This is a genomic window from Pseudovibrio sp. Tun.PSC04-5.I4, assembly GCF_900104145.1.
Classification (GTDB): Bacteria; Pseudomonadota; Alphaproteobacteria; order Rhizobiales; family Stappiaceae; genus Pseudovibrio.
This window is the reverse complement of record NZ_FNLB01000008.1, coordinates 519042-610841: the sequence shown is the minus strand read 5'-3', so window position 1 is coordinate 610841 and position 91800 is coordinate 519042. Positions and strand designations below refer to the sequence as shown.

The window sequence follows — 91800 nt, the reverse complement described above, 5'->3', positions numbered from 1 at the left end:
TAAGCCTTACGCACCAATCCGCTGTCATCAGGTTCTGGCAGCGCCTTGCGGTCAAGCTTTCCGTTCGGGTTAAGGGCAGAGCTGACAAAGTAACAAATGCCGCTGGAACCATGTAATCAGGCAAGGTCTGCTGAAGATGCGCGCGTAAATCACCTGCGCTTGCATCTCCGACCACATAAGCAACCAGCCGCCCTTCTCCGGGGCCATCTGCACGTAGCAACACAGCTGCCTGACCAACGGATGGATGCGATGTTAGAGCCGCTTCAATCTCACCGGTCTCGATCCGGTAACCCCGCAGCTTCACCTGATGGTCGTAGCGACCTAAGAACTCAAGTGCACCATCAGCACGCCGGCAAACCCGGTCTCCGGTGCGGTATAACCGGCCTCCGGCCGAACCAAACGGATCTGGAACAAAACGTTCCGCGGTCAAATCCGGCCGCCCTAAATAACCACGAGCTAAGCCAACTCCGCCAATGTAAAGCTCGCCTGATACCCCAACAGGCACAGGCTCAAGCCCTCCATCAAGAACGTAAAGCTGAGTGTTCCAGATCGGATAACCAATCGGAACAGATGATTGCTCCGTTGCATTTACCAAATACCAACTAGCAAATACAGTAATTTCTGTAGGGCCGTAAGCGTTTACAATTCGCCGTCCATTACACCATGGCTTCAATAAGGATGGAAGTGAAGCTTCGCCTGCTACTCTAGCATTTTTAGATTGAGAGCTTGGTCTGGCTTAATTGTCGCCAGATAGATGGAGGAAGCATCAAAGTTGTTATAGCGCGTGCACTTATCTGGTTCGTCAATACAGAACCAACTAATGCGTGCGTGAGGCGGACTATCAGCGCGCACCAGCCTTAGTGTGCAAAAGATCTCCCAAACTGACACATCGAAACTAAAGCTTGCAAATTGTAAGACTCGGGAGTCAGCTGTAATAGAGAACACTTCAATTAGAGCTATTATAGAATGACGCGCACCGTTATGACGGATCATGACCCCTTTCGGGCGTCCGGTTGAGCCGGACGTGTAAATCACATAGGCAAGGTTTTCAGCATCCACCGTCACATCCGGTGAGCTTTGAGGATATTGGCGAATGATCTCCGCATCGGCCTGCAAACACACCAACGGATGATCACTGACCAATCCTGAATGAGCATCATCACATACAACAAGAGAGGCCCCCGCATCCTGCAGCATAAACGCTAACCGGTCAGGCGGATAGGCAGGATCAAGCGGAAGGTAGGCACCTCCAGCCTTGAGGATGGCCAGCAAACTCACAACCATCTCAGCTGACCGGTCAACGCACAAGCCAACAATAACTTCTGGGCCAACTCCAAGAGTACGCAGATGATGGGCAAGCTGATTGGCACGAGCCTCTAACTCACCATAACTTAAACACTGCCCCTCAAACTCCACTGCAACTGCATCTGGCTGTCGGGCAGCCTGTTCAGCAATAAGCTCATGCAAGCAACGGTCTTGCGGATAATCTGCTGCCGTTGCATTCCACTCTTCTAAAACCTGATGACGTTCTGCCTCATCAAGCAGTGAGAGCGTGGAGATCTTCTGCTCTGGATCTGCGGAGGCCATCGCCGCCAAAAGACGCTCCAGATGGACAACCAGGCGTTCCATTGTCGACGCTTCAAACAGATCTGTGCTGTATTCCAGGCGCCCGCGCAGCCCTTCCCGCGTTTCACTCAAACTCAAAGTAAGATCAAACTTTGTCATATTGCCTGTGAGCGGCTCGCTCTGAACGCTTAGACCAGGCAGTGCCATGGCATCCCCTGGAGCGTTTTGCAGCACCAACATTGCCTGGAACAGAGGGTGGCGAGAAAGATCTCGTTGCGGCTGGAGTGCTTCAACCAACCGCTCAAACGGCACATCTTGATGACCATACGCTTCAAGCGCCAGTTCTCTCGTGCGAACCAGAAGGTCATGCACACTGGGATCATCTGACAGATTGCCGCGCAACACCAAGGTGTTGACAAAAAAGCCAATCAGCCCTTCCAGCTCTGGGCGGCGACGCCCGGCCACAGGGGCACCCACCACCACATCATTTTGCTCGCTGTGACGGCTGAGCAGAACCTGAAAGGCTGCCAGAAGAACCATGAACAAGGTCACGCCTTCCCGCTGGCTCAAGGCTGTCAACGCGCCTGATAGTTCAGCCGGGAAAGTCACCTCAATCCGGGCCCCATGGCCACTCATCACTGCGGACGAGGATGATCTGTAGGAAGGTCTAATGTTGGAAGCTCCTGAAGCTTGTCACACCAGTACGAAAGCTGCCCCTCCAGACGCTCCCCCTCAAGCCAGCGCCGCTGCCAGGCGGCATAATCAGCATATTGCACGGGCAGGGTTGGAAGATCGGCTGGCCGTTCCTCACATTGTGCAGCATAAAGCTCTCCCAGTTCCCGCACCAAGACGCCTATGGACCAGGCATCAGAAACAATATGATGTATGCTCACAACCAGCACATGGCGATCCGCGGCAAGGCGTAAAAGCTCTGCCCGGAACAAGGGACCAGTCGAAAGATCAAACCGCGCAGCAGTCAGATCCTGCATGTGTGCCTTCAGCTGTTCTGAGGACAAGCCATCCACATCGGTAATCTTCAATAGGAAATCTGCCGGCGGATCAATTACCTGATAACCGACCCCCTCTTCTTCTACAATCCGCGTGCGCAAGCTCTCATGACGCTCAATCAGTGCTGCAAACGCCCTTTCAAGTGAAGGTACATCCAACGCACCATTTAACCTGACTGCCCCGGAAACATTATAAGCAGACTGTTCTGGTGCCAGTTGATCCAAAAACCAAAGACGTTCTTGAGAGTGTGAAAGCTTCAAAGCCCCACTTCGGTCCACTGGATCCAGAGGCAGATCTTCCATAGTCCGGCCCAAACCGAGAGCCAGCTCGACAGCTGCCGCCAGATCTTTAACGCATGGTGCCTCGAACAATGCCTTCAACGGTATCTCTACAGCAAAAGCCTGTCCCACACGCGCCATAACCTGCATGGCTAGAAGGGAATGCCCCCCCAAGTCGAAGAAGTTGTCCTCAACGCCGACCTGTGTCACGCCCAGAACTTCTGCCCAGATGCTGGTAAGCATCTCTTCAACTGGTGTACGCGGAGCAATATAAGCCTTACGCACCAATCCGCTGTCATCAGGTTCTGGCAGCGCCTTGCGGTCAAGCTTTCCGTTCGGGGTTAAGGGCAGAGCTGACAAAGTAACAAATGCCGCTGGAACCATGTAATCAGGCAAGGTCTGCTGAAGATGCGCGCGTAAATCACCTGCGCTTGCATCTCCGACCACATAAGCAACCAGCCGCCCTTCTCCGGGGCCATCTGCACGTAGCAACACAGCTGCCTGACCAACGGATGGATGCGATGTTAGAGCCGCTTCAATCTCACCGGTCTCGATCCGGTAACCCCGCAGCTTCACCTGATGGTCGTAGCGACCTAAGAACTCAAGTGCACCATCAGCACGCCGGCAAACCCGGTCTCCGGTGCGGTATAACCGGCCTCCGGCCGAACCAAACGGATCTGGAACAAAACGTTCCGCGGTCAAATCCGGCCGCCCTAAATAACCACGAGCTAAGCCAACTCCGCCAATGTAAAGCTCGCCTGATACCCCAACAGGCACAGGCTCAAGCCCTCCATCAAGAACGTAAAGCTGAGTGTTCCAGATCGGATGACCGATCGGAACAGATGCTTTTCCTGACGTGACTTTATGCAATGCAGACCAAATTGTCGTCTCACTCGGCCCATATAAATTCCAAACATGCTCATGGCATGCTGTTAACCCACCTGCAAGATCTCGGGATAGTGCTTCCCCACCACACAATATCTTTCGTAGTCCTGAAGGTATACCTCCAGTCTCCAACAAGAGATACCAAGTGGTAGGAGTAGCTTGAAGAACTGTTACGCGACTACTCTTCAATATGTTAGTTAAGGCAAGTCCATCTCTGCGCTTGACCGTGTTACCAAAACACAGCGGCCACCTAATATAAGTGGAGCTAAATTTCAAGAGTAGCTATATCAAAAGTCAAGTTGGTAACTGCTGCCAAAACATCGCCAGCTGTGAGCTCAAGGACCGCTGTTAAGCTAGATAACGCCCCATTTAATCCTCCATGACGGATCATGACCCCTTTAGGGTGTCCGGTTGAGCCGGACGTGTAAATCACATAGGCAAGGTTTTCAGCATCCACCGTCACATCCGGTGAGCTTTGAGGATATTGGCGAATGATCTCCGCATCGGCCTGCAAACACACCAACGGATGATCACTGACCAATCCTGAATGAGCATCATCACATACAACAAGAGAGGCCCCCGCATCCTGCAGCATAAACGCTAACCGGTCAGGCGGATAGGCAGGATCAAGTGGAAGGTAGGCACCTCCAGCCTTGAGGATGGCCAGCAAACTCACAACCATCTCAGCTGACCGGTCAACGCACAAGCCAACAATAACTTCTGGGCCAACTCCAAGAGTACGCAGATGATGGGCAAGCTGATTGGCACGAGCCTCTAACTCACCATAACTTAAACACTGCCCCTCAAACTCCACTGCAACTGCATCTGGCTGTCGGGCAACCTGTTCAGCAATAAGCTCATGCAAGCAACGGTCTTGCGGATAATCTGCTGCCGTTGCATTCCACTCTTCTAAAACCTGATGACGTTCTGCCTCATCAAGCAGTGAGAGCGTGGAGATCTTCTGCTCTGGATCTGCGGAGGCCATCGCCGCCAAAAGACGCTCCAGATGGACAACCAGGCGTTCCATTGTCGACGCTTCAAACAGATCTGTGCTGTATTCCAGGCGCCCGCGCAGCCCTTCCCGCGTTTCACTCAAACTCAAAGTAAGATCAAACTTTGCCGTATTGCCTGTGAGCGGCTCGCTCTGAACGCTTAGACCAGGCAGTGCCATGGCATCCCCTGGAGCGTTTTGCAGCACCAACATTGCCTGGAACAGAGGGTGGCGAGAAAGATCTCGTTGCGGCTGGAGTGCTTCAACCAACCGCTCAAACGGCACATCTTGATGACCATACGCTTCAAGCGCCAGTTCTCTCGTGCGAACCAGAAGGTCATGCACACTGGGATCATCTGACAGATTGCCGCGCAACACCAAGGTGTTGACAAAAAAGCCAATCAGCCCTTCCAGCTCTGGGCGGCGACGCCCGGCCACAGGGCACCCACCACCACATCATTTTGCTCGCTGTGACGGCTGAGCAGAACCTGAAAGGCTGCCAGAAGAACCATGAACAAGGTCACGCCTTCCCGCTGGCTCAAGGCTGTCAACGCGCCTGATAGTTCAGCCGGGAAAGTCACCTCAATCCGGGCCCCATGGCCACTCATCACTGCCGGACGAGGATGATCTGTAGGAAGGTCTAATGTTGGAAGCTCCTGAAGCTTGTCACACCAGTACGAAAGCTGCCCCTCCAGACGCTCCCCCTCAAGCCAGCGCCGCTGCCAGGCGGCATAATCAGCATATTGCACGGGCAGGGTTGGAAGATCGGCTGGCCGTTCCTCACATTGTGCAGCATAAAGCTCTCCCAGTTCCCGCACCAAGACGCCTATGGACCAGGCATCAGAAACAATATGATGTATGCTCACAACCAGCACATGGCGATCCGCGGCAAGGCGTAAAAGCTCTGCCCGGAACAAGGGACCAGTCGAAAGATCAAACCGCGCAGCAGTCAGATCCTGCATGTGTGCCTTCAGCTGTTCTGAGGACAAGCCATCCACATCGGTAATCTTCAATAGGAAATCTGCCGGCGGATCAATTACCTGATAACCGACCCCCTCTTCTTCTACAATCCGCGTGCGCAAGCTCTCATGACGCTCAATCAGTGCTGCAAACGCCCTTTCAAGTGAAGGTACATCCAACGCACCATTTAACCTGACTGCCCCGGAAACATTATAAGCAGACTGTTCTGGTGCCAGTTGATCCAAAAACCAAAGACGTTCTTGAGAGTGTGAAAGCTTCAAAGCCCCACTTCGGTCCACTGGATCCAGAGGCAGATCTTCCATAGTCCGGCCCAAACCGAGAGCCAGCTCGACAGCTGCCGCCAGATCTTTAACGCATGGTGCCTCGAACAATGCCTTCAACGGTATCTCTACAGCAAAAGCCTGTCCCACACGCGCCATAACCTGCATGGCTAGAAGGGAATGCCCCCCAAATCGAAGAAGTTGTCCTCAACGCCGACCTGTGTCACGCCCAGAACTTCTGCCCAGATGCTGGTAAGCATCTCTTCAACTGGTGTACGCGGAGCAATATAAGCCTTACGCACCAATCCGCTGTCATCAGGTTCTGGCAGCGCCTTGCGGTCAAGCTTTCCGTTCGGGGTTAAGGGCAGAGCTGACAAAGTAACAAATGCCGCTGGAACCATGTAATCAGGCAAGGTCTGCTGAAGATGCGCGCGTAAATCACCTGCGCTTGCATCTCCGACCACATAAGCAACCAGCCGCCCTTCTCCGGGGCCATCTGCACGTAGCAACACAGCTGCCTGACCAACGGATGGATGCGATGTTAGAGCCGCTTCAATCTCACCGGTCTCGATCCGGTAACCCCGCAGCTTCACCTGATGGTCGTAGCGACCTAAGAACTCAAGTGCACCATCAGCACGCCGGCAAACCCGGTCTCCGGTGCGGTATAACCGGCCTCCGGCCGAACCAAACGGATCTGGAACAAAACGTTCCGCGGTCAAATCCGGCCGCCCTAAATAACCACGAGCTAAGCCAACTCCGCCAATGTAAGCTCGCCTGATACCCCAACAGGCACAGGCTCAAGCCCTCCATCAAGAACGTAAAGCTGAGTGTTCCAGATCGGATGACCGATCGGAACAGATGCTTTTCCTGACGTGACTTTATGCAATGCAGACCAAATTGTCGTCTCACTCGGCCCATATAAATTCCAAACATGCTCATGGCATGCTGTTAACCCACCTGCAAGATCTCGGATAGTGCTTCCCCACCACACAATATCTTTCGTAGTCCTGAAGGTATACCTCCAGTCTCCAACAAGAGATACCAAGTGGGCTAGGGAATGTTAGCTATCCGAAGATACTGTTGAGCGCTGGCGGTAACATAGCATGCATTGCAAAATACTGTTTAGGAATTAAGGCCAGTCGCAGTCCATCTGCTTGCGCTTGGATCGGTCATCCGATCTGGAACACTCAGCTTTACGTTCTATGATAGGAGGGCTTGAGCCTGTGCCTGTTGGGGTATCAGGCGAGCTTTACATTGGCGGAGTTGGCTTAGCTCGTGGTTATTTAGGGCGGCCGGATTTGACCGCGGAACGTTTTGTTCCAGATCCGTTTGGTTCGGCCGGAGGCCGGTTATACCGCACCGGAGACCGGGTTTGCCGGCGTGCTGATGGTGCACTTGAGTTCTTAGGTCGCTACGACCATCAGGTGAAGCTGCGGGGTTACCGGATCGAGACCGGTGAGATTGAAGCGGCTCTAACATCGCATCCATCCGTTGGTCAGGCAGCTGTGTTGCTACGTGCAGATGGCCCCGGAGAAGGGCGGCTGGTTGCTTATGTGGTCGGAGATGCAAGCGCAGGTGATTTACGCGCGCATCTTCAGCAGACCTTGCCTGATTACATGGTTCCAGCGGCATTTGTTACTTTGTCAGCTCTGCCCTTAACCCCGAACGGAAAGCTTGACCGCAAGGCGCTGCCAGAACCTGATGACAGCGGATTGGTGCGTAAGGCTTATATTGCTCCGCGTACACCAGTTGAAGAGATGCTTACCAGCATCTGGGCAGAAGTTCTGGGCGTGACACAGGTCGGCGTTGAGGACAACTTCTTCGATTTGGGGGGGCATTCCCTTCTAGCCATGCAGGTTATGGCGCGTGTGGGACAGGCTTTTGCTGTAGAGATACCGTTGAAGGCATTGTTCGAGGCACCATGCGTTAAAGATCTGGCGGCAGCTGTCGAGCTGGCTCTCGGTTTGGGCCGGACTATGGAAGATCTGCCTCTGGATCCAGTGGACCGAAGTGGGGCTTTGAAGCTTTCACACTCTCAAGAACGTCTTTGGTTTTTGGATCAACTGGCACCAGAACAGTCTGCTTATAATGTTTCCGGGGCAGTCAGGTTAAATGGTGCGTTGGATGTACCTTCACTTGAAAGGGCGTTTGCAGCACTGATTGAGCGTCATGAGAGCTTGCGCACGCGGATTGTAGAAGAAGAGGGGGTCGGTTATCAGGTAATTGATCCGCCGGCAGATTTCCTATTGAAGATTACCGATGTGGATGGCTTGTCCTCAGAACAGCTGAAGGCACACATGCAGGATCTGACTGCTGCGCGGTTTGATCTTTCGACTGGTCCCTTGTTCCGGGCAGAGCTTTTACGCCTTGCCGCGGATCGCCATGTGCTGGTTGTGAGCATACATCATATTGTTTCTGATGCCTGGTCCATAGGCGTCTTGGTGCGGGAACTGGGAGAGCTTTATGCTGCACAATGTGAGGAACGGCCAGCCGATCTTCCAACCCTGCCCGTGCAATATGCTGATTATGCCGCCTGGCAGCGGCGCTGGCTTGAGGGGGAGCGTCTGGAGGGGCAGCTTTCGTACTGGTGTGACAAGCTTCAGGAGCTTCCAACATTAGACCTTCCTACAGATCATCCTCGTCCGGCAGTGATGAGTGGCCATGGGGCCCGGATTGAGGTGACTTTCCCGGCTGAACTATCAGGCGCGTTGACAGCCTTGAGCCAGCGGGAAGGCGTGACCTTGTTCATGGTTCTTCTGGCAGCCTTTCAGGTTCTGCTCAGCCGTCACAGCGAGCAAAATGATGTGGTGGTGGGTGCCCCTGTGGCCGGGCGTCGCCGCCCAGAGCTGGAAGGGCTGATTGGCTTTTTTGTCAACACCTTGGTGTTGCGCGGCAATCTGTCAGATGATCCCAGTGTGCATGACCTTCTGGTTCGCACGAGAGAACTGGCGCTTGAAGCGTATGGTCATCAAGATGTGCCGTTTGAGCGGTTGGTTGAAGCACTCCAGCCGCAACGAGATCTTTCTCGCCACCCTCTGTTCCAGGCAATGTTGGTGCTGCAAAACGCTCCAGGGGATGCCATGGCACTGCCTGGTCTAAGCGTTCAGAGCGAGCCGCTCACAGGCAATACGGCAAAGTTTGATCTTACTTTGAGTTTGAGTGAAACGCGGAAAGGGCTGCGCGGGCGCCTGGAATACAGCACAGATCTGTTTGAAGCGTCGACAATGGAACGTTAGTTGTCCATCTGGAGCGTCTTTTGGCGGCGATGGCCTCCGCAGATCCAGAGCAGAAGATCTCCACGCTCTCACTGCTTGATGAGGCAGAACGTCATCAGGTTTTAGAAGAGTGGAATGCAACGGCAGCAGATTATCCGCAAGACCGTTGCTTGCATGAGCTTATTGCTGAACAGGTTGCCCGACAGCCAGATGCAGTTGCAGTGGAGTTTGAGGGGCAGTGTTTAAGTTATGGTGAGTTAGAGGCTCGTGCCAATCAGCTTGCCCATCATCTGCGTACTCTTGGAGTTGGCCCAGAAGTTATTGTTGGCTTGTGCGTTGACCGGTCAGCTGAGATGGTTGTGAGTTTGCTGGCCATCCTCAAGGCTGGAGGTGCCTACCTTCCACTTGATCCTGCCTATCCGCCTGACCGGTTAGCGTTTATGCTGCAGGATGCGGGGGCCTCTCTTGTTGTATGTGATGATGCTCATTCAGGATTGGTCAGTGATCATCCGTTGGTGTGTTTGCAGGCCGATGCGGAGATCATTCGCCAATATCCTCAAAGCTCACCGGATGTGACGGTGGATGCTGAAAACCTTGCCTATGTGACTTACACGTCCGGCTCAACCGGACACCCTAAAGGGGTCATGATCCGTCATGGAGGATTAAATGGGGCGTTATCTAGCTTAACAGCGGTCCTTGAGCTCACAGCTGGCGATGTTTTGGCAGCAGTTACCAACTTGACTTTTGATATAGCTACTCTTGAAATTTTAGCTCCACTTATATTAGGTGGCCGCTGTGTTTTGGTAACACGGTCAAGCGCAGTAGATGGACTTGCCTTAACTAACATATTGAAGAGTAGTCGCGTAACAGTTCTTCAAGCTACTCCTACCACTTGGTATCTCTTGTTGGAGACTGGAGGTATACCTTCAGGACTACGAAAGATATTGTGTGGTGGGGAAGCACTATCCCGAGATCTTGCAGGTGGGTTAACAGCATGCCATGAGCATGTTTGGAATTTATATGGGCCGAGTGAGACGACAATTTGGTCTGCATTGCATAAAGTCACGTCAGGAAAAGCATCTGTTCCGATCGGTCATCCGATCTGGAACACTCAGCTTTACGTTCTTGATGGAGGGCTTGAGCCTGTGCCTGTTGGGGTATCAGGCGAGCTTTACATTGGCGGAGTTGGCTTAGCTCGTGGTTATTTAGGGCGGCCGGATTTGACCGCGGAACGTTTTGTTCCAGATCCGTTTGGTTCGGCCGGAGGCCGGTTATACCGCACCGGAGACCGGGTTTGCCGGCGTGCTGATGGTGCACTTGAGTTCTTAGGTCGCTACGACCATCAGGTGAAGCTGCGGGGTTACCGGATCGAGACCGGTGAGATTGAAGCGGCTCTAACATCGCATCCATCCGTTGGTCAGGCAGCTGTGTTGCTACGTGCAGATGGCCCCGGAGAAGGGCGGCTGGTTGCTTATGTGGTCGGAGATGCAAGCGCAGGTGATTTACGCGCGCATCTTCAGCAGACCTTGCCTGATTACATGGTTCCAGCGGCATTTGTTACTTTGTCAGCTCTGCCCTTAACCCCGAACGGAAAGCTTGACCGCAAGGCGCTGCCAGAACCTGATGACAGCGGATTGGTGCGTAAGGCTTATATTGCTCCGCGTACACCAGTTGAAGAGATGCTTACCAGCATCTGGGCAGAAGTTCTGGGCGTGACACAGGTCGGCGTTGAGGACAACTTCTTCGACTTGGGGGGGCATTCCCTTCTAGCCATGCAGGTTATGGCGCGTGTGGGACAGGCTTTTGCTGTAGAGATACCGTTGAAGGCATTGTTCGAGGCACCATGCGTTAAAGATCTGGCGGCAGCTGTCGAGCTGGCTCTCGGTTTGGGCCGGACTATGGAAGATCTGCCTCTGGATCCAGTGGACCGAAGTGGGGCTTTGAAGCTTTCACACTCTCAAGAACGTCTTTGGTTTTTGGATCAACTGGCACCAGAACAGTCTGCTTATAATGTTTCCGGGGCAGTCAGGTTAAATGGTGCGTTGGATGTACCTTCACTTGAAAGGGCGTTTGCAGCACTGATTGAGCGTCATGAGAGCTTGCGCACGCGGATTGTAGAAGAAGAGGGGGTCGGTTATCAGGTAATTGATCCGCCGGCAGATTTCCTATTGAAGATTACCGATGTGGATGGCTTGTCCTCAGAACAGCTGAAGGCACACATGCAGGATCTGACTGCTGCGCGGTTTGATCTTTTGACTGGTCCCTTGTTCCGGGCAGAGCTTTTACGCCTTGCCGCGGATCGCCATGTGCTGGTTGTGAGCATACATCATATTGTTTCTGATGCCTGGTCCATAGGCGTCTTGGTGCGGGAACTGGGAGAGCTTTATGCTGCACAATGTGAGGAACGGCCAGCCGATCTTCCAACCCTGCCCGTGCAATATGCTGATTATGCCGCCTGGCAGCGGCGCTGGCTTGAGGGGGAGCGTCTGGAGGGGCAGCTTTCGTACTGGTGTGACAAGCTTCAGGAGCTTCCAACATTAGACCTTCCTACAGATCATCCTCGTCCGGCAGTGATGAGTGGCCATGGGGCCCGGATTGAGGTGACTTTCCCGGCTGAACTATCAGGCGCGTTGACAGCCTTGAGCCAGCGGGAAGGCGTGACCTTGTTCATGGTTCTTCTGGCAGCCTTTCAGGTTCTGCTCAGCCGTCACAGCGAGCAAAATGATGTGGTGGTGGGTGCCCCTGTGGCCGGGCGTCGCCGCCCAGAGCTGGAAGGGCTGATTGGCTTTTTTGTCAACACCTTGGTGTTGCGCGGCAATCTGTCAGATGATCCCAGTGTGCATGACCTTCTGGTTCGCACGAGAGAACTGGCGCTTGAAGCGTATGGTCATCAAGATGTGCCGTTTGAGCGGTTGGTTGAAGCACTCCAGCCGCAACGAGATCTTTCTCGCCACCCTCTGTTCCAGGCAATGTTGGTGCTGCAAAACGCTCCAGGGGATGCCATGGCACTGCCTGGTCTAAGCGTTCAGAGCGAGCCGCTCACAGGCAATATGACAAAGTTTGATCTTACTTTGAGTTTGAGTGAAACGCGGGAAGGGCTGCGCGGGCGCCTGGAATACAGCACAGATCTGTTTGAAGCGTCGACAATGGAACGCCTGGTTGTCCATCTGGAGCGTCTTTTGGCGGCGATGGCCTCCGCAGATCCAGAGCAGAAGATCTCCACGCTCTCACTGCTTGATGAGGCAGAACGTCATCAGGTTTTAGAAGAGTGGAATGCAACGGCAGCAGATTATCCGCAAGACCGTTGCTTGCATGAGCTTATTGCTGAACAGGCTGCCCGACAGCCAGATGCAGTTGCAGTGGAGTTTGAGGGGCAGTGTTTAAGTTATGGTGAGTTAGAGGCTCGTGCCAATCAGCTTGCCCATCATCTGCGTACTCTTGGAGTTGGCCCAGAAGTTATTGTTGGCTTGTGCGTTGACCGGTCAGCTGAGATGGTTGTGAGTTTGCTGGCCATCCTCAAGGCTGGAGGTGCCTACCTTCCGCTTGATCCTGCCTATCCGCCTGACCGGTTAGCGTTTATGCTGCAGGATGCGGGGGCCTCTCTTGTTGTATGTGATGATGCTCATTCAGGATTGGTCAGTGATCATCCGTTGGTGTGTTTGCAGGCCGATGCGGAGATCATTCGCCAATATCCTCAAAGCTCACCGGATGTGACGGTGGATGCTGAAAACCTTGCCTATGTGATTTACACGTCCGGCTCAACCGGACGCCCGAAAGGGGTCATGATCCGTCATAACGGTGCGCGTCATTCTATAATAGCTCTAATTGAAGTGTTCTCTATTACAGCTGACTCCCGAGTCTTACAATTTGCAAGCTTTAGTTTCGATGTGTCAGTTTGGGAGATCTTTTGCACACTAAAGGCTGGTGCGCGGCTGATAGTCCCGCTCCACGCACGCATTTAGTTGGTTCTGTATTGACGAACCAGATAAGTGCACGCGCTATAACAACTTTGATGCTTCCTCCATCTATCTTGGCGACAATTAAGCCAGACCAAGCTCTCAATCTAAAAATGCTAGGAGTAGCAGGCGAAGCTTCACTTCCATCCTTATTGAAGCCATGGTGTAATGGACGGCGAATTGTAAACGCTTACGGCCCTACAGAAATTACTGTATTTGCTAGTTGGTATTTGGTAAATGCAACGGAGCAATCATCTGTTCCGATTGGTTATCCGATCTGGAACACTCAGCTTTACGTTCTTGATGGAGGGCTTGAGCCTGTGCCTGTTGGGGTATCAGGCGAGCTTTACATTGGCGGAGTTGGCTTAGCTCGTGGTTATTTAGGGCGGCCGGATTTGACCGCGGAACGTTTTGTTCCAGATCCGTTTGGTTCGGCCGGAGGCCGGTTATACCGCACCGGAGACCGGGTTTGCCGGCGTGCTGATGGTGCACTTGAGTTCTTAGGTCGCTACGACCATCAGGTGAAGCTGCGGGGTTACCGGATCGAGACCGGTGAGATTGAAGCGGCTCTAACATCGCATCCATCCGTTGGTCAGGCAGCTGTGTTGCTACGTGCAGATGGCCCCGGAGAAGGGCGGCTGGTTGCTTATGTGGTCGGAGATGCAAGCGCAGGTGATTTACGCGCGCATCTTCAGCAGACCTTGCCTGATTACATGGTTCCAGCGGCATTTGTTACTTTGTCAGCTCTGCCCTTAACCCCGAACGGAAAGCTTGACCGCAAGGCGCTGCCAGAACCTGATGACAGCGGATTGGTGCGTAAGGCTTATATTGCTCCGCGTACACCAGTTGAAGAGATGCTTACCAGCATCTGGGCAGAAGTTCTGGGCGTGACACAGGTCGGCGTTGAGGACAACTTCTTCGATTTGGGGGGGCATTCCCTTCTAGCCATGCAGGTTATGGCGCGTGTGGGACAGGCTTTTGCTGTAGAGATACCGTTGAAGGCATTGTTCGAGGCACCATGCGTTAAAGATCTGGCGGCAGCTGTCGAGCTGGCTCTCGGTTTGGGCCGGACTATGGAAGATCTGCCTCTGGATCCAGTGGACCGAAGTGGGGCTTTGAAGCTTTCACACTCTCAAGAACGTCTTTGGTTTTTGGATCAACTGGCACCAGAACAGTCTGCTTATAATGTTTCCGGGGCAGTCAGGTTAAATGGTGCGTTGGATGTACCTTCACTTGAAAGGGCGTTTGCAGCACTGATTGAGCGTCATGAGAGCTTGCGCACGCGGATTGTAGAAGAAGAGGGGGTCGGTTATCAGGTAATTGATCCGCCGGCAGATTTCCTATTGAAGATTACCGATGTGGATGGCTTGTCCTCAGAACAGCTGAAGGCACACATGCAGGATCTGACTGCTGCGCGGTTTGATCTTTCGACTGGTCCCTTGTTCCGGGCAGAGCTTTTACGCCTTGCCGCGGATCGCCATGTGCTGGTTGTGAGCATACATCATATTGTTTCTGATGCCTGGTCCATAGGCGTCTTGGTGCGGGAACTGGGAGAGCTTTATGCTGCACAATGTGAGGAACGGCCAGCCGATCTTCCAACCCTGCCCGTGCAATATGCTGATTATGCCGCCTGGCAGCGGCGCTGGCTTGAGGGGGAGCGTCTGGAGGGGCAGCTTTCGTACTGGTGTGACAAGCTTCAGGAGCTTCCAACATTAGACCTTCCTACAGATCATCCTCGTCCGGCAGTGATGAGTGGCCATGGGGCCCGGATTGAGGTGACTTTCCCGGCTGAACTATCAGGCGCGTTGACAGCCTTGAGCCAGCGGGAAGGCGTGACCTTGTTCATGGTTCTTCTGGCAGCCTTTCAGGTTCTGCTCAGCCGTCACAGCGAGCAAAATGATGTGGTGGTGGGTGCCCCTGTGGCCGGGCGTCGCCGCCCAGAGCTGGAAGGGCTGATTGGCTTTTTTGTCAACACCTTGGTGTTGCGCGGCAATCTGTCAGATGATCCCAGTGTGCATGACCTTCTGGTTCGCACGAGAGAACTGGCGCTTGAAGCGTATGGTCATCAAGATGTGCCGTTTGAGCGGTTGGTTGAAGCACTCCAGCCGCAACGAGATCTTTCTCGCCACCCTCTGTTCCAGGCAATGTTGGTGCTGCAAAACGCTCCAGGGGATGCCATGGCACTGCCTGGTCTAAGCGTTCAGAGCGAGCCGCTCACAGGCAATACGGCAAAGTTTGATCTTACTTTGAGTTTGAGTGAAACGCGGGAAGGGCTGCGCGGGCGCCTGGAATACAGCACAGATCTGTTTGAAGCGTCGACAATGGAACGCCTGGTTGTCCATCTGGAGCGTCTTTTGGCGGCGATGGCCTCCGCAGATCCAGAGCAGAAGATCTCCACGCTCTCACTGCTTGATGAGGCAGAACGTCATCAGGTTTTAGAAGAGTGGAATGCAACGGCAGCAGATTATCCGCAAGACCGTTGCTTGCATGAGCTTATTGCTGAACAGGTTGCCCGACAGCCAGATGCAGTTGCAGTGGAGTTTGAGGGGCAGTGTTTAAGTTATGGTGAGTTAGAGGCTCGTGCCAATCAGCTTGCCCATCATTTGCGTACTCTTGGAGTTGGCCCAGAAGTTATTGTTGGCTTGTGCGTTGACCGGTCAGCTGAGATGGTTGTGAGTTTGCTGGCCATCCTCAAGGCTGGAGGTGCCTACCTTCCGCTTGATCCTGCCTATCCGCCTGACCGGTTAGCGTTTATGCTGCAGGATGCGGGGGCCTCTCTTGTTGTATGTGATGATGCTCATTCAGGATTGGTCAGTGATCATCCGTTGGTGTGTTTGCAGGCCGATGCGGAGATCATTCGCCAATATCCTCAAAGCTCACCGGATGTGACGGTGGATGCTGAAAACCTTGCCTATGTGATTTACACGTCCGGCTCAACCGGACGCCCGAAAGGAGTCATGATCCGTCATAGCAGCGCTGTTCAATATCTATTAGACTTTAATCATCGGTATAAAATCTGCTCTTCTGACCATACTGTTGTGATCCCACCAATCACATTTGATGCCTCAATTAGAAATATTTTTGGTTTATTAATTGCTGGCGGAGAAGTAATCATACCTCCTAGAGAAGTGGGGAATGACCCTTTTTTCGTTGCAAATAGGATTTTATCCAGAAACGTGACACTTCTCATTAGTACAACGCCGAGTTTTTTCTCTGCAATTTTGGATTACATTTCTTCCAGTTCATCAAAGCACTTGCCGCTTCGCCTCGCTATGATAAGTGGAGAGTCTCTACCTTGGAACTTGGTTTCAAGAGCAAAAAGCATTTTTCCGAACATTTTCTTAGTCAACTTATGTGGAGCAACTGAATGCACAATGTCCTCAACTTATTTTGAGGTTCCTTCTGATGCGTCGATTGACGAGCAAAAGTCGAGCTCTGTTCCGATCGGTCATCCGATCTGGAACACTCAGCTTTACGTTCTTGATGGAGGGCTTGAGCCTGTGCCTGTTGGGGTATCAGGCGAGCTTTACATTGGCGGAGTTGGCTTAGCTCGTGGTTATTTAGGGCGGCCGGATTTGACCGCGGAACGTTTTGTTCCAGATCCGTTTGGTTCGGCCGGAGGCCGGTTATACCGCACCGGAGACCGGGTTTGCCGGCGTGCTGATGGTGCACTTGAGTTCTTAGGTCGCTACGACCATCAGGTGAAGCTGCGGGGTTACCGGATCGAGACCGGTGAGATTGAAGCGGCTCTAACATCGCATCCATCCGTTGGTCAGGCAGCTGTGTTGCTACGTGCAGATGGCCCCGGAGAAGGGCGGCTGGTTGCTTATGTGGTCGGAGATGCAAGCGCAGGTGATTTACGCGCGCATCTTCAGCAGACCTTGCCTGATTACATGGTTCCAGCGGCATTTGTTACTTTGTCAGCTCTGCCCTTAACCCCGAACGGAAAGCTTGACCGCAAGGCGCTGCCAGAACCTGATGACAGCGGATTGGTGCGTAAGGCTTATATTGCTCCGCGTACACCAGTTGAAGAGATGCTTACCAGCATCTGGGCAGAAGTTCTGGGCGTGACACAGGTCGGCGTTGAGGACAACTTCTTCGATTTGGGGGGGCATTCCCTTCTAGCCATGCAGGTTATGGCGCGTGTGGGACAGGCTTTTGCTGTAGAGATACCGTTGAAGGCATTGTTCGAGGCACCATGCGTTAAAGATCTGGCGGCAGCTGTCGAGCTGGCTCTCGGTTTGGGCCGGACTATGGAAGATCTGCCTCTGGATCCAGTGGACCGAAGTGGGGCTTTGAAGCTTTCACACTCTCAAGAACGTCTTTGGTTTTTGGATCAACTGGCACCAGAACAGTCTGCTTATAATGTTTCCGGGGCAGTCAGGTTAAATGGTGCGTTGGATGTACCTTCACTTGAAAGGGCGTTTGCAGCACTGATTGAGCGTCATGAGAGCTTGCGCACGCGGATTGTAGAAGAAGAGGGGGTCGGTTATCAGGTAATTGATCCGCCGGCAGATTTCCTATTGAAGATTACCGATGTGGATGGCTTGTCCTCAGAACAGCTGAAGGCACACATGCAGGATCTGACTGCTGCGCGGTTTGATCTTTCGACTGGTCCCTTGTTCCGGGCAGAGCTTTTACGCCTTGCCGCGGATCGCCATGTGCTGGTTGTGAGCATACATCATATTGTTTCTGATGCCTGGTCCATAGGCGTCTTGGTGCGGGAACTGGGAGAGCTTTATGCTGCACAATGTGAGGAACGGCCAGCCGATCTTCCAACCCTGCCCGTGCAATATGCTGATTATGCCGCCTGGCAGCGGCGCTGGCTTGAGGGGGAGCGTCTGGAGGGGCAGCTTTCGTACTGGTGTGACAAGCTTCAGGAGCTTCCAACATTAGACCTTCCTACAGATCATCCTCGTCCGGCAGTGATGAGTGGCCATGGGGCCCGGATTGAGGTGACTTTCCCGGCTGAACTATCAGGCGCGTTGACAGCCTTGAGCCAGCGGGAAGGCGTGACCTTGTTCATGGTTCTTCTGGCAGCCTTTCAGGTTCTGCTCAGCCGTCACAGCGAGCAAAATGATGTGGTGGTGGGTGCCCCTGTGGCCGGGCGTCGCCGCCCAGAGCTGGAAGGGCTGATTGGCTTTTTTGTCAACACCTTGGTGTTGCGCGGCAATCTGTCAGATAATCCCAGTGTGCATGACCTTCTGGTTCGCACGAGAGAACTGGCGCTTGAAGCGTATGGTCATCAAGATGTGCCGTTTGAGCGGTTGGTTGAAGCACTCCAGCCGCAACGAGATCTTTCTCGCCACCCTCTGTTCCAGGCAATGTTGGTGCTGCAAAACGCTCCAGGGGATGCCATGGCACTGCCTGGTCTAAGCGTTCAGAGCGAGCCGCTCACAGGCAATACGGCAAAGTTTGATCTTACTTTGAGTTTGAGTGAAACGCGGGAAGGGCTGCGCGGGCGCCTGGAATACAGCACAGATCTGTTTGAAGCGTCGACAATGGAACGCCTGGTTGTCCATCTGGAGCGTCTTTTGGCGGCGATGGCCTCCGCAGATCCAGAGCAGAAGATCTCCACGCTCTCACTGCTTGATGAGGCAGAACGTCATCAGGTTTTAGAAGAGTGGAATGCAACGGCAGCAGATTATCCGCAAGACCGTTGCTTGCATGAGCTTATTGCTGAACAGGCTGCCCGACAGCCAGATGCAGTTGCAGTGGAGTTTGAGGGGCAGTGTTTAAGTTATGGTGAGTTAGAGGCTCGTGCCAATCAGCTTGCCCATCATTTGCGTACTCTTGGAGTTGGCCCAGAAGTTATTGTTGGCTTGTGCGTTGACCGGTCAGCTGAGATGGTTGTGAGTTTGCTGGCCATCCTCAAGGCTGGAGGTGCCTACCTTCCGCTTGATCCTGCCTATCCGCCTGACCGGTTAGCGTTTATGCTGCAGGATGCGGGGGCCTCTCTTGTTGTATGTGATGATGCTCATTCAGGATTGGTCAGTGATCATCCGTTGGTGTGTTTGCAGGCCGATGCGGAGATCATTCGCCAATATCCTCAAAGCTCACCGGATGTGACGGTGGATGCTGAAAACCTTGCCTATGTGATTTACACGTCCGGCTCAACCGGACGCCCGAAAGGGGTCATGATCCGTCACCAAAACCTGAAGAGCTATTTATTATGGGCAGCACATACTTATGGCGCAAGTGATTGGACCAAGTCACTTGTCCATAGTCCAATCTTCTTTGATCTTTCTGTTACCTCATTGTGGTTGCCCCTTTTGCTTGGGCGATGCTGTGAATTGGTTCCTGAGGAACCTGATGCTCTGAAGTTTACCTTGCAACGCATCCCAGATAGCAAAAGCTTTATAAAGCTCACCCCCAGCCATCTTCGTATGCTTGAGGGCGAAATCCCGACAGATGCTATTGATACAACCAACCTTCTTGTCATCGGTGGAGAAGCATTATCTAGCGATGGATTCGGTCCATGGTCGAAGAAACATACAACAGAGATCGTGAATGAGTATGGCCCATCTGAGGCAACAGTCGGTTGCTGTGTGCAAACAGTATCAATTCCGTCCGATACGTCGATTGGCGAGCAAAAGTCGAGCTCTGTTCCGATTGGTTATCCGATCTGGAACACTCAGCTTTACGTTCTTGATGGAGGGCTTGATCCTGTGCCTGTTGGGGTATCAGGCGAGCTTTACATTGGCGGAGTTGGCTTAGCTCGTGGTTACTTGGGGCGGCCGGATTTGACCGCGGAACGTTTTGTTCCAGATCCGTTTGGTTCGGCCGGAGGCCGGTTATACCGCACCGGAGACCGGGTTTACCGGCGTGCTGATGGTGCACTTGAGTTCTTAGGTCGCTACGACCATCAGGTGAAGCTGCGGGGTTACCGGATCGAGACCGGTGAGATTGAAGCGGCTCTAACATCGCATCCATCCGTTGGTCAGGCAGCTGTGTTGCTACGTGCAGATGGCCCCGGAGAAGGGCGGCTGGTTGCTTATGTGGTCGGAGATGCAAGCGCAGGTGATTTACGCGCGCATCTTCAGCAGACCTTGCCTGATTACATGGTTCCAGCGGCATTTGTTACTTTGTCAGCTCTGCCCTTAACCCCGAACGGAAAGCTTGACCGCAAGGCGCTGCCAGAACCTGATGACAGCGGATTGGTGCGTAAGGCTTATATTGCTCCGCGTACACCAGTTGAAGAGATGCTTACCAGCATCTGGGCAGAAGTTCTGGGCGTGACACAGGTCGGCGTTGAGGACAACTTCTTCGACTTGGGGGGGCATTCCCTTCTAGCCATGCAGGTTATGGCGCGTGTGGGACAGGCTTTTGCTGTAGAGATACCGTTGAAGGCATTGTTCGAGGCACCATGCGTTAAAGATCTGGCGGCAGCTGTCGAGCTGGCTCTCGGTTTGGGCCGGACTATGGAAGATCTGCCTCTGGATCCAGTGGACCGAAGTGGGGCTTTGAAGCTTTCACACTCTCAAGAACGTCTTTGGTTTTTGGATCAACTGGCACCAGAACAGTCTGCTTATAATGTTTCCGGGGCAGTCAGGTTAAATGGTGCGTTGGATGTACCTTCACTTGAAAGGGCGTTTACAGCACTGATTGAGCGTCATGAGAGCTTGCGCACGCGGATTGTAGAAGAAGAGGGGGTCGGTTATCAGGTAATTGATCCGCCGGCAGATTTCCTATTGAAGATTACCGATGTGGATGGCTTGTCCTCAGAACAGCTGAAGGCACACATGCAGGATCTGACTGCTGCGCGGTTTGATCTTTCGACTGGTCCCTTGTTCCGGGCAGAGCTTTTACGCCTTGCCGCGGATCGCCATGTGCTGGTTGTGAGCATACATCATATTGTTTCTGATGCCTGGTCCATAGGCGTCTTGGTGCGGGAACTGGGAGAGCTTTATGCTGCACAATGTGAGGAACGGCCAGCCGATCTTCCAACCCTGCCCGTGCAATATGCTGATTATGCCGCCTGGCAGCGGCGCTGGCTTGAGGGGGAGCGTCTGGAGGGGCAGCTTTCGTACTGGTGTGACAAGCTTCAGGAGCTTCCAACATTAGACCTTCCTACAGATCATCCTCGTCCGGCAGTGATGAGTGGCCATGGGGCCCGGATTGAGGTGACTTTCCCGGCTGAACTATCAGGCGCGTTGACAGCCTTGAGCCAGCGGGAAGGCGTGACCTTGTTCATGGTTCTTCTGGCAGCCTTTCAGGTTCTGCTCAGCCGTCACAGCGAGCAAAATGATGTGGTGGTGGGTGCCCCTGTGGCCGGGCGTCGCCGCCCAGAGCTGGAAGGGCTGATTGGCTTTTTTGTCAACACCTTGGTGTTGCGCGGCAATCTGTCAGATGATCCCAGTGTGCATGACCTTCTGGTTCGCACGAGAGAACTGGCGCTTGAAGCGTATGGTCATCAAGATGTGCCGTTTGAGCGGTTGGTTGAAGCACTCCAGCCGCAACGAGATCTTTCTCGCCACCCTCTGTTCCAGGCAATGTTGGTGCTGCAAAACGCTCCAGGGGATGCCATGGCACTGCCTGGTCTAAGCGTTCAGAGCGAGCCGCTCACAGGCAATACGGCAAAGTTTGATCTTACTTTGAGTTTGAGTGAAACGCGGGAAGGGCTGCGCGGGCGCCTGGAATACAGCACAGATCTGTTTGAAGCGTCGACAATGGAACGCCTGGTTGTCCATCTGGAGCGTCTTTTGGCGGCGATGGCCTCCGCAGATCCAGAGCAGAAGATCTCCACGCTCTCACTGCTTGATGAGGCAGAACGTCATCAGGTTTTAGAAGAGTGGAATGCAACGGCAGCAGATTATCCGCAAGACCGTTGCTTGCATGAGCTTATTGCTGAACAGGTTGCCCGACAGCCAGATGCAGTTGCAGTGGAGTTTGAGGGGCAGTGTTTAAGTTATGGTGAGTTAGAGGCTCGTGCCAATCAGCTTGCCCATCATCTGCGTACTCTTGGAGTTGGCCCAGAAGTTATTGTTGGCTTGTGCGTTGACCGGTCAGCTGAGATGGTTGTGAGTTTGCTGGCCATCCTCAAGGCTGGAGGTGCCTACCTTCCGCTTGATCCTGCCTATCCGCCTGACCGGTTAGCGTTTATGCTGCAGGATGCGGGGGCCTCTCTTGTTGTATGTGATGATGCTCATTCAGGATTGGTCAGTGATCATCCGTTGGTGTGTTTGCAGGCCGATGCGGAGATCATTCGCCAATATCCTCAAAGCTCACCGGATGTGACGGTGGATGCTGAAAACCTTGCCTATGTGATTTACACGTCCGGCTCAACCGGACGCCCGAAAGGGGTCATGATCCGTCACCAAAACCTGAAGAGCTATTTATTATGGGCAGCACATACTTATGGCGCAAGTGATTGGACCAAGTCACTTGTCCATAGTCCAATCTTCTTTGATCTTTCTGTTACCTCATTGTGGTTGCCCCTTTTGCTTGGGCGATGCTGTGAATTGGTTCCTGAGGAACCTGATGCTCTGAAGTTTACCTTGCAACGCATCCCAGATAGCAAAAGCTTTATAAAGCTCACCCCCAGCCATCTTCGTATGCTTGAGGGCGAAATCCCGACAGATGCTATTGATACAACCAACCTTCTTGTCATCGGTGGAGAAGCATTATCTAGCGATGGATTCGGTCCATGGTCGAAGAAACATACAACAGAGATCGTGAATGAGTATGGCCCATCTGAGGCAACAGTCGGTTGCTGTGTGCAAACAGTATCAATTCCGTCCGATACGTCGATTGGCGAGCAAAAGTCGAGCTCTGTTCCGATTGGTTATCCGATCTGGAACACTCAGCTTTACGTTCTTGATGGAGGGCTTGAGCCTGTGCCTGTTGGGGTATCAGGCGAGCTTTACATTGGCGGAGTTGGCTTAGCTCGTGGTTATTTAGGGCGGCCGGATTTGACCGCGGAACGTTTTGTTCCAGATCCGTTTGGTTCGGCCGGAGGCCGGTTATACCGCACCGGAGACCGGGTTTACCGGCGTGCTGATGGTGCACTTGAGTTCTTAGGTCGCTACGACCATCAGGTGAAGCTGCGGGGTTACCGGATCGAGACCGGTGAGATTGAAGCGGCTCTAACATCGCATCCATCTGTTGGTCAGGCAGCTGTGTTGCTACGTGCAGATGGCCCCGGAGAAGGGCGGCTGGTTGCTTATGTGGTCGGAGATGCAAGCGCAGGTGATTTACGCGCGCATCTTCAGCAGACCTTGCCTGATTACATGGTTCCAGCGGCATTTGTTACTTTGTCAGCTCTGCCCTTAACCCCGAACGGAAAGCTTGACCGCAAGGCGCTGCCAGAACCTGATGACAGCGGATTGGTGCGTAAGGCTTATATTGCTCCGCGTACACCAGTTGAAGAGATGCTTACCAGCATCTGGGCAGAAGTTCTGGGCGTGACACAGGTCGGCGTTGAGGACAACTTCTTCGATTTGGGGGGAGATTCTATCTTGGCCCTTCAGGTTATTAGTCGCGCTAAGCAACGTGGTCTTGGTTTGCAAGTCCGAGATATTTTTGCCAATCAATCGGTAACAGATTTGAGTAAGGTGATAAAAACACCGCACCTGGGAAGCGACGAGCAAGGTCCCATTATAGGGGACTCCGAACTGACCCCAATCCAACATTGGTTTATGAACCTCAAACTAGAGACACCAACTCATTGGAATCAAGGACTACTTCTCCGGTTGAATAGACCTATTGATTTTAACCTTTTAGCAGAGGCTTTAGCTGTTGTATTTACACACCATGATGTACTTCGGTCACGGTTTGTACACCGGGGAGATAGTTGGCGACAGGAGTTCAGTCCACCAGATACTAGACCTTATCTGGAGATGGTTGATCTAACGCCATTATCAGCAGAAGAACGCTCGACTCACATCACTCAAAAAGCAACTGAAGTTCAGACAGGTTTTTGTTTGACACAAGGCCCTCTATTGAAAGGCGTTTTCTTTGCCGAATCGACGGGATCGGGACAACTACTGCTAATAGCTCACCACTTAGTGGTTGATGGGGTTTCGTGGCGTGTTCTAATCGAAGATCTTTCAACCGCTTATTTAGCGATGGAACGTAATCAATTAGTAGAATTGCCGCCCAAGACTAGTTCTTGGCTGAACTGGACTAATAGACTGTTTGCCTACGCGGACAAGTTAGATAATGAAATTCCTTACTGGAAGGAGCAACCTTGGGAGCGAGCTATACCTCTTCCTGTTGACCACGCCGGAGACAATTTGGAAGGGACAGCAAAAACTATACGGAAGAAGTTAGACCGCCATACAACCGCACAATTAGTACATAAAATTCCGCGGGTTGGCGCTACCATCGAGACACTATTGTTAGCTAGTTTAGCGCAAACACTGACAGAAGCTACGGGTCAACCAATGGCGCTGATTGAACTTGAAGGACACGGTCGTGAAGAACTGTTTGAAGATCTCGATATAAGTCGGACGGTAGGTTGGTTTACAACAACTTATCCAATATTAATTGACCTCTCAAACATCACAAGCGCTGAAGTGTTAAAAAGAACTCAGGAAAGCTTAGATGCAGTGCCCTGCAGAGGTATTGGTTATGGTTTGCTGCGCGAAATAAAAAGCGATTTAAGAGAAATACCAACACCACAAGTTAGCCTTAATTACTTGGGGCATTTTGATCAAACCTTCTCTAACAGCAACCTATTCGAGCCAACAAAAGGGAGTATTGGTGCAAACCGTGGTGCTGATAACCAGAGGCCCCATCTTCTCGATATAACAGCAAGAGTAATAAATAACTGCCTCTCAGTCGATTGGACGTATAACCCGACGCTGCACAATAAAGAGTACATAGAACGCTTAGCAGAAACATTCTTAGATAAGATAAAAAAAATATTTAACTTATTAACTAAAAATAAGATTGCCGACAAAGAACTGAAGAAAATCATAGATGTCATAAATAAAAGATTTTAGTTATATTGCAAACAGGAGGCACAACTTTGTTATCCAATAAACATATAATAACAAGCAAAAAGAAACCGATTGGCATTATTGGCGGCATGGGACCTTATGCCACGTTAGATTTTCTGAACAAGATAGCGATAAGCGCAAAAGCGGCGCATGACCAGCAACATGTTCCATTTCTATTGTACTCCAATCCCGAGACTCCAGATAGGACTAGTGCGCTACTCCACGGTGGTGCTTCACCTTTGCCGTTAATGGTTGAGGGAGTTACATGGCTAAATTCATTTGAGTTAGCTTGTGTTGCAATTCCTTGCAACACGGCACACTGTTGGTTCAAAGAGCTTCAGCTATTATCAGATAATACAATTCTTCATATTGCCCAAGTTTTATGTAAATCCTTAATACATAAGAAATGTAAATCTGTAGCAATTCTATCTACATCAGCAACCTCATCTCAAAGAATATATGAGTCTCATATTAATAGTTATGATATAGATATTGACAATATATGTAATATTGAAGTTAATGATATAGTTGAGACATCTATACACTTAATAAAACGTGGAATGATACAAGAAGCTCAATCATTATTGCTTCCATTAATTGATAATTTACTATCATTTGGAGTTGAATATATCATTCTCGGGTGCACAGAACTCCCCATAGCTTTGTGTGGATTTGGGTTTCCCTTTAACGAAAAACTCCTTGATCCAACCCTCGCGCTAGCCGAAGAGTGCGTTCGTATAAGCTGCAACACAGCGATGGCAAATATTGTTCAACCAGCCTAAATTGAGCCTTGATGGGTTGGATAGAGGTGGCTCAGGTTTTTTGGACAGGTAGTATAAGTGGATTTAGCTCCTGAAACTGGCATGATGCCAAGAACAGGAGATCACCATGAGTAGACGTCCCCGCCGGAACCATAGCCCGGCTTTTAAAGCGAAGGTGGCGCTTGCTGCTATTCGCGCAGAGAAGACCTTGAGTGAGTTAACTCAAGAGTTTGATGTTCAGTAAGCGGTGTTTAGACCGTAAGCGGTGTTTAGTAACCGTCCGCTCAGTACCGCCTTACTTGGTTGCATTTGATTGAGTATTTTCTTCTTCAGTTTTAGCTGAGGAGGCAAGTCATTGTTGGATGAATCGAGGCCACGGCGGTCGTGGACACGGGTAGAAAAGGTGGCAATCACTGCGCAAGTTGGGGTTGATGGAGCAACGTTGTTTGATGTTGCGCAGAGCCATGGTGTCGGCCGGTACTTGCTGAAGCGATGGATGGCTCAGTACTGCGAGAGCAACACAAGTGAAAACACGAAGGCTCCCATTTTTGGTAACCGTCCGCTCAAGGCGCCATGGTTTGGGCTTGACGCTGTGATTTTGCGTCCGGCTTCCAGCTCCATGGCAGGAGCTCGTGGAGGCGGTTGATCATGTGATCGTTGATGTGGGCAAGGACATCTGTGAGATGTAACCGTCCGCTCAAGGCGCCAAGGTTTGGGCTTGCCGCTGTGATTTTGCGTCCAGCTTCCAGTTCCATGGCAGGAGCTCGTGGAGGCGGTTGATCATGTGATCGTTGATGCGGGCTAGGATGTCGGTCAGATAGATTTGTGGGTTAAGGCCATTCATCTTTGCAGTTTCAATCAGCGTCATGGCGTCGGCTAGAGTGTAAGCGTCCGCTCAGGACCGCCTTACGGGTTTGTTTCTGATAGGGTATTTACCTCCTGAGTTTTATGGAGGATGGCCTTGTCTAAAGTTAAGCAGGTGCGGCGCACGTGGACGCGTGAAGAGAAGCTGTCGATTATCTCTGAGATTGGGGTTGATGGTGCCTCTGTTCTTGATATTTCCCGCCAACACAACATTGATCGTTATCTACTGAGGCGTTGGCTCAAGCATTTTAGCAGTGCTGAAAGTGCCGATATTGAGCGCCAGTCAGTCTTTGTGCCAGTTGTGGTTGCTGCCCCGGATCCTGCTCCAGTACATCCTGTTTGTATTGAAGTTGGTTTGAGCACAGGACGCAGCTTGAGGCTTTCCAGCGATCTGAGCGATACACAGATCCAGCGCTTCATTGTCTTGGTGGAAACGGCATGATTGGGCCGGGAACAGGCGTGCGAGTGTATCTGGCCTGCGGAGTGACCGACATGCGCAAGGGGATTTCTGGCTTAGCCGCACTGGCGGAAACAGAATTGCGTCAGCGCCCGGCAAATGGAGCGGTGTTTGCATTCCGAGGTCGGCGCGGAGATCGGGTCAAACTGCTTTATTGGGATGGTCAGGGCTTTTGCCTTTATTACAAGGTGTTGGAAACCGGCTGTTTTCCCTGGCCATCGCCCGCAGACGGCACGGCCAGACTGACGTCAGCCCAACTTGCGATGCTGTGGGAAGGGATGGACTGGAGACGGCCGAGTTGGGGATCTCCGCCGGCAAGAATGGGGTGAATATCTATTGGTTTCAATAGGATATTTGTGGTGTTGCTGGTGTCATAACGGTAAAATACGTATATGCAAAAGCCGCTTAACTCCCTTCCTAATGATCCTGAACTGCTCAAAGCCATAGTGCTGAGTTTGCAGGGAGAGAACCAGGTTCTGAGCGGCAAAGTGAGCAGCCTTGAAGCCAACGAGACCGCTTTTCTGGATCTGATTTCCCACCTGCGCCTGACACTTACTAAACTTCGAAAACAGCGCTTTGGCTCGTCTTCGGAAAAGATTGACCGCCAGATCGAGCAACTGGAACTGGCGCTGGAACATGCCCAGATGGCTCACCCTTCACAGAGCCCAGAAGAAGACCAGCTACCTGTTCCTGATTTGGTTTCAGACACACCTGAAGCGTCCGTCAAACCAACCCGTGGCAAGCCTCGGGTGCGCGGCGATGTGGAACGCGAACGCGCTACTCTGGAACCTCAAGGAAACTGCCCAGACTGTGGTGGTGAACTGCGGCTCATTGGGGAAGATGTGTCTGAACTTGTTGAGTTCATCACTGCCAGACTGAAGGTGATTGAAACCGCAAGGCCTAAGAAATCCTGCCGCTCTTGTGAAAAAATCGTGCAAGTGCCAGCCCCCACACGGCCTATTGCCCGTTCCAGTGCCGGAGCCAGTCTGCTTTCTCACATTCTGGTCTCCAAATTCGATGATCAGCTTCCGCTCTACCGTAACCGTCCGCTCAGGACCGCCTTACTTGGTTGCGTTTGATTGAGTATTTTCTTCTTCAGTTTTAGTTGAGGAGGCAAGTCATTGTTGGATGAATCGAGGCCACGGCGGTCGTGGACACGGGTAGAAAAGGCGGCAATCACTGCGCAAGTTGGGGTTGATGGAGCAACGCTGTTTGATGTTGCGCAGAGCCATGGTGTCGGCCGGTACTTGCTGAAGCGATGGATGGCTCAGTACTGCGACAGCAACACAAGTGAAAACACGAAGGCTCCCATTTTTGTGCCTGTTGTTGTTACTGATCCTGAGCCTTCAGGACCCACCGTTATTGAGGTTGGGCTCGGGAACGGTCGCAGCCTGAGGGTTTCCAGTGACTTAAGTGATGCGCAGGTTCGCCGGTTTATTGGGCTGGTGGAAGCGACATGATCGGGCCGGGAACAGGTGTGCGGGTTTATCTTGCGTGCGGTGTGACGGATATGCGCAAGGGCATTGCGGGTCTGGCCGCTTTGGCGGAGACGGAATTACGCCAGCGCCCTGCAAATGGCGCCGTGTTTGCGTTTCGCGGTCGGCGCGGCGATCGGATCAAGTTGCTTTACTGGGATGGTCAGGGATTTTGCCTTTACTACAAGGTGCTGGAAAAGGGTCGGTTCCCGTGGCCTTCACCAGTCGATGGCTCAGCCAGATTGACCTCAGCACAGCTGGCCATGCTGTGGGAAGGGATGGACTGGAGACGCCCCAGTTGGGGAGCTCCGCCCGTTCGAATGGGGTGAATATCTTGGGTTTTGAATGAGGTATTACTTTGATATTGGAGATATATGAGGTAAAATATCCATATGAACCAGTCTCTTAACTCCCTTCCTGATGATCCAGTTTTACTCAAGGCCATGGTGCTGGCGTTGCAGGGAAAGGTTGAGAGTTTACAAGCCAATGAGCAGGCCCATCTGGTTCTGATCACATGGTTCAAACAAGCTTTGGCCAAGTTGCGCAGGCAACGCTTTGGCGCATCTTCAGAAAAGATCGACCGCGAGATTGCCCAGCTTGAACTGGCGCTGGAAAACCTGGAGACTGCCCACCCATGCCAGGAGCCGGAAGATGAGCAGTTGCCCGTGCCGGAACTGGCCACCTCCACACTTGAAGAGCCCCCCAAACCGACCCGCGGCAAACCTCGGGTGCGTAGCGATGTGGAACGCGAGCGGGTCACTCTGCAGTCACCCAAAGCGTGCCCCGAGTGTGGCGGCGAGCTGCGGCTCATCGGGGAGGATGTGTCTGAGCTGGTGGAGTTCATCACCGCAAAGCTAAAGGTGATTGAAACAGCGCGGCCCAAGACGTCCTGCCGGGTGTGCGAGAAAATCGTGCAAGCTCCAGCACCAACCCGGCCCATTGAAAAATCCAGTGCCGGAGCCAGCTTACTGGCGCATATTCTGGTCTCCAAGTTCGATGATCATTTGCCGCTATACCGTCAGAACGAAATCCTTGCCCGGCATGGCATTGATATTCCCCGCTCTACTCTGTCGGACTGGTGCGGGCTTGCCATGAAAACGCTGGCTCCGCTGAGCGAACTGCTTAAAGCTGAGGTGATGCTCTCAGATCGCTTGCATACCGATGACACACCCATTGATGTCCTGGGTCGCCAGTTCAAGGCGGCGAGCGGTTCCGGCAAAGCTTCGAGGCAGGGCCGGATCTGGACCTATGTGCGCGATGATCGCCCCTTCGCAGGAGAGGCCCCGCCTATTGCTGCCTATTGGTTCTCCGCAAATCGCAAGGCTGACAACCCGCGATGCCACCTCAAAGAGTTTTCCGGCATTCTGCAGGCCGATGCCTATGCCGGCTACAAGCAACTTTATGACAGCGGGGACATTAAAGAAGCCGCCTGCTGGGCGCATTGGCGCCGCGACTTCCATGATATCTTCACCGCCACCAAATCAGAACTGGCCAGATACGCACTGGAGCAGATCGGTAAGCTTTATGACATTGAACGTCAGATCAGCGGAAAACCACCAGACCTGCGGCATGAAGTGAGGCAGAAGCACAGTAAACCCATCGCTCAGGCCTTCAAGGCCTGGTGCGAGGCTCAGCTTACCCGCATCTCAGGCAAATCACCGCTGGCCAAAGCCATCCGTTATGGCCTCTCCCGTTGGCACGCCTTCACCTTGTTCCTCGACGAGGGTCGCGTCGCGATCGACAACAATGCGGCTGAGCGCGCAGTCAGACCTATTGCATTGGGCCGTAAAAACTTCTTATTTGCCGGATCAATGGCCGGCGGAGAAACTCTGGCGGACGCCATGACGTTGATTGAAACCGCCAAACTCAATGGTCTCAACCCGCAGGACTATCTCACAGATGTCCTTGCCCGCATCAACGATCACATGATCAACCGCCTCCACGAGTTCCTGCCATGGAACTGGAAGCCGGACGCAAAATCACAGCGTCAAGCCCAAATCATGGCGCCTTGAGCGGACGGTTACGGTACTCTTGCGGGTTGAGGCCATTGAACTTGGCGGTTTCAATCAGTGTCATGGCATCGGCGAGCGTTTCACCACCTGCCATGGATCCAGCGAACATCCAGTTTTTCCTGCCCATCACCACTGGCTTGATGGCGCGCTCAGCGGCATTGTTGTCAATGGCGACCCGACCGTCCTCGAGAAACAGGGTGAAGGCGTGCCAGCGTGACAATCCATATCGGATCGCTTTGGCCAGGTTTGATTTTCCGGAGATCCGGGCAAGCTGCGTTTTGCACCAGGCTTTGAAGTGTTCTGCTATGGGCTTACTATATTTCTGCCTTACCTCTCGGCGCAGATCCGGCGGTTTACCATTAATCTGGCGTTCAACGTCGTAAAGCTTGCCAATTTCATGGAGGGCATGCTGTGCCAGTTCCGACTTGGTGGAAGTGAAAATGTCATAGAAGTCGCGCCGCCAATGTGCCCAACATGCCGCTTCTTTTATTCTGCCTGTCTCGAAAAGTTGTTTGTAGCCAGCATAGGCATCGGCCTGCAGTATGCCGGAAAACCCTTTCAGGTGTTCTGCCGGGTTTACGGCCTTGCGATCCGCTGAGAACCAGTAAGCGGCAATGGGTGGGATTTTACCGCCAAAGGAGCGATCATCGCGGACATAGGTCCAGATCCGCCCCTGCTTTTTCGCTTTTCCCGATCTGGAGCTTGCCTTGAAGTGCTGGCCCAGCACATCGACCGGCGTGTCATCGGTGTGCAGTCGATCTGACGTCATGATCTGCCTTTTGATGAGCTCGCATAAAGGACTGAGCGTTTTCATGGAGAGCCCACACCAGTCGGAAAGCGTGGAGCGTGGCACTTCAATACCATGCCTCTCCAGGATCTCGCTCTGCCGGTAGAGCGGAAGCTGATCATCGAATTTGGAGACCAGAATGTGAGAAAGCAGGCTGGCTCCGGCACTGGAACGGGCAATAGGCCGTGTGGGGGCTGGCACTTGCACGATTTTTTCACAAGAGCGGCAGGATTTCTTAGGCCTTGCGGTTTCAATCACCTTCAGTCTGGCAGTGATGAACTCAACAAGTTCAGACACATCTTCCCCAATGAGCCGCAGTTCACCACCACAGTCTGGGCAGTTTCCTTGAGGTTCCAGAGTAGCGCGTTCGCGTTCCACATCGCCGCGCACCCGAGGCTTGCCACGGGTTGGCTTGACGGACGCTTCAGGTGTGTCTGAAACCAAATCAGGAACAGGTAGCTGGTCTTCTTCTGGGCTCTGTGAAGGGTGAGCCATCTGGGCATGTTCCAGCGCCAGTTCCAGTTGCTCGATCTGGCGGTCAATCTTTTCCGAAGACGAGCCAAAGCGCTGTTTTCGAAGTTTAGTAAGTGTCAGGCGCAGGTGGGAAATCAGATCCAGAAAAGCGGTCTCATTGGCTTCAAGGCTGCTCACTTTGCCGCTCAGAACCTGGTTCTCTCCCTGCAAACTCAGCACTATGGCTTTGAGCAGTTCAGGATCATTAGGAAGGGAGTTAAGCGGCTTTTGCATATACGTATTTTACCGTTATGACACCAGCAACACCACAAATATCCTATTGAAACCAATAGATATTCACCCCATTCTTGCTGGCGGAGATCCCCAACTCGGCCGTCTCCAGTCCATCCCTTCCCACAGCATCGCAAGTTGGGCTGACGTCAGTCTGGCCGTGCCGTCTGCGGGCGATGGCCAGGGAAAACAGCCGGTTTCCAACACCTTGTAATAAAGGCAAAAGCCCTGACCATCCCAATAAAGCAGTTTGACCCGATCTCCGCGCCGACCTCGGAATGCAAACACCGCTCCATTTGCCGGGCGCTGACGCAATTCTGTTTCCGCCAGTGCGGCTAAGCCAGAAATCCCCTTGCGCATGTCGGTCACTCCGCAGGCCAGATACACTCGCACGCCTGTTCCCGGCCCAATCATGCCGTTTCCACCAAGACAATGAAGCGCTGGATCTGTGTATCGCTCAGATCGCTGGAAAGCCTCAAGCTGCGTCCTGTGCTCAAACCAACTTCAATACAAACAGGATGTACTGGAGCAGGATCCGGGGCAGCAACCACAACTGGCACAAAGACTGACTGGCGCTCAATATCGGCACTTTCAGCACTGCTAAAATGCTTGAGCCAACGCTTCAGTAGATAACGATCAATGTTGTGTTGGCGGGAAATATCAAGAACAGAGGCACCATCAACCCCAATCTCAGAGATAATCGACAGCTTCTCTTCACGCGTCCACGTGCGCCGCACCTGCTTAACTTTAGACAAGGCCATCCTCCATAAAACTCAGGAGGTAAATACCCTATCAGAAACAAACCCGTAAGGCGGTCCTGAGCGGACGCTTACGATTAATGGTAAACCGCCGGATCTGCGCCGAGAGGTAAGGCAGAAATATAGTAAGCCCATAGCAGAACACTTCAAAGCCTGGTGCAAAACGCAGCTTGCCCGGATCTCCGGAAAATCAAACCTGGCCAAAGCGATCCGATATGGATTGTCACGCTGGCACGCCTTCACCCTGTTTCTCGAGGACGGTCGGGTCGCCATTGACAACAATGCCGCTGAGCGCGCCATCAAGCCAGTGGTGATGGGCAGGAAAAACTGGATGTTCGCTGGATCCATGGCAGGTGGTGAAACGCTCGCCGATGCCATGACACTGATTGAGACCGCCAAGTTCAATGGCCTCAACCCGCAGGACTATCTCACAGATGTCCTTGCCCGCATCAACGATCACATGATCAACCGCCTCCACGAGTTCCTGCCATGGAACTGGAAGCCGGACGCAAAATCACAGCGTCAAGCCCAAATCATGGCGCCTTGAGCGGACGGTTACATAAAGCTTACCGATCTGCTCCAGTGCGTATCTGGCCAGTTCTGATTTGGTGGCGGTGAAGATATCATGGAAGTCGCGGCGCCAATGCGCCCAGCAGGCGGCTTCTTTAATGTCCCCGCTGTCATAAAGTTGCTTGTAGCCGGCATAGGCATCGGCCTGCAGAATGCCGGAAAACTCTTTGAGGTGGCATCGCGGGTTGTCAGCCTTGCGATTTGCGGAGAACCAATAGGCAGCAATAGGCGGGGCCTCTCCTGCGAAGGGGCGATCATCGCGCACATAGGTCCAGATCCGGCCCTGCCTCGAAGCTTTGCCGGAACCGCTCGCCGCCTTGAACTGGCGACCCAGGACATCAATGGGTGTGTCATCGGTATGCAAGCGATCTGAGAGCATCACCTCAGCTTTAAGCAGTTCGCTCAGCGGAGCCAGCGTTTTCATGGCAAGCCCGCACCAGTCCGACAAAGTAGAGCGGGGAATATCAATGCCGTGCCGGGCAAGGATCTCGTTTTGACGGTATAGCGGCAAATGATCATCGAACTTGGAGACCAGAATATGCGCCAGTAAGCTGGCTCCGGCACTGGATTTTTCAATAGGCCGGGTTGGCGCTGGAGCTTGCACGATTTTCTCGCACACCCGACAGGATTTCTTGGGCCTTGCTGTTTCAATCACCTTCAGTTTTGCGGTGATGAACTCCACCAGCTCAGATACATCCTCCCCGATGAGCCGCAGCTTGCCACCACACTCGGGGCACGCTTCTGGTGATTGCAGAGTAACGCGCTCGCGGTCCACATCGCTGCTCACCCGAGGTTTGCCGCGGGTTGGTTTGGGTGGTTTTTCAAGTGCGGAGGTGGCCAGTTCGGGCACGGGTAACCGCTCACCTTCCGGCTCCTGGCATGGGTGGGCAACCTCCAGGTTTTCCAACGCCAGTTCAAGCTGCGCAATCTCGCGGTCGATCTTTTCTGAAGATGCGCCAAAGCGTTGCCTGCGCAACTTAGCCAAAGCTTGTTTGAGTGATGCAATCAGAACCAGATGGGCTTGCTCATTAGCTTGTAAACTCTCAACCTTACCGCTTAAAGCTTCAATCTCACTTTGGGCGGACAACAGCAATGCCTTGAGCAAAGCAGGGTCATTAGGAAGGGGGTTAAGAGATTGGTTCATATGGGTATTTTACCTCATATATCTCCGATATCAAAGCAATGCCTTATTCAAAACCAAAGATATTCACCCCATTCGAGCGGGCGGAGCTCCCCAGCTTGGGCGTCTCCAGTCCATCCCTTCCCACAGCATGGCCAGCTGTGCTGAGGTCAATCTGGCTGAGCCATCGACTGGTGAAGGCCACGGGAACCGGCCCTTTTGTAGGGTAAGAGACGTCAGCCACAGCTGACGTTTCTCCCCTCCGAACCGTACGTGCGGCTTTCACCGCATACGGCTCTCCATTCAAGCTTGGCTAGAAAGCCAGCACGAGACCACGATAGTGCGTTTCGTAGAAAGGAGCCTCGTTCTTTTCCCGAAGATAAGGATTTGAACGTGGTGTCTTCCAGCGGAATTGCCCGCGCTGATGATTGGTTAGCCGGTACAAGATGCTTGAAACGCGTACTCCTTCTTTCGTCATCGAGTGCACCATCCATGTCTTGGCTTTTAAGCCATACGGCCGCGCGAACCACTTTCGCATCAGACGAGAGATGCGCGAGCGATACTTGCGCCCCAGCCAATGTGCCATTTTCCAGAACACGACGGTATCGACGTGCTGGAAGACCTTGGATGTGTAATCGGTGAACTGATAGAAGTTTGCCCAACCCATGAGTTGGCGGTTTAGCCGCTTAATCATGTCGGTATGGGGCGTATTGTGGTCGCCGCTAAGAGCCTTAACCAGTCGATGTTTGAAACCGCTGGTTTTCTCTCGGGGAATGGTCGTTACTGGCCGCATCACGCCACGGGGACCGCGTTTGCGAATGATCCGGTGACCGAGAAAGACAAACCCATCATTAACATGAGTGACATGGGTTTTCTCCATGTTTAACGTCAATGCCAGATCGCCTTCCAGGAATGCTCGGCATTCCTCGCGTACCGCGAGCGCCTGTGCCTTCGTGCCTTTGACGATGACAACAAAGTCATCGGCATAACGGCAATAGGACACTGCCGGTCTGCGACAGCGGTTCTCACGAACCGCCACAGGGCTGGCTTTTCTGACGCTCTCATTCCAACCACGACGTTTGTTGCGCGCTGCTTTTCCAAGGAATTTCTCATCCATCCAACGATCAAACTCATTGAGCATAATGTTGGACAGAAGCGGAGAAAGAACCCCGCCTTGAGGAACGCCCTTGCTGGCGGCGCAGAAGAGGCCTTTATCGATGTGACCTGCCTTCAAAAGCCTCCAGAGCAGTGCGATAAACCGTTTGTCCCGGATGCGCTTGCGCACACACGAGAGCAGCTTGCGGTGATGGACAGTATCAAAGTAGCTTGCTAGATCACCTTCGATCACCCAGCGACCCTTTGTGTTCCTGCCATCCGTTGTCTGCATCAAAACGGCCCGGATCGCGTGGTGCACGCTACGCTGTGGCCTGAAACCATATGAGTAAGGACTGAAGTCGCTTTCCCAAATCGGCTCCATCACCATCAGCATGGCGCGCTGTACTATGCGATCCGTCAGTGTCGGTATTCCCAACGGTCTCAGCTTTCCGTTCCCTTTCGGGATGTAGACGCGTCGTGTTGGAGCGGGCGCATAGGTCCCATCCAGCAGAGATCGCCCCAACGTCGCAAGGAGTTCCTCCTCATTTTGTCGGAAACGATCTCGGTCCACGCCATCTACGCCCGGGGTCTTTGCGCCGCTCGACGCCAAGGCAACCCGGGCAGCCTCAGTCAGCCAAGTCCGATCGGCAATTAAGCGTAAGAGGCGATCAAATCTTCTGGTTCGCTCGTCCTGCGCCCATTTCGCAAGCTTGTGTTGCATGTCGCTGATTATCAAAGGTCTTCACCTCGTTGTGGTCAGTTAATGTGCAGCCCTAAGCAGCTTGAACTGTTCCCCTTCGCCATGTGACAGGCTTTCCCTATCTCGGACTACTACGGGAACTCCGCCAGCGTGGCCGTCATCGGGGTGAACTCCCTTGCGAGTATTAAATATACCAACCTCATTCGGCACACGCCTTCCCTCGTTCCTATGTTGGACTTAAAGCGTATTGGTTAGGCTGCCGGCCGTAGTCTTTTCCCTTGCGTCCCGCAAGTCGGCATCGGCCATCGCCAACAAACTGCATAAGTTGACGACACCCTCGAAAGCGTTTCTGGAGTACGCTGTCGGTTTGCGCGCTTCCGGTCATGAAATCCATGGCGCGACCGATGTTCCGCCTGTTAAGCCATGTAGGCGGAGGCTACAATTCAGCCCCTCAGATACGGTTTAGCCGGTTCGTGTTCCTCAACCTTCCAATACTCAGCCTGAAGATGGGTCTTGACTTAATGGCTTCGTCGCACATCTCTTTATCCCACGGGCTACGTCACCTTGCCAGTTCACGACAAATCACCGCCGCTTCGGCTCTCGCCCTTTCGCAGTAAAGGACGGTCTGTTAAAGGAAACCCCTCCTTTCACTAGAATTCCAAACATAAGCGCCCCGGTCGAAACCAGGTTCGAGGCGCACCCAGCACCTTGTAATAAAGGCAAAACCCCTGACCATCCCAGTAAAGCAACTTGATCCGGTCGCCGCGCCGGCCGCGAAACGCAAACACGGCGCCATTTGCAGGGCGCTGGCGTAATTCCGTCTCCGCCAAAGCGGCCAGACCCGCAATGCCCTTGCGCATATCCGTCACACCGCACGCAAGATAAACCCGCACACCTGTTCCCGGCCCGATCATGTCGCTTCCACCAGCCCAATAAACCGGCGAACCTGCGCATCACTTAAGTCACTGGAAACCCTCAGGCTCCGGCCGTTCCCGAGCCCAACCTCAATAACTACTGGTCCTGAAGGCTCAGGATCAGTAACAACAACAGGCACAAAAAGGGGAGCCTTCGTGTTTTCACTTGTGTTGCTGTCGCAGTACTGAGCCATCCATCGCTTCAGCAAGTACCGGCCGACACCATGGCTCTGCGCAACATCAAACAGCGTTGCTCCATCAACCCCAACTTGCGCAGTGATTGCCGCCTTTTCTACCCGTGTCCACGACCGCCGTGGCCTCGATTCATCCAACAATGACTTGCCTCCTCAACTAAAACTGAAGAAGAAAATACTCAATCAAACGCAACCAAGTAAGGCGGTCCTGAGCGGACGGTTACATTCCGGCTGATATTTCCTTCAATGAAGATTCACTTCATGCCGTTTAAAGCCAATGCTGATCGCCGACATAAGTTTGCCAAAGCCAAATACAAAGTGACGAACTGGTCGAAGTATAATGAAAGCTTGCGTCGTCGCGGCGATGTCACGGTTTGGATTGAAGAGAGCGCTGCCAAGGCTTGGTTTGCACCCGAGAACCAACGACGTGGACGGCCCGCCAAGTTTTCAGAGCTTGCCATTGAAACCTGTTTGCAGATCCGGGTCGTATTCGGTCTTGCTTTGAGGCAGACTCAAGGGTTTGTGAGGTCTGTGTTCCATTTGATGGAGTTGGTTTTACCGGTTCCTGACTTTTCAACCCTGTCGCGCCGCGCAGATGGCTTGAAACTTTCAAAACCCAAACCGCGAACGAACTCTGAGCCAGTAGCGCTGGTAATCGATAGTACAGGCGTTAAGATCTTTGGTGCCGGAGAATGGCAGGAAACCAAGCATGGAACCAGGATAAAGCGCAGAACTTGGCGCAAAATTCACCTTGGCCTTGATCTAAATACCGGCGAAATCGTATGTTCTGAACTGACTGAGGATACGGTTGCCGATCCAGCCGTTGTGCCGGATCTGTTGGATCAGGTTGAGGGTCCGGTGGCAACGTTTTTAGGGGATGGCGCTTATGATGGCTTCACGACACGACAGGAAATAGCAAAGCGCTATGACGGTGTTGAGATCATCATTCCACCTCCCAAAACAGCTATCCCCGGCCCACAGGCTGCCACCGCCCCCACTGCTCGCGACCGGGATATTCTTGCCATTCAAAAGAACGGCAGGATGTCTTGGCAAAAGCAAACCGGATATGGTCGAAGGTCTCGAGGCGAAACCTTGATGGGCCGCTTTAAGCAGGTGATCGGGACCACGCTCAGGTCACGAAAGCTGAACAATCAGAGGACAGAGGCAAAACTTGGCGTCGCCGTCCTCAACACAATGACCGCCCTCGGACGCGCTGCGTTCAAGAAGGTTTCTGCATGATCAGATGCATGGGATTGGGCAAGCTGCAAGCTAATTTCGAATTGTGCAACAAGGCCGATTAGGGCGAGTTGTAAGCATATTTCGAATTGCGCAACAGCGCCGAAAGTAAATTACTTTAAGGTTTATGATAAAACAAATTACACCTTTTATTATCTCATGTGTTTACCCTCGGTAATACTGATCACACAATCTGAATCAATTAATATATTTCATTGATACCAACCAGAGTATTTAAACAAACCAGTTGATATACCTATTAAACATGTCTAATGTAAATTATGTTATTAATCTAACTGTAAGGAATAAATATCTATGGGGAGTAGTAAACGATCTGGATGGTTTGGGCTGTTTATCGGGCTAGCCATTTTAATGGGGGCATCTTCAGCGCATTCTAGCCAGTATAACATTGGGCCGATCATCGGACCGCTTGGCGTTCTAAATATGCAGATGTGGCGTGTTCCAGTTAAGCTTGAGGATGATAGTAGGACGATTACTCTAGATGTCACTTCTTTTCGGCCTGTTGGCGATGGGCCATTTCCGCTTGTGATTGTCAATCACGGTGCCTCCCAGAAGGCTCCGGCCAACGGACCATATGATTTTCGCCCCGATTCTGCTATTAGATGGTTTTTGGAAAAAGGGTATGCGGTTGCTGTTTTGATCCGAAGAGGATACGGTCGTTCAGAGGGTAAACGATCCACCATTAAAGGTTGCGATCCCAAAAAGGCGAAAATAGCATATGACGAGAACGCCCACGATATTCTAAGCACTATAAGCTTCTTCCAACGACAAGATTTCGTACTTAGTAATCGTGTTGTTTTGGTTGGTTTTTCAGCAGGTGGAAACAGCGTCCTCGCTGCCGCAAGCAAACGTCCAGTTGGCATGGAAGCTGTAATCGCATTCGCACCTGGTGCGAAAACTGTGACCCCTAGTAAGCTTATCTGTAATAAAAGCATTATTGGGGGATTATACAGAGCGTACGGCTCCAAAAACGAACTACCTATTCTTTGGGTGTATTCACAAAATGACCAGTTTTATAGTCCTAGATTAGCTCGTTTCTTTTTTGAATCATATTCATCGGAAAACAAATCTAAGCAGGAACTTGTTATTTTGCCGTCCGATAGAAAAAATGGTCATAATCTATTCCTTAGAGAGGAAGGGCCTGAGATTTGGGGGGCGTCCATTGAGGCATTTCTTGAGCAATAGCGAAAGGATATCTGGAGCAGGTCTGGCATTGCTAACTTATTTTGAGTTAGCTTTAAAAGCTCACATTGAGCAGATTCTAAGCTGCCATTTCAGCATTATAGTCGGCCCAAAGGGTAAAGGCATTAGATCTTGCGTGACGATAGAAATGAGAGGAAAGTTTTCTATGCTGTTATTCAAACCCTTGTGGGCGCGGTGGTCTGCTTTAGGGGCGAGGGTTTTGACCAGTTTGGTGTAACTTCGCAGTTTATTTGTCACAACGACCCGAGGCTCGTCATATTTCTTGACCAGTTTCTTAAAGAAACGTTTCGCTGCCTTAGAGCCTGACCAAAAAGTAGTTGAATGAATTGAAAAGGTTATTAGTCCATGGGTTCGAGACGACCAATCTCTTGCTTGTCCAGATGGATCGTGATTGGAAGGGCGGCAGGCCAGCCCAACAGCGGGAGTGATCGACAGCCAATCGGTTAAAACCACAGAAAGCGGCGGAGTATGTGGCTTTGATGCTGGCAAGAAGATCAAAGGTCGCAAACGTCACATCCTGACAGACGCATTAGACAACCTTTTGGTCATTCTCGTTCATAGAGCCGCGATCCAGGATCGAGACGGCGCTCCACAGCAGCTCCAGGCTGCCCGAATGCGGTGGTTCCCATGGCTGCGTCATGTCTTCGCAGACGGCGGCTATGCCGGCGATAAACTCCGTCTTGCCTTGGCCGGCCAGGGAAACTGGACGATCGAGATTATCAAGCGCTCTGACCAGGTGAAGGGCTTTGAAATACTGCCACGTCGATGGGTTGTGGAACGCACGTTTGTCTGAATTGGGAGGTGTCGCAGGATGGCAAAAGATTGGGAGAAACTAACCAGCGTGTCACAGGCCTGGGCAACAATCGCTCACATTAGAACCCTCATACGTAGGATTGCAAGGTATTGTTAATACTGAGAAACTTTTGTGTCAGGCTCTTAGCGTTCCGGCGTTACTGAACAAGAATGTCAAGCACGTCGCCGTTAGCGTCAATCGTGCGCCATAGCCAATATTGCACCCCGTAAATGGTGATCACAGCTTCATCAAGATGCCATTCATCATTGGGTTTCGGCCGATCCCTTGTGAACACAATCTGCAAAAAGAGACCCGAAACGATTGACCCAAAGCCGCATAGTCTCCCGGCTGACAATAGTGCCACGCTCAGCAAAAAGGTCTTCCACGTCCGTTTAGCTCATTGAAAACCGATAATACGGCGTATGCGATGATTTCACGAGGGAAACGAAAGCCTATCAGACGCGAAAACGAACTCGGAATCTTTATTAAGGCTGCGCAGCAAATGTGAAATAAATTGGCAAGGCCATTCCCTGTATCGCGACGGACACGGGCTTTCTATAGGCGGTGGAAGCGGTAGTGTTTTGCGGGATATATCCTCTCGAACGTTTGTAACTTAATAAAATACCTAAATATAAAGTAGATACTACATGGATCAGAAAATTAATTATTATAAGATTAATGATAAAATCATATCCTCCATTTATGACATTTGGGAGCGTGGCGAAAGCTATGGCGACAGCGTCACCCCATCCACTTGGGCAAGTGCCTATCGCCGCATGATGGTGGAACTCCTATGTCGCTACTCGTCAAACAAAGACGCAAATATATTGTCTCTAGGATGTGGCAACGCCACCGTTGAAGGTGAATTAGTCAGTCTTGGTTACAATATAAGCGGTCTCGACTTGAACCATGAAGCGCTAGGTTATGCCGCTCAGAAAGGGATCGCTACGATTGAGGGGGATTTTTATGATTTTTTACCAGAAGTAAAGTTTGACATCGTCTATGCAGATGGTTTTTTTGGTCACCTTTGGAACGTCGATCAAAACGCTCGCAATATTTATCAACGTATAAGTAACTTCATGTTGAAACCAAATGGAACGATCATTGTTTCCAACGACGCACCACGGTTTTCGGAGAAGGCTTTACAAAAGCATCCAAATGTACCTGATTTCTACTTTATGTCAGGGCATTACCTTGCAAGCGAAGCAAAATCTGTTGGCCTTCAGAACATTGAAGTAAATACGTTCTTCTATCACCGTCCTGTATCCGGAGCCTGTCCACGCACTATCGTAGTGTCAAAGTGGACCTAAAGCGTTTCGATCGAAAATTGAATCATTGAGGTTCACAAAGAGGTGTAAGTGTGCTTTCCTGCGTTTGGGAGGATCACACAGAGGTGGTCCCGTTTGTTTGGACAGTTGATCGTGTTTTATAAGCGGATCGGCTCCGATTATGCTGCAGCCTGAGTTATGTGCTGCGGGTGATTGTAATAAGCCTGATCCGGGGTATTCTAGTCAAGCGATGAATGTGGGCGTTTCTGATTATAAAAGGCGATGAATTTACCGATGGCCTTTCTAGCTTCTGGCACACTGGCGTAAGCTTTGAGGTAGACCTCCTCATATTTGATTGTGCGCCAGAACGGCCTTGTTGCACAATTCGAAATTAGCTTGCAGCTTGCCCAATCCCATGCATCTGATCATGCAGAAACCTTCTTGAACGCAGCGCGTCCGAGGGCGGTCATTGTGTTGAGGACGGCGACGCCAAGTTTTGCCTCTGTCCTCTGATTGTTCAGCTTTCGTGACCTGAGCGTGGTCCCGATCACCTGCTTAAAGCGGCCCATCAAGGTTTCGCCTCGAGACCTTCGACCATATCCGGTTTGCTTTTGCCAAGACATCCTGCCGTTCTTTTGAATGGCAAGAATATCCCGGTCGCGAGCAGTGGGGGCGGTGGCAGCCTGTGGGCCGGGGATAGCTGTTTTGGGAGGTGGAATGATGATCTCAACACCGTCATAGCGCTTTGCTATTTCCTGTCGTGTCGTGAAGCCATCATAAGCGCCATCCCCTAAAAACGTTGCCACCGGACCCTCAACCTGATCCAACAGATCCGGCACAACGGCTGGATCGGCAACCGTATCCTCAGTCAGTTCAGAACATACGATTTCGCCGGTATTTAGATCAAGGCCAAGGTGAATTTTGCGCCAAGTTCTGCGCTTTATCCTGGTTCCATGCTTGGTTTCCTGCCATTCTCCGGCACCAAAGATCTTAACGCCTGTACTATTGTCAATGCTGGGTCAAATTTCCCCAAAAGTGCTGGACCAAATTTCCCCAGTTTGAGGTTTGGTGACCAGCCTTTTTTTTAGGTCTAGTTCTCCTTTTTAGGTGGTCTTCCGCGACGTTTGGGTGGTGGTGGAGGAGTTATTGATGCGTTGGCTCTTATATGCTCTGGAATAAGGTCGGTGTGACCGCGCAAGCGGTAGCTTGCGCCTTCGATGTGAATGACAACGGCATGATGTAACAGTCTGTCGAGAAGAGCGGTTGCAACAACACGATCGCCAAAGATCTCTCCCCATTCTGCAAAGCCACGGTTTGACGTGAGGATCATCGAGCCTTTTTCATAACGGGCATTGACGAGTTGGAAGAACAGGTTTGCCCCTCCTGTGGTGATTGGCAGATAGCCAATCTCATCGACGATCAACAGAGAGGTTCGTGCAAAGAAACGCAGTTTCTCCGTCAGCCGGCCTTCTCTTTCAGCTTTTGCCAAGGCTTCAATCAGGTCAGCTAAGGCGATGCGATAGACGCGCTTTCCCGCTTTAACGGCAGCAACTCCCAAAGCCGTTGCCAGGTGGCTCTTCCCGGTTCCAGGTGGTCCCAGAAAGTGAAGCACTTCATTGCGGGTGATAAACTCCAGCTCTGCCAGAGCCATGATGCGCTCCCGGTCCAATGAGGGCTGGAATGTGAAGTCAAAGCTTTCCAGTGTTTTGATGGGTGTAAGGTAACCGTCCGCTCAAGGCGCCATGATTTGGGCTTGACGCTGTGATTTTGCGTCCGGCTTCCAGTTCCATGGCAGGAACTCGTGGAGGCGGTTGATCATGTGATCGTTGATGCGGGCAAGGACATCTGTGAGATAGTCCTGCGGGTTGAGACCATTGAGTTTGGCGGTTTCAATCAACGTCATGGCGTCCGCCAGAGTTTCTCCGCCGGCCATTGATCCGGCAAATAAGAAGTTTTTACGGCCCAATGCAATAGGTCTGACTGCGCGCTCAGCCGCATTGTTGTCGATCGCGACGCGGCCCTCGTCGAGGAACAAGGTGAAGGCGTGCCAACGGGAGAGGCCATAACGGATGGCTTTGGCCAGCGGTGATTTGCCTGAGATGCGGGTAAGCTGAGCCTCGCACCAGGCCTTGAAGGCCTGAGCGATGGGTTTACTGTGCTTCTGCCTCACTTCATGCCGCAGGTCTGGTGGTTTTCCGCTGATCTGACGTTCAATGTCATAAAGCTTACCGATCTGCTCCAGTGCGTATCTGGCCAGTTCTGATTTGGTGGCGGTGAAGATATCATGGAAGTCGCGGCGCCAATGCGCCCAGCAGGCGGCTTCTTTAATGTCCCCGCTGTCATAAAGTTGCTTGTAGCCGGCATAGGCATCGGCCTGCAGAATGCCGGAAAACTCTTTGAGGTGGCATCGCGGGTTGTCAGCCTTGCGATTTGCGGAGAACCAATAGGCAGCAATAGGCGGGGCCTCTCCTGCGAAGGGGCGATCATCGCGCACATAGGTCCAGATCCGGCCCTGCCTCGAAGCTTTGCCGGAACCGCTCGCCGCCTTGAACTGGCGACCCAGGACATCAATGGGTGTGTCATCGGTATGCAAGCGATCTGAGAGCATCACCTCAGCTTTAAGCAGTTCGCTCAGCGGAGCCAGCGTTTTCATGGCAAGCCCGCACCAGTCCGACAGAGTAGAGCGGGGAATATCAATGCCATGCCGGGCAAGGATTTCGTTCTGACGGTATAGCGGCAAATGATCATCGAACTTGGAGACCAGAATATGCGCCAGTAAGCTGGCTCCGGCACTGGATTTTTCAATGGGTCGGGTTGGTGCTGGAGCTTGCACGATTTTCTCGCACACCCGGCAGGACGTCTTGGGCCGCGCCGTTTCAATCACCTTTAGCTTTGCGGTGATGAACTCCACCAGCTCAGACACATCCTCCCCGATGAGCCGCAGCTCGCCGCCACACTCGGGGCACGCTTTGGGTGACTGCAGAGTGACCCGCTCGCGTTCCACATCGCTACGCACCCGAGGTTTGCCGCGGGTCGGTTTGGGGGGCTCTTCAAGTGTGGAGGTGGCCAGTTCCGGCACGGGCAACTGCTCATCTTCCGGCTCCTGGCATGGGTGGGCAGTCTCCAGGTTTTCCAGCGCCAGTTCAAGCTGGGCAATCTCGCGGTCGATCTTTTCTGAAGATGCGCCAAAGCGTTGCCTGCGCAACTTGGCCAAAGCTTGTTTGAACCATGTGATCAGAACCAGATGGGCCTGCTCATTGGCTTGTAAACTCTCAACCTTTCCCTGCAACGCCAGCACCATGGCCTTGAGTAAAACTGGATCATCAGGAAGGGAGTTAAGAGACTGGTTCATATGGATATTTTACCTCATATATCTCCAATATCAAAGTAATACCCCATTCAAAACCCAAGATATTCACCCCATTCGAGCGGGCGGAGCTCCCCAACTGGGGCGTCTCCAGTCCATCCCTTCCCACAGCATGGCCAGCTGTGCTGAGGTAAGTCGGGCTGAGCCATCGACTGGTGAAGGCCACGGGAACCGACCCTTTTGTAGGGTAAGAGACGTCAGCCACAGCTGACGTTTCTCCCCTCCGAACCGTACGTGCGGCTTTCACCGCATACGGCTCTCCATTCAAGCTTGGCTAGAAAGCCAGCACGAGACCACGATAGTGGGTTTCGTAGAAAGGAGCCTCGTTCTTTTCCCGAAGATAAGGATTTGAACGTGGTGTCTTCCAGCGGAATTGCCCGCGCTGATGATTGGTTAGCCGGTACAAGATGCTTGAAACGCGTACTCCTTCTTTCGTCATCGAGTGCACCATCCATGTCTTGGCTTTTAAGCCATCCGGCCGCGCGAACCACTTTCGCATCAGACGAGAGATGCGCGAGCGATACTTGCGCCCCAGCCAATGTGCCATTTTCCAGAACACGACGGTATCGACGTGCTGGAAGACCTTGGATGTGTAATCGGTGAACTGATAGAAGTTTGCCCAACCCATGAGTTGACGGTTTAGCCGCTTAATCATGTCGCTATGGGCCATGTTGTGGTCGCCGCAAAGAGCCTTAACCATGCGGTATTTGAACCCCCTGGTTTTCTCCCGGGGAATGGTTGTTACTGGTCGCATCACGCCACGGGGACCGCGTTTGCGAATGATCCGGTGACCGAGAAAGACAAACCCATCATTAACATGAGTGACATGGGTTTTCTCCATGTTTAACGTCAATGCCAGATCGCCTTCCAGGAATGCTCGACATTCCTCGCGTACCGCGAGCGCCTGTGCCTTCGTGCCTTTGACGATGACAACAAAGTCATCGGCATAACGGCAATAGGACACTGCCGGTCTGCGACAGCGGTTCTCACGAACCGCCACAGGGCTGGCTTTTCTGACGCTCTCATTCCAACCACGACGTTTGTTGCGCGCTGCTTTTCCAAGGAATTTCTCATCCATCCAACGATCAAACTCATTGAGCATAATGTTGGACAGAAGCGGAGAAAGAACCCCGCCTTGAGGAACGCCCTTGCTGGCGGCGCAGAAGAGGCCTTTATCGATGTGACCTGCCTTCAAAAGCCTCCAGAGCAGTGCGATAAACCGTTTGTCCCGGATGCGCTTGCGCACACACGAGAGCAGCTTGCGGTGATGGACAGTATCAAAGTAGCTTGCCAGGTCACCTTCGATCACCCAGCGACCCTTTGTGTTCCTGCCATCCGTTGTCTGCATCAAAACGGCCCGGATCGCGTGGTGCACGCTACGCTGTGGCCTGAAACCATATGAGTAAGGACTGAAGTCGCTTTCCCAAATCGGCTCCATCGCCATCAACATGGCGCGCTGTACTATGCGATCCGTCAGTGTCGGTATTCCCAACGGTCTCAGCTTTCCGTTCCCTTTCGGGATGTAGACGCGTCGTGTTGGAGCGGGCGCATAGGTCCCATCCAGCAGAGATCGCCCCAACGTCGCAAGGAGTTCCTCCTCATTTTGTCGGAAACGATCTCGGTCCACGCCATCTACGCCCGGGGTCTTTGCGCCGCTCGACGCCAAGGCAACCCGGGCAGCCTCAGTCAGCCAAGTCCGATCAGCAATTAAGCGTAAGAGGCGATCAAATCTTCTGGTTCGCTCGTCCTGCGCCCATTTCGCAAGCTTGTGTTGCATGTCGCTGATTATCAAAGGTCTTCACCTCGTTGTGGTCAGTTAATGTGCAGCCCTAAGCAGCTTGAACTGTTCCCCTTCGCCATGTGACAGGCTTTCCCTATCCCGGACTACTACGGGAACTCCGCCAGCGTGGCCGTCATCGGGGTGAACTCCCTTGCGAGTATTAAATATACCAACCTCATTCGGCACACGCCTTCCCTCGTTCCTATGTTGGACTTAAAGCGTATTGGTTAGGCTGCCGGCCGTAGTCTTTTCCCTTGCGTCCCGCAAGTCGGCATCGGCCATCGCCAACAAACTGCATAAGTTGACGACACCCTCGAAAGCGTTTCTGGAGTACGCTGTCGGTTTGCGCGCTTCCGGTCATGAAATCCATGGCGCGACCGATGTTCCGCCTGTTAAGCCATGTAGGCGGAGGCTACAATTCAGCCCCTCAGATACGGTTTAGCCGGTTCGTGTTCCTCAACCTTCCAATACTCAGCCTGAAGATGGGTCTTGACTTAATGGCTTCGTCGCACATCTCTTTATCCCACGGGCTACGTCACCTTGCCAGTTCACGACAAATCACCGCCGCTTCGGCTCTCGCCCTTTCGCAGTAAAGGACGGTCTGTTAAAGGAAACCCCTCCTTTCACTAGAATTCCAAACATAAGCGCCCCGGTCGAAACCAGGTTCGAGGCGCACCCAGCACCTTGTAGTAAAGGCAAAATCCCTGACCATCCCAGTAAAGCAACTTGATCCGGTCGCCGCGCCGGCCGCGAAACGCAAACACGGCGCCATTTGCCGGGCGCTGGCGTAATTCCGTCTCCGCCAAAGCGGCCAGACCCGCAATGCCCTTGCGCATATCCGTCACACCGCACGCAAGATAAACCCGCACACCTGTTCCCGGCCCGATCATGTCGCTTCCACCAGCCCAATAAACCGGCGAACCTGCGCATCACTTAAGTCACTGGAAACCCTCAGGCTGCGACCGTTCCCGAGCCCAACCTCAATAACGGTGGGTCCTGAAGGCTCAGGATCAGTAACAACAACAGGCACAAAAATGGGAGCCTTCGTGTTTTCACTTGTGTTGCTCTCGCAGTACTGAGCCATCCATCGCTTCAGCAAGTACCGGCCGACACCATGGCTCTGCGCAACATCAAACAGCGTTGCTCCATCAACCCCAACTTGCGCAGTGATTGCCGCCTTTTCTACCCGTGTCCACGACCGCCGTGGCCTCGATTCATCCAACAATGACTTGCCTCCTCAGCTGAAACTGAAGAAGAAAATACTCAATCAAATGCAACCAAGTAAGGCGGTACTGAGCGGACGGTTACGGTGTAAGGCGGGCTGTTGTCAGAGCGACACCAATGCGGCGACCTTCGCGCGTTGAATACTCTTCATTGAGCAGACTGTCTAAAGCCTCCAGTGCTGTGAGCTCGCCTTGTTCCAGCTGGCTGAGCGTGTGGTCGAGCACCTCTAATGCCCGAGGCATTTTCAAGCCCACCAGTGAAGACTGAATACGTTTACTAAGAGAACTCATGGTTTGCCTCCCGCCCTGGCAAGTCGCTGGCCTACGGCTTCATAGAACTCCAGCGGGCGTTGACTTACACCGCTGTGTTTGGCTGGCTCTTTCCCGCCACGGCGGCGCTGTGTTGTCCGTGGAAGGGCTTTACGATGATGTGGGTCAACCTGACGCTGGTTCTTGCCTTCCAATACCGGGTGGGTGGCAACCAGTTGACCCTCTTCATAGATGCGAACCTCTTGCGGATGATGCTGGACTTCAACCCACGGCTAACGCATGAAACTATAAGCTTATGATTTTTTGCATATAGTCGTTGTTCCAGCCTGCTGTTTTTCGATGCCTTTTAATGCTGCCCTTGCGCGTTGTGTCGGCTTTGACAAGGTTGATAGAAATCTTCCTCAAGACACTTAAATTTGCGGCTGCATTCCGGTCGCGAATGCGGCTGTCGTCCTCTCGAAATCCAACATCAAGCACCCAGTGCAGACTTTCGATGGCCCAATGATTACGGATCGCAGCGGCAATAACGACAGGCGAAGCCTCGGCGCTGGTGAGAAAATAACGAATATCGGCAGTGACTTTGGAAGGTCCTCCGCCATGGACATGATTGAGGGAAGAAATTGTTTCTACTGCCAGAACTTGCGCTAGTTTCGGCCAGTCTTGCAAAGTTTGCAGCTTGCTGATGTCTTCGCAAACAAAGGCTCGGCGTCGGGTCACTCGCCCATGATTGTTGTCAATTGTATCGGCAACCGGACGCAATTGACCTGACATGTCGAACGCATTCCTCTTAAAATAACCTTTTACTTCGTGGTGGGCTTTTTTCTGGTTACCTTTCAAGGCGATAAGATAATCTGCGCCGCAGTTTACAATTGTTTGCGATATTGCTTTATAACAATGCAGTGCATCCAGGCTGATCAAGCTGCCGGTCAGCTCTAGTCCGGCCAGCAGGTCAGGAAGGACAGTGGTTTCTCCCGCCTTTTCACTCACCACACGCTGTGCCAGTGTCACGCCGCTGCCGGTGGAAAATGCACTCACAACATGAAGCGGTGATTGCCCGGTGCGCCGGTTAAATGATCGCCGCATAGTCTTACCATCAATAGCAATATGATCCGGTTCCCCGTCATTCGTAGTTCTAGTGAAAGCCGTTCGGGTCCAGTGCAGGAAGCAAGCTTCAAACTGGTTCGCGTCAATCAGCATAAACACCCGCCGGAACGTGTCATGCGAAGGGATGCCATTGGGAAGAGTGAGGAACTGGCACAACCAGTCATGCTTACAATGGCCGTAATCGGCAATATCCTCATAGCTTTCAGCACCCGCCAGCACTGCGCACACCGAAATCGCTAGAATATCCCCCAATAGATGCTCTGTTTTGCACCCTTGGCGTGGGTCATTAATCTGCCCGAAGCTTTCCAGTAAGTTCATGAAAATCACAGCGTCCCCCTCGTTTCGAGAAGAATCATCTAACCTATTGGATTCATGTTGTGAATCCTAAATCAGGTTTCATGCGTTAGCCGTGGACTTCAACCCTGCGCTTCTTGACGGTGTCAGGCACTGAATAAAGGTTCCCTGCAACTGAGACCATGCCTTCATGTGTCACCCGTCGTTCCACCAGCAAAACAGCATCATAAGGGTGTGCTGGCAAAGGGATCAGAGCAGGCTGTTCCGCGCAGAAAGCCTCCTTCACGACACGATTGGTAGTGGCATGAACGCGGGCATTGGCAAAGTCCTCGCACCATCTTGTGAACTGGGCATTGAGATCACCCAGATCGCGGAATGTGCGAGCGAGAAAGAAATCCTGCCGGATGTAGCGAAATGGACGCTCGACCTTACCTTTGGTCTTGGCCCGGTATGGCTGGCAAGCATCCGGCTGAGCGCCATAATGGTCCAAAAGAGCGACAAGAGATGGGTTAAAGCGAACAGTACCATCTGGATCTTCTCCCAAAACGGCTGTCTTCATGCGATCATACAGCACCTCCAGTGTGGCACCGCCGAAGGCTTCAAAGGCTGCAATATGACAGCGCAGGACTGTTTCCAGTTTTTGATTGGAACAATAGCGTCCCCACACAAACCGAGAATTACCAAGAACAATAGAAAACAAAAAGACTTTGCGCGTCACGCCCGGTTCACTGGTGAACTCTACCTGAAATTCAGCAAAATCCACCTGTGCCTGCTGGCCGGGTGCTGTCTCAAAGCGTCGTTCGAACGGGCGTGCCGAAGCTGGGCGAAGCTCGCGAAGATACTCCGTTACAGTGGAGTAACCGCCTTCAAATCCCAGTGCCTTTAACTCACGGTGTAAGCGCCGGGCAGACAGGCCTGGGAACCGCTCCAGGCGTTCAAGCAAGTAGTCTTTGTAGTCCTCCAGCATACGCCCATCACGCTGACGAGGTCCGTAAACAGGGGCTTCAAGGCCTTGGTGCAGATATTTAGCGACTGTCTTTCTATCCAGGCTCGCTTTGCGCGCTATGGCACTTATAGACAAGCCTTGCTGCTTCAAATTATGGATCATTACGATCTTCCCGAGATTGACCACCCCTCCGCACCCCTTTTTCCAACCGGAACGTGAGGGAGAGTTTGGCCAGCTTTTGATTGAAGGGGCATGCCCCTTCAATCAAAAGTCAAAGCTGCGAAAGTGGGGAATTTTCAAGCAGCACAAATGGGGAGAATACATCCAGCACTGACAACTATCGATTACCAGCGCTACTGGCTCAGAGTTCGTTCGCGGTTTGGGTTTTGAAAGTTTCAAGCCATCTGCGCGGCGCGACAGGGTTGAAAAGTCAGGAACCGGTAAAACCAACTCCATCAAATGGAACACAGACCTCACAAACCCTTGAGTCTGCCTCAAAGCAAGACCGAATACGACCCGGATCTGCAAACAGGTTTCAATGGCAAGCTCTGAAAACTTGGCGGGCCGTCCACGTCGTTGGTTCTCGGGTGCAAACCAGGGCTAACGCATGAAAGGCATTTCTAACCTAACTTGATGTCGAGTGGGAATATGTTAGGGCCAATTCTGTAAATTTGTTTCAAAAATACAGGCAAAAGTTGTCTTCTGGCTGCCAAAATTTGCTTCAAATTGCTTCATGCGTTAGCCGTGGGGTGCAAACCAAGCCTTGGCAGCGCTCTCTTCAATCCAAACCGTGACATCGCCGCGACGACGCAAGCTTTCATTATACTTCGACCAGTTCGTCACTTTGTATTTGGCTTTGGCAAACTTATGTCGGCGATCAGCATTGGCTTTAAACGGCATGAAGTGAATCTTCATTGAAGGAAATATCAGCCGGAATATACGCCGGAAGCGTATTTATGCAACATGTGTGCGCCATAGCCGTGAAGACTGGATTGAGCATCCTGCAGATGCTGAACATTAACCACCGTTATTGTACATGTCCATAACGGCCAAGGGTGCATTGAAAATACTGGGTTTTTGAACCTGTTTTTTGCGAATGTACAAAAGTAATTCATTTGTTTTATTTTTGTACATCGACTTGTGTACATGCTGAAGCCATAATATAATTAGCAAATACAGTGGGTTAGATTTCATTTCCTATTGTCGCATCTTATCAATATTTATGTTTTTGGACAAACAGGCTGCAAAAATGATTTTTGGCTATGTTCGTGTCTCTACCGAAGAGCAGAATCTAAGAATGCAACAGCAAGCTTTGAGCGATGCTGGTTGCGAGGAGATTCTTGCTGACAAAGGGGTGAGGGGCAACGCTGTTGTTAAGCCCCAGCTTGCTCGCCTTCTCGATAAAGCACGAGACGGGGATACCATTGTCGTTTGGCGGCTGGACCGTCTTTCCCGATCCCTGCAAGACCTCCTTGCTTTGATGGAGGATCTGGAGCAGCGTGGTTTGCATCTACACTCCATTAAGGAACAGGTTGATACGAATAGCCCAGGCGGAATGCTCTACTTTCATATGGTGGGAGCATTTGCGCAATTTGAGCGTGACGTAATTCGCGAGCGTACTCGGTCAGGCTTGGAAAGTGCTAAACTTGCGGGTGTGAAGCTCGGCAGGCCGCAAAAGTTAACCGACGAACAATGGCAAGCTTTAAGGCCGCACATAACACCTCATCCAGATAACAACGGGAAGTGGCAAGGTATCGCGAAAGCTGCAACGCTTGCTGGGGTGAGCAGATCTTCAATCTACCATCGCTTGCAATTGGAAGCGCAGGAAGCGCCACAGACAGATGAGGTCGAAACCTAAGAGAGGTTGCTATGAACAATGTAAACCTTGGTGATGCTGGCGGACGGATCAAACGCCTCAAATATTATGCAATTGGTCAATGAGATGCTTCGGTGTTGGATCAATCGTTGTAAGCCATATAAACGAAGCACCCATCCCCAAACGCCTCTAAGCGTCCCCCAAAAGGACCGACGAGCTGCTCTTTTACTTGCTCTTCGGTCAGGTGTTCGGGGTAGCGCCCCTCCAAACGAACGCCTGACGGCACAGTAGTTTCCTTAAGGACTTTTACCTTGCCTTCCTTCTCTGTGTCCATCTTAGCAAGATATGAGAAATAAGCGTCTTCAGCTTGCCGCTGAGCTTCTTCCTTGGTCGGCGCAAGCCCTTGTTCGATAAGCTTCATATCAGCAGCGACCCAATACCACTGCTCGCCGCCCTTAGGTGCAAGCTCTTTGTAAGTTCTTAAGTATACATCTGGCCTGTTTGGGTCTTTGGCGGTTCCGTCATCAGGCTTATCGCGCCAGCTCAGGTGCCATTTAAGGCGGGGTTGGTATCCCACTTTGGGGGGCTCCTTAGTTGGAATTTTTGCGTTTCTTTGCCCACCAAAGCAGAAGCTTTATCTTTTTTACGACAAAAAATAGGTGGATCTTTCTTAGGAGAGATAGTTCTTCTAAAGACTGTACTTGGCTTGGGTCTCTCCCCAGATAGATGTAATCAAGGGGTTGCCCCGTCCGTTTCTTGACCTCCAGTGCAGCCGCAAGCGGGATCCGCGCCATTCCAGCTTCCCACTCGACGTAATCTGCCTCGTTAACCCCTAATTGAGCAGCGAATACAGGAGGATCTAAATCCTGTTCATGCCTAATTCCTTCCAGTCGCTGACCTATTTCAACGAGACTGGCTCCCGGTACATCTGACATATCCCGAACAACTCTCCTTTTATGGACTACCTTCGCTCAATGAGCTCTCTTTGACTTGTTGGGCCATCGCTTCGAGCCCCTCGACGCTGGTGGCTGTAATTTCGGCTCTGTTGCAAAGTTTTGCTTGGACCGAAAAACTAGAAAATCATTCCAGTACATCCCTCAATACGCTAAGCATCACTTCAGAATTTTCCAAATCCGGTCAAAATTCAGTCGATCAGCCTCCTAGCTTGTGCCGTTTTGGTGCTAGGCAAAAAATTTTTGCAACAGAGCCCGTGTCTCTACAGAAGAGCAGAATCTAAGAATGCAAGAGCAAGCTTTGAGCGATGCTGGCTGCGAAGAGATTCTAGCTGACAGAGGGGTGTGGGGCAATGCTGTTGTCAAACCTCAGCTCGCGCGCCTTCTCGATAAAGCACGAGATGGGGATACCATTGTAGTTTGGCGGCTGGACCGTCTTTCCCGATCCCTGCAAGACCTCCTTGCTTTGATGGAGGATCTGCAACAGCGTGGTTTGCATCTGCATTCCATCAAACAAAGAACAGGTTGATACCAGTAGCCCAGGCGGAATGCTCTACTTTCATATGGTGGGAGCATTTGCGCAGTTTGAGCGTGACATTATTCGCGAGCGAACCCGGTCAGGCTTGGAAAGTGCGAAGCTTGCGGGTGTGAAGCTTGGCAGGCCGCAAAAGCTAACCGACGAACAATGGCAGGCTTTAAGACCACACATAACACCTCATCCAGATGACAACGGGAAGTGGCAAGGCATCGCGAAAGCAGCAACGTTAGCTGGGGTCAGCAGATCTTCAATCTACCATCGCCTGCAATTGGAAGCGCAATCACTCAGTGATGACTAATGTGGGTTGCCATCAATGTAGAAGGTAGCTGTGTGACCAAACCTGCCATTCACTTAGATACGGGCAGTCCCAACCTGAACGCTATTTCAACTTCAGCTCGATCTTAATCGCCCTTCCGCAGGGTGCAAAACAGACTTTTGTTGCAGGTACGAGCAAACAGATAATCGAGAAGAATGCGACACCCAAAACTGAGAGCTTGCGCAGGGATTTTTTTTGCTTGTATCCGGGAAAAGTCTTGCTTGCCTCGCAAATTTGGCGACAAATGCAATTTATGAGTGAAATTATTCTACAGCGCCGGCTTTGGTATCGCCTTCATAACAAGCTCCACCATGTCGATCAGGAATTCCTTAAGTCCGATAATCGATCACTTATTGTGCTTGGTGAAGCGGGTATGGGTAAAACAACCCTGTTAAATGAATTATTGGGAGTTGAAGGCTTTGCAAGCTGCACTGCTCGCAAGCTCATCAACAGTTCTAGGCCCGACTTACTGCTGGGGCAGGCCAAAACACTTGTGATTGATGCCCTTGATGAATTTGCGGCACGTCGCGAGGGAGATGCAATTGATCTTGTATTGAAGCGTCTTGAGGAAATTGAATTCCCGAGATTCATTCTGTCATGTAGAGTCGCTGATTGGCGGAGTGCAACAGCCCTCGAAGGTATTGCCGACTTTTACGATTCTACTACGCTTGAATTGCACCTCGAACCATTAGAACAAGAAGATGCAATAGCTTTTCTGGCTGCTACCTTGGGTACAGAAGGTGCCAAGCAGGCAATTGACCACTTAGAAACACGCGGGCTGAGCGGTCTCTGGCGTAATCCGCAGACGTTGAAGTTGGTAAAGGCAGTTGTTGAGCAAGGAAAGCTCCCTCTCTCCAAAGGCAAACTATTCTCTGAAGCCACTAAGCTGTTACGGACAGAACACCGACTCACGAAGTCATCTTCGCCCCTGGTTAATCTCTCAGAAGAACAAGTACTCGACGCGGCTGGCGCGGCCTTCGCCGCCCTAATCCTTACAGGCAAGGAAGCTTTGTCGCGAGAAGCGGCCCCAGACGCGATCAATATCGCACTTCCCGAGATCTCTGTATTGCCTAATGCAGCCGCAGCTAGTGATGTGTTGGATTCTCGCCTTTTTGAGGCATGCGCGCCTGAGCGTTTTACCTATACCCACCGTGCTATTGGTGAGTTCTTAGGTGCTCGTTGGATCGCTAAACAAGCCAATACCTCTCGCAAAATGCGGCGGTTATTAAAATTGTTCAATAACCCTTCACTGGTGCCAGCTAGTTTGCGCGGAATTCACGCATGGCTGGCTTTTCACTCACCAGATTTTGCCGACCAGGTAATAACCGCAGATCCAATGGGTCTAATTGAATATGGTGATGCCGACACACTTAATCCTAAACAAGGCAAAGCCCTGTTCAATGCACTACTCACGTTATCGCGTAAAAACCCTCGATTTAGAGGGTGGTCTGAATATCGAGCTGGCGGCCTAATGCAATCCGTCCTCTTACCCAATATTCGTGAGGTCATTGAGGACGATCAAGTTGAGTTTGGTTTGCGCTTGCTTGTCCTTGAAGCTCTCAAAGGTACCGAGCTTGTTCTCAAGTTACACCATGAACTTATGGCAATCCTGCTCGACAGAAGCACTGGATTTGGACTTCGAAACGAGGCAGGTTATCGTCTTTTGGAGCTAATTACTCCACCTGACTGGCTTGATGTTATCGAACAGTTGATTGCACAAGATAGCGAAGACAGCGCACGGCTTGCCAGCATACTAATAGATGAGGTCGGGTATAATCATTTTTCCGACAAGCTAGTGCTCAACACAATAAAAGCACAGCTAGGTCGAACCGAGTACTCAGTGCTTGTATTCTCTAGGCTGGGGAGAAACTTACCTGAGGATCGCATTGATAGGCTTCTTGATGGTCTCGTTGCATTGCAAAAGTCTCTCACCGAGCGCGACGGGCACGCCTCTCCCAACGCGTCACTCGATAACGAGATCACAAACTTGGTGTCATCAAGAGTTACAGTGTCATCAAGAGGTGCAATTTCTGACCTAGCCTTTACTTTGCTCGTCAGGCATCTCACAGACGTAGTTCCTCAGGCAGATAAGCTGTGGTCTTGGTTGCAAGCATTCAACCCTCACCGCGGTGTACAGAGTGAAAGTCGAAAGGCTGTAGCAAAGGTCATGTGTGAGAACGATAAGCTGAGACACGCAGTACAGCGTCATGTGTTCCTTGAATTAGAGAGTGAGAATAATGTCTGGCAGCACCTCGGACTAATGTCCAAGTTGGGATTTCGACCGAGCGAAGATGATGTTGTCTGGCTACTCGATCAGCTTGACTGTGGTGATCCAAATTGGCGTAAAGTAGTTCTACTTTTACAGCACGGGCCGGAGGACGGAGCCTGCATTAGAGCAGCGGCACTCCGATTTATTGTGGACGGCGCTGAAGATAAGGCATGGTTGGAGAAACTCGCCATTCCTGATGTGCCAGATTGGCAGATCGAAAATGAGCAACTGAAGCGTAAACACTTGTCTGAACAGCGGGCTCGGTGGGATCTGGATCGCACCGATTTCACCACTCGCATTGATTTAGTGCAAAGTGGTCATTACGGCAGCGTAGTCGGATTGGCTAAAGCTTACCTGAATTTATTCAACGATATAGGTGATGAGTGCGCAGATGGCTCTGCCAGGATCGAGCAATGGCTAGGTCCCGAGTTGCGAGGCGCCGCGCTTACTGGCTTCGAGGCCTTCCTGACCAGTACTCCGCCGAAGCCCTCCGCCACCGAAATTGCAACCAGTTACGCTGAGGGTCGCAATTGGGATGCATCGTACATTATTGTCGCTGCATTGGCGGAACGATCGCGTACCGGACGCGGTTTCAATGATCTTCCGGATGAACGTTTGATGGCTGGCTACATTCAGCTCGTACAAAGTCAGATTAAAGATCATGCGGGAATAATAGATCTCGATGTTCAACTTGAAAGTGAGCTCCGTGCCAGAGAGCAGTGGGAGGCAGTTCAGCGCCTCTTAATTGAACCACAACTTGATAAAGGTCTCCAACACATCACTGGTTTGTATAACCTGATGTGCAACACCGAGGATGTGGAACTAGCTGCTCATCTTGCAGCAGAGTGGCTTGGGAAATATGAGGATATGTCTGCTGAGACGGAGTCCGAGATTCTTGACCTGCTACTGCAACGCCCAGCTGAAACAGTCACCATCAGCAATTTGCTACCTAGTCGCTTGGAATTGGAGCTTAATGATGAGCGCCGTCTTATGTGGGATGCAATTGGCTTAATCCTCGATTTCGAAACCACATGTGCACGTCTTGAACAGACTGGTACTATAAACAAAGACCTCTTGTGGGAACTCCGCAAGCGAACCGGCAAACCAAAACGGACCGCAAAACCTATTTCACTTGATGTGAAACTCGTCTCTTGGTCGATTGGCACGTTTAGGAATGCTTACACTTACGCTAGTTGGCCAAGTGGCTCTACCAGAGGTGACACCAACTCCTGGGATGCGGCTGATTATCTAATTGCTCTCATTAACCGGCTAGGTGACAATGTGTCCCCGAGCGCGACTGAAGCACTAGAGGAACTGAGAGAGGCTCCAGAAGATGGCTATACGCCGCAATTGCGTGTTGCACTCGCCGAGCAGAAACGTAAGCGAGTAGAAGCCGAGTGGGAAGCACATGACTTATCAACTGTCACGAACGCGATCACTGATGCCTCGCCGAAAACAGGTACTCAACTTCAATCAGTAATGCTTGATGAGTTGGCTCAAGTGCAGTTGAAGATCCGTGGTAGCGACGTCAACTGGTACAAAGACTTCTTCGATGGTGACGTGCCCAAAAAAGAGGACGATTGCAGGGATACCATTCTGAAGATGTTTGAAGGTAATCTGCCGTTTGGTATTAGTGCATTGCCAGAGGGCCATTTGGCAGATGACAAGCGTTGCGATATTGAATGTATACTTCCGGGTATAATGGTTCCGATTGAGCTGAAGGGGCAGTGGCACGAAAAACTTTGGACTGCAGCGGATCGACAGCTTGACCGCCTATATACGAGCGACTGGCGCGCAGAACGCGGTATATACGTAGTGCTTTGGTTCGGTACTAACGCCTCCAAAAAGCCATGTAAGCCTCCAAAGGGCATTAAGCCACCACAGTCAGCAGACGAGCTCCGAGACGCTCTCGCCGCACAAAGCGCTTCTACTCGTGAGGGACGCACTGAAATAGTGGTGCTAGATCTGACGCGGTCAGCATGATGAAACGTATGTCCGTTTTAGACCAATTTGACGCGTCCGTCAGGAATAACGGCATCACATTAGTCTGCGGATTACCGCGCGTTGGGCGTACCTCGCTCCTTGCCGATTTGCAGTCTCGGCGCACCGACACCAAGCATTGCCAAGAAGTTGCAGGTGTTCCGCATGAGGCTGGTATATTTGTCTTAGATGATGTGGGTGTTGCATCTGTGGATGCAATCATTGCCAAAGTGCGACAGGCCGATAAATGCGGTCTACAAAGACACCTAGTTGTTGCTCCGAATGATCTCGCCACCATGGATTGTTTGCAAACAGCGCTAACAGGTATTGTTGATGTGGTTGAGGTCCCTCCTCTTCAAATCAATGAAGTAGCAGCCGGAATGATCACACAATCCTCCGCTGAAGGGCCAATAATAGATACAATTGCCGGAGCATCACCACCAAGAAACAAAGAGAGATTCGACTTAGATCAACACTGGCTCCGTGGAGGTCTCCCCCAAAGCCTTAACGCGGAAAGTGATGCTCAAAGCTTCGACTGGCGATGTAAAATGCTGGAGAGCCTCTTGATCCGTGATTATACCAGGTGGGATATTCAAAGAACTTTCCAATTACGCGACGTATTCATATGGCTCGCGAGGCGGAATGGTTCTGAACTAGGCGCAACCGGTTACCTTGACTTTAAACGACAAGAACTAATCTCTTTCGTCCATGTGCTTGAGAGACTGGGGCTGGTGCGACGGTTATTCAATACGGCTCCTGAAACAAAACCAAAAATATTTGTGCGGGACACAGGCATCCTTTACGCACTCTTAGGCATAGAGACCTCGATCCAGCTACGATCACATTCATCGATTGGAAGCAGCTTTGAAAGTTACGCGATGGAAGCTCTAATCCTTGCGGCAAATGGGACTTGCAAAGCGAATTTTTACCGCAAAAAAGGGAGCCGTGGTGAAGATGAAATCGATTTGGTTCTAGACTTCCCGTCCCAGAACGATAGGTTAGTTGCCATTGAGTTTAAGGTAGGTTCAGCTCGTAAAGAAGAAAACGGTTTCCATAACGGTTGCGCCGATTTGAAAGTAGCTAAGCAAGACCAGTTTGTGGTTCACTCAGGTGAGAAACCCGTATTTGGAACGGGAGTTCCTCGTCTAGATTTAAAAACCGCAATCAAGCGGATTGCCGAGATAGCACGCGTTAGCTCGTGAAACTCTGCTCTCACCTTTTCTGTAAGACTACGTGCCGCCGTATGTGTAACCTGTCAAAAAGCGGGTACTTTGAATTCAAACGATAAAATTTGAGATATTCAATAATATTCCAAAGTATTCTTTTTTTATGTGTGCCATGCCTCTTTGTTGTTGTTTATCAAGGTCATGTCAAACACGAGGAGTTACGGCATGACCAAAATTAAATCCCACAAAAAAAGCAGCACCAAAGATTTATCAGGTGCGAAAACCTCATATGATCGCAAGGCAGACACCTTGAACGCAAACAAAGGTGTGCCAGGTCAGAATAAAACTCGCGCCAAAAATCAAGGAAATCGTGGAAAGCAGTTGAATCCAAACCAAAATCCATAAACTGTCAATATCGCCCACCCTAGTATTCAATGGTTGGGCGTACTCTTAAGGTTATGGGATGGCAAAGAAACAGAAGTATAAACAAACTCAAGAATTGCTACGGATTGCATTGAAGGCTGGGCTCACCCAAACGGAAGCGGCAAAGCTGTGCCGAACTCAACAGAGCCAAGTTAGTAAATGGAAAAATGGGGAAGCGTTAGCCAACGTTGACCAGGTCAAGCCGCTGCTCGACAGATATGGTTATCTATTGAAGCAAGGTCCGTTTAAAATCTACCAATTTGTTAAAGACAATGGCGAACTTGCTTTCCTTAAGGTAGAAGGAAAATTGTTGCTGCGGGAGAAGTTTCGTTCGTTTGCATCACCGGGTTGCGGCAACTCATCCAAACAGAAGTCTTGCATACGGGTAACGATCCATTGTCATGGCGAGGGCCGATACTCAGTTGTATTCGAAGCCACCACCTCTCCCGCCCCATCCAAGAGTACTGAGCACGTGCTAACATTCAACGATAGGCATGCTGAGTGGCGTGCACTGCCCCTTGACGAACAAAATGTTCGAACGATTAGTGCCGATGAATTGGTAGCGTTCGTATCCACGCTTCATCACTTAAGTAAACACGAGGAATGGTGGCAGCACTTCCAAGGACTGCAAGCATTGCCTTTATTGACGGTTGAGGCTTTGTCACGGCAGGGAGTGATCCTTGAAAAGGTTGAAACGTTCAAGCTTTAAGAATAGTCTGGTACTCCAACCAAACCAATCACGTCTAAAGTGACGTCAAATTGGCATCATCGATTGATGATTGATGCATCAGGTTGTGGGTCCGAAAGGAACGCCTTTGGGTTTGACCTTATTGTCGCCTGGATGCGCCATAATCGATTTAGGTTCCGAACGGGACGAAACGCTGCGGGTTCCTAATCCGTCTCGTAGCGGTTCCTTCTCAAGGGGATTGGGGTGGGCGGCTGCCAAGCCGTGGATCGTTCCAGTTCGAACTTCCGCTGCTTGGTAGCAACACTGCATTACACCGCACTGGGTAAGTGCTTGGGCACTCCATCGCTTGTGGTAGTTTTCACATACTCCGCAGGGCGCTAGCGATTCAATAATAACTGCGTGTTCATCAGACTGATTACCAAAGCCTCTGAATTGGCCTCGTTCTACCTCTGATGGAGCCGCCTGAAGGGCTGCTGTTGGCCCCTTGGTCCTGAATGCCTTTGACCTGAGCTTGCTACCAATATTCGGTCTTCATAAGATGCAAAAGTGGTTGCACATGAATCGGGGATATTGAAATGAACAAGATCCGCAGAGCTAGTCCCGATGATTTGGAGGCACTCTACCGTATTTCGGTTCAAACAGGCCATTTGGGCGATGATGCAAGCCGTTTGTATATTGATTATAGAATGATGGGGCACATATATTCGGCCCCCTATCTAAAATACTCACCTCAACTCGCTTACGTGATTGAGCACCATAACCAAGTAGTAGGTTATTGTGTTGGCACAAATAATACCGTCGAATTTGAAGCAGTCCTGGAATCTCAATGGTGGCCGAGCTTAAGACAAAGATACTCAAAACCAGACGAAGGAATGCGATCGACTTGGACTGCGGATGAACGTCGATGCCAGATGATCCATGTTCCTGAAAAAACACCAGAACAGATTTCTATATGCTTTCCTGCTCATCTACACATGAACCTTCTCCCTGTTATACAAGGGCAAGGCATGGGTGCCCTGCTTCTTGACACATGGATGCGGTGTGCCAAGCGACATGGGGTAGCTGCTGTACATGTTGGCGCGAATGCAAAGAACGCTAAAGCCATTCGCTTTTGGCAGAAACATGGGTTTAGCGAAATTGACGCACTGGCTTCAAGAACAGCATGGATGGGCCGCTTCGTGTCATGCTCCTGATACCTCTCATCTAAAGCTAAAATCACCAATGCGATTTATCTCAACCCATGATGAAACCACCTGAGTGGCTGCTTGTGGCCCGACGAAACGAGCCTAAGAGGGCCAAATGGGGTAGTTACGGGTAAGGGCGCAATCTTGCGCAAAGATCACCCGAAATCGAGTTGTGCGGTTGCGCGGAAGTAATCTCCGATGATGTTTTTGGTAAACCAGCCCCCCTGGTCAGTTGTTACGAACTTTAGGTAGCCGTCTTCGTCCAGTTCATCGGCGCTCATTGCTGAGATGAAACTCATAGCTTCAATGAGCATCTGTTTCCCTTCATTCAGTAAGAGCTCTTTTGGCTGGTAGCTCTTGAGGTAGGGTAAGCACGACTCAGCAATCCCTTTGCCTTTGCCCCAAAGGTTGGAGCCCGGCCAAAGTTGTTCGTTTAGGATATCGAGAGACAGGCCATTTAGTAGTGCCAAACATCCCCGTTCAAAAAGCCAGCAGTAGCGACGAGTTTCGGCATATTCGCGTTCATAGCACACGGTCAGGTACTTCCAGTACTCGTGCTTTGAATATTCTGGGATGACGTAGACATTCGTTGGCTCGTGTAGGTTTTCTTCGAAGTAATGCAAGATGTCTCGCCGCACCTCGTGCATTTCGTGCCACTTCACGGGCACCTTTGTTCCATCAAGGTCAATGCGGAAAAGGATTGAATCAGTCATTCATGAGGTCGCTTTGTTCAATTGGCGCTTCGCAATCGCCAGGATGGGACATAGTACCGAAGCCAATTCGACATTAAAAGACTAGGCTTTTGAGTTTTTGGGACTGGAAGTTCTAGTAATAGGTTGTTTAAAAATAAGGACTTGAGCGAACGTTAGGTAACAAACTAGGAGTTGTAAACCTCTTTTCAGTGGAACGTTGCACAGCCCTGCGAACGACAACAACGGGTCATCCGATGTAATCGCTCGTATGCTCGAACAAGGGGGAAATCGAGTTCTGAGGATGACTGTTTAATAGTTTCACCAATCTGTACTCAATCCCTGATGGAAGCCCCTGAGTGGCAGTTTGTGGCCCTTCACGTCTTGGATGGCCAATTGCGCAATGGGTTTGTCGCGCCGCGGCGAACGGCAACAAAGTCAGCATAGCAAAAACCATTGGCACTCCGGGTGAGCAGTTAAAATGAGCCTGTGCGGTCATCAATGAGGTCGCATGCCTTCGCAAGCGCAACATGTCGAGCTAACGGTGAATCTTGGTGACGGAGTGAATTGCGGCGTATCATAGCAAGTGTTCGAAGCTTGCTTTTGACTCCAGAGGAGCTGATACGCCTATGACAGATGATAGTGTTATCCCGCTTGTGCAGCCAGGGGAATTTCAAGATGCGCTCACGGAAGTTTTGCGTTCGGGTGCACAGCAACTTTTGCGAGCGGCCATTGAGAGTGAAGTCATGAGCGTGCTTTCGCTTTACTCGGACTTAAAATTACCAGATGGCCGTCAGCGGGTGGTCCGGCATGGGCATTTGCCAGAGCGCCAGGTCCAAACTGGGGTTGGGCCTGTCACGGTCAGCAAACCTCGGATCCGGGATCGAGATGAGAATGCAGAAGAGAAAATTCATTACCATTCCAATCTGTTACCTAATTATCTGCGCCGTTCAACCAGTCTTGATGAATTGATCCCAGCGCTCTATTTGCGTGGGGTTTCCACCAATGATGTTCAGCAAGCTTTAAGTGCTTTGTTGGGTGTTGATGCTCCCAACCTTTCGCCGGATGTCATCCGCGGCCTTGTCAAAAGCTGGCGATCTTTATGGGAAGAGTGGAAAACTCGAGACCTGTCAGCGCGCAACTACGTTTATATGTGGGCAGATGGCATCTATCTGAAAGCCCGGGGAGAACGGGAAAGTCGCTGTATTCTGGTGTTGATCGGGGCAACACCGGAAGGCAAGAAAGAGCTGATTGGCTTTGATGATGGCTACCGGGAAGATACTCAGAGCTGGCGGGAACTATTGCTTGCTCTCAAAGCTCGTGGCCTGCAGATCGAACCGAAATTAGCAGTGGGAGATGGTGCTCTGGGTTTCTGGGCGGCATTGCGGGAAGTCTTTGGCACAACAAAAGCTCAACGCTGCTGGGTCCACAAGACAATGAACGTCCTAAGCAAAATGCCTAAATCCTTGCAGGCCAAAGCGAAAAAGGATCTACAGGATATCTGGATGGCGGAAAATCGTGCAGATGCAGAGACGGCTTTTGATCTTTTCATAGAGAAATTTGAGGTTAAATACCCCAAAGCCACGCAATGCCTTGCCAAGGATAGGATCGAACTGTTGGCTTTTTATGACTTTCCTGCTGAGCATTGGGGGCATATCAGAACCACCAATCCAATTGAATCAACCTTTGCAACTGTGCGCCATAGAACAAGGCAAACCAAGAATTGCCTCTCCCGGGATACTGCAATGCCAATGGTCTTCATGCTGATCAAGGCAGCGGAGAAGCGCTGGCAGAAATTGAGAGGCAAAAATCAATTGCCTAAGATAATACAGGGTGTCATCTTCACGAATGGCATCGAGAGTGATGCAAACCAAAATCACGCCGCGTGAAACCCATCACCAACTTTTGCGGTTAGCTCCAACATGTCGCGAGGTGACCTAAGCTGACATTCGCCTCAGTGCAGGGGTCTCGCCGGTTTTACGTTCATGCTATTTCTGATTGTGTGCGTTTCCAACGGACCTGAGGTGTGGACGGCAACCCACTTAAGTGCGGTCCATGTACCCTGTGCGGACGAAACTGCTGTTCGCTGCAACTGCTCGAACGACCGCTTAGTTCGCTGTGAGGCGAAACATGACAACTATAGAGAACGCAGCTCGCGAGCGATATTAATACTAGGGGCAACTTCCAACAGAAAGGCAGATACTGCGTTTGTGTGCCAGGCGCGTGACTAGGATACCTTCTTTGTAACCACAAAATAGCTCGATGCACCCTTGAAAATTTCCTCGGTCTCAATGACCTGCAACCTTTCATTGTCCAACAGATCGTCCAAGTCTGCACTCTTGAGTTGTCGAATGGGCACGGGAATAACCCCAACCTTTAACAACGCTTTGACCAACAGAATTTGCAGTGTAACCAAGGCTGACTTTTTGCCCCCCAAGCAAGGTGTTACAGAAATAAACAACCCGCCAGGCTTCAGCAGTTCAACCGTTCTTTGCACAACACTTTCCGGATCAGGCACCGTGTGCAGCATGTTGAATGCCAACACCACATCGAAAGAACCACTCTCGAACTCTTCATCGAAGATATCAGCTTGTTCGAAATCAACGTTGGCAATGCCACCTGTTGTGGCCTTTACCTTTGCGATTTCGATCATCCCGGTTGAGATATCAATCGCGCGCACGCTGTGAACCAAGCTGGAAATCTCGCAGGCGGTTGTGCCTGTTCCACATCCGTAGTCCAACACAATGTCGGTATCCTTCAGATGTCTTTTTGTGTTCTCGCGGCTACGACTATGAATGAACTCAAATTTCTCTTCTGTGTTGTCATAGTTGCTAGCGGATTGATCCCAAAACCTTTCCAATTTGCTCATTCTGTCTTTCCTGTATTTTGAACGTGATCTTGCAGCGTTTCGTCGCAATTGTGAGCTCCACGTCAATGCCCTACTGGGTCTTTCTAGTTGCTTATCTACGCCTTGTTGCGCGGTCGGATTTGATAGTCACAATCAGCAGCAACAAAGCCAAGGCTTCCTGTCGTCTCTTGCTTATACATAATACCCATACACCAATGGTCGTTCTATTGACTAAATACGTTGATTGTGTATACGTAAATCGATGAACTGGCAGGCCGTATCATTCGACTGGAACCAAGTGAGAGCGTTCCACGCTACCGCCTTAGAAGGGTCGTTCAGCGCTGCGGCTCGCGCATTAGATACGACACAACCAACAATCAGCAGACAGATATCCGCTCTCGAAGCTTCACTCAGTGTCACTCTGGTTGACCGCACTGTTAAGGGGCAAACGTTGACCCCAGCGGGGCAAGAACTCTTAGCCCACGTGCGTTCCATGGGTGAGGCTGCAACGCTCCTGTCGATGGCAGCCGACCGTCAGTCGCAAAATATTACCGGGGAAGTCGTGTTAACCGCAACCGACCTTATGGCAGCAGCCTTCTTGCCCGTCATATTGTCTAAACTGCGGAGCCAGGCTCCCGGCATTACAATCCGCATTAACGAGTCCAGTGGAATCCAGGACCTCATGCTACGCGAGGCAGACATCGCGATCCGACACGCCCGACCAGCTCAAAGTGACCTGATAGCAACCCATGTTGGAGACTTGAGAGCCAACTTATACGCTTCAAGCGACTACCTGACACGAGTTGGTCGACCACGCACAAAAGAAGATGTGGCAGACTATGATTTTGTGGGCATCCCCGATCCTGAACGTTTGATTGCGCCGATGAACAACATGGGTATCCCCCTCCGATCCGCAAACTTCGTGATGCAGCCGTGTTCGAGTATGGTCACTTGGGAAATGGTGAAGTCTGGTCATGGCATTTCAATGCTGCCCGAGGTCTTAGGAGAAGTTGAAACTTCTGTCGAAAAAGTACTCGTTGACCTGCCCTCTATGGAGTTCCCTATCTGGCTGGTTACTCACAGAGAACTTCAAACAAGCCCACGGATCAGAACAGTATTTGACCTTTTAGCCAACTATCTTGGAAAGATCGCTGATGCCCGCATCGAAGATACAAGCAGTTTGTCTTCGTTATTATACAATGAACTTCCCTAAACCGGACATTCGCCGCTCTGCTGAAATCCGGTAAATTCGGCTCAACGAACCCGTGGCACATCCAGGTACAATGAGCGCATAGGTCCAACCCAAAAGTACTCGGGAAAGCGCCTGCAGTAACTTCCAAAAGAACTGTCTCAATCCTGGATGGAAATGCTCGGAAATCAGCTGCTGGCCCTGATTACAGGCATGTTGCTCTGTGACCATAACTGCCGTTCACCTAGATAAGGGGCAGTCTCAGCCAGAGCGAGGTTTCAACCTCAGGTCGATCTCATCGAACATGCTATTGAAGACTGATTACTGACGCAGCGGATCTGAGCTGGACATTCACTTGTCTCCCTCAAATATTGAGGTCGTTGCCCGCAAGATGCTTAAGGGACTTAATGTTCACAAATCTCGATCAGTTCTGCCACTTTTGTGTCGCGAGGCCATATATGGAGCTAACGGTGAATCTTGGTGACGGAGTGAATTGCGGCGTATCATAGCAAGTGTTCGAAGCTTGCTTTTGACTCCAGAGGAGCTGATACGCCTATGACAGATGATAGTGTTATCCCGCTTGTGCAGCCAGGGGAATTTCAAGATGCGCTCACGGAAGTTTTGCGTTCGGGTGCACAGCAACTTTTGCGAGCGGCCATTGAGAGTGAAGTCATGAGCGTGCTTTCGCTTTACTCGGACTTAAAATTACCAGATGGCCGTCAGCGGGTGGTCCGGCATGGGCATTTGCCAGAGCGCCAGGTCCAAACTGGGGTTGGGCCTGTCACGGTCAGCAAACCTCGGATCCGGGATCGAGATGAGAATGCAGAAGAGAAAATTCATTACCATTCCAATCTGTTACCTAATTATCTGCGCCGTTCAACCAGTCTTGATGAATTGATCCCAGCGCTCTATTTGCGTGGGGTTTCCACCAATGATGTTCAGCAAGCTTTAAGTGCTTTGTTGGGTGTTGATGCTCCCAACCTTTCGCCGGATGTCATCCGCGGCCTTGTCAAAAGCTGGCGATCTTTATGGGAAGAGTGGAAAACTCGAGACCTGTCAGCGCGCAACTACGTTTATATGTGGGCAGATGGCATCTATCTGAAAGCCCGGGGAGAACGGGAAAGTCGCTGTATTCTGGTGTTGATCGGGGCAACACCGGAAGGCAAGAAAGAGCTGATTGGCTTTGATGATGGCTACCGGGAAGATACTCAGAGCTGGCGGGAACTATTGCTTGCTCTCAAAGCTCGTGGCCTGCAGATCGAACCGAAATTAGCAGTGGGAGATGGTGCTCTGGGTTTCTGGGCGGCATTGCGGGAAGTCTTTGGCACAACAAAAGCTCAACGCTGCTGGGTCCACAAGACAATGAACGTCCTAAGCAAAATGCCTAAATCCTTGCAGGCCAAAGCGAAAAAGGATCTACAGGATATCTGGATGGCGGAAAATCGTGCAGATGCAGAGACGGCTTTTGATCTTTTCATAGAGAAATTTGAGGTTAAATACCCCAAAGCCACGCAATGCCTTGCCAAGGATAGGATCGAACTGTTGGCTTTTTATGACTTTCCTGCTGAGCATTGGGGGCATATCAGAACCACCAATCCAATTGAATCAACCTTTGCAACTGTGCGCCATAGAACAAGGCAAACCAAGAATTGCCTCTCCCGGGATACTGCAATGCCAATGGTCTTCATGCTGATCAAGGCAGCGGAGAAGCGCTGGCAGAAATTGAGAGGCAAAAATCAATTGCCTAAGATAATACAGGGTGTCATCTTCACGAATGGCATCGAGAGTGATGCAAACCAAAATCACGCCGCGTGAAACCCATCACCAACTTTTGCGGTTAGCTCCCATATATGGCCTAATGAGCACCTAGCTCCGATATTGGTCAAATCCAAAAGCACAACCTACAGTTACGCACAAGCATTTTACTCCAAAATTTAAACGTATTTTTTTGGAGTAATTTCAATGCCTAACAGCACACCAATTTCCTCTCCTGTCCTAGTCAATACCGACGAAAACGGAGTGACTTCAATCCGGGTCATCTTCCAGGACTCAGATCTCAGCGATATTCATTCTCTCACTCTGAATACAGATGAAATGACCGGCTCTGGCATAGTGGTTAGCGACGATACATTCCATTACGACCCGGGAACTGCGTTTGACTACCTTGCCGCTGGCGAAACTGCGACCGACACGTTCTCATATACGGTGACCGATGCGGCAGGCGAAAGCTCCACGTCAACGGTTACGATAACTATCACCGGACATAATGATGGGCCGGTTGCGGCTGCACTGGCATCGGAGACAGATGAAAACACCTCGATCACCATCCCCCCTGACGTCACTGACCCAGACAACAACGATACTCATAGTTTCACAGTTGACACATCCGGTACCGTTGGCAGTGTGACTGTAAATGCGGATGGTACTTTCTCCTATGATCCCAATGGTAAGTTCGAACATCTCGGAGCCGGGGAGACTGCGACAGATACCTTTACCTACACAGTGACAGACGCGGTTGGAGAAAGCTCCACGGAAACCGTTACGGTTACAATCAATGGTATCGACTCAAACACCTCACCGGACACTTTCCCATACGAGTTCACGACCGACGAAGATACCAAAATTGTTTTTCGCACTATCTTCCATGACCCAGATGTGGGCGATACCCACACTTACTCGCTTAATACTGACGGTCTGGAAGGGACTTTGACTGAGACAGGCGATGGTGTTTTTGAATACGATCCGGGTACGGATTTTGATTACCTGGCAGTTGGGGAAACCGGCACCACCACCTTCACCTACACGGTAACTGACAGCTTTGGGGCAAGTGACACCGATACCATAACCATCACAGTCACTGGCCGGAATGATAGGCCTGTTGCGTCTGCAATGAATGTGAGCACCAGTGAGAGCAGTCCACTTGTGATTACGCCAGACTTTACCGACCCAGACGCATCCGACACGCACACCTTTACTGTCGATACAAGCAGCACCACCGGCACCGTGACGCTGAATGATGATGGAACTTTCACCTACAATCCAAACGGCAAGTTTAACGATCTGGATCAAGGTGAAGCCGCCACTGACAGCTTCACCTACACGGTGACAGACAGTGCGGGCGAAAGTTCCACGGAAACCGTTACTGTCACTATTCAAGGCGAAAGCGAGGTCAAGGTTCATCCCGGCAAACTTGTTGCGTCCGATGGTGCCAAGGAGGATTACTTTGGCTCCAACGCACAGGTGAATGATCATGGCGTTGTTGTTGTCGGGTCTCAGGGTGATGATGACAAGGGCAGTAAATCAGGCTCGGTTTATGTCTACACGCCGGATGGCGATGGTTACGTTGAAACCAAGCTGATGGCCTCTGACGGGGCAGCTAATGATGGTTTCGGGATTAAAACGGTGCTCAACAATTCCGGTGTGATCGCCGTCAGTGCTTCCATAGATGGAGACAAAGGCCCTAACTCCGGCTCGATCTACGTCTATACGCCGACAGAAGGGGGAAGCTATTCTGAAGTCAAGCTCACAGCGTCTGATGGGGTGGCTAGGGATGTTCTTGGGTATAATGGCCTGTCGATAAACGCGGACGGGGTGATTGTCGCCACTGCTTATGGCACGACATCCGATCGGATCTATATCTTTACCCCGGATGGTTCAGGTGGCTACACAGAAACGAAACTGGTTGCCTTAGGTGACGATGGCTTCGGCCACAACGTCACCATCAATGATGCAGGTGTCGTATTTGCTGATAGTCCCGGCAAACTGGCTCGCGTTTTCACGCCGGATGGAGAGGGTGGTTATACGGAAATGCAGTTAACCGCTCCAGATTCCAATGCTTCCTTTGGCATAAGCGGTGCAGTTGAGGGCGACGGTACTATCGTGGTTGGCGCGAATTCTGCATTGTATATCTATGAACCGGATGGCAGCGGCAATTATGCGGTCTCTAAGTTGATCACCGAACGGGCTTTTGGCGGTGATCAACTCGCCATCAACGAATCCGGTGTCATCGTGGCCGGGGGGGAGGGCTATAGCGTAGGTAGTAGTTCCAGCCGGGGCATTGTCGGTGTTTATGTGCCGGACGGGTCAGGTAGTTATACGCAAATTTTCCTGACCGCCTATGATGGTGCAACAAGCGACCACTTTGGAAACTCTGTGTCAATCAATGAAGCTGGTGTTATCGCCGTAGGGGCTTACTTTGATGATGATAAGGGCAACAATTCCGGCTCGGCCTATATCTTCGTGCCAAATGACGATGGCAATTATGTTGGCGCTGACGGCACCGTTTACGAGCCTACTGGCACGCCGGTGATTAACTCCTATAGCGAGCATCATGAGGCTGACGGAGACGGGACAGCGTTCAAACTTGTTGCGTCCGATGGTGCCAAGGAGGATTATTTTGGTTCCAACGCACAGGTGAATGATCATGGCGTTGTTGTTGTCGGGTCTCAGGGTGATGATGACAAGGGCAGTAAATCAGGCTCGGTTTATGTCTACACGCCGGATGGCGATGGTTACGTTGAAACCAAGCTGATGGCCTCTGACGGGGCAGCTAATGATGGTTTCGGGATTAAAACGGTGCTCAACAATTCCGGTGTGATCGCCGTCAGTGCTTCCATAGATGGAGACAAAGGCCCTAACTCCGGCTCGATCTACGTCTATACGCCGACAGAAGGGGGAAGCTATTCTGAAGTCAAGCTCACAGCGTCTGATGGGGTGGCTAGGGATGTTCTTGGGTATAATGGCCTGTCGATAAACGCGGACGGGGTGATTGTCGCCACTGCTTATGGCACGACATCCGATCGGATCTATATCTTTACCCCGGATGGTTCAGGTGGCTACACAGAAACGAAACTGGTTGCCTTAGGTGACGATGGCTTCGGCCACAACGTCACCATCAATGATGCAGGTGTCGTATTTGCTGATAGTCCCGGCAAACTGGCTCGCGTTTTCACGCCGGATGGAGAGGGTGGTTATACGGAAATGCAGTTAACCGCTCCAGATTCCAATGCTTCCTTTGGCATAAGCGGTGCAGTTGAGGGCGACGGTACTATCGTGGTTGGCGCGAATTCTGCATTGTATATCTATGAACCGGATGGCAGCGGCAATTATGCGGTCTCTAAGTTGATCACCGAACGGGCTTTTGGCGGTGATCAACTCGCCATCAACGAATCCGGTGTCATCGTGGCCGGGGGGGAGGGCTATAGCGTAGGTAGTAGTTCCAGCCGGGGCATTGTCGGTGTTTATGTGCCGGACGGGTCAGGTAGTTATACGCAAATTTTCCTGACCGCCTATGATGGTGCAACAAGCGACCACTTTGGAAACTCTGTGTCAATCAATGAAGCTGGTGTTATCGCCGTAGGGGCTTACTTTGATGATGATAAGGGCAACAATTCCGGCTCGGCCTATATCTTCGTGCCAAATGACGATGGCAATTATGTTGGCGCTGACGGCACCGTTTACGAGCCTACTGGCACGCCGGTGATCGAAACCTTCGAGACACCATCTCTCGAAATCATTGGAAGCGATGCTGCTGAAACTCTTTTGGCTGGCGATGGCGCTGATGTCATCTACGGCAATGGCGGAGCTGATAGGATCATCGGCGGTGCTGGCGATGACCAGTTATCCGGCGGAGACGGCAATGACACATTTGTGTTTGCTGCTGGTGATATCGGTCATGATGTTATCTCCGGTTTTACTGCTGGAGAGGGCTCTGCCGATGTGATCGAAATCGAAACCGCGGTATTCGCTGATTTTGCAGCCCTCATCGCCGCAGCAGAGGACAGTGGTGCGAATACGGTGATTACATTTAACGATGCTACCTCGATCACTCTTCAGGGTGTGAAGTCTGCTGATCTGCATCAGGACGATTTTCTTTTCGTTTGATCTAGATACCGCCATTGGAAAAGGGGCAATTGTCCCTTTTCCTTTTTTTGCCTGCACAAAACGCTAGGCATTCTAACTTGCGTGTCAAATAAGAAAGACGCGTCGTCAACAATACGAGCAGATCGTTATAGTTTGCCCCTAAGCTTGCTTGATCTGAGTGCAATCAAGAGGAACCCAGAGACTAGAATTGTGCGTGCAGTATTTATACAAAGGCCGAATGACTATTTTAGGGAGGTTAAGCTCTCGCAAAGCGTTTACAAGAGCTTCTAGGCAAGCTGGTTCAACCCCTGATGGAACCGCCTAAACGTCCGCTCGTGGCCCTCAATGCTTGCAACGGCCTCTCACCAGTCTGTGTTCCCGCAATGCGGCGAAGGACAGCTAAGTCTGGTGGGTTCAACTACTCGCTGCAACACATTCGGCAAACTTCTCAGCCACAAGGGGGACTTCGATCTGGAGGCAAAACTCGACCAGTGGGAGCGATTTTACAACCTTCACCAGTCGCTTACGAAGCACTCAGAGAAAAGCTTACAGTCAACGCCTTAATCGCCTCGTGAGTAGCTGCACCTTACAGATCGGTTGAATTGCGACAATCGGGATGCTGTAAAAGCGCAAACAGCAGGAAGCGCGGTGCGAACCCTGCCGAGAGCATAAGTAGGTGTCGTTTAGACTTATCGAATAAGGCCGAACCGAAAACCCTCAGCTACCGCGTGTGTTCTATTCGAAGCATGCAGCTTTCTGGCAGCCGAAGCCAGATACCAGTCCGCAGTATGCTGAGAGATGTTTAGGATCTGACTGATCTCCCAACTTGTCTTGCCTGCAGCTGCCCACTTCAGGCACTCAAGTTCACGAGGAGTAATGCGATGACGAGGACGCCTGATGTTTGAACCAGCTAGTTCACGCACTTTATTACTCGCATAAATACCAACCAGATGAAGAACACTGATTTCGCGTTCATTCAGTCGAACTTCTGGTCCACCAAAAATCAGCATGCCTTGATAGTTCTGAAGGCCACGCACTGGCACACACACTCCGTCATACATTCCGTAATCGCGCGCTTCTGACAGAACCTGCTGTGCAGCTGCAGAAAGATTACTATCACGGGCAACGCTGGACCAAAGGAATGGACGACTAGCAGTACGCGCTTTCGCGACAATCGGATCATTTTGTATGTAATTATGATTGAGATAACGTTGTTGCCATTCAGGCCGCCAACCACTCAACATAATAGACCCATCAAAGGATGCGTTAGCTTCGGGGATCGCGGCAAGACAAAAACTTGTAAAACCAAAAGACTGACCAAGTTCAGCAAGACGCTTAGAAACAAGATCAGGTGTCTCTTCATCATTAACAGATTCAATAAATTCTAGTGCAGCAGTCAATGAGTTCATTTTATACGCCCCTACATATAATGCCTCCAACAATCTTACCTTACGAAATATTCACCTGATTTATAAGGTGAAGCTATTACCCATCATCTACAATTGGCTACCTATTTTCACAATAATAAATAAATGTATTCAATTTTACTTCGCCCCCAATAGAAATATGCCCATAAATATTGGTACTATTAAATTGCACTATGTTTTCTTCAAAAAGATCGTATATGAAAACTTCAGATTCAAAATTAGCAATAGCTTTTTATTGGAAATAATCCATTGAAAAGAGTGCGTTAACATTTAGTTAGTATTTTCTTACTGATACGGTTCCGCATTTAATCCAATGAAAACATTATATTTTTTACACATGGTCGAGATCAGATTTCGTGCTTCTATTTGCCCTGCATAGATGCAAAAACCTCAACGATATGTCTGAGGGGACAACGGGGATAACACCATCCCAGAGCTGCTTTGGGCTCAAAATGCCCCTTATCTTATCGGGCGCTTCACATAATCATATACTGAGAAGAACTCTCCAGAAAGAGACCGTAGTCTCATCTGCAAAGACTTGCGCAACCCTTGCAAGAAACACGTAAAGGTCCGGTCGTGGCCCCTTGTTCCAGGCTCAAAATATTGACCTCTCCTGCAGATATCTTTCTCGACAATACGCTGCTCAGGATTAGATAGTAAAATGATGCCTATTTGCAGGCGTTCTGCCTGCTGATGGACAGCGCCCTGAGAAGTGGGGAGCAGGTCACAACTCCCGGCAAGCCGCTCTTTTCTCCCGTATTCCTCGTCGCTTTAGCCTGATGCACCGCTGCAAGGGCTTACGCCCTCACGGCACCTAGATCGTCGCTCCCCTGACCACAATCTTCCTCGCCTTGTGGGCTGCGGGAGAATGTGGACAGCCTCCCTCCTCACAAGCTCCCGCACACCCGTTTTTTAATGACAAGGAAAATGAAACGGACCTCACAGACGCGGGAGCAACACAAATGAAAATCTCAGACGCCCTCTCAATCCTTGGACTTTCCTCCGGTGCAGACCAAACCGAAATCAAAGCCGCCTACAAGCTTGCAGCAAAAAAATACCATCCAGATTTGAACCCTGCAGGCGGGGAGATGATGAAGCTTGTTAATGCGGCCTATGATGAGTTGCGCAATGCAACCAGCACCGAAACGAGCGAAGAGGCAGATGTGAATTACGGCGAAGAACTCAACGCCGCGCTAAATGCCATCATTAATTTGGAGGGGCTGGAAATTGAGATCTGTGGTGCGTGGATCTGGGTTGGTGGCAATACCTTTCCTCATAAAGAGGTTTTGAAGTCTGCAAGCTTCAAGTTTGCAAGAAAAAAGCAAAAATGGAACTTTCGCCCTTCAGCGTGGAAATCAAAAAGCCGTGGGAACTACTCCATGGAAGATATCAGGGCAACGCATGGAAGCGCCCGCCCATCCCGTCCGGCCTCTCGTGGCTATGCTCTAGGGGTGGCTGCATGACATTGGCAAAAACAGTTTCTCCGGTCGCTGAACTGCTGTTTGAGGGAGAGGGTAAAATCCTCTCCCAAGGCCACACTGTCACGGTAGAGGCCCCCATGGGTGCCTTGGTGATCTACTTCAGGACACAAGGCGGCCGGATTAGTACCAGCGCCAGCCTGCGCAATGATCTGGGAGACAGTCACTATTGGCGCAACCTGAAAGGCTATGCTGAATTGGGAGCGCAGCCCGTTTTGCGGCGCACGTTTGCGCCAGGACGGTTCGCCTCTCAGCCTCAGCAAGTCCTTAGGGAGATTAACCGGCATATCGCAGAGCCAGCGTTACCACTGGCATTCAAAGCACTTGCAGCGATTGCCGACCATCACAACAAAAAACGTAGGATTGCAGCAGCTGTTGAACGTGCAGCCCCAACAGAGGCGCAGGTCAATATCCATGGCCGGTACAGTATGCGCAAAGCGATACGCAACTTTGACCGTGAAGCGCGAGGATCGTTTGAAGTCCGGGCAGACAGCGAATTTTGCGACGTTGAAATTCAGCATCTGTCATTGGAGAAAATGGAGCGATTGCTAGGGTTTCTCAATGAAGGCTAAATGATAAGGGGCGATCTGGCTTGCAAGCTCTGCGCGGGATTTGCCAATCCCACTTTGATCTTACAAACCAGCTCACTCATGTTTGCCAGTGAGCTTGAAGCTGGCAAGCGCCGGGCGCACCCGTCACATGCCAGCTTCAAGCAAGCCGCACCTCATTCATTTTTCCTCGTCGTTTTGACCTGATGCAATGCTTCAAGGGCTTACGCCCTCACGTGAGCTAGTTCGTCGCTCCCCTGACCACAATCTTCCTCACCTTGCGGCTCCGGGAGATCATGGACAGCCTCTTTCCTCACAAGCTCCCGCACACCCGTTTTTTAATGGCAAGGGAAATGAAACGGACCTCATCGGGAGCAAGAACAATGGCTAAACTCACCAAAGCAGAAGCAAAACGCCACGCACAAGCAGTGGAACTGCTCAGCAAAGACGTGCTCACCGAGGAGGACAAGGATTTCGTTTTTCAGAACTGGCATGAAGGTGCTGAGTTTGAAAACGGCTCGCGTGGTGCGTTTTTCACCCCTTGGGATCTGGCTTTTGATTTTTCCTTTGACTGTGGCGGCCACCGCATCATTGACCTTTGCGCCGGTATTGGAATGCTGTCCTTTGCAGTCTACCACCGCTTAAAGGAGCGCAACGACAAAGCGCCGGAAATCGTGTGCATTGAACGCAATCCCGCTTATGTCGCCGTTGGAAAGAAACTGCTTCCAGAGGCAACTTGGATATGCGCCGATGTGTTTGAGTGGGAAGAGCTCAATCTTGGCAGGTTTGATCAAGCGATCAGCAATCCGCCTTTTGGCAAGGTGCGCCGCTCAGGCAATGGCCCAACCTATAAAGGCGGGCTGTTTGAACACCATGTCATAGATATCGCCTCAAAGCTTGCAGATGAGGGAACATTTATCATCCCTCAGAACTCCGCCAGCTTTGCGTATTCTGGAGTTCAGTACCACCGCCAAACCCCAACCAGCGCAGGCGGCAAGTTTGCAGCCAGTCAGGGTTTTGAAATGACGGCGGGAGTGGGCATTGATACCGCCTTTTACCGCAAAAGCTGGAAAGGGGTTTGCCCGCTGTGTGAAGTGGCTTTGATCGACTTTTCACAGTGTCAGGCAAAGGAAATCCAGCCCACTGTCACACCAGCTCCAACACCTTCTGTTGTGCCCGTGGAGCCGGTTTTCCTTCCGCCTCTTGCTGCCATCTCCAACGCAGCCCCAACAGCGCAGCTCTCCCTCTTTTGAGGGGGATACAGGGCCAGTTTGAAAAGGAGATCTGACACTATGGAAGCCAAGCAAGATGCAGCGCATTGGTATTGTGAGGGATGCAAGACGTTTCATTTACCAGCAACAGAGCGGCGGGTTGATGATATGGGGGAGTATTATTGCATCAAGGCTTGGAAACGCCTCATCAACCCGCAAAACACGACTTTTAAGCAGCGGGTGAACTATGCGCGGGAAGGGTTTTGTCTTGGCGAAGACAGCCGCGCCTTTGATAATTGCTTTGAAACGTATGATGGAGCTTTTGTTGTTGCAGCTCTCATGCGCCTTAGTGAAACCGACCGCGAGTTAAAGCAGGCCATTTTGCGCCATATGAGCAAGGCAGGGCTTGCCGAATGGCAGCAGACAACGGCCAGCCTTGCCCACATCCCAACGCACAAGCTTTCTCAAAAAGCAGCCGAACACAGAGCGTTCGAGCAAAATCGTGTTTCTGGGTATGAGCAGCCAAGCCTTTTCTGATGCCTTCCATTGTTCCAGGTCGTCTGATTAACGGGGCGATCTGGCTTGCAAGCTCTGCGCGGGATTTGCCAAGGCCACGTTGTGTGTCACGAAGTCTCTTCGGAGACGAACTGTGTGTAAGATGAGGGTAGGCCCCTCGGAACCGTCTTTCAGGAGGAGGTTCCAAACCACCTTAAGCTGCTGTGGTTAAGAGCCATGGTGGTGAGCGTTAAGGAAAAGGCATTCTAGAAATGTCAGGTGCGTATCAAAGGAGGCGAACGCAAGTGAACCGTTGATGAGGTGTCGAAATGGCTAGATGATGTCAAAACCAGCTACAAGTGGGTAGTTGGGATTAGTTCAGCGGCTACCTGATTACTGGCTGAGCGGCATCCGGCATAAAGACGGCGCGACCTTGATACAGGCTTATGCACGGAACGTGAGAACCTGTCGTCCGGGTGCTAAGGGAGAAGCTCAAGCAGAGGACCTGCAAGAGCCTGAGTACCAAGACCGGGCACAGGGGCGGAGCAGTCCGTAGTAGTGAGGAAAGGTCTTTAATGGACCCGGAGCGAAGGGGCTGCCCTGTTCAGTGGAAATTATTAAACAACCGGCAACGGGATGACTTAATGACAAACACAAAGCCCTTCGATGTTTCCAAACAGCTTGTCTGGGAAGCGTGGAAGCGAGTTAAAGCCAATAGAGGAACCTATGGGATTGATCTTGTAAGCTTGGAAGAGTTTGAGGCTGATCTGCCGAAGAACTTGTACAAGATATGGAATCGGATGTCGTCAGGTTCCTATTTTCCGCCTGCTGTTCGCAGGGTGGATATACCCAAAGATGATGGCCGCACACGACCCCTTGGCATTCCCACAGTGGGAGACCGGGTGGCTCAAACGGTTGTCAAACTGGTGTTGGAACCGCAGATTGATCCAATCTTCCATCCCAATTCCTATGCTTACCGGCCTGGAAAGTCAGCAATCGATGCTGTTGGCCAGACCCGGCAGCGCTGCTGGAAGTATAACTGGGTGGTGGATCTGGATATAATGGGGTTCTTCGATACCCTTCATCATGATCTCCTGATGAAGGCAGTCAAGAAACACACCCAGAACAAGTGGGTGCTGCTTTACATCGAGAGATGGCTGAAAGCGCCTGTTGTCTATCCCGATGGAACAACAGAAAGCAGAACTGTCGGTACGCCACAAGGTGGTGTTGTAAGCCCCTTGCTGGCAAACCTGTTTCTGCACTATGCGCTCGATGTCTGGGTAAGCCGTCACTTTCCGCAGGTTCGTTTTGAACGGTATGCGGATGATGGCGTCTACCATTGTGCTTCTCAAGGTGAAGCGGAAACACTATTGGAAGCGTTAGAGCAACGCTTGAAGGAATGCCACTTATCCCTCCACCCGCAGAAAACTAAGATTGTTTACTGTAAGGATAGATACCGTAAGGGAGCCTATCCTGAGATCAGTTTTGACTTTCTAGGCTTCACCTTCCGGCCAAGACGGGTCATGCCAAAGCATGGAATGGTATCCATTGGATATACACCTGCACTTAGTCGCAAGGCTCTTAAACGGATCGGTACGGTCATCAGGAAGTGGAAACTTCAAAGATGGAGCGGGCGTTCTATTGAAGATATTGCGCGTGTGCTGAACCCGGTTGTGGCTGGGTGGATAGGGTACTATGGACATTTCGGCAGGCGGGAACTCTCTCGCATTTATAACTTGCTCGAATTTGCGCTGATCAGATGGGCTCGGCAGAAATATAAGAAGCTGCGACGTAGTTACCGACAGAGCAAAGCATTCATTGGGCGGTTGCGTAAGCAATCCCCAGAGTTGCTTGTGCATTGGAAACTGTATCGCTTTGGCTGAACAGGAAGAGCCGTATGAGCTGAGAGGTTCACGTACGGTTCTGTGAGAGGCTGGGGGTGAAATCCCCCCGGCCTACTCGACTGATCTCACAAACCAGCTCACTCTTGTTTGCCAGTGGGCTTGAAGCTGGCAAGCGCCGGGCGCACCCACCACATGCCAGCTCCCAGCAAGCCGCACCTCATTCATTTTTCCTCGTCGTTTTAACCTGACGGACCGCTTCAAGGGCTTACGCCCTCACGTGAGCTAGATCGTCGCTCCCCTGACCACAATCTTCCTCGTCCCCTGGACTGCGGGAGATCATGGACAGCCTCTTTCCTCACAAGCTCCCGCACACCCGTTTTATTGGCAAGGGAAATGAAACGGACCTCACCAAGACGGGAACGCACAATGCCCATCAAAGAAAGTCTTCTGATTGCGTTGGTATTTTTTTAGTCGTCGGATCAATTGGGGCATACGCCCTGCTGCTTAACGCCATGCACAAGCGCCACCGATTGCAAGAGGAATTGGTTCCTCCTCAAATTTTGAACAATGCCGATAAAGGCAAAGGATAGCTTGAGTATGAAACAGGTATTTACAGAAGGTCGAAAAAGCCGCTTGCAGCACGATTGGTCAAGAGCAGCAGGGGAACAGGTGAGGATTGAAAAGAAAGGCAAGGAAATTCTCGCGTATTGCACACAGCAGGGATGCCGCCGCCTCGCAAGTTATTACAATCACAGCCCTAAAGTTAAAACGGACTTTTCAAAAGAGCACAAGAGCTACTGTTTTTCACTTCAGGTCAGTTTTTAAGCCCGCCCAACCTTTTCCAAGCGACAAACCGAGAGACCCCGCATGTACAGCTTTACAAAACCGACCTGTTCCTTAACCGCAATCACGTTTCTTATTGAGCTGCATAAAGAAGGCTTGATGTTCCATGCTGACGACAGCCCGCAAGAGTGTGTTTTTGGAAGAGAGATTTCCGAAGAAACCCTTGTGCTGATGGATCAATATATGCAGGCAACCCATGATCATTTGGAAGATCCGCATGTGATTGTTTGCGAGTTGAGCAAGGCTCCAATACCGAGCCAGGAACAGTCAGAGGGCAGACCTGCGAATGTCTTATCTGTTCTTGATCTTTCGACTGCTCATCTGTCCCCCCAAACGCTTGCAATGCTCAGCGAAAAGACGCCGGAGACCTTTCCGCTTTACGGTGGCAATCTTATGAATGGCCTGTTTGTGTCCGCGTGCAGAGAGTACGACTACAGCGACAAGAAGCTTCCCATTGATTTGCTGAGGTGTCTCACGGCTGCATGGGCGCGGGACTGTTCTCACATTCTCTTTGATTGTGATGGGCCGATTGATGAGTGTTTGTTTAACTACTCATTGTGAGCACTGCGGTGAAAGGGAAGAATGGTGCGAAAATACATACTTTGCGTATTATCTGTAAATTCAGTATAATGCGCAAAGTGGCAGTGCCGGAGAGAGCTAAATGAAAGAATATACGTTCACCCAGATTAATAGAGAGTGCGGCAGCGTATTGGACGATGCAATGAAGCAGCCGGTCACCCTGTGCAAGAATGGAAAGCCCAAAATCGTAATGATCCCTTATGAGGCTTACGAAGAAGCGAGCAATAACCAAGCCGCTTACAAGTTAGGGGAAGAGCCACCAGAGGTTTCCGCCCTTCTGGATGAGGGATTAGATAACATACTGAAAGATGACGACTAATGAGACAGGGCGACCTTTTCCAATATCGTTATCTATGGGCATACCAAGCCAAGCGCGGAGAAGAAGCGGGACGCAAGAGCCGCCCTTGCTGTTTGGTAATCAAGGTTAGAGATCAGCTCGCGCTCTTCCCTTGCACGACACAAGAACCAGAAGGGCGGGGCCGTATCTACCTCGAAATTCCTGACTTGGAGCGTAAGAGAGCTAATCTTGATACGCGGTCCTTCATTGTGCTTGATGAGTTCAATATCGTTCGAGATGGTCAGCTATACGACTTTGAGAGCCTTAGACCTCAAGGGCAATTCTCGGAGCAATTCTTGCGCAAAATTGCTCGTGTCCTGAAGGATGCAAGAGCAGAAAAAAGACAAATTCAAAACACTCATCGTACGTGAGGGGAGCGCAAGCTCCCTTTTTCGTACTGGCTAACTTTCCAGATCCGGTGATCTAAAAGCGGGGCGATCTGGCTTGCAAGCTCTGCGCGGGATCTGCAGATCCCACTTCGAACTTTCAAACCAGCTCACTCATGGTTTTCTTAAGAGGGCTGGAAGCTGGCAAGCGGTGGCCGCACCCACCACATGCCAGCTCCCAGCAAGCCGCGCCTCTCTCACTCTTTCTTGTCGTATTCATTTGAGGGGAGGCTACAAGGGCTTGCGCCCTCACGTGACCTAGATCGTCGCTCCCCTGACCACAATCTTCCTCGTCCCCTGGACTGCGGGAGATCATGGACAGCCTCCCTCCTCACAAGCTCCCGCACACCCGTTTATTAGGCGAGGAAAATGAAACGGACCTTCCCAAGACGGAGACGACACCATGACCAAGACCGCAAATACAAAGCTGCTTTCCAACGTACCAGTATCCAAGCTCACCCTGTCAGCGCTCAACCCTCGCCAGAACGTAGACCACAGCGAGATTGAAATGCTGGCCCAGTCTATCAAGGCGTGCGGCTTGATTCAGAACCTTGTCGGGTACCCTGAAGGGGATAGCATCGGGATCGTTGCAGGAGGTCGCCGCCTTCGTGCCTTGCAAGTCCTGCAGGAGAGCAAGGATATCCTTCCAAACTACGCCGTTCCTGTGCGCCTTGCAGCGACCGAGGAACAGGCAATTGAGTGGGCCAATGCAGAAAACACCGCCCGTAAAGACCTCAATCCAGCAGAAGAGATTAAAGCCTATGGCGTGATGGAGGCAAAAGGCCATGCACCTGAAAAGATTGCCATCGCTTTTGCCCAGACCGTGCGCCATGTCAAAGGACGCTTGCGCCTTGCTGGACTTGCGCAGTGCATCCTTGACGCGCTGGAAGCTGAAAAGATTACGCTTGATATCGCGGCGGCTTATACGGTTTCCAGCGATCAGGAAAAGCAAGCGGAAGTGTTTGGCCGCTTGAATGGGCAATGGAATGGGGATCAGCTTCACACGATCAAACGCAGTCTTATGGATGAGGTTGGAGAGGCTAACGACAGCCGAGCGGTGTTTGTTGGGCGAGAGGCGTATGAAGCAGCAGGGGGAGCAATCCGCGAAGACCTGTTTGGGGAGGATGCTTATTATCTGGACAGCGACCTATTGGAACAGCTCGCCATTGATAAGCTTGAAGCGATCCGCCAGAAGCAACTTGCACAGGGCTGGAAGTGGGCCAGCGCCAGTATTGACCTACCGGAGATTTGCGAGCGCCAGAGGCTCACGCGTCTATTTGCTGAAGATGTGCGCTTAACCGAGGAACAGGAAGAGCGCAGACAGGCTCTTATTGATGCTGAGAATGAGGAGCGGGCAACATCAGAAGAGCTTGAGGAATTGGAAACGTTCTGTGAGCTTCAATTTCTCCCCGCTCAAAAGAGCGTTGCCGGTGTCTTTATCGCGATTGGCTATCATGGAGAGCTGCGCATAGAAAAAGGTTATGTTGCGGAGCAGGATCAGGCCGCAGCGGTTGAAACCGGTGTGCTGAAGGAGCCTAAAGACGTTGCAGGCAACTCAAATGAGCCGGAAAGCAAAGAGTACTCGCAAGCCCTGATTGAAGATATGAACGCCATCCGTACCGGTGCCATGCAAGAAGCAATTTTAGGTGATCCAGAGCTTGCCAAAGACATTGCGATTTTCGCGATGATCACGAAAAGCTATGAAGGCGACTTGCCTTGTAAAATCCAGTCTGGGACGTGGCGCAATGAGGCTGAAGACCATGGCCAGAACCTACCTGAAGAACTAACAGCTACAGATGAGACCCGTATTTATGGGGAAGACGTTGCACAGAGCTTTGCTGCATTCCGCCTGAAGAGCGAGCAGGAGAAAGCAACGCTTCTCACCAATGCGGTAGCGTGCTCATTTGCAGCGCGTGTGGGCGGACAAGTCCCGTTTGTTGAGCTTGTGGCCGACACAGTAGAGCTTGACCCGCGCAAGACATGGACCCCGAACAGTACGTTTTTCAAACGGCTTAAGTCCGGCCAGCTGGACGAGGTGAAGAGCTACATTGACGGCAAACCAGTAGGAGCAGAATTTGCCAGCATGAAGAAAGGCGACAAGGTGGCCCGCCTTCATGGGCTGTTTAACAACGAAGCAGACCGTAACGGCCTATCTATTGAGGCCAAAGAACGCATTGCAAACTGGATGCCTGAGTGTTTGAAAACCCAGTATCAGGCACCAGCTACCATTGAAGAAGCAAGTGAAAAGATCGCCGCTTAAGGCGGATATGACAAGGGAAGGGCGCAGGGTCCGCGCCTTTCCGCTCTGTGTGATGACAGTCTTGCTTGTTTTACTCTTTGACTGGCAAAAGCAGCCTGTCTTCGTCGCCTCAATTTGGATTGCACACTCCAGAAACATCAATCAGGGAATGAGCCACACGCGTTCCTTTAGATGCGGGGCGAGCTGGCTTGCAAGCTCTACGCGGGATCTGCTGATCCCACGTCGACCTTACAAACCATCTCACTCATGATTTTCTTAAGAGGGCTGGAAGCTGGCAAGCGACCCGCGCACGGGCCACATGCCAGCCTCCAGCAAGCCGCGCCTCTCTCATTCTTCCTTGTCGTTTTAACCTGATGCAGTGCTTCAAGGGCTTGCGCCCTCACGTGCCCTAGATCGTCGCTCCCCTGACCACAATCTTCCTCGTCCCCTGGACTGCGGGAGATCATGGACAGCCTCTCTCCTCACAAGCTCCCGCACACCCGTTTATTAGACATGGAAAATGAAACGGACCTTCCCAGACAGGAGCACATCACATGTCACTTCGTAACCTTTTGAACTCCCTGAAGACCCTCCTTGGTGGCACCTCCTTCAAGGAAGAGGAAACTCTTTTAGCTGCACAGCATGATCCTGAAGCGGTATTGTGCTCTCAGATGCTAGATGCAGAAGCACCGCAGGAAGATGACTTTGATGATGAGTTTGAGACATTCCAACGGCTGGAAGCGGACCTATCAGAAGGTGAGTTCGCCTGCACGATCAGCGGGACACACTGTGAGGGATGGAACGCGGAAGCCGATCTTGACTATCAGGAAATCATTGAAGCGAAGACCTTTGAACAAGTGATTGCGATCCTGTCTGAGCGTTACCACTGTGATTACTCATGGTCGGTAAATGCACGGGACTGGACCGGCAACACCTACAAGCACCGGTGTGAAGCTGAAGACAACGAGCACGATTATTTCTGTCAGCACGACATTGATCCGGGCCTGTGTGAGTTCGCTTGCCTTATCAGTCGGGTAAGTGATGTGATGGTCTCACCCGAATACGCTGGTAATCTCGTCTTCATTCAAGCCGAAGAATTTACCGAGGTGATAGCCGAAATGTCTAACCGCCTCGGGAAGGATGGGTCGTGGAGCCTTCAGGCTATGGACTGGACCGGAAAGCGGTTCAAATACGAGCAGATTGAACGCCAAGACGTTAAATCTGCTGCGTTCTGAAATCGCAGCAAAACAACGGGATCACTGAAAGGCAGAGTGCATTGCTCATAGCAACCACGGGGTGCATCTGCTAAAAGGAATTGAAAGTTTTAGGGCAAAAGCAGCGGCGCTGAGCCAGCCAGCGCATCGGGAAAGATAGGCTCTCCCGACTGAGGCAACAGCCTTGCTCTGAAACCGGAGAGTGATGAAATGTGGTTCATTCCATTTTCGATCACGCTTAAAATGAAAAAGACTCGAAGCAGCTGGACACTGTCAGTTCGAGTCAATTTCATAGCGTAAGTAAAGGGAAGGGGACTTAGGTTCCCTTCCTCTCCGGTATAATACTCCGAAATTTCCTAAAAATCAAATACCTCGGCTTTGAAAATCTGCTGTGATATGGGGCTTGCTTTGAGCGCTTCCAGGTCACGGGCGATCTGCCGATCACACCGCGCCCTGGAAGCGCTCAAAGCAAGCACTTTTATTCTGGCCTTGATCAGGCAAACATCGCGTTTGGGTATCGGCTCCTTGCAGGAGACACGATGCCCAAACACTCAGCTTGCCTGATCAAGGCCGCCTCGGCGCGCAGCGTTGGCTCGCTTGCAGCTCGCACAGCACCCCGCGCCTCTCATGCGAGCGTTGCTCGCGAAGCGGGTTTTGCTATTTCTGAGGAAATGATATTTGCGCTGTCCTCCCACTGAGTAATGCAGCGCTGCAGATCAAACCGCCTGTTTTAGCCCCGAGAAATCGTCCAGAACTTTTCTCGTTTCTGACGTCTTTTGCATGGTTTGGATACGGTGGGAGTGCGCATTTTGAAGGAAATATCCATGATCGGACTGAATTTTGACACGTGCCGCACAATTCAGTGGCATGAGATGGCACATGCCACCGTTATTTTCTGGCTTGAGATGGCACGAGATGGCGCGAGATGGCGCGAGATGGCGCGAGATGGCGTGAGATGGCGGGAGATGGCTTAAGTTGGCATGAGATGGCAGGATGGTGAAAGTGGTCCAGACCACGTTTCAAGCAGACTTATTCGCACCTGCGGTGCTCAACGCTTTGCTCATCCTGTTTGTCGTTCCGACAAATTGGTTCGCCTCCCGGCGAGGTGTTGCCAGCTCTGTATGAGCTGGTGTCTCCTCATGATGTCATGCGCAGACTTTGGGGAGGCGGATTTGAACGGCAAAGAAGAGACGAAAAAGATGAGAGGCAAGCCCTTGCCAGCAACCCTTAAGTGGCTTGCCGTTTGTGCCTTTAGAAGAAATGTAGTAATGTATCTACATAATCTATGGAGGACCTGATGCCGATCACAAACATATCCAGCAGGGAATTTAATCAAGACATAGGCAAGGCCAAGCGAGCGAGCCAGAAAGGGCCTGTCATAATCACCGACAGAGGCAAACCTTCTCAGGTGCTTTTGTCTTTTGATGATTACAAGCGCCTGACCAATAAACGCAGAAATATAGCGACTGCACTGGCGATGCCAGAAGCCGCAGATATTGAGCTGGATCTTCCGAAATCTGAAATCACCAGTAAGCGCGTGGATCTGATTTGATGTTGTTGCTTGATACCAATGTTGTCAGTGAACTGCGTAAGGTTGGGGCTGGCAAAGCGGATGCAAATGTAGCGGCCTGGTGTGAAACCGTAGAGGCGAATGATCTGCATATTTCTGCAATAACGGTGATGGAACTTGAAATGGGGATCCTGCGACTGGAACGTAAAGATCCGGTACAAGGGGAGATCCTGCGGTCCTGGTTTGGACAAAAGGTTTTGCCGGAATTCTGTGACAGGGTTCTGCCCGTAGATATGCGGGTTGCTCAGTGCTGTGCTCAGCTCCATGTCCCCAAGAGCGGGCGTGATGCTTTGATTGCAGCAACCGCTCTGGTTCATGGAATGCAGCTTGTGACCCGCAATACCTCTGATTTTGCTCAAACCGGTGTGATGCTTGTTAATCCGTGGAAGATCACTGCAAACACGGGGGATGAAGAGTGATTAAGCCACATAATGAGTGAGGGAGTATTCTTTACAGATCTAGTAAAATCATACCAGTTCTTGCCGGTCATGCCTCGACAGTTACGAGTGTTGGATGAGCCCACTGCAGATCACCATCAGACACCCGACCTTCGCGGATGCATCATTGTTGCTCAGTGACCAATGCTGACATTGGCCCTAGCTTGGGGCACACCCAGCCAGAGGGAGGTTTCAACCGCAGGTCGATCCCATTCAGTTTGTCGCTGTGGGCGGAAAGCCGACATTCGACGCACGAGCATATACGTCGTGTCACATCTTGAGAGTGGCCATTCCAATCCGGTATTTCGGAAATGAGCTTCACTACACTACTTAGGGGTGTTATTCTGCCTTTCAAATCGCCTATGAGTTGCGCGCCCTGAAGTGAGATTTAACGTAATGAATGTTCCGGCTACTCCAAAGCCCTTTTTGAAGATATCCGCTCGCCACATCGGCCCAATTATGTATCTGGATGCCACACTATCCAAAAACAAACAGAATCTGATTTTCGCTCGCAACGGCACTGGAAAGTCATTCTTGGCGCGGTCGCTTCGGCTATTGGATGAAAGCGCGTTGGAAGGTGTCTTACCGCAAAACATGCCTGATCTTCTTGTCTCTGAAGAATCATCAACAAAGCAGGGAACGTTCCAACTCTTTGAAGATGATGCGTGTATTGGCAGCATAGACTTGAACCGCGCCAGCAAGACCGTGAGCTTCTCCGTTCCTCAGTATATTTTTCATGTCTTCTCCGAAGACTATGTAGACTTTCACCTCCGGCAGAAATCTTTTGAATTGGATGGTGAAATCGCGCACGAAATTATTATTGGTCAAGAAAATCTCACCCTTGATGAAAAAGAGAGCGAAAGTGTTTCGGTGAAAGAGAAATTGGCCACAAGCCGAAAGACTCTTGATGAAGCCTTTGCAAGTCAAAAGAATAAGCTCCAGAAGGATTTCCAGATCAATGCTTCTCTCGGTAGATTTCGAACACTGAGCACTAATGTGTATTTTGAGGCATCGCCATTTTCAGCGGAGAGCTTGGATCATAGTTTGAGCCAACTCCTAGCGAGTTTCAACAAATTCAAGTCGCTCCCAAATGACCCCAATTTGCCTACAGCAACCGCACCCAATGGGCTCGGCTTGGATTGGGAAATTTTGAATTCAGCCTTAGCCAGAGTCACATCTCCGTCAAGCGTTGCCGAGGAGGTAAAGCTAAAGATCGCGGAAGACCCTGACTTCTTTCGCTCAGGCCTCAAACTGGCACCCGCCAGCCCCAAAGACTGCCCGTTCTGCACGCAAAGTCTGACACAGGCGGCCCAATTTGCGCTCTCCAAGTACCAAGAATACTTCGAAGACGCCGAGGCTAGGGAGAAAGATGCACTCATGTCCCTTGTAAAGGACGTGAGTGCGGCGCGATCGAAAGTGGAAAAATGGAAAGGTAAATACCTGAGGGCGAAATCGGCTTTTGATGAGCTCAAGGCGTTCTTTCCATCAGTTCAAGAAAAGAAGACGGAAGACGAAAGCGCTGCACTAGAAGCAGTTGACGCCAACCTTGAAGCCATATTGGAAGCTCTGAAATCTAAACAGCAGAGCTTAGAAACTCCTCAAGAAGGGCCTGTTGACAGCGCTGCATTCGAATACGATGAGTTCGTCAAAACCGTAGAGCGCAACGGGAAGCTATTCAAAGATTTGGCTAGTTTGGTCAACAACTCCTCCAATGAGCGTAAGTCTATCCAGAATAACGCATGCGGGGCGTTTCTTAGCAAGTATTGCAATGATCATTCCTCGGACATCGAGAGCATCCGATCCCTCACTAAGCAGGTTCAAACACTGCAGGGAGAAATCGACGAGTTGCGCCGAACGCAAGGGGACAAGGCAGATGCACGTACTCGCGTTGCAGAAACTTTCAAGATACTATTAAAACGGCTTTTTGGCGCCAAATACACATTTGATCCGAACGAATTCAAAGTCCTACGTGAGCAAAAAAATATGGCACGAGGCGGGGATCGGACACTAAGTGATGGTGAAAAGGCGGTCATGGCGTTCTGCTACTTCATCGCGCAATGTCATCTAAAAGTAACTAGCAACGAGGACTATGCTAGGCTCTACTTTGTCTTCGATGATCCAGTGAACTCCATGTCGTTCGACTATGTGTATGCAATCGTTCAAACTCTCAAATTATTGAGAATTGGTGCCGCAGGCGAAATAGAATTCAATCCCAAATCTGGAAACCCGCGTCCTCGAATGCTGGTTCTCACCCACAACAACTACTTTTATAATGTCGCGAGCAGTAATAGCGCGATACCAAAATCCGGGCTTTTCCAGCTTGTACCCGGAGCGACACAACACACGCTGGCCAGCCAAAAAGGCTTTGCTTCGCCCCACCAGCAACAACTCAAACATGTTCATGATGTAAGTGTAGGGGATGTCGAACCGGATTTCATGACACCAAACTCCATTCGCTCCGTCGTAGAAAGCATGTGGAAGTTCTGCCGACCGGATGTTGCCGATTTTGGAGCATTCTTCGAGTTTCTAATAGACGAGTGCGAGATCGAACTAAAAAGTGTGCTCATCAACGACTTGTCGCACGGAGGGAAGTTCGACGATCCTCCGCACAAAGCGGAAGACATCGTTGAAGCCGCTCGGGAAGCGATAACTGTCGTTGAGCGTTTTGCGCAGGGTCAACTTAAACACCTTTAAGGGATTTAAGGCCTGCCATTCACGCTTAAAGATCGATCAATATCTCCTCTTACGTGCCGCACAGCAGCGACGATGTCTTTCTGTCAATGGCAGCTAAGGGCCGGTCGAGTAATTCCAGATCGCTCATAAAAGCTACTGTAGAAGCCTCCGGGTGAGCGTGTCTCAACCCATGATGGAACCACCTGAATGCCCGCAGTTGGCCCGCTCGTCCCAAGAGTAAGCTTTTGCGTGTGCAGCTCTTCGCGCTTGCAGCGAAGGTCCATTTCGTCCGCGTCTTACCAATTTATACTCCGAGTAGCCAACGACAGCTGCTCAGCATGTTCTTTAATTGTTCTGAATTTCGCCATTTTTGCAGCTGGGGCCTCTTGGGTATAAGACTTCTTTACTCTGCCACAGAAGATGATCCGATCCTTTGAAGTATGGATAGCAAGCGCACCGGTATTGCCTTATGAAAATAAGGCTTCGCCTTGTATGTAGGTGCTCTATCCCAAAAGTTCAGGATCCAAAGCAAGGGCAGATTAAGGAGATTGGAGGCGAGGGTCTAGCGCAAACCGCTCTTGTGTTACTTCATCGTAAAACTCAGAGACCTGATCAGCGTCGAAAATCAAGTTCCAGCTGTGTTTTGATACAGCCGAGGGGATCAATATAACGGGGTGTTGCTTTAGAAGTGCATCTCCGAACTCCTGCTGATTTTTGTTGGGCGTGATCGGCGTAAGCCAGTTTGGATTAGGAATATTGTTTGGATCAACAACGTGAATTTTTGAGGGATCGATAATGCGCGCTGATGTCAGGTAATGTGGTGCCGTGTCCAAAACTTTCAGGCTCTTATGAACTGCAACTTCAAGGCAGGCAGTTGCAGGATCAAGAGAGGTGTAGACGGCGTGAATGCCGGCTGAATTCCAACGTCCGCCAACTCTAAATGCGCCTTCTCCTGATGCCCAGGTCTCATAATGGGCCTGCTGATCAATGCGCCAGATACGGACTTCACCTGGCCCAAGTGGGGGAGGAAGTGAGTTCATGAATAGACCCCGTACTCTATTCGAGTGAGATATTCTTCTACTGCCTCTACGCCGGCAGATGTAGCAAGCAAGTCCAGAGGCTTGCGGTTAGATAAGCCAAGAGCAGGGCGGTTCAACCAGGTTTCCGCTTCCTCCTTGGAACCCAGTACCTTAATCGCATGTCCGAGGATCTCGGCAAAGCGCCAGGTCCTATTACTTTGCTCTACGCTTAAAAGTTTTGTCTTCTCGTCCGCCTTGCGTCTTTGTAACGTTCGCACGCTGACGCCTATTGCCTTCAGAAGCGCGTCGTCGCGCTCCAGGAATTCGACCGCCTTGACGAGATAGAGGAGAGAGGCTGAAGGCAGTCCCTTCACCAAAACGTCGTGGGCATCCAATGCGTTATTAATGCGGGACCGGATTATCTTGTTCCCACCAAGTAAATCATATGTGCGAGTGACATCGCTTTCAACTTTGACTGCTCGGGCCATTATGCGCGCTCCTAATGTCATGTGTCGCAATATCTATGACACATGACATGTCA

General features: G+C 51.3%; 74 protein-coding genes and 12 pseudogenes. 47 read left to right on the top strand and 39 right to left on the bottom strand.

Going from position 1 to position 91800, the window contains the following annotated elements:
• From BLS62_RS30360 to BLS62_RS31890, 6 genes and pseudogenes are all read right to left on the bottom strand, one after another.
• On the bottom strand, positions 1-673 hold a 673-nt coding region (locus BLS62_RS30360; protein WP_244283691.1), incomplete at its 3' end, for an AMP-binding protein.
• Between the two features lie 29 nt (positions 674-702).
• Positions 703-3480: pseudogene (locus tag BLS62_RS32715) on the bottom strand (condensation domain-containing protein); the annotation flags it as partial.
• Between the two features lie 98 nt (positions 3481-3578).
• A pseudogene (locus BLS62_RS32870) lies at positions 3579-4013 on the bottom strand (AMP-binding protein); the annotation flags it as partial.
• Positions 4006-6162: pseudogene (locus BLS62_RS32705) on the bottom strand (condensation domain-containing protein); the annotation flags it as partial. The pseudogenes BLS62_RS32705 and BLS62_RS32870, both read right to left, overlap by 8 nt.
• Positions 6140-6688 carry an AMP-binding enzyme gene (locus BLS62_RS32450; protein ID WP_093191646.1) on the bottom strand — a complete coding sequence of 183 codons (549 nt, stop codon included), beginning with the start codon at positions 6686-6688 and terminating at the stop codon, positions 6140-6142. The gene BLS62_RS32450 and the pseudogene BLS62_RS32705, both read right to left, overlap by 23 nt.
• A gap of 26 nt (positions 6689-6714) precedes the next feature.
• Positions 6715-6960, bottom strand: coding sequence for an AMP-binding protein (locus BLS62_RS31890; protein WP_093191641.1), 246 nt, complete (start codon positions 6958-6960; stop codon positions 6715-6717).
• A gap of 232 nt (positions 6961-7192) precedes the next feature.
• Between BLS62_RS31890 and BLS62_RS30325 the strand changes: the two genes are divergently transcribed.
• From BLS62_RS30325 to BLS62_RS30305, 6 genes and pseudogenes are all read left to right on the top strand, one after another.
• Positions 7193-9205 carry a condensation domain-containing protein gene (locus BLS62_RS30325; protein ID WP_159436618.1) on the top strand — a complete coding sequence of 671 codons (2013 nt, stop codon included), beginning with the start codon at positions 7193-7195 and terminating at the stop codon, positions 9203-9205.
• Between the two features lie 29 nt (positions 9206-9234).
• A complete protein-coding gene (locus BLS62_RS30320) occupies positions 9235-13146 on the top strand; it encodes a non-ribosomal peptide synthetase (RefSeq protein ID WP_093191631.1) in 3912 nt (1303 codons plus the stop codon).
• A complete protein-coding gene (locus BLS62_RS30315) occupies positions 13092-25085 on the top strand; it encodes a non-ribosomal peptide synthetase (protein ID WP_159436617.1) in 11994 nt (3997 codons plus the stop codon). The genes BLS62_RS30320 and BLS62_RS30315 overlap by 55 nt, the downstream gene beginning before the upstream one ends.
• Positions 25086-25111: 26 nt before the next feature.
• A complete protein-coding gene (locus BLS62_RS30310; RefSeq protein ID WP_093191622.1) occupies positions 25112-25864 on the top strand; it encodes an aspartate/glutamate racemase family protein in 753 nt (250 codons plus the stop codon).
• 84 nt (positions 25865-25948) lie between these two features.
• A pseudogene (locus tag BLS62_RS31485) lies at positions 25949-26081 on the top strand (IS3 family transposase); the annotation flags it as partial.
• 117 nt (positions 26082-26198) lie between these two features.
• Positions 26199-26489, top strand: coding sequence for a transposase (locus BLS62_RS30305; RefSeq protein WP_093191617.1), 291 nt, complete (start codon positions 26199-26201; stop codon positions 26487-26489).
• A gap of 51 nt (positions 26490-26540) precedes the next feature.
• Here the strand turns inward: BLS62_RS30305 and BLS62_RS30300 are convergent.
• Positions 26541-26708 (bottom strand): annotated as a pseudogene (locus tag BLS62_RS30300) (transposase domain-containing protein); the annotation flags it as partial.
• A 96-nt stretch (positions 26709-26804) separates the two neighbouring features.
• Here BLS62_RS30300 and BLS62_RS30295 point away from each other — a divergent pair.
• From BLS62_RS30295 to BLS62_RS30270, 6 genes are all read left to right on the top strand, one after another.
• Positions 26805-27149, top strand: coding sequence for a transposase (locus BLS62_RS30295; RefSeq protein WP_159436532.1), 345 nt, complete (start codon positions 26805-26807; stop codon positions 27147-27149).
• Positions 27146-27493, top strand: a complete 348-nt coding sequence (gene tnpB, locus BLS62_RS30290; protein WP_093175290.1) for an IS66 family insertion sequence element accessory protein TnpB — start codon at positions 27146-27148, stop codon at positions 27491-27493. Before BLS62_RS30295 ends, tnpB (BLS62_RS30290) begins: the two co-directional genes overlap by 4 nt.
• Positions 27494-27556: 63 nt before the next feature.
• On the top strand, positions 27557-28243 hold the full coding sequence (locus BLS62_RS30285; protein WP_093191606.1) for an IS66 family transposase zinc-finger binding domain-containing protein: 687 nt from the start codon (positions 27557-27559) through the stop codon (positions 28241-28243).
• A gap of 42 nt (positions 28244-28285) precedes the next feature.
• Entirely contained in the window at positions 28286-28624 is a 339-nt protein-coding gene (locus BLS62_RS30280; RefSeq protein WP_093178124.1) for a transposase, read from the top strand.
• Complete coding sequence (tnpB, locus tag BLS62_RS30275; RefSeq protein ID WP_093190191.1) at positions 28621-28968, top strand: IS66 family insertion sequence element accessory protein TnpB; 348 nt, start codon at positions 28621-28623, stop codon at positions 28966-28968. Before BLS62_RS30280 ends, tnpB (BLS62_RS30275) begins: the two co-directional genes overlap by 4 nt.
• Before the next feature lie 63 nt (positions 28969-29031).
• A complete protein-coding gene (locus tag BLS62_RS30270; protein WP_093180813.1) occupies positions 29032-30651 on the top strand; it encodes an IS66 family transposase in 1620 nt (539 codons plus the stop codon).
• On the opposite strand, the gene BLS62_RS30265 is transcribed toward BLS62_RS30270, so the two are convergent.
• The 3 genes from BLS62_RS30265 to BLS62_RS30255 all read right to left on the bottom strand — a co-directional run bounded on the left by BLS62_RS30265 (position 30638) and on the right by BLS62_RS30255 (position 32937).
• Complete coding sequence (locus BLS62_RS30265; RefSeq protein ID WP_093191600.1) at positions 30638-32185, bottom strand: IS66 family transposase; 1548 nt, start codon at positions 32183-32185, stop codon at positions 30638-30640. The two genes, BLS62_RS30270 and BLS62_RS30265, sit on opposite strands and share 14 nt — an antisense overlap.
• A gap of 63 nt (positions 32186-32248) precedes the next feature.
• Positions 32249-32596 (bottom strand): IS66 family insertion sequence element accessory protein TnpB, encoded by a 348-nt coding sequence (tnpB, locus tag BLS62_RS30260; RefSeq protein ID WP_093175290.1) that lies wholly within the window; start codon positions 32594-32596, stop codon positions 32249-32251.
• Complete coding sequence (locus tag BLS62_RS30255) at positions 32593-32937, bottom strand: transposase (protein WP_159436448.1); 345 nt, start codon at positions 32935-32937, stop codon at positions 32593-32595. Before BLS62_RS30255 ends, tnpB (BLS62_RS30260) begins: the two co-directional genes overlap by 4 nt.
• A gap of 64 nt (positions 32938-33001) precedes the next feature.
• Here BLS62_RS30255 and BLS62_RS30250 point away from each other — a divergent pair.
• Positions 33002-33487, top strand: a pseudogene (locus BLS62_RS30250) (transposase); the annotation flags it as partial.
• Here BLS62_RS30250 and BLS62_RS30245 read toward each other — a convergent pair.
• From BLS62_RS30245 to BLS62_RS30225, 5 genes are all read right to left on the bottom strand, one after another.
• A complete protein-coding gene (locus BLS62_RS30245; protein WP_093191595.1) occupies positions 33455-34654 on the bottom strand; it encodes an IS66 family transposase in 1200 nt (399 codons plus the stop codon). The pseudogene BLS62_RS30250 and the gene BLS62_RS30245 sit on opposite strands and share 33 nt — an antisense overlap.
• A 63-nt stretch (positions 34655-34717) precedes the next feature.
• The gene (gene tnpB, locus BLS62_RS30240) at positions 34718-34870 is read right to left on the bottom strand and encodes a transposase (RefSeq protein WP_244283473.1); all 153 of its coding nucleotides are present in this window, start codon (positions 34868-34870) and stop codon (positions 34718-34720) included.
• Between the two features lie 73 nt (positions 34871-34943).
• Complete coding sequence (ltrA, locus tag BLS62_RS30235; RefSeq protein ID WP_348271852.1) at positions 34944-36461, bottom strand: group II intron reverse transcriptase/maturase; 1518 nt, start codon at positions 36459-36461, stop codon at positions 34944-34946.
• A gap of 614 nt (positions 36462-37075) precedes the next feature.
• Positions 37076-37339, bottom strand: coding sequence for an IS66 family insertion sequence element accessory protein TnpB (tnpB, locus tag BLS62_RS30230; RefSeq protein WP_093175362.1), 264 nt, complete (start codon positions 37337-37339; stop codon positions 37076-37078).
• Positions 37336-37674: a transposase gene (locus tag BLS62_RS30225; RefSeq protein WP_093191590.1), complete on the bottom strand. Its 339-nt coding sequence runs from the start codon at positions 37672-37674 to the stop codon at positions 37336-37338. Before BLS62_RS30225 ends, tnpB (BLS62_RS30230) begins: the two co-directional genes overlap by 4 nt.
• Before the next feature lie 105 nt (positions 37675-37779).
• Between BLS62_RS30225 and BLS62_RS30220 the strand changes: the two genes are divergently transcribed.
• Together BLS62_RS30220 and BLS62_RS30215 are read left to right on the top strand one after the other, a co-directional pair.
• A complete protein-coding gene (locus tag BLS62_RS30220; protein ID WP_244283690.1) occupies positions 37780-38772 on the top strand; it encodes an IS5 family transposase in 993 nt (330 codons plus the stop codon).
• 312 nt (positions 38773-39084) lie between these two features.
• Positions 39085-39975 carry an alpha/beta hydrolase gene (locus BLS62_RS30215; protein WP_093191582.1) on the top strand — a complete coding sequence of 297 codons (891 nt, stop codon included), beginning with the start codon at positions 39085-39087 and terminating at the stop codon, positions 39973-39975.
• A gap of 60 nt (positions 39976-40035) precedes the next feature.
• Here the strand turns inward: BLS62_RS30215 and BLS62_RS32865 are convergent, their stop codons facing one another.
• Positions 40036-40446 (bottom strand): DDE-type integrase/transposase/recombinase, encoded by a 411-nt coding sequence (locus BLS62_RS32865; RefSeq protein WP_348271877.1) that lies wholly within the window; start codon positions 40444-40446, stop codon positions 40036-40038.
• On the opposite strand from BLS62_RS32865, the pseudogene BLS62_RS30205 reads away from it, so the two are divergent.
• Positions 40385-40903 (top strand): annotated as a pseudogene (locus tag BLS62_RS30205) (IS5 family transposase); the annotation flags it as partial. The gene BLS62_RS32865 and the pseudogene BLS62_RS30205 sit on opposite strands and share 62 nt — an antisense overlap.
• A 43-nt stretch (positions 40904-40946) precedes the next feature.
• Here the strand turns inward: BLS62_RS30205 and BLS62_RS30200 are convergent.
• A pseudogene (locus BLS62_RS30200) lies at positions 40947-41272 on the bottom strand (DDE-type integrase/transposase/recombinase); the annotation flags it as partial.
• Positions 41273-41433: 161 nt separating this feature from the next.
• Here BLS62_RS30200 and BLS62_RS30195 point away from each other — a divergent pair.
• Positions 41434-42096, top strand: a complete 663-nt coding sequence (locus BLS62_RS30195) for a class I SAM-dependent methyltransferase (RefSeq protein ID WP_093191577.1) — start codon at positions 41434-41436, stop codon at positions 42094-42096.
• A 197-nt stretch (positions 42097-42293) separates the two neighbouring features.
• Here the strand turns inward: BLS62_RS30195 and BLS62_RS30190 are convergent, their stop codons facing one another.
• The 9 genes and pseudogenes from BLS62_RS30190 to BLS62_RS30150 all read right to left on the bottom strand — a co-directional run bounded on the left by BLS62_RS30190 (position 42294) and on the right by BLS62_RS30150 (position 48715).
• Positions 42294-42446: an integrase core domain-containing protein gene (locus BLS62_RS30190; protein WP_348271878.1), complete on the bottom strand. Its 153-nt coding sequence runs from the start codon at positions 42444-42446 to the stop codon at positions 42294-42296.
• Between the two features lie 33 nt (positions 42447-42479).
• Entirely contained in the window at positions 42480-43067 is a 588-nt protein-coding gene (locus BLS62_RS30185; protein WP_093191572.1) for an IS5 family transposase, read from the bottom strand.
• A gap of 77 nt (positions 43068-43144) precedes the next feature.
• Positions 43145-43765: pseudogene (gene istB / locus BLS62_RS30180) on the bottom strand (IS21-like element helper ATPase IstB); the annotation flags it as partial.
• A gap of 21 nt (positions 43766-43786) precedes the next feature.
• Entirely contained in the window at positions 43787-45406 is a 1620-nt protein-coding gene (locus tag BLS62_RS30175) for an IS66 family transposase (protein WP_093180813.1), read from the bottom strand.
• Between the two features lie 63 nt (positions 45407-45469).
• The gene (gene tnpB, locus BLS62_RS30170; protein ID WP_143521489.1) at positions 45470-45628 is read right to left on the bottom strand and encodes an IS66 family insertion sequence element accessory protein TnpB; all 159 of its coding nucleotides are present in this window, start codon (positions 45626-45628) and stop codon (positions 45470-45472) included.
• Between the two features lie 67 nt (positions 45629-45695).
• On the bottom strand, positions 45696-47213 hold the full coding sequence (gene ltrA / locus BLS62_RS30165) for a group II intron reverse transcriptase/maturase (RefSeq protein WP_348271876.1): 1518 nt from the start codon (positions 47211-47213) through the stop codon (positions 45696-45698).
• Between the two features lie 614 nt (positions 47214-47827).
• Positions 47828-48091 (bottom strand): IS66 family insertion sequence element accessory protein TnpB, encoded by a 264-nt coding sequence (gene tnpB / locus BLS62_RS30160; protein ID WP_093175362.1) that lies wholly within the window; start codon positions 48089-48091, stop codon positions 47828-47830.
• Entirely contained in the window at positions 48088-48426 is a 339-nt protein-coding gene (locus tag BLS62_RS30155; protein WP_093191562.1) for a transposase, read from the bottom strand. The genes tnpB (BLS62_RS30160) and BLS62_RS30155 overlap by 4 nt, the downstream gene beginning before the upstream one ends.
• A gap of 79 nt (positions 48427-48505) precedes the next feature.
• On the bottom strand, positions 48506-48715 hold the full coding sequence (locus BLS62_RS30150; protein ID WP_093191558.1) for a hypothetical protein: 210 nt from the start codon (positions 48713-48715) through the stop codon (positions 48506-48508).
• Between the two features lie 59 nt (positions 48716-48774).
• Here BLS62_RS30150 and BLS62_RS31180 point away from each other — a divergent pair, with 59 nt between their 5' ends.
• Complete coding sequence (locus BLS62_RS31180) at positions 48775-48993, top strand: hypothetical protein (RefSeq protein ID WP_159436616.1); 219 nt, start codon at positions 48775-48777, stop codon at positions 48991-48993.
• Here BLS62_RS31180 and BLS62_RS30145 read toward each other — a convergent pair.
• The 4 genes and pseudogenes from BLS62_RS30145 to BLS62_RS30615 all read right to left on the bottom strand — a co-directional run.
• Positions 48980-50116: an ISAs1 family transposase gene (locus BLS62_RS30145; protein WP_093191553.1), complete on the bottom strand. Its 1137-nt coding sequence runs from the start codon at positions 50114-50116 to the stop codon at positions 48980-48982. The two genes, BLS62_RS31180 and BLS62_RS30145, sit on opposite strands and share 14 nt — an antisense overlap.
• Positions 50117-50207: 91 nt before the next feature.
• A pseudogene (gene istA, locus BLS62_RS30140) lies at positions 50208-51224 on the bottom strand (IS21 family transposase); the annotation flags it as partial.
• Between the two features lie 150 nt (positions 51225-51374).
• A pseudogene (locus BLS62_RS30135) lies at positions 51375-51623 on the bottom strand (transposase); the annotation flags it as partial.
• Positions 51624-51818: 195 nt separating this feature from the next.
• Positions 51819-51938: pseudogene (locus tag BLS62_RS30615) on the bottom strand (IS5/IS1182 family transposase); the annotation flags it as partial.
• A gap of 349 nt (positions 51939-52287) precedes the next feature.
• Between BLS62_RS30615 and BLS62_RS30130 the strand changes: the two are divergent.
• Complete coding sequence (locus BLS62_RS30130; protein WP_093191785.1) at positions 52288-52896, top strand: recombinase family protein; 609 nt, start codon at positions 52288-52290, stop codon at positions 52894-52896.
• Between the two features lie 100 nt (positions 52897-52996).
• Here BLS62_RS30130 and BLS62_RS30125 read toward each other — a convergent pair whose 3' ends face one another.
• Positions 52997-53431: a hypothetical protein gene (locus tag BLS62_RS30125; protein ID WP_093191538.1), complete on the bottom strand. Its 435-nt coding sequence runs from the start codon at positions 53429-53431 to the stop codon at positions 52997-52999.
• 13 nt (positions 53432-53444) lie between these two features.
• Positions 53445-53789: a hypothetical protein gene (locus BLS62_RS30120; RefSeq protein ID WP_093191534.1), complete on the bottom strand. Its 345-nt coding sequence runs from the start codon at positions 53787-53789 to the stop codon at positions 53445-53447.
• Between the two features lie 304 nt (positions 53790-54093).
• Here BLS62_RS30120 and BLS62_RS32445 point away from each other — a divergent pair, with 304 nt between their 5' ends.
• The 7 genes from BLS62_RS32445 to BLS62_RS30090 all read left to right on the top strand — a co-directional run bounded on the left by BLS62_RS32445 (position 54094) and on the right by BLS62_RS30090 (position 62380).
• Positions 54094-54336, top strand: coding sequence for a recombinase family protein (locus tag BLS62_RS32445; protein ID WP_200798650.1), 243 nt, complete (start codon positions 54094-54096; stop codon positions 54334-54336).
• Positions 54337-54355: 19 nt separating this feature from the next.
• Positions 54356-54643, top strand: a complete 288-nt coding sequence (locus BLS62_RS32440) for a recombinase family protein (protein WP_200798649.1) — start codon at positions 54356-54358, stop codon at positions 54641-54643.
• A gap of 271 nt (positions 54644-54914) precedes the next feature.
• Positions 54915-58913, top strand: coding sequence for an NACHT domain-containing protein (locus tag BLS62_RS30110; protein WP_143521647.1), 3999 nt, complete (start codon positions 54915-54917; stop codon positions 58911-58913).
• Positions 58910-60112, top strand: coding sequence for a DUF4143 domain-containing protein (locus BLS62_RS30105; protein WP_093191526.1), 1203 nt, complete (start codon positions 58910-58912; stop codon positions 60110-60112). Before BLS62_RS30110 ends, BLS62_RS30105 begins: the two co-directional genes overlap by 4 nt.
• A 189-nt stretch (positions 60113-60301) precedes the next feature.
• Positions 60302-60481 (top strand): hypothetical protein, encoded by a 180-nt coding sequence (locus BLS62_RS30100; protein ID WP_093191522.1) that lies wholly within the window; start codon positions 60302-60304, stop codon positions 60479-60481.
• Positions 60482-60539: 58 nt separating this feature from the next.
• A complete protein-coding gene (locus BLS62_RS30095; protein ID WP_093191518.1) occupies positions 60540-61208 on the top strand; it encodes a helix-turn-helix domain-containing protein in 669 nt (222 codons plus the stop codon).
• Positions 61209-61762: 554 nt separating this feature from the next.
• Positions 61763-62380, top strand: coding sequence for a GNAT family N-acetyltransferase (locus BLS62_RS30090; protein ID WP_093191514.1), 618 nt, complete (start codon positions 61763-61765; stop codon positions 62378-62380).
• A 146-nt stretch (positions 62381-62526) separates the two neighbouring features.
• Here the strand turns inward: BLS62_RS30090 and BLS62_RS30085 are convergent, their stop codons facing one another.
• A complete protein-coding gene (locus BLS62_RS30085) occupies positions 62527-63084 on the bottom strand; it encodes a hypothetical protein (RefSeq protein ID WP_093191511.1) in 558 nt (185 codons plus the stop codon).
• A gap of 605 nt (positions 63085-63689) precedes the next feature.
• Between BLS62_RS30085 and BLS62_RS30080 the strand changes: the two genes are divergently transcribed.
• Positions 63690-64949 carry an IS256 family transposase gene (locus BLS62_RS30080; protein WP_093175281.1) on the top strand — a complete coding sequence of 420 codons (1260 nt, stop codon included), beginning with the start codon at positions 63690-63692 and terminating at the stop codon, positions 64947-64949.
• 338 nt (positions 64950-65287) lie between these two features.
• Here the strand turns inward: BLS62_RS30080 and BLS62_RS30075 are convergent, their stop codons facing one another.
• On the bottom strand, positions 65288-65929 hold the full coding sequence (locus BLS62_RS30075) for a class I SAM-dependent methyltransferase (RefSeq protein ID WP_093191507.1): 642 nt from the start codon (positions 65927-65929) through the stop codon (positions 65288-65290).
• A gap of 277 nt (positions 65930-66206) precedes the next feature.
• Between BLS62_RS30075 and BLS62_RS30070 the strand changes: the two genes are divergently transcribed.
• The 3 genes from BLS62_RS30070 to BLS62_RS30060 all read left to right on the top strand — a co-directional run bounded on the left by BLS62_RS30070 (position 66207) and on the right by BLS62_RS30060 (position 72980).
• Positions 66207-67121: a LysR family transcriptional regulator gene (locus BLS62_RS30070; protein WP_244283689.1), complete on the top strand. Its 915-nt coding sequence runs from the start codon at positions 66207-66209 to the stop codon at positions 67119-67121.
• A gap of 531 nt (positions 67122-67652) precedes the next feature.
• Positions 67653-68912, top strand: coding sequence for an IS256 family transposase (locus tag BLS62_RS30065; RefSeq protein WP_093175281.1), 1260 nt, complete (start codon positions 67653-67655; stop codon positions 68910-68912).
• Between the two features lie 147 nt (positions 68913-69059).
• Complete coding sequence (locus BLS62_RS30060; protein WP_093191501.1) at positions 69060-72980, top strand: beta strand repeat-containing protein; 3921 nt, start codon at positions 69060-69062, stop codon at positions 72978-72980.
• Between the two features lie 668 nt (positions 72981-73648).
• Here BLS62_RS30060 and BLS62_RS30055 read toward each other — a convergent pair.
• Positions 73649-74368 (bottom strand): LuxR family transcriptional regulator, encoded by a 720-nt coding sequence (locus BLS62_RS30055; RefSeq protein WP_093191498.1) that lies wholly within the window; start codon positions 74366-74368, stop codon positions 73649-73651.
• Between the two features lie 980 nt (positions 74369-75348).
• Here BLS62_RS30055 and BLS62_RS30050 point away from each other — a divergent pair.
• The 10 genes from BLS62_RS30050 to BLS62_RS30000 all read left to right on the top strand — a co-directional run bounded on the left by BLS62_RS30050 (position 75349) and on the right by BLS62_RS30000 (position 82092).
• Positions 75349-75849, top strand: coding sequence for a DnaJ domain-containing protein (locus BLS62_RS30050; RefSeq protein WP_093191495.1), 501 nt, complete (start codon positions 75349-75351; stop codon positions 75847-75849).
• Positions 75846-76436: a hypothetical protein gene (locus tag BLS62_RS30045; RefSeq protein ID WP_093191492.1), complete on the top strand. Its 591-nt coding sequence runs from the start codon at positions 75846-75848 to the stop codon at positions 76434-76436. The genes BLS62_RS30050 and BLS62_RS30045 overlap by 4 nt, the downstream gene beginning before the upstream one ends.
• 359 nt (positions 76437-76795) lie before the next feature.
• Positions 76796-77665 (top strand): class I SAM-dependent methyltransferase, encoded by an 870-nt coding sequence (locus BLS62_RS30035; protein ID WP_200798648.1) that lies wholly within the window; start codon positions 76796-76798, stop codon positions 77663-77665.
• A 39-nt stretch (positions 77666-77704) separates the two neighbouring features.
• Positions 77705-78160 (top strand): hypothetical protein, encoded by a 456-nt coding sequence (locus tag BLS62_RS30030; protein ID WP_093191487.1) that lies wholly within the window; start codon positions 77705-77707, stop codon positions 78158-78160.
• A 602-nt stretch (positions 78161-78762) separates the two neighbouring features.
• The gene (gene ltrA, locus BLS62_RS30025; protein WP_200798628.1) at positions 78763-80001 is read left to right on the top strand and encodes a group II intron reverse transcriptase/maturase; all 1239 of its coding nucleotides are present in this window, start codon (positions 78763-78765) and stop codon (positions 79999-80001) included.
• 299 nt (positions 80002-80300) lie between these two features.
• Positions 80301-80552, top strand: coding sequence for a hypothetical protein (locus tag BLS62_RS30020; RefSeq protein WP_093191484.1), 252 nt, complete (start codon positions 80301-80303; stop codon positions 80550-80552).
• A 7-nt stretch (positions 80553-80559) separates the two neighbouring features.
• On the top strand, positions 80560-80787 hold the full coding sequence (locus BLS62_RS30015; RefSeq protein ID WP_143521646.1) for a hypothetical protein: 228 nt from the start codon (positions 80560-80562) through the stop codon (positions 80785-80787).
• A gap of 42 nt (positions 80788-80829) precedes the next feature.
• The gene (locus BLS62_RS30010; RefSeq protein WP_093191476.1) at positions 80830-81366 is read left to right on the top strand and encodes a DUF5983 family protein; all 537 of its coding nucleotides are present in this window, start codon (positions 80830-80832) and stop codon (positions 81364-81366) included.
• 100 nt (positions 81367-81466) lie between these two features.
• Positions 81467-81703 carry a type II toxin-antitoxin system prevent-host-death family antitoxin gene (locus BLS62_RS30005; RefSeq protein WP_093191468.1) on the top strand — a complete coding sequence of 79 codons (237 nt, stop codon included), beginning with the start codon at positions 81467-81469 and terminating at the stop codon, positions 81701-81703.
• Positions 81703-82092 (top strand): hypothetical protein, encoded by a 390-nt coding sequence (locus BLS62_RS30000; protein ID WP_093191465.1) that lies wholly within the window; start codon positions 81703-81705, stop codon positions 82090-82092. Before BLS62_RS30005 ends, BLS62_RS30000 begins: the two co-directional genes overlap by 1 nt.
• A 115-nt stretch (positions 82093-82207) precedes the next feature.
• Here BLS62_RS30000 and BLS62_RS29995 read toward each other — a convergent pair whose 3' ends face one another.
• Positions 82208-82423, bottom strand: coding sequence for a hypothetical protein (locus BLS62_RS29995; protein ID WP_093191462.1), 216 nt, complete (start codon positions 82421-82423; stop codon positions 82208-82210).
• 87 nt (positions 82424-82510) lie between these two features.
• On the opposite strand from BLS62_RS29995, the gene BLS62_RS29990 reads away from it, so the two are divergent.
• Positions 82511-84367, top strand: coding sequence for a ParB/RepB/Spo0J family partition protein (locus tag BLS62_RS29990; RefSeq protein WP_093191458.1), 1857 nt, complete (start codon positions 82511-82513; stop codon positions 84365-84367).
• A 197-nt stretch (positions 84368-84564) separates the two neighbouring features.
• On the opposite strand, the gene BLS62_RS29985 is transcribed toward BLS62_RS29990, so the two are convergent.
• Complete coding sequence (locus BLS62_RS29985; protein WP_093191454.1) at positions 84565-84813, bottom strand: hypothetical protein; 249 nt, start codon at positions 84811-84813, stop codon at positions 84565-84567.
• 87 nt (positions 84814-84900) lie between these two features.
• On the opposite strand from BLS62_RS29985, the gene BLS62_RS29980 reads away from it, so the two are divergent.
• From BLS62_RS29980 to BLS62_RS29965, 6 genes are all read left to right on the top strand, one after another.
• Positions 84901-85581, top strand: coding sequence for a hypothetical protein (locus BLS62_RS29980; protein WP_093191449.1), 681 nt, complete (start codon positions 84901-84903; stop codon positions 85579-85581).
• A gap of 518 nt (positions 85582-86099) precedes the next feature.
• On the top strand, positions 86100-86258 hold the full coding sequence (locus BLS62_RS31170) for a hypothetical protein (protein WP_159436614.1): 159 nt from the start codon (positions 86100-86102) through the stop codon (positions 86256-86258).
• A gap of 126 nt (positions 86259-86384) precedes the next feature.
• Positions 86385-86534 (top strand): hypothetical protein, encoded by a 150-nt coding sequence (locus BLS62_RS31165; protein ID WP_159436613.1) that lies wholly within the window; start codon positions 86385-86387, stop codon positions 86532-86534.
• Positions 86535-86857: 323 nt separating this feature from the next.
• Positions 86858-87112 carry a type II toxin-antitoxin system Phd/YefM family antitoxin gene (locus BLS62_RS29975; protein ID WP_093191443.1) on the top strand — a complete coding sequence of 85 codons (255 nt, stop codon included), beginning with the start codon at positions 86858-86860 and terminating at the stop codon, positions 87110-87112.
• On the top strand, positions 87109-87549 hold the full coding sequence (locus BLS62_RS29970; RefSeq protein WP_208991307.1) for a type II toxin-antitoxin system VapC family toxin: 441 nt from the start codon (positions 87109-87111) through the stop codon (positions 87547-87549). The genes BLS62_RS29975 and BLS62_RS29970 overlap by 4 nt, the downstream gene beginning before the upstream one ends.
• 414 nt (positions 87550-87963) lie before the next feature.
• Positions 87964-90261 carry an AAA family ATPase gene (locus tag BLS62_RS29965; protein WP_093191436.1) on the top strand — a complete coding sequence of 766 codons (2298 nt, stop codon included), beginning with the start codon at positions 87964-87966 and terminating at the stop codon, positions 90259-90261.
• A 518-nt stretch (positions 90262-90779) separates the two neighbouring features.
• Here BLS62_RS29965 and BLS62_RS29960 read toward each other — a convergent pair.
• On the bottom strand, positions 90780-91280 hold the full coding sequence (locus BLS62_RS29960) for an RES family NAD+ phosphorylase (RefSeq protein ID WP_093191433.1): 501 nt from the start codon (positions 91278-91280) through the stop codon (positions 90780-90782).
• Positions 91277-91747, bottom strand: coding sequence for a type II RES/Xre toxin-antitoxin system antitoxin (locus tag BLS62_RS29955; RefSeq protein WP_093191430.1), 471 nt, complete (start codon positions 91745-91747; stop codon positions 91277-91279). The genes BLS62_RS29960 and BLS62_RS29955 overlap by 4 nt, the downstream gene beginning before the upstream one ends.
• Positions 91748-91800: the final 53 nt, after the last annotated feature.

Coding starts and splice junctions, on each gene's coding strand:
- BLS62_RS30320 (WP_093191631.1), top strand. CDS start 9,235: ATGGCCTCCGCAGATCCAGAGCAGAAGATCTCCACGCTCTCACTGCTT.
- tnpB (WP_093175290.1), top strand. CDS start 27,146: ATGATTGGGCCGGGAACAGGCGTGCGAGTGTATCTGGCCTGCGGAGTG.
- BLS62_RS30285 (WP_093191606.1), top strand. CDS start 27,557: ATGCAAAAGCCGCTTAACTCCCTTCCTAATGATCCTGAACTGCTCAAA.
- tnpB (WP_093190191.1), top strand. CDS start 28,621: ATGATCGGGCCGGGAACAGGTGTGCGGGTTTATCTTGCGTGCGGTGTG.
- BLS62_RS30270 (WP_093180813.1), top strand. CDS start 29,032: ATGAACCAGTCTCTTAACTCCCTTCCTGATGATCCAGTTTTACTCAAG.
- BLS62_RS30265 (WP_093191600.1), bottom strand. CDS start 32,185: ATGCAAAAGCCGCTTAACTCCCTTCCTAATGATCCTGAACTGCTCAAA.
- tnpB (WP_093175290.1), bottom strand. CDS start 32,596: ATGATTGGGCCGGGAACAGGCGTGCGAGTGTATCTGGCCTGCGGAGTG.
- BLS62_RS30245 (WP_093191595.1), bottom strand. CDS start 34,654: ATGAACCAATCTCTTAACCCCCTTCCTAATGACCCTGCTTTGCTCAAG.
- tnpB (WP_093175362.1), bottom strand. CDS start 37,339: ATGATCGGGCCGGGAACAGGTGTGCGGGTTTATCTTGCGTGCGGTGTG.
- BLS62_RS30220 (WP_244283690.1), top strand. CDS start 37,780: ATGAAGATTCACTTCATGCCGTTTAAAGCCAATGCTGATCGCCGACAT.
- BLS62_RS30215 (WP_093191582.1), top strand. CDS start 39,085: ATGGGGAGTAGTAAACGATCTGGATGGTTTGGGCTGTTTATCGGGCTA.
- BLS62_RS30195 (WP_093191577.1), top strand. CDS start 41,434: ATGGATCAGAAAATTAATTATTATAAGATTAATGATAAAATCATATCC.
- BLS62_RS30175 (WP_093180813.1), bottom strand. CDS start 45,406: ATGAACCAGTCTCTTAACTCCCTTCCTGATGATCCAGTTTTACTCAAG.
- tnpB (WP_093175362.1), bottom strand. CDS start 48,091: ATGATCGGGCCGGGAACAGGTGTGCGGGTTTATCTTGCGTGCGGTGTG.
- BLS62_RS30150 (WP_093191558.1), bottom strand. CDS start 48,715: ATGAGTTCTCTTAGTAAACGTATTCAGTCTTCACTGGTGGGCTTGAAA.
- BLS62_RS30145 (WP_093191553.1), bottom strand. CDS start 50,116: ATGAACTTACTGGAAAGCTTCGGGCAGATTAATGACCCACGCCAAGGG.
- BLS62_RS30130 (WP_093191785.1), top strand. CDS start 52,288: ATGATTTTTGGCTATGTTCGTGTCTCTACCGAAGAGCAGAATCTAAGA.
- BLS62_RS30120 (WP_093191534.1), bottom strand. CDS start 53,789: ATGTCAGATGTACCGGGAGCCAGTCTCGTTGAAATAGGTCAGCGACTG.
- BLS62_RS32445 (WP_200798650.1), top strand. CDS start 54,094: ATGCAAGAGCAAGCTTTGAGCGATGCTGGCTGCGAAGAGATTCTAGCT.
- BLS62_RS32440 (WP_200798649.1), top strand. CDS start 54,356: ATGCTCTACTTTCATATGGTGGGAGCATTTGCGCAGTTTGAGCGTGAC.
- BLS62_RS30110 (WP_143521647.1), top strand. CDS start 54,915: ATGAGTGAAATTATTCTACAGCGCCGGCTTTGGTATCGCCTTCATAAC.
- BLS62_RS30105 (WP_093191526.1), top strand. CDS start 58,910: ATGATGAAACGTATGTCCGTTTTAGACCAATTTGACGCGTCCGTCAGG.
- BLS62_RS30100 (WP_093191522.1), top strand. CDS start 60,302: ATGACCAAAATTAAATCCCACAAAAAAAGCAGCACCAAAGATTTATCA.
- BLS62_RS30095 (WP_093191518.1), top strand. CDS start 60,540: ATGGCAAAGAAACAGAAGTATAAACAAACTCAAGAATTGCTACGGATT.
- BLS62_RS30090 (WP_093191514.1), top strand. CDS start 61,763: ATGAACAAGATCCGCAGAGCTAGTCCCGATGATTTGGAGGCACTCTAC.
- BLS62_RS30085 (WP_093191511.1), bottom strand. CDS start 63,084: ATGACTGATTCAATCCTTTTCCGCATTGACCTTGATGGAACAAAGGTG.
- BLS62_RS30080 (WP_093175281.1), top strand. CDS start 63,690: ATGACAGATGATAGTGTTATCCCGCTTGTGCAGCCAGGGGAATTTCAA.
- BLS62_RS30075 (WP_093191507.1), bottom strand. CDS start 65,929: ATGAGCAAATTGGAAAGGTTTTGGGATCAATCCGCTAGCAACTATGAC.
- BLS62_RS30065 (WP_093175281.1), top strand. CDS start 67,653: ATGACAGATGATAGTGTTATCCCGCTTGTGCAGCCAGGGGAATTTCAA.
- BLS62_RS30060 (WP_093191501.1), top strand. CDS start 69,060: ATGCCTAACAGCACACCAATTTCCTCTCCTGTCCTAGTCAATACCGAC.
- BLS62_RS30055 (WP_093191498.1), bottom strand. CDS start 74,368: ATGAACTCATTGACTGCTGCACTAGAATTTATTGAATCTGTTAATGAT.
- BLS62_RS30050 (WP_093191495.1), top strand. CDS start 75,349: ATGAAAATCTCAGACGCCCTCTCAATCCTTGGACTTTCCTCCGGTGCA.
- BLS62_RS30045 (WP_093191492.1), top strand. CDS start 75,846: ATGACATTGGCAAAAACAGTTTCTCCGGTCGCTGAACTGCTGTTTGAG.
- BLS62_RS30035 (WP_200798648.1), top strand. CDS start 76,796: ATGGCTAAACTCACCAAAGCAGAAGCAAAACGCCACGCACAAGCAGTG.
- BLS62_RS30030 (WP_093191487.1), top strand. CDS start 77,705: ATGGAAGCCAAGCAAGATGCAGCGCATTGGTATTGTGAGGGATGCAAG.
- ltrA (WP_200798628.1), top strand. CDS start 78,763: ATGACAAACACAAAGCCCTTCGATGTTTCCAAACAGCTTGTCTGGGAA.
- BLS62_RS30020 (WP_093191484.1), top strand. CDS start 80,301: ATGGACAGCCTCTTTCCTCACAAGCTCCCGCACACCCGTTTTATTGGC.
- BLS62_RS30015 (WP_143521646.1), top strand. CDS start 80,560: ATGAAACAGGTATTTACAGAAGGTCGAAAAAGCCGCTTGCAGCACGAT.
- BLS62_RS30010 (WP_093191476.1), top strand. CDS start 80,830: ATGTACAGCTTTACAAAACCGACCTGTTCCTTAACCGCAATCACGTTT.
- BLS62_RS30005 (WP_093191468.1), top strand. CDS start 81,467: ATGAAAGAATATACGTTCACCCAGATTAATAGAGAGTGCGGCAGCGTA.
- BLS62_RS30000 (WP_093191465.1), top strand. CDS start 81,703: ATGAGACAGGGCGACCTTTTCCAATATCGTTATCTATGGGCATACCAA.
- BLS62_RS29995 (WP_093191462.1), bottom strand. CDS start 82,423: ATGATCTCCCGCAGTCCAGGGGACGAGGAAGATTGTGGTCAGGGGAGC.
- BLS62_RS29990 (WP_093191458.1), top strand. CDS start 82,511: ATGACCAAGACCGCAAATACAAAGCTGCTTTCCAACGTACCAGTATCC.
- BLS62_RS29985 (WP_093191454.1), bottom strand. CDS start 84,813: ATGATCTCCCGCAGTCCAGGGGACGAGGAAGATTGTGGTCAGGGGAGC.
- BLS62_RS29980 (WP_093191449.1), top strand. CDS start 84,901: ATGTCACTTCGTAACCTTTTGAACTCCCTGAAGACCCTCCTTGGTGGC.
- BLS62_RS31170 (WP_159436614.1), top strand. CDS start 86,100: ATGCCCAAACACTCAGCTTGCCTGATCAAGGCCGCCTCGGCGCGCAGC.
- BLS62_RS31165 (WP_159436613.1), top strand. CDS start 86,385: ATGATCGGACTGAATTTTGACACGTGCCGCACAATTCAGTGGCATGAG.
- BLS62_RS29975 (WP_093191443.1), top strand. CDS start 86,858: ATGCCGATCACAAACATATCCAGCAGGGAATTTAATCAAGACATAGGC.
- BLS62_RS29965 (WP_093191436.1), top strand. CDS start 87,964: ATGAATGTTCCGGCTACTCCAAAGCCCTTTTTGAAGATATCCGCTCGC.
- BLS62_RS29960 (WP_093191433.1), bottom strand. CDS start 91,280: ATGAACTCACTTCCTCCCCCACTTGGGCCAGGTGAAGTCCGTATCTGG.
- BLS62_RS29955 (WP_093191430.1), bottom strand. CDS start 91,747: ATGGCCCGAGCAGTCAAAGTTGAAAGCGATGTCACTCGCACATATGAT.